Origin of the sequence: Mycobacterium genavense ATCC 51234, from assembly GCF_000526915.1 — a bacterium.
Taxonomy (GTDB): Bacteria; Actinomycetota; Actinomycetes; order Mycobacteriales; family Mycobacteriaceae; genus Mycobacterium; species Mycobacterium genavense.
Map to the genome: position 1 here is coordinate 1 of NZ_JAGZ01000005.1, position 115,343 is coordinate 115,343.

Below are 115,343 nucleotides of genomic sequence, written 5' to 3' on the forward strand. Positions count from 1 at the left end.
GCGCTGCCTGTTAGAAGGGTGGGTCGTCGGGTAGGGGTGGTAGGTCGGAGGGGGTGGGGGTCCAGTCGGGGGGTAGTTCTTCGGGTTCGCGGGGTTGGTTGACCCAGATGCAGAAGGGGCTGGTGCTGGGGGTGCCTTGAAGGCGAAGAGGCTGTCGCGCATGTGGTTTCGGAATTTGCGTGCGGCGATTTCTTTGTTGCGGGCGCGTTGGCGCCGGTTGTGCGCGCGGGTGCGGGTGATGTGGGCGTGTCGTTGCTGGGTCCGGTCGCCGCGGGGTGGGGCCGCTGGGGTGCAGGCGGGTCGGCATGGCCCGAACAGGTCGACCCCGCCGGGGTGGGTGCGGTAGGTGCGCCCGGCAGGTGAGGTCCAGATGATGGTCGTCGGCTAGTTGAGTGTCGCGCCATCCGCCGAAGGTTTTGAGTCGATGGTGCAGGCGGCATAGGCATTTGAGATTGTGGTCGACGGTGTGGCCGCCGGCGGCGGGATCGTGGTGGTTGAACGCCACGGTGTGGTCGAGGTCGCAGATTTCGGCGGGGCGGGCACAGCCGGGGAAGCGACACGTCAGATCCCGGCATCGGATGAAGCGTTGCAGTGCCGCCGGTGGGTTGGTAGCGCAGCGCCTCGGCGGCGCTGACGATCGGGTCGACCCCGAGGTGGGTTGCGGTGTCGGCCAGGGCGCGGACCTGCTCGGCGTCGATAAGCCCGTAGCCCTCGAGGTAGCCCGGGGCCGCATTGTCGGCGTAGACGGTGGGCGCGGCGGCGATGACGTTGACCACGACGCGCACCCCGGCACCACCTGGGTGGTCGGCGGCGGGGCGGCCGGGCAGCCGGGCTGGTGGCAGCGGTAGGCCAGGGCGCGTCCTTGGATCAGGGCGGCCAGCGCGCCGGCGCGGCGCTGATCGAGGGTGCGCGGATCGGCGGCACACACCTGCCCGGCCAGCTGGGACAGCCCGCGATCGAAGGCCTTGGCGGTCGCGGCGGCGATGGTGCCGTAGACCTCGGCCATCCCGTTGGCCAGCGGGGACACCGCCAGGTAGCGGTCGGTGTCGGCGCTGTGGCGGCGCTGGCGGGCGGCATCGGGATCCACCGCGACCACCGCGGCGTCGACCGCGTTGACGATGCGTTGGCGCGACCAGCCCCGCCAGCTGCCCAGCCGGGCGGCCAGGGACCGGTCGACCCGGGCGATCAACGCCTCGTCGGTGATCAGGCCGGTGCGGGCGATGATCAACCGCACCGTGCGCCAATCGGTGCGGCCCTGGGCCAGCAACGCCGCCACCTGCGGCAGCCGGGTATCGAGTGCCTCGGCATCCGAGACGCCATAGCCGGCCGCCACCGCCGACAGGTTCATCGCCGCGGCCACCTCGGCCGCGGTCTGCTCACACCCGTCGATCACCGCAAACTCCCGCCGCTGCGCATCCCGCCCCGCCGCGGCCACCCGCTGCCGCAACAACGCCGCCACCACCGCCAACCGCCGCGCCACCAACACCGACTCCTGCCGATGCAACGACTCAATCTCGGCCACCAAACCCCCATCGAACATACATGCGATCATAAAAGGGTCCACCGACGAGAGCTTTTGGCGAAGTTGCGACCTGTGGATAACTGGCACATCGGCGACGTCCTCGCCTAAGGGGTGACGAGAATCTTGCAGTGCCGCTCGGGGTCGGCGAGGTCGTCGAAGGCCGCCCCGACGCCGTCCAGGCCCACCTCGCCGGTGATCAGCGGGCTGACGTCGATCTCGCCTTCGGCCAGCGAGCGCAGCGAGTCCGCGAACTCCTCGGGGCCGTTGGCCAAACAGAATTGCACGTTGATCTCCTTGGCAATCGCGAAGAATGGGTGGAAGGTGTCGGGCTCCATACACACTCCGGCGACGACCAGCCGGGTGCCCGGGCGGGCCCGCAAGACCACGTCGTCGATGATCCCGGGCACGCCGATCGGCTTGAACACCACCGCGGCTTTGACCGTGTCGAACGGCGAACCAAGGGCGGCATCCAGCGTCTGGTGGGCGCCCATCACGGTGGCCAGCTCCCGGCGCTTCTGCGAAAAGTCAGATGCGACAATGTTTTCCACGCCGCGCGCCCGAAGGGGCGCGATGATCGCGATGCCGATCGGGCCGCACCCCAGCAATAGGGCGGTCTCGCCCGGTTCGATGTTCGACTTGTTGACGGCGTGCAGCCCGACCGCCATCGGTTCGGTCAGGGCGGCATGTTTGAGGTCCAAGCCGTTGGGGACGGGCAGCAGCAGCGGCGCCGAGAGCAGCATCCGTTCGGCATAGCCACCGATGGTGTCGTTGCTGTAGACGATCGGTGCTACGCCCTTGGCGGACAACAGCACTGGAATCGACGTGACGATGGAGCCCGGCGGGTAGGTATCGGTGTTGGGCCCGGCTTCGAGTACCTCCACACTGAATTCGTGGCCCATGAAGATGTCGTGCCGCAGGTCGACGTTCATGCCGCCCGCGCCGGCGGCGACCCGCTCGGTCATCTCCAGCACCTTCTCGCCGCGCTTGGCAAAATGCAGGTCGGAGCCACAGATTCCGCAGGCCTTGATGGCCACCAGCACTTGGCCGGATTCGGGAACCGGGTCGGGTACGTTGTCCCGATAGACCATGCGCCCGTCGCGCAGCACCGAGGCGCGCATCAGTTCGCCGCGCCTTCGTGCTCGCCGACATGCTCGGTGATGGCTTTCACGACGGCCTCGCCGGCGCGCCCGATCAACTGGTCGCGATGGTCTTTGGCTCAGTCGTGTGAGGCCCGCGACGCCGCCAGCTGTCCCTTGAAGTGAGGAATCACCTTGCGGGCCATCAGGTCATAGGAGTGGTAAGTGGCTTCGGGCAAGGCCCAGTCATGCCCGAGCATCAGCAGGGTACCGAAGCCGCCCGATCGTTCCAACAGGTCCTCGATGTGCGCGATCGCGTCGTCGGGCGTGCCGATACAGCAATTCACTTTGGCCACATAGTCTTCGACGAACTCGTACGGCGTCTGGGTGTCCTCGACGGCGTTGGCCAGCGGGACGAATCCCGCGGCACCGAAGTAGTTGGCGAAATCCTGCAGCCCGTAGGTGCAGTCGGTGATCGCCTGCTCGCGGCTGTCGGCGATGTGCATGATGGACAGCACCCGCCAGTCGGCCCGATTCGGTTCGCCCCGACCGACTTTGGCGGCCTGCTCGTGCACCACGTCCCAGGTGGTCTCCAACGCGGCGAAACCACCGGGCACCGACATCGACAACGACAGCAGTGACGTGCCCAGTGCCCCGGCCAGCCGCGGCCCGGACGGCGAAATCATTGCCGCCGTGGAGATTTCCGGGTATGGCCAGGTGTACGGTCGGATATGCAGCTGCGCGTCGCGCAAGGTGAACCAGTCGGTGTGGCGATCGATGCGCTCGGTAGGCCCGGCGCGGAACAGCGCCAGGATCGCCTCGAGCGACTCCTGCATCATGTGCCGCTGGTCGACCGGGTCGATGCCCATCATGTAGGCGTCCGACGGCAGTGCCCCGGGGCCGGTGCTGAACATCACCCTGCCGCGGGTCAGGTGGTCCAGCAGCACCCAGCGGTCGGCCACCATCAGGGGATGGTGATAGGGTAGCAAGACCACGCCGGTGCCCAGCCGGATGTGCTTGGTGCGTTCCGCGGCGGCCGCGATGAACACCTCCGGGCAGGCGATCAATTCGTAGCCACCTGAGTGGTGCTCGCCGAACCAGGCTTCGTCGAACCCCAGACGGTCCAGCGCGACAACACGTTCCATGTCGTATTCCAGTGCGACCGTTGGGGATTGGCCGATCGGGTGGAAGGGGGTGATGAAGACGCCAAAGCGAAGCGGTGCGTTCACCGCAGCTCCAATCCGTTGAGAAATTCCAGCAGTACGGTGTTGACCTCGTCGGGTCGTTCCTGCTGTAGCCAGTGACCGGCGCCTTCGATCATGACCTGGCGGTACGGCCCGGAGACGATTTCGGCGGCGCGGTCGGCGCGGGTGAAGGCAAGCACGGGATCGGCGGTGCCGCCGATGAACAAGCACGGCACCGAGATCTTCGCGTCGGCGAGGTCGGCGGTGATCTCCCAGTTGCGGTCGAAATTGCGATACCAGTTCAGGCCGCCGGTGAACCTGGTGCGGGAGAACTCGGCGATGTAGTGGTCGAGCTCGTCCTGGCTGATCCACTCCGGCAGCGCATCGGGTTCGGGCAGGCGATCGATGAAGCCTTCCGGCCCGGGTGCCACCATCCGCAGCCCCGCGGCCTTGTCGCCGTCCGTCCGCAGGCCGCCCATCAACCGTCGGATCGCGCGGGCGGGATCGCCGTTGAGTTCAGCGTCGGCGACGCCGGGCTCCTGGAAATACAGGATGTAGAAGAAATACAGGATGTAGAAGAAGTTCTCGCCGAACGTCTTGCGCCAGGCTTGAGTTGGGGCCACCTGCGATCTGGGCGTGGCCGGCACGCTGAGCGCGGCGACGGCCGCGACCCGGTCCGGATGCAGCAGCGGCGCATGCCACACCACCGGTGCGCCCCAGTCGTGGCCGATCCAGACGGCTCGCTCGGCGCCGACGTCGTCGAGCAAGCCGACGATGTCGGCGGTCAGCTCGCGGATGTTGTAGGCGTCGATCGCCTCGGGTTGCGAGGATCCGCCGTACCCGCGCTGGTCGGGAGCCAGAACGTGATAACCGGCACTGGCGAGCGCTGGAATTTGGTATCGCCACGAATAAGCCAATTCGGGAAAGCCGTGGGCCAAGACCACCACCGGCGCGCCACGCTCGCCGGCCTCGACGATCCGCAGCTGCACCCCATTGCTCTACTACTAACCGTCGGTTGATGTGGGCACCAACACACCAAATCACAACCCCTGGGGTGTGAGAAGTGTTCAGCGGGGTTGAAAATGGCCGTTCATTTTGTGGCCGGGCCTGGTTGCCTATAGGCGTGAGGCGGTTGGACCACATCGTGATGTGGACGCAAGATCTGCGGGCATCGATGGACTTCTATACGAAGGTGATCGGGCTGGCGCCGGTGCGGTTTGACGAGTTCGACGCTGGAGAGGCGCCGTTTCCCAGCGTGCGGTGTGCGAGGACTCGATCATCGACCTGATGCCGAAGGCCGGCATCGGCGCGACCGATGCGCTGACCAAGGTCACGGCCAGCGCCGGACACCCGGTCAACCACGTCTGCCTGGCGCTGTCGAAGCCGGAATACGAGGCGCTGGACCGGCAACTGCAGGCGGCGGGGGTGGACACCAGCGCGCGGCTCGACCGCAGTTACGGCGCCCGGGGCTGGGCTCCGCACATTTACTATTTCGTACTATTTCGCCGATCCCGACGGCAATGTGATCGAGGCTCACTACTACGATTAGAGCTCGCGATCGTGGCTGTGCGGTGTCAGGCCAGTGTGGCTTTTCCCAATGCAAGGCATCTCCTGACTCAATTCGCGGTGCTCTAGCTCCTATCGGGAACCGCCGCACGTTGAATGGGCAGGACGGCATTGCCGGAGCTGGTGATCACCACTAGCGGTAGCCTGAACTTTTCCAGCTGCGTGTATCGGGGAAGGACCTGGCCGAAACGGCCGATGATTGATGAACCGGAAAAATGTGATCCGCACAGTCACGGCGATCGCCGTGGTTGTGCTGCTCGGCTGGTCGTTCTTCTACTTCAGCGATGACACCCGCGGGTACAAACCCGTCGACACCTCGGTGGCCATGTCGCAGATCAACGGCGACAACGTCAAGAGCGCGCAGATCGACGACCGTGAGCAGCAATTGCGGTTGACCCTGAAGAAGGGCAACAACGACACCGACAACTCCGACAAGGTCATCACCAAATACCCCAGCGGCTACGCCGTCGACCTGTTCAACGCGCTGAACGCGAAGAACGCCAAGGTCGCCACCGTCGTCAACGAGGGCAGCATTCTGGGCGAGCTGTTGGTGTATGTGCTGCCGCTGCTGCTGCTGGTCGGGTTGTTCGTGATGTTCTCGCGCATGCAGGGCGGCGCCCGGATGGGCTTCGGCTTCGGCAAGTCGCGCGCCAAGCAACTGTCCAAGGACATGCCCAAGACCACTTTCGCCGACGTGACCGGTGTCGACGAGGCCGTCGAGGAGCTGTACGAGATCAAGGACTTCCTGCAGAATCCCAGCCGCTACCAGGCGCTGGGCGCCAAGATCCCCAAGGGTGTGCTGCTCTACGGGCCGCCGGGAACCGGCAAGACGCTGCTGGCCCGCGCGGTGGCCGGCGAGGCCGGGGTGCCGTTCTTTACCATTTCGGGCTCCGACTTCGTCGAGATGTTCGTCGGCGTCGGCGCCTCCCGGGTGCGCGACCTGTTCGACCAGGCCAAGCAGAACAGCCCGTGCATCATCTTCGTCGACGAGATCGACGCGGTGGGCCGCCAGCGCGGCGCCGGGCTCGGTGGTGGTCACGACGAGCGTGAGCAGACGCTCAACCAGCTGCTGGTCGAGATGGACGGTTTCGGCGACCGCGCCGGCGTGATCCTGATCGCTGCGACCAACCGGCCCGACATCCTGGACCCGGCGCTGCTGCGCCCGGGCCGCTTCGACCGGCAGATCCCGGTGTCCAACCCCGACCTGGCGGGCCGGCGTGCGGTGCTGGCGGTGCACTCCAAGGGCAAACCGATCGCCCCGGACGCCGACCTGGACGGGCTGGCCAAGCGGACCGTCGGGATGACCGGCGCCGACCTGGCCAACGTCATCAACGAGGCCGCGCTGCTGACCGCGCGGGAAAACGGCACCGTCATAACCGGGCCCGCTCTCGAGGAGGCGGTGGACCGGGTGATCGGCGGGCCGCGTCGCAAGGGCCGGATCATCAGCGAGCAGGAGAAGAAGATCACCGCCTACCACGAAGGCGGGCACACCCTGGCCGCATGGGCGATGCCCGACATCGACCCGGTGTACAAGGTGACGATCCTGGCCCGCGGCCGCACCGGCGGGCACGCCGTCGCGGTGCCCGAAGAGGACAAGGGCCTGCGCACCCGTTCGGAGATGATCGCGCAACTGGTGTTCGCGATGGGTGGGCGTGCCGCCGAGGAGCTGGTCTTCCGGGAGCCGACGACGGGCGCGGTGTCCGACATCGAGCAGGCCACCAAGACCGCGCGGGCAATGGTCACCGAATTCGGCATGAGCTCTAAGCTCGGTGCGGTCAAATACGGTTCCGAGCACGGTGACCCGTTCCTGGGCCGGACGATGGGGACCCAGGCGGATTATTCGCACGAGGTCGCCCGCGACATCGACGACGAGATCCGCAAGCTCATCGAGGCCGCACACACCGAGGCCTGGGAGATCCTCACCGAATACCGCGATGTGCTGGACACCTTGGCCGGCGAGCTGCTGGAGAAGGAAACCCTGCACCGGCCCGAACTGGAAAAGATCTTCGCCGGCGTCGAAAAGCGGCCCCGGCTCACGATGTTCGACGATTTCGGCGGCCGTATCCCGTCGGACAAGCCGCCGATCAAGACGCCGGGGGAGCTGGCGATCGAGCGCGGCGAGCCCTGGCCGCAACCGGTTCCCGAGCCGGCTTTCAAGGCCGCCATCGCGGCGGCCAGTCAGGCCGCCGAGGCCACGCGCGCCGAGGCCGACAGAAAAGCTCACGGCCCCAACGGTTCTCACGGCGGTCAGGGTTCGGGCGATCGCGATCGGCGTCCCACTCAGCCGGACTACGGCGCTCCGGCGGGGTGGTACGCGCCCGGATGGCCGCCGCCACCGCAGCAGCAACAACCCCAGGGTCACTGGTATCCGCCTGCACCGCAGCCGTATTGGCCCCAGCCGGCCCCGAGCTATCCGGGCCAGCCGAGTCGGGGCCCGGGGCAGGGTCAGGCTCAGCCGTCGTACCCGCCCTATCCGCCCTACCCCCCGCCTGCGCAGCCCAGTCCGGATCCGGGAAAATCGCCTGACCACCCCGATGAGGACGTGAGCCGGCCCAACCCGCCGGCCCGGGGCTGACGAACGGAGACTTCGATGGTGCTGCCGGATACCCGCGCCGCGTTGGATGGTGTACGGGCGTTCGACCAGGCACGCGCGGAGGCGGCCGTCCGCGAGCTGTTGTACGCGATCGGCGAAGACCCCGATCGAGAGGGTTTGCGGGACACTCCCGCCCGGGTGGCTCGCGCATACCGGGAGATCTTCTCCGGGCTGTACACCGACCCGTCCGTGGTGCTCAACACGATGTTCGACGAAGAGCACGACGAGTTGGTGATCGTCAAGGAGATCCCGCTGTACTCCACCTGCGAGCATCACCTGGTTTCGTTCCACGGGGTGGCCCACGTCGGCTATATCCCCGGCACCGACGGCCGGGTGACCGGGTTGTCGAAAATCGCGCGGCTGGTTGACCTTTACGCCAAGCGGCCGCAGGTTCAGGAGCGGCTCACCAGCCAGATCGCCGATGCCCTGGTGAGCCGGCTGGATCCGCGCGGTGTGATCGTCGTGGTCGAGGCCGAGCACTTGTGCATGGCGATGCGTGGTGTGCGGAAACCCGGCGCCATCACCACGACCTCGGCGGTGCGCGGGCAATTCAAAACCGATGCTGCCTCTCGAGCCGAAGCGCTCGACCTCATCCTGCGTAAGTGAGTTTGCTGCCTGTGCAGGTTGTCGGGGTGGTCAACGTCACTGGCGACTCATTCTCGGACGGCGGGTGTTACCTCTGCGTCGACGACGCCGTCGCGCACGGTTTGGCATTGGCGGCCGACGGTGCGGGAATCGTCGACGTCGGCGGGGAGTCCACCCGCCCGGGTGCCACCCGGATCGACCCTCGACTCGAGCGCTCCCGTGTCGTTCCCGTCGTCAAAGAGCTTGCAGCACAAGGCGTTACCGTCAGCATCGACACCATGCACGCCGACGTCGCGCGTGCGGCGCTGCAGCACGGCGCGCTGATCGTCAACGACGTCTCCGGTGGAAGGGCCGATCCGGCGATGGCACCGCTGGTCGCCGAAACCGGTGCGCGGTGGGTGTTGATGCATTGGCGATCGGTGTCGTCCGACCATCCGCACCAGGCACCGCACTACCGTGACGTGGTCGCCGAGGTGCGTTCGGAATTGCTGGCCGGCGTCGACGACGCGGTGGCCGCCGGTGTCGATCCGGCGAAGTTGATCATCGATCCCGGCCTGGGATTCGCCAAGACGGGACAACACAATTGGGCGTTGCTGCATGCTTTGCCCGAGTTCGTGGCCACCGGAGTGCCGGTACTCCTGGGTGCCTCGCGAAAACGGTTCCTCGGTACGCTGTTGGCCGGATCGGACGGGTCGCCGCGACCGCCGGACGGGCGCGAGACGGCGACCGCGGTGATTTCCGCGCTGGCCGCCCTCTACGGGGCCTGGGGTGTGCGAGTGCACGATGTGCGGGCCTCGGTCGACGCCCTCAAGGTCGTGGGCGCCTGGACCCAGACAGAGCAGACTGAGCAGGATGGCTGACCGAATCGAGTTGCGCGGCTTGACAGTTCGTGGCCGCCACGGAGTCTACGAATTCGAACGGGACGAGGGACAGGACTTCGTCATCGACATCGTGGCATGGCTCGACCTGGCCGACGCCGCGGCCAGCGACGACCTCGCCGACACCCACGACTACGTCGCCCTGGCCGCGCGGGCCGCCGCCATCGTCGCGGGCCCCGCACGCAACCTGATCGAAACGGTGGGCGCCGAGATCGCCGACTTCGTGATGGCCGACGAACGCGTGCACGCCGTCGAGGTCACGGTGCACAAGCCGGAGGCCCCGATCGAACAGCAATTCTCCGACGTGGCAGTGGTGATTCGGCGGTCGCGCCGCGGCGGGCGCGGTTCGGTGATCCCGGTGGGCGGGGTGTGATGACGCGCGTCGTACTGTCCATCGGCTCCAACCTCGGAGACCGGCTCGCGCGGTTGCAGTCCGTCGTCGACGGCCTCGGTGACGCGCTGATCGCCGTCTCACCCGTGTACGAGACGGCCCCGTGGGGGCGCGTCGAGCAGGCGCCGTTTCTCAACGCGGTGCTGATCGCCGACGACCCCGCGCTCGACGGGCAGGGCTGGCTGCGTCGGGCGCAGGAGTTCGAGGCGGCGGCGGGCCGGATCCGCGGCGAGCGCTGGGGACCGCGCACCCTGGACGTGGACCTGATCGCCTGCCGCACGGCCGACGAAGAAGTGCTCAGCCGCGAAAACAATCTCACCCTGCCGCATCCGCTGGCCCACCTGCGGGCCTTCGTGCTGGTGCCCTGGCTGGCCATCGACCCGGACGCGACGCTGACCGTCGCCGGCGGGCCCCGGCGCGTCGCCGAGCTGCTGGCCGAACTCGACCCCGCCGACCGACAGGCGGTCCAGCTGTCGCGGCACACGCTCAACCATTCGTCCTGGCCCGATCGGGAGTCGAAGAGCTGATGGGGCCGACCCGGAAACGTGACCTGACGGCCGCGGTGGTCGGCGCGGCCGTTCTGGGATATCTGCTGATCAAGGTGCTGTTCCGGTGGTTTCCGCCGATCACGGTTTGGACCGGCCTGTCGCTGCTCGTGGTCGCCATCGCCGAGGCGCTGTGGGCACGGTACGTGCGGGCCAAGGTCAACGACGGGGAAATCGGCGACGGACCCGGCTGGCTGCATCCGCTCGCGGTGGCCCGCAGCGTGATGATCGCCAAGGCGTCGGCCTGGGTGGGCGCCCTGGTGCTGGGTTGGTGGATCGGGATCCTGGTGTTCTTCCTGCCGCGGCGGTCGTGGTTGCTGGTCGCCGCCAAGGACACCGCCGGAACGGTGGTGGCTGCCGTCAGCGCGCTGGCGCTGTTGGTGGCCGCGCTATGGCTAAAGCATTGCTGCAAATCTCCGCCGGACTCGACCGACCACGCCGAGGGGGCGGAAAGCTAGGGCGCCCGCCGAGGTTGCGGGCCACCGCCCGGGGCACGGGCCGATTAACGGCGATTGATTACCGAATTAACCCAGGTGAGAATCGCCGGAGTCGCGCGACACGCTCAGTGACGTCGCACAGGTACAGTCAGGCCATGACCGTTCTGTCCCGCGGCGCCCGGGTCCGGCGCGGCGGCCGCAGGCCGGGGTGGGTGCTCTTGACGACGTTGCTGGTCCTCGCAATAGGGGCCAGTTCCGCACTGGTTTTCACCAACCGTGTGGAACTGCTCAAGCTCGCTGTGATCCTGGCGCTGTGGGCCGCAGTCGCCGGCGCTTTCGTGTCGGTGCTGTACCGCAGGCAAAGCGACGCCGATCAGTCGCGGATGCGTGATTTGAAACTGGTCTACGACTTGCAGCTGGATCGGGAGATCTCGGCCCGCCGCGAGTACGAACTGACCGTCGAGTCCCAGTTGCGACGCGAGTTGGCCTCCGAGATACGCGCCCAGGCGGCCGACGATCTGGCCGCCCTGCGCGCGGAAGTGGCCGCGCTGCGGACCAGCCTGGAAATCCTGTTCGACACCGACCTCGAGCAGCGGCCAGCGCTGGAGACGCCGGAGACCGATACGCCGCCGGCGCGCGCCTACAGCGACTGGGACCGCAACGGGGAAGCCGGCGTCGACTGGGTGGCCAGCGACCGCGTCACCTCGGTCCGCGACAGCGCCTCGGCCGATCCCCGCACCGACGAGTCCGCGATCATCGACGTACCCGAAGAGCCCCTGCTGCCGCCGCGGTCGCGGGAGCGGGCCCGGTTTTACGAAAGCCAGCACGAGGCGGCTTACCCGTCGGCTTCGCAGTTCCAATACCCCGAGGCCCCGCCGTATGTGCCGCCGCAGGAGGCCCCGTACCAGCCCCCACCGATGCCTGCGGCGGCCGAGCCCGACCGACGCTTCGAACCCCAGCAATGGCCGTCGGCGCCGGAGTCCCAGCCCGGACCGGCGCGGCCGGATTGGCAGCCGGTCAACGCGGACGGGCTGTGGCTGCCCCCGGGTGCGCCGGGCAGCAACTGGGCAGGGGGAGGTGTGTCCGACGCGCCGGCAGCCGCGTCGTCGGGCCGGCGCCGCCATGCCGACCCCGACGAGCAGTTCGACAATCTGCCGCCGACTGAGCACGACCCGCCCGCGCAGCCCGGTGAGTCCGGCCGTCGGGCACGCTCGCGTCACTCCGCGGAGTACCGCGACTACAGCGTCCGCAACTTCCTCTCGACGAACGAACCCGGTGCGCCGTCTCCGCCACCTGCGGCTGCCACCGCACCGCCCCCGCCGCCGCATGCCAGGCAGGCGCCCCAAGACGAGGCGTCACCGCCCCGCCTGGCCCCCGGGCCGCACGTGAAGCCGGCGCCCCGTCATCTCGGCGCGGACGAGGGGTCCGACGGCGGCCAAGGCACGCAAACCGGCGGTCAGTCGGTTGCCGACCTGCTGGCGCGGCTGCAGGTGCAGCCCTCCGGCGGGGGCCGGCGTCGTCGCCGAGAAGGCTGAGCTGGGAGCTTTCTCACATTGGGGCCGGCTCACCCATCGACTACAGTCTTAATGACCGTCCGGTACCCAGCACCTGGGACTGGAACGAACGAATCAGCAATGTGAGGTCGTCTGCGATGGAGCAGTTCGACGGTTTGCGCCCGGCCCGGCTCAAGGTGGGGGTCATTTCCGCTGGCCGGGTGGGTTCCGCCCTAGGTGTTGCGCTGGAGCGCGCCGAGCACGTCGTGGTGGCCTGCAGCGCCATCTCGCACGCGTCGCGCCAGCGCGCGGCCCAGCGGTTGCCCGACACCACGGTGGCCGCACCGCAGGACGTGGCCGCCGCGGCCGAACTGCTGTTGCTGGCTGTTCCCGACAGCGAACTGACCGGGCTGGTTTCCGGGCTGGCCGCGACCTCGGCGGTGCGGCCCGGCACGATCGTGGCGCACACCTCGGGCGCCAACGGGGTCGGCATTCTCGAGCCGCTGACGCAGCATGGCTGCATACCGCTGGCCATTCACCCGGCGATGACGTTCACCGGATCCGACGAGGACATCAGCCGGTTGCCGGACACCTGCTTCGGGATCACCGTGGCCGACGATGTCGGCTACGCGATCGGGCAGTCGCTGGTGCTGGAGATGGGCGGCGAGCCGTTTTGCGTCCGCGAGGAGGCCCGCGTCCTGTATCACGCCGCGCTGGCGCATGCCGGAAACCACATCGTGGCGGTGCTGGCCGACGCGCTCGACGCGCTGCGGGCGGCGCTGCGCGGCAGCGAACTGCTCGGGCAACAAACCGTCGACGAGCAGCCGGGCGGACTTGCCGAACGCATCGTCGGACCGCTGGCCCGCGCGGCGCTGGAGAACACGCTGCAACGCGGGCAGGCCGCACTCACCGGTCCGGTCGCCCGCGGCGACGCCACCGCGGTCGCCGACCATCTGCGCGCGCTGACCCGGGTCGACCCCGAACTGGCCCAGGCCTATCGGGTGAACGCGCTGCGGACCGCGCAGCGCGCCCACGCCCCCGAGGCCGTCGTCGAGGTGCTGGCGCGATGAAGGTCGGGCAGCCCCCCAAGTTCAGCGCGGGCGAACTGAACGTCTACACCGCGCCGCGTGAGGTCAGCGACGTCAGCCGCGCGTTGCGGCACATCGGCCGCCGGGTGATGTTGGCGCCGACGATGGGCGCGCTGCACGACGGGCATCTGGCGCTGGTGCGCGCCGCCAAGCGGGTGCCCGGCTCGGTGGTCGCGGTTTCAATCTTCGTGAATCCGTTGCAATTCGGCGCCGGGGAAGACCTCGATGCCTACCCGCGCACCCTCGACGACGACCTGGCGCTGCTGCGCGGCGAAGGCGTCGAGATCGTGTTCGCCCCGACCGCCGCTGCGATGTACCCGGATGGCCTGCGCACCACGGTGCAGCCCGGCCCGCTGGCCGCCGAACTCGAGGGCGGCCCTCGGCCAACGCATTTCGCCGGCGTGCTGACCGTCGTATGCAAGCTGCTGCAGATCGTGCGCCCCGACCGGATCTTCTTCGGCGAGAAGGACTATCAGCAGTTGGTGATGATCCGGCAGATGGTTGCCGACCTGAATCTGGACGTGCAGGTGGTTGGGGTGCCGACGGTCCGAGAGGTCGACGGGCTGGCGATGTCGTCGCGCAACCGCTACCTGAACCCCACCCAGCGCGAACTGGCGGCCACGCTGTCGGCCGCGCTGCTGGCCGGTGCGCATGCGGCGGGGGCGGGTGAACGCGCCGCGCTGGACGCGGCGCGCGCCGTGCTCGCCGCGGTGCCCGCCATCGAGGTCGACTACCTGGAATTGCGCGACGCAGACCTGGGCCCGACACAGGTCGGCCGGCCCGGCCGCCTGCTGATCGCCGCCCGGCTGGGCAGCACCAGACTGCTGGACAACATCGCGATAGACGTCGAAGCCACGCCGGCACCTTTCGGGCCCGATACCCATGAATCACCTTGGAGGAACTGATGTTTCGGACGATGCTCAAATCGAAGATCCACCGCGCCACTGTCACGCAGGCCGATCCGCACTACGTCGGCTCGGTGACGATCGACACGGACCTGATGGACGCGGCCGACCTGCTGGAGGGCGAGCAGGTGACCATCGTGGACATCGACAACGGCGCCCGCCTGGTCACCTATGCGATCACCGGCGAGCGTGGCACCGGAATCATCGGAATCAACGGCGCGGCAGCACATCTCGTGCACCCAGGCGATCTGGTGATCCTGATCGCCTACGGAACGATGGAGGACGCCGAGGCGCGCAACTACCAGCCGCGCATCGTCTTCGTCGACGCCGACAACAAGCAGATCGACCTGGGCAGCGATCCGGCGTTCGTGCCCGACTTCGAAATACTCGGAGCGGCCGAGTTGCTGAACCCGCGGATGGGTGCGCGATAGCCGTGCTGCTGGCGATCGACGTCCGCAACACGCACACCGTCGTCGGGCTGCTGTCCGGCTCCAAAGAGCACGCGAAAGTCGTGCAGCAGTGGCGGATCCGCACCGAGTCCGAGGTCACCGCGGACGAACTGGCCCTGACCATCGACGGCTTGATCGGCGACGACTCCGAGCGGCTCACCGGGGCCGTGGCGCTGTCCACCGTCCCGTCGGTGCTGCACGAGGTGCGCGTCATGCTCGACCTGTACTGGCCGTCGGTGCCGCACGTGCTGATCGAGCCCGGCGTGCGCACCGGCATCCCACTGCTGGTCGACAATCCGAAAGAGGTCGGTGCCGACCGAATCGTCAACTGCCTGGCGGCTTTTCACGAGTTCGGCAAAGCCTGCATCGTCGTCGACTTCGGATCGTCGATCTGCGTGGACGTGGTCTCGGCCAAGGGTGAGTTCCTCGGCGGTGCCATCGCGCCCGGCGTCCAGGTTTCCTCGGATGCCGCGGCGGCGCGCTCGGCCGCACTACGTCGGGTCGAACTGTCCCGGCCCCGGTCGGTGGTCGGCAAAAACACCGTCGAATGCATGCAGGCCGGCGCGGTGTTCGGGTTCGCCGGACTCGTCGACGGTCTGGTAGGGCGCATCCGCGAGGACGTGGACGGCTTCTCCGCCGACTTAGGAGATCAAGTCGTGGTCGTCGCGACCGGCCACACCGCGCCGCTGCTGTTGTCCGAGCTGCAAACCGTCGCCCACTACGACCAGCACCTGACGCTGCAGGGGCTGCGGCTGGTCTTCGAGCGCAACCGGGACGCCCAGCGTGGCCGGCTGAAGACGGCACGCTGATCTTTTCGCCCCGCGCCGTGCCGAGCTGTGAACCTCGGCGTCGGGTGTGCGCACCGGGCGCCCTGACCGCACACCCGAGGCCACCAGCGCACTCTCGACGCCTGCGGCGGGCCTGGCGCGAAGTCATTTAAGCTGGCACGTCGTGAGTGCCGCCGATCAAGACATTCCCGAGCAGTTTCGGATTCGCCGGGACAAGCGTGCTCGGCTGTTGGCCCAGGGGCTCGACCCCTATCCGGTGGTCATCGAACGCAGCCATACCCTGGCTCAGGTGCGCGCGGCCTATCCCGACTTGGCGGTCGACACCGCGACCGACGACATCGTCGCGGTGGCGGGACGGGTCATTTTCGCCCGCAATTCGGGCAAATTGTGTTTTGCGACGCTGCAAGACGGCGACGGGACCACGCTGCAGGTAATGATCAGCCTGGACAAGGTCGGCCAAGATTCGCTGGACGCCTGGAAAGCCGACGTCGATCTCGGCGACATCGTCTATGTGCACGGCAACGTGATCAGCTCCCGCCGCGGCGAATTGTCCGTCCTGGCCGACTCCTGGCGCATCGCGTCCAAGTCGTTGCGGCCGCTGCCCGTCGCGCATAAGGACATGAGCGAAGAATCGCGGGTGCGGCAGCGGTATGTCGACCTGATCGTCCGCCCCCAAGCGCGCGAGATGGCCCGGCAGCGAATCGCCATTGTCCGCGCCATACGCAACTCGCTGGAACGGCGCGGGTTTCTCGAAGTCGAAACGCCAATCTTGCAGACGTTGGCCGGTGGCGCGGCGGCCCGACCGTTCATCACGCATTCCAATGCGCTTGACATCGATCTCTACCTGAGGATCGCGCCGGAACTGTTCCTCAAGCGTTGCATCGTCGGTGGATTTGACAAGGTCTTCGAGCTAAATCGGGTGTTCAGAAACGAAGGTTCCGATTCGACCCATTCTCCCGAATTCTCGATGTTGGAGACCTATCAGACCTACGGAACCTATGACGATTCGGCAGTCGTCACGCGTGAGCTTATTCAAGAGGTAGCCGACGAGGCGATCGGTACCAGACAACTGCCGTTGCCAGATGGCAGTGTGTACGACATAGACGGAGAATGGGCGTCGATACAAATGTATCCGTCGCTGTCGGCGGCGCTCGGTGAGGAGATAACGCCGCAGACCACGGTCGAGCGGCTGCTCGCCATCGCTGACTCCCTCGGCCCCGAAACTGGGCTGGAGATACCCACTGACCGTGGCTACGGTCACGGGAAGCTGGTCGAGGAACTGTGGGAGCACACGGTGGGCCATACGCTGACCGCTCCCACGTTCGTCAAGGATTTCCCTGTCGAGACAACACCTTTGACTCGTCAGCACCGCAGCATCCCGGGCGCGACCGAGAAGTGGGATCTGTATGTGCGCGGTGTCGAGCTGGCCACCGGGTACTCGGAATTAAACGATCCAGTGGTGCAGCGCGAACGATTTGCCGAACAAGCGCGGGCCGCGGCGGCCGGCGACGACGAGGCCGTGGTGCTTGATGAAGACTTTCTCGCGGCACTCGAGTATGGGATGCCGCCGACCACGGGAACAGGAATGGGTATCGACCGGTTGTTGATGACTTTGACCGGTCTGTCAATTAGAGAGACAGTTTTGTTCCCGATTGTTCGACCACACTCCAGCTGAAAGCCGAACACGCTGTGTTGCGCTCAGATTGAGTATGCTGCGTCCATATGGCAGATTAGTGACCGGGGAGTGGGTCCAAACTGCCCGCAACTGCTCAGGAAGAACGCGAGGGTAAGCTAATGGCGAAGAAAGTCACCGTCACCTTGGTTGATGATTTCGACGGTGCAGGCGCCGCCGACGAAACCGTCGAATTCGGGCTTGACGGGGTGACCTATGAGATTGATCTTTCAACGAAGAATGCCGCGAAACTCCGCGGCGATCTGAAGCAATGGGTAGCGGCTGGCCGCCGCGTCGGGGGTCGTCGTCGGGGGCGGTCCGGCTCGGGCCGTGGCCGGGGCGCGATTGACCGCGAGCAGAGTGCCGCTATCCGCGAATGGGCCCGCCGAAACGGGCACAACGTGTCGACGCGTGGCCGCATCCCGGCAGATGTGATCGACGCATTCCACGCGGCCACTTAAAAAGTAGGTAACCGGCGTCCGGTCGCAAGGCTGGGCGCCGGTTCTCTTTTTCGCTGGCCGCGAAATGATCGCCGGCTTCGGTGGGAAACGATTTGGTGGTTTGTCTCGTTTGTTCAGTTACGACTCTGTTGCCGGCTCTGTCTTCGAGGGGATTCCGCCGGGTGGAGCCGAGCAGGCCCGAACGGCAAGGCACCGCAAGGTTCGAACCCTGACGGGCCGACCATTACAGTGGACACCAGGTACGCGTGCGGCCCCTGTGCCGACAACGAGGGAGTACCGATGGTGAGGGAGAGCAGGTAACCACCGATGTTCGAAAGATTTACCGACCGTGCCCGCAGGGTGGTCGTCTTGGCCCAAGAAGAGGCCCGGATGCTCAACCACAACTACATCGGCACCGAGCACATCCTGCTGGGTCTGATTCATGAAGGCGAAGGCGTCGCGGCGAAGTCGCTGGAGTCGCTTGGGATCTCGCTCGAGGGCGTCCGCAGCCAGGTCGAGGAGATCATCGGCCAGGGCCAGCAGGCGCCGTCCGGGCACATCCCGTTCACCCCGCGTGCCAAGAAGGTCCTCGAGCTGAGCCTGCGCGAGGCGCTGCAGCTCGGCCACAACTACATCGGCACCGAGCACATCCTGCTGGGTCTGATTCGTGAGGGCGAGGGCGTGGCGGCGCAGGTGCTGGTCAAGCTGGGCGCCGAGCTGACCCGGGTGCGCCAGCAGGTGATCCAGCTGCTCTCCGGTTACCAGGGCAAGGAGGCCGCCGAGGCCGGTACCGGTGGCCGCGGCGGCGAGTCGGGCAGCCCGTCCACGTCGCTGGTGCTCGACCAGTTCGGCCGCAACCTGACGGCCGCCGCGATGGAAGGCAAGCTGGACCCGGTCATCGGCCGCGAGAAGGAAATCGAGCGGGTGATGCAGGTGTTGAGCCGGCGCACCAAGAACAACCCGGTGCTGATCGGCGAGCCCGGCGTCGGCAAGACCGCCGTGGTCGAGGGCCTGGCGCAGGCCATCGTGCATGGCGAGGTGCCCGAGACGCTGAAGGACAAGCAGCTCTACACCCTCGACCTGGGATCGCTGGTCGCGGGCAGCCGGTACCGCGGTGACTTCGAGGAACGCCTGAAGAAGGTGCTCAAGGAGATCAACACGCGCGGCGACATCATCCTGTTCATCGACGAGCTGCACACCCTGGTGGGTGCCGGCGCTGCCGAGGGCGCCATCGATGCCGCGTCGATCCTGAAGCCGAAGCTGGCCCGCGGTGAGCTGCAGACGATCGGTGCCACCACGCTCGACGAGTACCGCAAGTACATCGAGAAGGACGCCGCCTTGGAGCGCCGCTTCCAGCCGGTGCAGGTGGGGGAGCCGACGGTGGAGCACACCATCGAGATCCTCAAGGGCCTGCGCGACCGGTACGAGGCACACCACCGCGTCTCGATCACCGATTCCGCGATGGTCGCCGCCGCCACCCTGGCCGACCGCTACATCAACGACCGGTTCTTGCCGGACAAGGCGATCGACCTGATCGACGAGGCGGGGGCCCGGATGCGCATCCGCCGGATGACCGCACCGCCCGACCTGCGCGAGTTCGACGAGAAGATCGCCGAGGCCCGCCGCGAGAAGGAGTCGGCGATCGACGCCCAGGACTTCGAGAAGGCGGCCAGCCTGCGCGACCGGGAGAAGCAACTGGTGGCTCAGCGTACCGAGCGCGAAAAGCAGTGGCGCTCAGGCGATCTCGACGTCGTCGCCGAGGTTGACGACGAGCAGATCGCCGAGGTGCTGGGCAATTGGACCGGCATCCCGGTGTTCAAGCTCACCGAGGCGGAGACCACGCGGCTGCTGCGCATGGAAGAAGAACTGCACAAGCGGATCATCGGCCAGGTGGACGCGGTCAAGGCCGTCTCCAAGGCGATCCGCCGCACCCGCGCCGGGCTGAAGGACCCCAAGCGCCCGTCCGGCTCGTTCATCTTCGCCGGCCCGTCCGGTGTCGGTAAGACCGAGCTGTCCAAGGCGCTGGCCAACTTCCTGTTCGGCGACGACGACGCGCTGATCCAGATCGACATGGGCGAGTTCCACGACCGGTTCACCGCGTCGCGGCTGTTCGGCGCCCCGCCGGGATACGTCGGTTACGAGGAGGGCGGCCAGCTCACCGAAAAGGTGCGCCGCAAGCCGTTTTCCGTGGTGCTGTTCGACGAAATTGAGAAGGCGCACCAGGAGATCTACAACAGCCTGTTGCAGGTCCTCGAGGATGGCCGCCTCACCGATGGTCAGGGCCGCACGGTCGATTTCAAGAACACCGTGCTGATCTTCACCTCGAACCTCGGTACCTCGGACATCTCCAAGCCGGTCGGACTCGGGTTCACCCAGGGCGGCGGGGAGAACGACTACGAGCGGATGAAGCAGAAGGTCAACGACGAGCTGAAGAAGCACTTCCGCCCGGAGTTCCTGAACCGCATCGACGACATCATCGTCTTCCACCAGCTGACTCGCGACGAGATCATCCAGATGGTCGACCTGATGATCGGCCGGGTCGCCACCCAGCTCAAGAGCAAGGACATGGCTCTGGAGCTGACCGACAAGGCAAAGTCGTTGCTGGCCAAGCGCGGCTTCGACCCGGTGCTGGGTGCTCGCCCGCTGCGGCGCACCATCCAGCGCGAGATCGAGGACCAGCTGTCGGAGAAGATTCTTTTCGACGAGGTCGGACCGGGGCAGGTCGTCACCGTCGACGTGGACAACTGGGACGGCGAAGGTTCCGGCGAGGACGCGGTGTTCACGTTCACCGGCACTCGCAAGCCGCCGGCCGAACCCGAGCTGCAGAAAGCCGGGGCGCACGCCGCTCCCGAGAACCAGTAGCACTACGGCAAAACGGGTGGCGATCGCGAGCGCGGCGCCACCCGTTTTGCGTGCTGAGGGCTAAAGGGGCTCGCCCGTGCTGATCGTCACCACCGATGACCTTCCGGGCGACGCTGGCCCGCCCACGCAATAGTGATTACGTCCGCCGTGCGGTCCGTTTAGACTGACGGTTGTTATCGACGGGCAAACGGAATCCTGGTGAAATTCCAGAACGGTCGCGCCACTGTAGAAAGTCAGACCCGGAACCCGTCGCCGAGGTGGGACGCGTCATTCCCAGAAGGAGTCAGCAGTGTCAAGTACCGAGACGACCGGCACCCTCGATCTGTCGGCGACAAGTGCCGCGATCTGGTTGGCAGCAACCGCTTTCCTGGCATTGTTGGCGATTTACTTCGTCGGCGTCGATCAGGGCGCGGTGTCGCTGTTCGGCAGCGACACGCACGTGCACGAATTCGTGCACGATGCACGCCACCTGCTCGGCTTCCCCTGCCACTGACCCGGCGTGGAGAAGCGTCTGATCGGGCGCGGTCTGCTGGCGGGCGCAATCGGCGCGGTGCTGGCATTCGTGTTCGCCCGCCTTTGTGCCGAACCCGTCATTGCCCGCGCGATCCAATTCGAAGACGGCCGCACCGAGGCCGAGAATGCCCACGGCGTGCACGAGCATGGCGCCGAGCTGTTCACCCGCGGTGTGCAGTCCAACATCGGGCTAAGCTTCGGTGTACTGATCTTCGGTACCGCCCTGGGCGCGCTGTTCGCGGTGCTGTTCTGCGTGGTCTATGCCCGCACCGCGGATCGCACGGAAAGCATTGCTCCACAACAGCTTTCGCTTTTACTGACGGTCGCGTCTTTCGTCGCGGTGTACCTGGTCCCGTTCGTGAAATACCCGCCGAATCCGCCCGCTGTCGGCCAGTCCGACACGATCGGGGCACGCACCGGTTGGTACCTGCTGATGGTGCTGACGTCGGTGGTGCTGATGATCGCGGCGGTCTGGTTGGCCCGGCGGCTGGCCGAGCGATTCGGCGCGTGGAACGGGCGGCTGCTCGCGGCCGGGGCCTACCTGGTGGCCGTCGCGGTGGTGATGGTGGCACTGCCGACGGTGGACGAGACGCCCGAACCGCTGCGCGACGCCTCGGGCGTGATCATCTATCCGGGTTTTCCCGCCGATGTCCTGTATGAATTCAGGGTGCTGTCGCTCGGCACGCAGCTGTTGCTGTGGGTGACCATCGGCCTGGTCTTTGCGACGCTCGCGGGCCGGTTGCTGGGCGAGCGCGCCGAGCACGGACGGGTATCGAGCCGCGCGGCGTGACGGAGGTCGTCCGGCTGACCCTGGTGTCGCATGCGATGACCGACGCCATGGCAGCCGTACGATTTGCGGCCGACGAGCCACTCAACAACGCGGGTCGTCGGCAAGCCGAAGCCGCTGCGGGCCTTGACATCCCGGGTCTTCACCTCGTCGGCCCCGAGCAGCGGACCCGTCAGACCGCGGAGCTACTGGGCCTGCATGCCACCACCGAGCCGCGGCTGGCCGACCTCGACTGCGGCCGCTGGCGCGGGCAGACGCTCGCGGCCGTGACCGCGGCCGACCTCGAGGTGTGGCTGACCGATGCGGCCGCGGCGCCGCACGGCGGCGAATCGGTCGTCGACCTCACCGAGCGGGTGGCCGGGTGGCTGACCTCGGTGACGTCGGCGACGGTTGCGGTCACCCATCCGGCGGTGATCCGGGCGGCGATCCTGGCCGCGCTCGACATACCGCCGAAGTCGTTCTGGCGCATCGATATCGCACCCGTCAGCCGGACGACGATGCATTACCGCGACGGCTGCTGGACGCTACGGCTGCAGTGACTACTGCGGAGCGATCAGTGCGAACGCCCGCTTGGCGACCTGCAGCATCCAGCCGGTCACCTGCGGCCCGTGATCGCGGGGCCAGTTCAGCTGAAAGCTGACCACCCACGGTTGCTGCGCCTTGTCGACGGCATACCAGCTGAAGGTCAGATCGCCGGGCAGGCCACCGGCTTTCGCGCCGATGTAAGGCCAGACTTTTCGGTCCAGCTGGATACCTGACACGGCCGACAGCATCTGCTTGACGGGTGCGGCCTCGCCGACCGCGTCGGCCTGCAAGGCCGCGTGAACCCGACAGATGTCCTCGGCGTTGCCGTACCACTCCGCCCCGAAAGCCGAGGCCGGGATGTGGGCGCGGGCCGGATCAGGTTGGTAGGGAGCCGAATTCGCCTGCGCGAGGAGATGGGTGCGGACCTGCGGCGTCGCGTTCTGCCACTGGCTGCGCAGATCCGGTTCGCCCCAGCCGATGGAGAACAGCTCGTACATCGTGGGGAAGGGCGTCATGCTGGCCGGATCGTGGTGGCCGGCGGTGGCCAGTGCGGTTTCGACGGCGTGCGTGCCCAGTTTGTCGATCAGCAAGTCGGTGGCCATGTTGTCGCTGTTGGCGATCATCTTCGCGGCCGCGGTGCGCACCGAAACATGGTCGCCGGGAGCAAGTCCCAAACCCGAGGACCCCACCGCCTTGCTCTTTTCGGTGACGGTCAGTTGATCGTCCCAGGACACCGTGTGATTGTTCACCGCGCCCGCCAGGGCGTGCAGCACGTATAGCTTGAAAATCGATGCCAGCGGCAGAGATTCGCTGGTATTGGTGCCCACCACGGGATCGCAGTGGCCCCCGTCGACCTTTGCGATCTGGTAGGAGTACCGCGCGCCCGTCTTGCTCAGCGTCGCGTCGATGTCATGCCACGACGTGATCGTCGGCGCCAACGTGTCGAGCTCGAATCGATCGACCTGGCCGACGTCGTCGGTGTGTATCCGGATGTCTTGCCGGGCGCCGTAGGACGAGGTGAGGTGCAATGTGGCGACACTGGCGCTGATGTCGACCCCGTGCAGGGTGAAGGGGCGATCCCACCACAGCTCTTCCATGGTCTTTTCGACCGAGTCGACCTCGTCGGGGGCGGCAAGGGTGCGCACTCCGACCGGACCGATCGGCCAGTCGGAGTTGAGCATGTCCACGGTCTGCTGGGCCCGCAGCCCCGGCGGTGTGCGGGTGTCGATCGCCCGTCCGGGGTCGGCCGCATTCGCCTGCGGCGACGGCGACGTCGAACAACCCGGTGCCAGGGTCGCGACCAACGCAGCGGCCGCGGTCACGGCCAGCACGCGCTGCCGCGCGGGGTGTCGCCTATTCAGCCGGCTTGCTCCCCGTAACGTCCATGACAACCTCGAATTCCAGCAGCGACGCACCGGTCGCCACCGGGTTGGCACGCTGGCCGGCATGGGCTTCGATGGCGGGCCCGCTGGCCCAGGCCTGGAATGCTTCATCCGACTCCCACTGTGTCACGACGAAGTAGCGGTTCTCGCCCTTCACCGGGCGCAGCAGCTGAAAGCCGAGGAAGCCGGGCTGATTGTCCACCGCGTGTGCGCGGTGGGCGAACCGCTTTTCCAGCTCAGGGCCAGCGTCGGCGGGTACTTCAATTGCGTTGATCTTCACCACTGGCGGCATGTTCGCTAGGCTACCCCGCCCCCTGGCTGGTGCTGGCCTTGGGCGGGCCGCGCAAGATGGTGGAATGCCCACCGATCTGCTGACTTGCCGGGGCGGGCACGGCGAGCCGCTGATATTGGTGCACGGCCTGATGGGCCGCGGCAGCACCTGGTCGCGTCAGCTGCCGTGGCTGACGCGGCTGGGCACGGTCTACACCTATGACGCGCCGTGGCACCGCGGTCGCGACGTCGAGGATCCGTACCCGATAAGCACCGAACGCTTCGTGGCCGATCTCGCCGACGCGATAACCACATTGGACGCCCTGGTCCGGCTGGTGGGGCATTCGATGGGCGCCCTGCACTCGTGGTGCCTGGCCGCGCAGCGTCCGGAATTGGTGTCGGCGTTGGTGCTCGAGGACATGGCGCCGGACTTCCGCGGCCGCACCACCGGTCCCTGGGAGCCGTGGTTGCATGCACTGCCCGTCGAATTCAGCACTGAGCAACAGGTTTTCAACGAATTCGGGCCGGTCGCCGGTCAGTATTTCCTGGATGCCTTCGACCGCACTGACACCGGTTGGCGGCTACACGGCCACACCTCGCGATGGATCGAGATCGCCGCGGAATGGGGCACCCGGGACTACTGGGAGCAGTGGCTGACGGTCCGGGCCCCAGCGTTGCTGCTCGAGGCCGGCAACTCCGTCGCCCCGCCGGGCCAGATGCGCACAATGTACGAAAAACACTCTGCTGCAACATATCTGATGGTACCTGAGGCTGGTCACCTGATCCACGACGAAGCGCCGCAGGTCTACCGACAAGCGGTAGAGCTATTCCTCGCCGGCTAACCCGAACCGGCCGTCACCGGTCTGCGTCACCAGGCCGTCGGCAAGCAGCGAGTACAACGCCCGGTCCCGCTGCGCGGTATCGCTGCGCCACGCCACATCCAGCTCGGCTCGGGTGACCGGAGAATCCTTGGCGCGCAACACGTCGAGTAGACGGCCACGAACTTGGCGGTCGGTTCCGGCGTACGTCTGAACGCGGCGGGCCGGCCCGTCCGCCGGGGGAAAGCCGGCCTGCCGCCACGCGCAGTGATCGACTGGGCACAACCCGCAGCGGGGTGTCCGCGCGACGCACACCGTAGCACCCAACTCCATCAGCGCCGCCGAAAACACAGGCGCCCTATCGTCTTTCGGCAGCAGTGTCGCAACATCGGCAAGATCGCGGGTCGCCGACGGCCTGCCCGCGTCGGCCAGGCCGTGCACGGCGCGGGCCACCACCCGTCGCACGTTGGTGTCCACCACCGGCACCGCCTTGCGGTAGGCGAAGCACGCCACCGCCCGTGCGGTGTAGGTGCCGATTCCCGGTAATTCCAATAGGGTTTCGACGTCGTCGGGCACGACGTCGCCGTGGTCGCGGGCAATCACGATCGCGCACTCGTGCAGACGCTTCGCGCGTCTGGGGTAGCCCAGCTTGCCCCACGCCCGCAGCACGTCGGCGGCGCTGGCCGCGGCGGTCGCCGACGGGGTGGGCCAGCGCCGCACCCATTCGGTCCAGATCGGCAGCACCCGCGCCACCGGCGTCTGCTGCAGCATGAACTCGCTGACCAGGATCTGCCAGGCGGTCACACCTGGTTCCCGCCAGGGCAGATCGCGACGCGAGCGCGCGTACCAATCAAGAAGATTGGTAACTGATATGTGTGGACTGCCAATCATCGGCCGCTGCGGCATGATGAATGCCATGCCCAACTCCAATCCGGTGTCCGCCTGGAAAGCACTCAAAGAGGGTAACGAGCGATTCGTCGCCGGCCGGCCCGCGCACCCGAGCCAGAGCGTCGACCACCGGGCCAGCCTGGCCGCCGGCCAGAAGCCGACCGCCGTCATCTTCGGCTGTTCGGACAGCCGGGTGGCCGCCGAGCTGATCTTCGATCAGGGTCTGGGTGACGTATTCGTGGTTCGCACCGCCGGCCAGGCCATCGACACGGCGGTGCTGGGCTCGATCGAATACGCGGTCACGGTCCTCGACGTCCCGCTGATCGTCGTCCTCGGCCATAACAACTGCGGCGCCGTCACGGCCGCGGTCAGCGCCATCGACGACGGTGCGATACCGCCCGGCTTCGTACGGGACTTGGTCGAACGGGTCTCGTCGTCGATCCTGCTGGGCAGGCGTGACGGCCTGGCCCGCGTCGACGAGTTCGAGGACCGGCACGTCCAAGAAACGTGCGCACAGCTGGTGTCCCGTTCTTCTGCCATCTCCGAGCGGGTGTCGGCGGGCACGCTGGGGCTCGCCGGGGTCACCTATCACCTGGCCGACGGGCGGGCGGTGCTCGTCGACCACATCGGCGACATCGGCGAATAGCACTCCATCGGCCAGCTAACATCGCGACACGCCGAGTCGGATCGGGCAAATCGGCGTGACCTGGACTTATGGTGTGATCGTGCTCGATCTGGAACCGCGTGGCCCACTACCCACGGAGATCTATTGGCGGCGCAGGGGGCTGGCCCTGGGGATCGCGGTCGTCGTGATCAGCATCATCGTCGCTGCCGTCGTCGCTTTCATGGGCAACACCGCCGGTGCCAAGCCGGCCAGCGTGAACAAGGCCGGCCCCGGTCAAAGCACCCCGGCGGCGCCCCCGCCGCAAGCGCCGCCACCGCCGGGGCAGGAAGGCGTCACCCCGGTGCCGCAGGGGCAAAACCCCGAGGCCCCCACCCCGACCGCGGCTGTGCAGCCGCCTCCGGTGCTCAAGGAGGGCGACGACTGCCCCGACTCGACGCTGGCCGTCAAGGGGCTGACCAACGCTCCCCAGTACTTCATCGGTGACCAGCCGAAGTTCACGATGGTCGTCACCAACATCGGGTTGGTGGCCTGCAAGCGCGATGTCGGCGCTGCCGTGCTGGCCGCCTACGTCTACTCACTGGACAACAAGCGGCTGTGGTCCAACCTGGACTGCGCGCCGTCGAACGAGACCCTGGTCAAGACCTTCACGCCGGGCGAACAGGTGACGACGGCGGTGACCTGGACCGGCATGGGGTCCTCGCCGCATTGCCCACTGCCGCGGCCGGCGATCGGACCGGGCACCTACAACCTCGTCGTCCAGCTGGGCAATCTGCGCTCGCTCCCGGTTCCGTTCATCCTGAACCAGCCACCGCCCCCGCCGGGGCCGGTGCCGGGTCAGCTGGCGGTGCCGCAGCCCGGGGCTGCTCCCGGTCCCTCGCCCGCGGGCTAGTTAGTTGAGCGGGTCGGCGATCGTCGACTCCGCCAACTGCGAGAGCCCTTCCCGGACATGGCGGGCCCACATCGCGCCGATGCCGTCGACAGATTGCAGGTCGTTGGAGCTCGCGGCTAGCAGACCCTGCAGCGTCCCGAAGCTGCGGACCAACAGATCCACATGCGTGAACTGCAGCCGCGGGATGCCGGCCATCGCCCGGTAGCCGCGCGGGCTCAGCGCCGAATCTTGCGCCTCGGCCGTCGTCGGATATCCGAAAACCTTTGCCAGCGATGTGATTTCGAGTAGCTCGGTATCCGACAACGCGTCCAGCTCGTCCAGCGTCGCGGTCAGCTGCGCATCCGAGAGCGGTTCGGGGCTGGCGTGGTAGTCGCGCACGATCAACTCCCGGTCGGTGTCGTTGCCGCCCAGCAGCTCCTCGATCTGCAGCCGCAGCTGACGCCCGTCGGTGCCCAATTCCACGACGTTGTAGTCGATCACCAGCCCGATGTGGCGGACCAGTTCGAGTCGCTGCACCACGGTCATCACGTCGCGCAGCGTGACGAAATCTTCGATCTCCGCGCGCGACAGCAACCTGCTGACCTCGTCGAGGCGGGTCTTGTAACGCTCCAGGGTGGCGATGGCTTGGTTGGCCCGCGACAGGATGGTCGCCGAATCGGCCAGCACATGGCGCTCCCCGCCGACGTAGACGGTGACGATGTTCATCGAGTGGCTGACCGAGATCACCGGGTGGCCGGCCTGGATCGCGGCCCGTTCCGCCGAGCGGTGCCGGGTGCCCGACTCGTCGGTGGGTATCGACGGATCGGGCACCAACTGCACGTTGGCCCGCACGATGCGGCTGCCGTCGGTGGACAGCACGACGGCGCCGTCCATCTTGGCCAGTTCGCGGAGCCGGGTCGGGGCGTATCGGACGTCCAGCGCGAAGCCGCCGTCGCAGATCGCCTCGACGTTATCGTCGTTGCCAAGCACGATTAGCGCGCCGGTACGGCCGCGCAAAATGCACTCCAGGCCGTCGCGGAGCCCGGTGCCCGGCGCCAGGCGGGCGACTGTTTCACGCAGCGTGGGACGCCTCACAGCCTGTCATTCTGCTACGCCATTGCCGGTGGCGGGACAATGTGTAGCCGTTCGAGCCGTACCGGCCCGCCGCTGCGGTGGTCGGCGATGTCGATCATGTGCCCCAGCGCCGCGCCGATGTTGGGTGCGCTCAGGGCCCGCATGCCGCGCGGAACGGCCCCGCATCCCGCCGGGATGAGGGCGGTGCTGCACCCCTGCCGGGCGGCTTCGGCCAGCCGACGATCCATCCCGCTCACCCGGCGCAGATCGCCCGCCAGTCCGACCTCGTCGATCATCACCGCGGTGGTGGGCAGCGGCAGATCGGCAAGCGCCGACGCCAGCGCGATCGCGACGGCAAGATCCGAGGACGGGTCGGTAAGCCGCATGCCGCCCACCGTGGACAGGTAGATGTCGTTCGCGGCGAGCGGCAACCTGGCGTGCTTTTCCAGCACGGCAGTGATCATCGCGGCCCGGGAGTGGTCGATCCCGCTGACCGCGCGGCGCGGCGAGCCGGCGTTCGGCGTGGCCAGCAGCGCCTGGACTTCGCCGATCAGCGGACGCTTGCCGTCCAAAGCGACGGTGATCGCGGTACCGGGCACCGGGGCGGGCCGCTGATCCAAGAACAGGTTGGACGGGTCGGCCACGCCCTCAATCCCGTTGTCGTGCAACATGAAACACCCGACTTCGTCCGCGCCGCCGAAGCGGTTCTTGATGCCGCGGACCATTCGCAGCGAGCCTTTGCGGTCGCCCTCGAAATGCAGCACGACGTCGACGAGGTGTTCCAGCGAGCGCGGTCCGGCGATGGCGCCGTCCTTGGTGACGTGGCCGACCAGGATCAGAGCCACGCCGTTGGCCTTGGCGGCGGCGGTCAGCGCGGCCGTCACCGCGCGCACCTGGGTGACCCCGCCGGCGACCCCGTCGGACTCGGTGGTGGACATGGTTTGCACGGAGTCCACGATCACCAGCGCGGGTTTGACCGTCGCGATGTGGTCGAGCACGGTGGGCACGTCCGATTCGGCGGCCAGGTACAGCTCGTCGCTGCCGCAGTCGATGCGGTCGGCGCGCAGTTTGATCTGGCCCGCGGACTCCTCGCCGGAGATGTACAGCGCGCGCCGCCCGGACTGCGCCCACAGGTGGGCGACCTTGAGCAGCAGCGTCGACTTGCCGACGCCCGGGTCACCGGCCAGCAGCGTCACCGAGCCGGGCACCACGCCGCCGCCCAGCACGCGGTCGAACTCGCCGATCCCCGTCGCGCGGTGCTGGCTGGCGGTGGGTTCGATGGAACTGATCGGGACGGCCAGCGACGCCGCATTCACCGGCCGGCGGCCGCTCACCGTTCTGAGCCCGGCCACCTCGTCGACGGTGCCCCAAATGCCGCATTCGCCGCAGCGGCCCACCCATTTGGCGGTGACATGTCCGCACTCCGAGCAACGGTATTGCGAGCGCGCATTAGCCACGTCATGACGGTATCCGGCGGGACCGACAAGACCCGCCGTGACACGGCCGGTTAGATCTCCGACGGCGCCATTCCGGCCGAAATCGGCACCTGCACGCTGGCTTGGCCAGCCTTCTCGAAGGTGAAGGTGAAGTTGTAGGCGAGGCCGTTGGTGATCGGCTTGGCCAGATTGACCGACGCCTTGGCCGCGCTGTTGGGGTTCAGCGGGCCCGGTGCCACCTTCTGGCCTTCCGGCGTGCCGATGAACAGCATGCCGCTGGCGGGCAGGCGAGCGTCACCGGTGACGGTCACGGTGCCGATGTCGCTGGTGATCCCCAGCAGCCGGTCCTCGACATCCGGGGACTGATTCACTGCCACCAGCACCAGGTCCACGTTCTTGCCCGGACGCAGGTAGTCGCCGGTCTGCACGGCCTGGATGCGGATGTCGCGCAGCGCCACGTTGTTGAAGGTGACCTTGTTGCCGTTGACGGCGGGCTCCTGTGTGGCCATCTGCGAGATCTGCCCGGCCCCACAGCCGGTGAGCACGGCGGCAACCAGGGTGGCCACGCCGACTAGAACGACTCGGGCGCGAAGGCCGGCCGCGAGGCTGGTCTTGAAGCGATTCACTCGATGCCTCCTGGGATCGGTCCGGCTGGTCAGAGCAAGTCATGGCACGGTGACGCCCACGTCGCCGTGCAACTATGCACAGTAGTAGGAACGAACGTTTGAGCGGTAGCGCAGGTGCAAAGACCAGCACCGCAACGGCGGTGGCGGGGGCACTGCCGTGGGCAGGACCGGGCATTGCTAGTGTGTTCCATTGCACGTCTTCGTCCGTCTGTCAACCCCTATTCAACGCGCGTTGTGCCCCTGACCTGCACTGTTGCTTCGCGCGTGTTGGACCGCCGTGTTAGACTGAGGTAACGAAAGGGGCTCGAATCTGATGATCTTCAAGGTCGGCGACACCGTTGTTTATCCACACCACGGTGCTGCGTTAGTCGAGGCGATTGAAACCCGCACCATCAAAGGGGAGCAAAAAGAGTATCTCGTCTTGAAAGTCGCGCAGGGTGACCTGACCGTTCGAGTTCCCGCCGAGAACGCCGAATATGTCGGCGTCCGCGACGTCGTGGGACAAGAGGGCCTGGACAAGGTCTTCCAGGTGCTGCGTGCTCCCCACACGGAGGAGCCCACCAACTGGTCGCGCCGCTACAAGGCCAACCTCGAGAAGCTCGCTTCGGGCGACGTCAACAAGGTCGCCGAAGTTGTCCGCGACTTGTGGCGTCGCGACCAGGAACGCGGCCTGTCCGCGGGTGAGAAGCGCATGCTGGCCAAGGCCCGGCAGATTCTGGTCGGTGAGTTGGCGCTCGCTGAGAGCACCGACGACGCCAAGGCGGAGACCATCCTCGACGAGGTTCTGGCCGCCGCTTCCTGAAGGCCCTGAGCTCAGGTGGTCGGGGACACAGTCGTCGCAGTGGTCCCGGCCGCGGGGTCCGGCCAGCGGCTGCGCGCCGGTATCCCGAAGGCATTCTGCGAACTCGACGGGCGCACTCTGCTGGAATGGGCCGTGGCAGGTCTGCTGAAATCCGGGGTCGTCAACCGCGTGGTGGCGGCGGTGCCCGCCGATCGCATCGACCAGGGCGAGCAAGTCCTGGACAACCAGGCCATCGTCGTGGCCGGCGGCGCCGGGCGCACCGAATCGGTCAATCTGGCGTTGTCCGCCCTGCCCGGCGAACCGGATTTCGTGCTGGTTCACGACGCCGCGCGGGCGTTGACGCCCCCGCAGCTGATCGTGCGGGTGGTCGACGCGTTGCGGGCCGGGCACGCCGCGGTGGTGCCCGCGCTGCCGTTGCATGACACCATCAAGGCCGTGGACGCCAACGGCGTGGTGCTGGGCACTCCGGAACGCGCCGGACTACGCGCGGTGCAGACTCCGCAAGGATTCGCCACCGACCTGTTGTTGCGCGCCTACCAGCGAGCGGCCGGCGCGGCTTTCACCGACGACGCCTCCCTGGTGGAACATGTCGGCGGCCAGGTTCAGGTGGTCGACGGCGACCCACTGGCATTCAAGATCACCACCCAGCTGGATCTGCTGCTGGCCCAAGCGATTGTGCGCCGGTGACCGACCTTCCCAGGGTCGGCCTGGCCACCGACGTCCACCCGATCGAGCCCGGCCGGCCGTGCCGATTGCTGGGTCTGCTGTTCCCCGACGCCGACGGTTGCGCGGGGCACTCCGACGGTGACGTGGCCGCGCACGCGTTGTGCGACGCGCTGTTGTCGGCCGCCGGGCTGGGCGACATCGGCGCGGTGTTCGGCGTCGCCGACCCGCGGTGGAAGGGCGTCAGCGGCGCCGAAATGCTGCACCACGTCGTCGATTTGTTGGCGCGGCAAGGTTTTCGGGTCGGAAACGCTGTTGTGCAGGTGATCGGTAACCAGCCGAAGATCGGCCCGCGCCGCGCCGAGGCACAGCAGCTGCTTTCCGATCTGCTGGCCGCTCCGGTGTCGGTTTCGGCCACCACCACCGACGGGTTGGGACTGACCGGGCGGGGCGAGGGCCTGGCCGCGATCGCGACGGCCCTGGTTGTCCCCCACCGATAGCCCCGCGAGCTGCGGTCGGCCGGGCTGAAGTACCAGGTAAGCTGGCACGTCGTGACCGATCGCCCCCCTATGCGGCTACACGACACCGCAGCCGGCGCTGTGCGTGAATTCGTGCCGCTACGCAAGGGGCACGTTTCCATCTACCTGTGCGGCGCCACCGTTCAGGGGCAGCCCCACATCGGGCACGTCCGCAGCGGCGTGGCATTCGACATCCTGCGCCGCTGGCTGATGGCGCGCGGCTACGACGTCGCGTTCATCCGCAACGTGACCGACATCGACGACAAGATCCTCAACAAGGCCGCCGCCGCGTGCCGGCCGTGGTGGGAGTGGGCGGCCACCTACGAACGCGCGTTCACCGCGGCTTACGACGCCCTCGATGTTCTGCCGCCGTCGGCGGAGCCGCGCGCCACCGGCCATATCACCCAGATGGTCGAATTAATGGAACGCCTGATCGAAAACGGTCACGCCTATGCCAGTGGCGGTGACGTCTACTTCGACGTGCTCAGCTACCCTGAGTACGGCCAGCTGTCCGGCCACAAGATCGACGACGTCCATCAGGGCGAGGGCGTGGCCACCGACAAACGTGACCAGCGCGACTTCACCATGTGGAAGGGCGCCAAACCGGGCGAGCCGTCGTGGCCGACACCGTGGGGGCGCGGTCGCCCGGGTTGGCATCTGGAGTGCTCGGCCATGGCGCGCACCTATCTGGGCCCGGAGTTCGACATCCATTGTGGTGGAATGGATTTGGTATTTCCGCACCACGAGAACGAGATCGCGCAGAGCCGTGCGGCCGGGGACGGGTTCGCCAGTTACTGGTTGCACAACGGCTGGGTCACCCTCGGTGGGGAGAAAATGAGCAAGTCGCTGGGCAATGTGTTGTCCATCCCGGCGATGCTGCAGCGCGTCCGGCCGCCGGAATTGCGCTACTACCTGGGCAGTGCCCACTACCGGTCGATGCTCGAATTCTCCGAGACCGCCCTGCAGGACGCGGTGAAAGCCTATGTGGGCGTTGAGGAATTCCTGCATCGGGTGCGGGTCCGGGTCGGCGGCGTCGTCCCCGGTGAGTGGACGCCACGATTCGCCGAGGCGCTCGACGACGACCTCGCGGTCCCGATCGCGCTGGCCGAGATCCACCACGCGCGCGCCGAGGGCAACCGGGCGCTCGATGCCGGCGACCACGAGGGCGCGTTGGAGAACGCTCGCGCGATCCGCGCGATGATGGGCATCCTGGGCTGCGACCCGTTGGACGAACGGTGGGAAACGCGCGACGAGACCTCGGCCGCGCTCGCGGCGGTCGACGTGCTCGTCCGGGCCGAACTGGAAAGTCGGCAGCGGGCGCGCGAAGCGCGAAACTGGGCTCTGGCCGACCAGATTCGGGATCGGCTCAAGAATGCCGGCATCGAGGTCACCGACACCGCCGACGGGCCGCAGTGGGAGCTGCAAGCCGGCCCGGGTAAGTGATGGGCAAGTAGATGGCCGGAAACTCGCGGCGGCAAGGGGCAATACGCAGGTCCGGTAAGAAAGCCCCGACGGTAGGTTCAGGCGGTCAGCGGCGCCGGGCGCTGGAAGGCCGTGGCCCCACCCCGCCGGCGCACCTGCGCCCCAATCATCCCGCTGCCAAGCGTGCTGCCCAGTCGCAGCCGCGCCGGCCTGCCAAACGAACCGACGAAACCGAAACCGTGCTCGGTCGCAACCCGGTAGTGGAATGCCTACGCGCCGGAGTCCCGGCGACCGCTCTGTACGTCGCGCTGGGCGCAGAAGCGGACGAGCGCCTGACCGAATCCGTCACCCGGGCCGCCGATTTGGGCATCGCGATCCTGGAAGTGCCGCGCTCCGATCTGGACAAAATGACCAACAACCATCTACACCAGGGCGTAGCGCTGCAGGTGCCGCCGTACAACTATGCCCACCCCGACGACCTGCTCACCACCGCACTGCAGTCGCCGCCGGCGCTGCTGGTCGCGCTGGACAACATCTCCGATCCCCGCAACCTCGGAGCGATCGTTCGTTCGGTCACGGCCTTCGGCGGTCACGGCGTGGTCGTACCGCAGCGCCGTTCGGCCTCGGTGACGGCGGTGGCCTGGCGCACCAGCGCCGGCGCGGCTGCCCGGCTTCCGGTGGCACGCACCACCAATCTCACCAGGACACTGAAGAATTGGGCAGACCGGGGGGTGCGGGTGATCGGGCTGGATGCCGGCGGCGACACGATAGTCGACGACCTGGACGGCACCGACCCGACGGTGGTGGTCGTCGGATCCGAAGGCAAGGGCCTGTCCCGGTTGGTGCGGCAGAACTGTGACCAGGTGGTGTCGATACCAATGGCCGGGCAGGCCGAATCGCTGAATGCCTCGGTGGCCGCCGGGGTGGTACTCGCCGAAATCGCGCGTCAGCGCAGGAGTTAACCCGATTGGCCGGCCGGCTCACCCGCCTGGGCGCCGTGCTCACCGCGGTCGCGTTGCTGGTGCCGCTGCCGCTGTCCGCGGCGCAGGAATCGGGCCTCGATCTGCAGGCGCATCGCGGCGGGCGGGGCGAAACCACCGAGGAATCGTTGCGGGCGTTCGCTAAATCGCTCGAAATCGGGGTCAGCACACTCGAACTCGACGTTGTTATCACCGAGGACCGCCAACCGCTGGTGTGGCACGATCCGGTGATCGACGCGCAGAAATGCGTCGGCACCGGACCCGCATTCGCCGTCGACCCGCAATACCCCTATGTCGGGAAGTTGGTGCACGAGCTCACCCTGACGCAGATCCGCACCCTGGAGTGCGGACGCCTATTGCCCGAGTTTCCCCGCGCCGAAGTGGTGCGGGGAAACAAGATAGCGACCCTGCCGGAGGTCTTCGCGCTCGCCGACTCGTACCGAGCGTCGGTGCGCTACAACATCGAAACCAAGGTGGAGGCCGACCAGCCGAGCAGATCTGCCGAGCCCCAGGAGTTCGTCGACGTGATCCTGGGTGCGGTCCGGTCCGCCGGCAAGGTCTCTTCCGTCGAGATCCAAAGCTTCGACTGGCGAACGCTGCCGATGGTGCACCGGGCCGAACCGTCGATACCGTTGGTGGCGTTGTACGACGAGCAAACCTGGGCACCGGATTCGCCGTGGCTGAACGGCATCGACGCCGCGGTGGTCGGGGATCCGATGCTCGGGGCGCTGATGGTGGGGGCCAACGCCGTCTCGCCCCGATACCAGCTGGTCACCGGCAAGCCATATGTCGATCACGCACATACGTTGGGGCTCAAGGTAATTCCGTGGACCGTCAATGACGCCGGTGCCATGCGCGAGCAAATCGGGTACGGTGTCGACGGCCTCATCACCGACTACCCCGCGACGCTGCGCGGCGTGCTGGCCGAGCTCGGCATGCCGTTGCCGCCGGCCTATCACCGGGGCTAATCGGCAATACGGTCGGCCGGGTCAGATCGATGGCTTCCCGTCGCCGATCGGCCAGGGCGGCGCGCCACAGGATGCCCGGGCGCAGCAACCGGCTAGCGGGGTCGACGAACGAGGTCACCCGGAAGACCTGATCGACTGCGGCGGGGTCGTATTCGGCCGCGGCGAGCACCCGATCGACGTACGCGTTGAGCAGACGTGTGAGCAACGGTGGCTTGCCGTCAATCTCCGGCAGGCAGAGGTCCGGATTGGCCGACAGTTCCTAGGCCGTGCGGATCGGTACCGCCGCGGCCCGGAAGAATCGCCCGGCCAAATCCGCTGTGCCGCAGTCCAGGCAGTCGCGCAGCGCCAATGCCTCGAGGGCGGCGACGATCATGCCCTGGCCGTAGATCGGGTTGAAGCTGCAGATCGCGTCGCCGAAAACCAGCAGGCCCTGGGGGAACCGCCGCAACTTGTCGTAGCGGCGCCACCGGCTGGAGGGCTGACGGTGCCGCGTCGCCGCTCCGAGCGGTTCGGCGGCCTGTATGGCGGCCAGCACGTGCGGTGGCGCGCAGTCCTCGACGAATTCGCACATCGACGTCAGGTCGGGAAGCGGCCCATGACCCGCGATGCCGAAGACGGTGAACATCCAGGTGTCGTACTCCGAATGCACAAAGCCCAGCCCGCGCGGCCGGCCCGGCGCGGTTCCTACGATGAAACCGAACTCGTGCAACGCGTCCGGTGCCATGCTCAGCAGCTGGCTCACGTAGGTCAACTCCACCCGGACCTGGTCCTCGCGTGGGCCGTCGTAGCCGAGGTCGGTCAGCCAGGTCGGCGTGCGGGCGCCGCGTCCGGTCGCATCGATCACCAAATCCGCTCGCAGCGTGAGGCCTTCATTGTTGCGACGGTGGACCACGCGCGCCCCGGTGACGCGACGGCGGTCCGGCGTCGCGGTCAAGTCGACGATGTCGTGCTCGTCGAGTAGCGTGATGTTGGGAATGCTGCGCAGCCGCGCGCGGACGTGGTCCTCGAGGAAAGGTCGGGTGGCGATGTACGCGGTGAACGACGGGGCGCTGCCGTTTCGGGCCATCAGGTGCCCGCCCACGTCGTAGTAGACCTGCGACAGATCCGTGCCGTCCAGGTAATGCGCACCGTCGACCAGCAGTTCGTCGAGAATGCCGGGGAACAATTCCTCCAGTGCTTGCGCACCGCGGGGCAGCAGGCCGTGCAGGTGCCGACCCTGCGGCACCCCCCGGCGAGGGACACCGATATCGGGAAGCGGGTCGCGCTCCGCCACCGTCACCACGTCGAAGAGCTCGCTGAGGGAGCGCGCGGCCAACAGACCGGCCATGCTCGCTCCCAATACCACCGCGTGATTGCCGATCTTCGCCATAGCCGACCGCCTGTGCTGAGCGCTTATCCCGACGAAAGCCATGCTCATGGCCGATGACCGGCGACGGCAGCGTAGTCGACTACGCCACTGCTAGGTTGCGGCTACACATCGGCTCACCGAAACGTCGGCAAAGCGGCCCATCCGATGCTCGTGCACCGTTGTAGTCGCCGAGTGATCGGTGCTGAGCCGTTGACCGGGCGCGACAGTGAATTAGGGATCATTCGCCGCGCCCTCAGCGCAGCGGGCAGTCACTCGGGCGTGGTAGTCGCCGGAGCCGCCGGCGTGGGCAAGACCTGGCTGGCCCACGAGGCGTTGCGGCGGGCCGCGGCGGCGGGGGAGCGGACGAAGTGGATCGTCGGCACCGACTCGGCGCAGGCTGCCGCTGGGAGCGTTCATCGGATCGCTGGGCGAGGCGATGTCGAACCCATTGACCGATGTGCAGCGGGTGATCAATTCGTTTGTCGCGCAACAACGTCGGGGCCGGGTCGTGGTCGGGGTGGACGACGCCCACCTGCTGGACGGATTGTCCGCCCTGGTCGTCCACCAGCTGGCGCAGTCGGGTGGGGTGCGACTGGTGGTCACAATCCGCACCGGCAGCGACGAACCCGATGCGGTGACGGCGCTGTGGAAGGACGGGCTGCTGGATCGGCTTGATCTGGAACCGCTCTCGGCCGCCGCGACGCGCGAGGTCATCGAGAGCAAGCTGGACGGTCCGGTCGATGCACGCAGTGCCGCCCGCTTCCAGAAGCTGACCGGCGGGAACGCCCTTTTCCTGCGCCAGCTGCTGGCCGATCAGGTGGCCGCGGGGCGGATGCGCAAGACCGCCGGGGTATGGATGTGGGACGGCGATGTCGCGGTCTCGGCCAGCCTGTCCGACACGCTGAGACGCCAGATGGGCCGGCTGAGCCCGGGGATGGCGATGGTGGTCGACGTGCTGTCGCAATGTGAGTCGCTGGCCGTTGGCGTGCTGTGCGACTTGGTGGAACGCAGCGATGTGGCCGCCGCCGAGCGGATGGGTTTGGTGAACATCGAGCGCACCGCCGCCGGATTGATGGCCCGGCTCGCCCATCCGCTCTTCGGTGAGCTGCGCCGCGCGAGCGCCGGCGAGTTGTATCTCTGCGAAATCCGGGGCAGGTTGGCGACGTGGTTGGGTGACGACGGCGATGCCGACATGCAGGGCACCGTGCGCCGCGCGCTGCTGCGTCTCGAGTCGGATCTCGATCCCGACCCCGCGTTGTACCTGGAATCGGCGCGCCATGCCATGACGCTGCTCGATCTGGAATTGGCCGACCGGTTCGCCAATGCCGCCACACAAGCCGGCGCCCCCGGGGCCGCCGAGGTGCGGGCGATGAACCTGGTATTGCTCGGGCGCAGCGAGCTCGCCGAGGCGGCGTTGCGTGAGATGGCCTGCGACGGGCTGCCCGGCTGCCACCACTGGGCGACCGTGCGGGCGGCCAACCTGATTTGGTGGCTGTTCAGGCCGCGCGACGCCGCCCCGATTCTGGACGGGCTTGCGGCCGCGCCCGAGACGTCGGCGCAGCGGGCCGAGCGGTTGGCGGTGCAGGCGTGTCTGGACGCGGTGTCGGCGCGCTGCGATATCGCAGCCGAAAATGCCCGGGCCGCATTGGCTTTCCCGGAATTATCGGGCTTCCACGCGATGATGGCCTCGCTGGCGCTGACCATGGCGATGGGGGCGTTGGGTCAGGTCGACGACCTTTCGGACATCGCAGAGCAAGCGCTGCGGCGTGCGACGACGTCATTTCAGGCATCCCATATGCGGTACTGGTTCGCCGCCGTCTACGGCCGCGCCTGTCGGCTGGTCGGACGGATCGGCGAATTCGTCGGCACGGCACAGCAACTGGCCGACTCGGCTCGCGAGATCCCCGGCCTGGCGTATGCGAATCTCTCTTATCTGCTGGGTAACGCCGAGCTGGCCCGCGGCGCCGTCGCTGAGTCGGCCCGATTGGTGCACGAGGCGGTTGCCGGGGTGCAAATACACTCCGTCACAACGGGATTGCGGCCGGCGACGTACTTCGCCCTTGCGGAGGCGCACGCCAAGCTCGGACAGGCCGTCGAAGCGAATGATGCTGTCACCGCCGCACGGTCGTGCGTGCCGCCGGACTTTCTGTTCATGCACACCGCGTTGGCGTTGGCCGACGGTTGGACGATGGCCGCCAACGGACACTTGACCGAGGCCGTGGCAACCGCGCGTGAGGCGGCACGCCTGGCCCGCGATCGCGGCCAGCCCACTCATGAGCTCGCCTGCATTCAGGCCGCAGCGCAATGGGGCGATGCCTCGCAGGCGGCGCGGGCGCGCGAGCTGGCCGATACGCTGTCGCTGCCGCTGGCCGATGCCATCGCGTCCCACGCGGCGGCCCTGCTCGCCGGCGACGGCGAGGGCCTGCTGGCGGCCTCGGCGGCGTACCGGGCGATCGGTGATCGGGCCACCGCCGCCGACGCGGCGGCGCAGGCGTCCGTTGCGTTCGACGAATGTCAGCACCATCGACGCGGGATGTATGCCGCGGCCCTGGCCCGGGAGTTGGCCGATGAATGCGGCGGGTTGCACACGCCGGCGCTGCGGACTCCGACGGGCATAAAGTTGTCCGGCCGCCAGCGCGACGTCGTCGAACTCGTCGTGGCGGGGCTGTCTAACCGCGACATCGCCGAGCAGCTGGTGATGGCGGTGCGCACCGTCGAGGGTCACGTGTACCGGGCCTGCCAGCGGGTGGGGGCCCAGTCGCGCGAGGAACTGGCGTCGATCATCCGATCGGGCCCCTGCGGGGACGAAGCTTACGCGGCGCGTCCGCGCGGCAAGTGGGGTAGTCGGCTATGCATGTGCGCAAACACAACGCGGCCATACCGTGCCTTCAGCAAACGAAGGAGTGCGGCATGGTCGAGATCCTCAAGACACCCGTCGTCGAGGCGGCGGACCTGGCGCCGAAGAATCCGCTCCCGTACTGGCGCCAACTCAAGGCGGTACGGTCCTACGTCGACGAGCTGCAAGCATTGCTGGACGCCGGGGGCCGGGTCACCCGGCTGCGGCTCGCCCCGGCGTGGCTGTTGCCGGACGTGGTGGTGATCGCGACGCCGCAGGGCGCCCGAGATCTGTTGGGCCGCAACGACGAGATCTGCGACCGCGGCCGCGTCCGTTGGATGGCCGAGATGCGCGCTGATGGGCGGCAACTTGCTCAACCTCCCACACGAACGCTGGCTACCGCGGCGGCGCGCGCTGCAGCCGATGTTCACCAAGCGCCAGGTGTCCGGCTATGCCGGGCACATGGGCGCGGCCGCTCAGGGGGTCGTCGACGGCTGGCGCGCCGGCGACATTGTGGACCTGGACCGCGAATGCCGGCTGCTCACCCTGCGGGCACTCGGGCGGTCGGTGCTCGGCGTGGATCTCGACGAGCGGGCCGAGGAGGTCGGGCATGCGTTGCGGGCCTCGCTGTCGTGGGTGGCCGACCGTGCGGCGCGGCCGGTGAACCCGCCGCGCTGGCTGCCGACCCCGAGTCAGCGCGCCGCGCGCCGGGCCAACGTCATCCTGCACGGGCTGGCCGCCGAAATTCTGCATGCGGTGCGCGCCGATCCCGACCGGGACGCGCCGCTGGTGCGGGTATTGATCGAGGCGATCGATCCGGAGACCGGTCTGCCCTTGACCGACGACGAGATCTGCGCCGAGTTGGTGCTTTTCATGCTCGCGGGCCACGACACCACGTCGACCACGCTGACCTACGCGTTGTGGTCGTTGGGACATCATCCCGGCATTCAGGACCGGGTGCGAGCAGAGGTCGCGACGCTGGGTGACCGCCCGCTCACCCCGGACGACGTGATCCAACTCGGTTTGACCGTGCGGGTGCTGCACGAGGCGCTGCGGTTGTGTCCACCCGCGTCGGGGACGGCCCGAACGCCCACCCGCGACATCGTGGTGGACGGCTACCGGGTACCGGCCAAAACCATTGCGCTGGTGAGCTTTTACACGCTACACCGCGATCCCGACCTGTGAAAGGATCCGCTGTGTTTCGACCCGGACCGCTTCCTGCCGGACCGGTCGACGGGCCGCAGCCGGTGGCAGTATCTGCCGTTCGGTGGCGGGCCGCGCTCGTGTATCGGCGACCACTTCGCGATGCTGGAGGCCACCATCGCGCTGGCCACCATCATCCGCACCGCTGAGATCGCCTCCCTCGACTACGATTTCCCGCTGGCCACACCGTTCACGGTCGTCGCCGCGAAGCCCATTCACGCCCACATTTACCTGCGGGCGAAGACGGTGGTCTTCGTCTGACTACAGCCCCAGCAGCCGCGCCGACCCCCACAGTGTGACGACCGCCACCACCAGGGCCGGGGGCACGATGCACAGGCCCAGGCGGGTGTACTCGCCGACACTTGCCTCGACGTCATGCTGACGAAGTACGCGTCGCCACAACAGGTTTGACAGCGAACCGACGTAGGTCAGGTTGGGTCCAATGTTGACCCCGATCAGCACTGCTAGGATCACGACGGGCCCGTAGGGCGCGACAAGTGGCAACAGCACCAGGGTGGCCGGCAGATTGTTCACCACATTGGCCAGTACGGCGGCCACCGCGGCGATGGCAAGTAACACCGGCAGCCCCGACCCGTGCGGCAGCACCGCCGACATCGCGCGGTCCATCCCGCTGCGCGTGACCGCTTGCACCACGACGCCCAGTGCCAACACGAACAGCAAAAACGAAAGCTGGGCCGAGCGCAGGATGTCCACAAACGTGGTGTGCCGGCGGCGCAGCTGCGCACCGCCAGCACCGAGGCGCCGGCCAGCGCCACCCACGCCGGGGCTACCCCCAGCGGTTCGGAGAATGCGAACCCGACCAGCGTCAGCGCCACCATCATCAACACGAACACCAGACGCCGGGGGGCGGGCCCGAGTTCCGCCGGGTCCGGTTCCACCCGCAGATCGTGGGCGAAGAAGCCGCGGAAAACCAGGTACAGCGTGGCGACCGTGGCCAGCCACGGCAACGCCATCACCAAGGTGAACTGGGTGAAGGAGACGTCGGCGACGTGAAATGCGAGCAGGTTGGTCAGGTTGGAGACCGGCAGCAGCAGCGAGGCGCCGTTGGCGAGGTGGGCCGGGGCATAGGCACCCGGGCGCACGGGTGTTCGCAACCGGCGCACCGCGGCCAGCACCACCGGCGTCAGCAGCACGACGGTGGCGTCCAGGCTCAACACGGCGGTGATGGTGGCGGCGATGACGAACACGTGGCGCAGCAGCGAATGCGAACCGCGCGGTGTCCGGGCGATCGTCGCGCCGGCGACCTCGAATAGGCCTTCGTCGTCACACAGCTTGGCCAACACCAGCACCGCGCCCAGGAACGCGACCACCCCGGACAGGTCGGTGACCTGGCGGGCCCCCTGGTGAACCGAGACCGCGCCGATTGCCACCACGATGAGCGCGGCCGGAACCGCGGCCAGCGCCTCCGGCCAGCCCCGCGGGCGCGCGACGGCGAATCCCCAGGACCACGGCAAGCAGCAGCAGCGAAACGGTCAGGGCCAAGGTTTAGACCATCCAAGGGTTTTCGCGACGCCATACCGTCGGCAGGTGCAGCGCGACACCGTCACGTGCGGCCAGCTCGTCCAGCACCCGGATGGACACGTCCAGGTCATCGCCCGCATATGGCAAGGCCCGCAACGGTTTTGACAACGGTCGGAAGAAGTCGTCCCAGTGGATCAGGATCACCCGGCGTGCGCCCACCGCCTGCACGGTCTCGGCCCAGTAGTCGAGCAGGTAGGACCGCGGCCGCAAACCCAGTTGACCGACCGACAGGTAGACCGCATCGGCGCGCCGCCCGGCCAGCGCGCCTTTGACGAAGCCGGCGCTGCCCTGGATCAGCAACCGCCGATCCGATGGCAGGTGGTGGATCAGCGTCGACCACGACTCGCCGCAGCGGTAGGCCGACGCCTTCACCGGCGGCACCACTGGTGCGTCGATCACGCCGGGGAACCGGTCGGGTGGACAGTGGTGCGATTTCACCAGCGTCACGTCGAAGGCGCCCAACCGAATTGGTTCGCCCGGAACCGCGACGGTCAGGCGGTGCTCCGGCAAGCCGTATCCGCGCCCGACGTTGGCGGCCGACTCGCCCCCGACCAACTGGGCACCGGTGCGGTCGGCGACCAGTGCGGAATCCATCGCGTGGTCGAAGTGGGTGTGCACCGGGATGACCGCCGCCAGCCGCGACACCTTGGCCCGGGCCAGGCAGCCGTCCACGCGCGCCTCCGACGGCGACAGCTTGCCCGCGGCGACCCGCGCCAGGCCGGGGCGGGAGAAGTAGCCGTCGGTCATCAGTGCCGACGAGCCGTCGTCGATCAGCACGGTCGCTACACCCATCCAGGTCGCCGAGAGCCCGCCGGGTTCGGCGGCGGGAGCGTCGAACCGATCCGCATACCGCGCGATATCGGGGCGCCCGAGTTTCAGCCTCATCAGCAGAACGCCCTGATCTCGATACCCGCGGCCTCGAGCTGAGCACGCACCGCGGCGGCGATCTGTACCGCGCCCGGCGAATCACCGTGTACGCATACAGATTCCACGCTCACCGCGATCTGGCTGCCGTCGACCGCGGCGACCTGACCCGAGGTCGCCATGCGCACCACGCGCTGGGCGATCTCCTCGGGGTTGCGCAGCACCGCGTTCGGTTCGCGGCGTGAGACCAGCTGGCCGTCGGGCCGGTAGGCGCGATCGGCGAATGCCTCTGCCACGGTGTGCAATCCGACGCGCTCGGCCTCGTCGAAGAAGGCCGAACCCGCCATGCCGAGCACCGGCAGCGAGGGGTCGGCCAGCTGTACCGCCGCTGCCACCGCCGCGGCCTGTTCACGATGCGTGACGATCGTGTTGTACAGCGCGCCATGGGGTTTGACGTAGCAGACCGCCAAGCCTGCCGCGTGCGCGATCGCCTGCAAGGCGCCGATCTGATACACCACGTCGGCCACCAGATCCTCGGCGGCGACATCGATGAAGCGCCGGCCAAATCCGGCGAGGTCGCGATAGCCGACTTGAGCTCCGATGCGCACGCCGCGCTCGGCGGCCAACCGGCACACCCGTAACAGGCCGGCCGGATCACCCCCGTGGAACCCGCACGCCACGTTCGCGCTCGTGACGATTCCGAGCATGGCGTCGTCGTCGCCCAGGCTCCAGACGCCGAAGCCCTCGCCCAAGTCGGCGTTCAGGTCGATACCGGCCACCTGCCTAGCTTATTGCCCAATCTTGGCAACGATCTGGTCGAGGAGGCTCTCGGCCGCCCGATCGGTGTCCTTGTCGAGCAGGCAGACCCTGCCCTCGACGACGACGGAGCCCTGCACGGCCATCGCGTGCGAGCAGCCCCAGCGGGGGTCCTCCTCCTGGCGCATCGACAATGCGATGCGCGGGCCGAGCACCCGCAAGTCCTGGGTGGGGAAGTAGCTGTGATTGCCGTTGGCGGAGTGAAACCCGTAACGGCGCTGGGCACATCGCCGCCAGTCCTGTTGCGCGCGTTGCAATAACGCCCTGGCGTCGCCTCCGGTGGTGAACGACGTCACCAGCTGGGTGACGTCGGCTTGGACGGCATTGGGCGTGCTGAACTGGTTGCCGCGCATCGCGAGATATCCGCTGTCGGCGTAGACCGTCATGTCGCCCACCGAAGCGAGTCCCAGGCAGGTGCGATCGTCGATGATCTGCGAGGAATCCGAGGTGCCGGTGGCGGTGCCGACCAGCGCCATGTTCGCTCCCCCGGCGAGGGCGACCAGCTGGTCCTGACTCAACAGCAGGCCCTCCAGGGTGGTGGTGGCCATCACCGGCGGAACGGGTCTGGCCGATGAGTCGGTGGTGGTGTGGCTACCGGGTGCGGCCGCCAGCGCGGTCCCGTCGACCATCCTGGTGCAGCCCGCGGTCAGCGTGCAAGCGGCGAACAAGGCGATCGTCCATCGAAGTACCGGGTACATCGCGCGACAAGCTTAAGTGCTGGCCTCCCGCCGTCGTCCCAGCAGCCAGCAGAATAGATAGATCAGAAACGAGATCGTTGCGACGAACACCGACACCGGGACACCGGGCGCCAGCGACAGCACGATCCCGCCCACCGCCGCCACCTCGGCGAAGATCACCGAGGCTGCGATGGCAGCCGCGGGCGAGGCGACCACCCGCGCGGCCGCGGCCGCTGGAGTGATCAGCAACGACATCACCAGCAGGGCGCCGACGATCTGCACGGCCTGGGCGGCCACCACGCCCACCAGCGCCGCGAACACTATGCCCAATGCCTTGACCGGCACGCCGCGGGCGGCCGCGATATCGGGGTCGACGGTGGCGAACAACAGCGGCCGGTAGCACACCGCCAGCACGCCGACGACCAGCAGGCACACCAGTGCCAGTGCCACCAGTCCGGTGTAGCCCACGCCGACGATCTGGCCGGTGAGTAACGCGAAGCTCGTCGTGGTGCGTCCGGGGTAGAGGTAGATGAACAGCACCGCCAGACCCAGCCCGAACGCCAGCACCACCCCGGTCACCGAATCGCGCTCCCGGGCGCGCTGACCGAGCAGGCCGAACAGCGCGGCCGCCACCGCGCTGCCGAGCAAGGCGCCCAGGCCCACTTGAAATCCGACCAGCAACGCGAATGCTGCTCCGGTCAAAGACAATTCGCTGGATCCGTGCACGGCGTACGACATCTGGTGCATCACGATGAACGGGCCGATCAGCCCCGCGACCAGTCCCAGCAGAGCGGCCGCCAGCAGCGCCTGCTGGACGAAGTCGTGGTTCAGCAGGGCGGCGGTGATGTCGAAGGAAAGCAGATGACCCAGTACGTCGGCGAGCTGGTTGTTCATAAGGCGTGCCCGCTGTCGTCGCCGATCACCACGTAGCGGTCGTTGACCTTCACCACCTGAATGTCGGCCCGGTACAACGTGGACAGCGTCTCGGTGTTCATCACCTGCTCGACGCTGCCGATGCGGAAGCGACCGTCGACCAGATACAGCACCCGGTCGACATACGGCAGGATCGTGTTGATCTCGTGCGTCACCACCATGACCGTGGTGTTGGCCTCGCGGCGGCGGCGGTCGATCAGCGCCGCAACCAGTTTGGCGTTGGCCGGGTCCAGTGCCAGCAGCGGTTCGTCGCACAGCAGCAGCATCGGGTCGCTGGCCAACGCCTGCGCGATGCGCACGCGCTGCAACTCCCCACCCGACATCAGCCCCACCCGGACATCGGCCAGCCGGTCGCCGTTGACCTGTGCCAGCGCTTGCCGCACGGCCAGTCGGCGGCGTCGGCGCTCGGCGGCGCGCAACGGCAGGACACCCCAGCGGTTTCCGTCGATGCCAAGGGCGACCAGGTCGCGGCCGAGCAGCATCACGTCCCGGTCGATCGGGCGGTGTTGGGGCACATAGCCGATGGCTCCGTTGCCCGCGGTGACCTCCTTGCCGTCGACGTGGGCGGCTCCCGCACTGAGCAGCAGTTGTCCGAGCAACACCTTCAGGAGCGAGGTCTTGCCGGTACCGTTGGGGCCGAGCACCGCGATGAACTCACCCGGCGACACCGACAGGTCGAGATCGTCCCACAGCACGCGATCGCCGAACGCCAGCCGGGCACCGGTGAGCGAGACGGCGGGAGGCCGCGGATCGGCGGTCTCGACGGCTTGGTCAATGACGGGCATTGTTCCCGCTCGATCGCAATGCGGCCTGCAACGCCTGCACGGTATTGCGTTGCCAGGAAAGGTAATCGGCGCCGTCGGGCAGCGTCTCGGTCACCTGGGTGACCGGCACACCCGCACGTCGGGCGGCATCCTGCAGGCCGCTGATCGCGGGCGTGGCCGTCTGCGGGTTGACCAGCAGCGCCGCGATCTGGTGGCGGTTGACCAGGTCGAAGACGTAGGCCATGTCGGCCGGCGACGGGTCGGTTCCGTTCTCGTTGGCCGACATGAACGCCGGCGGAGTGCGATTGGTCAGGCCCGTGGCTTTGAGCAGGTAGTACGCAACCGGTTCGGTCGCAAGCACCGCGGCGTCGGGATACGTGTCGGCGATGGAGCGTTCGGAAGCCGCGATCGCATCGGCGTCGCGGCCGAACCCGGTGGCGTTGGCCCGATAGTCGTTCGCGTTGTCCGCATCGATTTCGGCGAGCCGGTCGGCGATGGTGGTGGCGACGGCCTTGGCGATGCCGAGGTCGTAGAAGACGTGCTCGTCGGGCTCCCCGCTATCCGCCTTACCGGCGAACGAGTAGGCGTCCACCGACTTGATGTTCGAGTGGCCGTTCAGCACCTGCGTGACCCAGGGGTCGTAGCCACCGCCGTTGTAGACCACCAATCCGGAGTCCATCAGCGACGCGGCGTCCGAGGCGCTGGCCTGATAGGTGTGCGGATCGACAGTGGCGCCGGACAGGATCGATCTGACCTTGACATGCCGTCCGGCGACAAAATCGGCAACGCTTCCCCACACTTCAGTCGAGGCCACCACGCCGGTCCCCGGTTGGTGCGCGGAGCCGGCGACGCCGCACCCGGTGACCACTGCGGCCCCGACCACACACACGGCCAACGCCGTCAGAACGCGCGAACCCTCGCTTGCTTGTGTCATTTCGTCCCATCAGCGCTGCCCGCGGGCGTGATATTCCGGTGGCTGTCCGGAGCGCCGACCCATAATACTAATGAAAATCGTTTCCGTTAGAAAGTGGCAGATCGCGCTGGCTTAGGCACCGGCGAGGACGCGCGGTAGCGTCGGCGAACGTGAGTCCCACCTCGCGCCGACGTGCGACTCTGGCGTCGTTGGCGGCCGAACTCAAGGTGTCCCGCACCACCATCTCGAACGCGTTCAACCGGCCGGACCAACTCTCACCCGACCTCCGCGAACGCGTACTCGCCACGGCCAAGCGGCTGGGCAAGCGGGCCCCGACCCGGTGGCGCGTTCGTTGCGCACCCGCAAGGCCGGTGCGATCGGCTTGTTGATGGCCGAGCCGCTGACGTATTTCTTCAGCGACCCGGCGGCGCGCGACTTCGTCACGGGCGTGGCGCAGTCGTGCGAAGAGCAGGGCCAGGGCCTGTTGCTGGTCGCCGTCGGGCCGAGCCGCAGCCGGGAGGACGGCGAGGCCGCGGTGCTGGCCGCCGGGGTGGACGGTTTCGTGGTCTATTCGGTCCGCGACGACGATCCCTACCTTCAGGTGGTGCTGCAGCGGCGGCTGCCCGTGGTGGTCGTCGACCAGCCCAAGGGGTTATCCGGGGCGTCGCGGGTGGGCATCGACGACCGAGCCGCGATGCGCGAGATCGCCGAATACGTGCTGGGCCTGGAGCATCGCGAGATCGGCCTGCTGACGATGCGACTGGGCCAGGATCGCCGCCAAGGCGTGGCCGACGCAAATCGGTTGCGCTCGTTGACTTTCGACGTGCAGCGCGAACGCATCACCGGCGTATGGGACGCCATGGCCGCCGCCGGTGTAGACCCGGACATGCTGACCGTGGTGGAAAGCTACGAACACCTGCCGGAGTCGGGCGGCGAGGCCGCCAAGGCGGCACTGGAGGCCAATCCGCGGATCACCGCATTGATGTGCACCGCGGACATCTTGGCGCTGTCGGCGATGGATTACCTTCGCGCACATGGCATTTACGTGCCCGGCCAGATCAGCGTCACCGGCTTCGACGGGGTTCCCGAGGCGATCAGCCGCGGCTTGACGACGGTGGCCCAGCCCAGCCTGCGCAAGGGCCGCCGGGCCGGGGAACTGCTGCTCCGCCCGCCACGGTCCGGCCTGCCGGTCGTCGAGCTGCTGGACACCGAGCTGATCCGGGGCCGGACCTCGGGCCCGCCGGTCTAGGCGCCTACCGGCTGGAGTCCTGATCGCCGATCAGCAACCGCACCGCCAGGTCGAGCCGCTTGCTGACGTCGGTCGCCGACGCGCGCCGGGTAAGCCAGGCCAGCAGGTTCGACAACCACACGTCGAAGATCACCCGGGCGATGTGGTACTGGTCCTCGGTCGGTTCGCCGTCACTCATCGCGCGCGCGAACATGCTGTCGATCAGCTTCTCCACCTGGTCGACCTCGCTGGCCGCCGACGCGTCGGCGAACACGTAGGCGCGCGTCATCGCCTCGGTGAGCAGCGGGTTGCGCTGCATCGCCCGGTTGAGCTTGCCGACCATGAAATTCAGCCGCTGGAACGGCGTGCTACCGGCCATCGCGGAGCGGTCGGTTTTCGCGTCGATGCGGCTGAACTCCCGCCCCAGTGCCGACACCAGCAAGTGCACCTTGGACGGGAAGTAGCGGTACAGCGTCCCGACCGCGACATCCGCGCGATCCGCCACCGCGCGCATCTGAACTGCCTCGTAGCCGCCCTTGGTCGCGATCGCCATGGTGGCATCCAAGATGCGTTTGCGACGCTCGCGTTGTGCCTCCGAACCCAGCTCGGATTCGGCCAGTACTGCCATGTTCACGACCTCGCGCGGCTGCGAGTCGGAGGCGTGGCCCGAGTTATCGTTCGCTGACGACATCTGACGGATTGCTCCTCTTTCGGGCGGTTCGTTCGCAAACGATAACCAAGTCGTATGTGAATTTCCCACCTCCATCCCGCCGGGGACAGCGAGCTGTCCTGCTGTAACGGCGTTCGACTTGACGGTCGATCACTGGCACTATTAGAACACGTTCTAGTGGGCCATAGCGCCACTAAATGGTCACGTTGAATCCAGCACCCGGAGGGTCCCAGTGGTAGCGACCGTCACCGACGAACAGTTCGCGGCGCGCGAGTTGGTGCGCGACTGGGCCCGCAACACCACATCCGGGCCGGGCGGGACGGCGGCAATCCGCGAGGTCGAGCAGGGCAATGCGGATGCCTGGCGACCGGTTTTCGCCCGGCTGGCCGACCTGGGCCTGTTCGGAGTGGCCATCGCCGAGGACGCCGGCGGGGCCAGCGGCAGCGTCGAGGATCTGTGCGCGATGGTCGAGGAGGCGGCCAAGGCGTTGGTCCCCGGACCGATCGCGACCACCGCGCTGGCCACCCTGGTTGTCACCGATCCCGACGTGCTGTCGGCGCTCGCCTCCGGTGAGCGCTTCGCCGGTCTGGCGCTCGAGGGCGACGTGCGGTTCGACGGCGGGGTGGCCTCGGGGACGGTCGACTTCGTGCTGGGCGGCGCCGACGGCGGGCTGTTGCTGTTACCCGCCGGCGACACGTTTGTCCTCGTCGACACCACCGGCGACGGCGTGCGGGTGGAACCGTTGCAGGCCGCCGACTTTTCCCGGCCGCTGGCGCGCGTGGTGTTGGCATCGGCCCCGGCGACCCCGATCGCGGAGTCGCGGCGGCGGGTCGAGGAGCTGGCCGCGACCGTGCTGGCCGCCGAAGCGGCGGGGGTCACCCGCTGGTCGCTGACCACCGCGGTCGACTACGCGAAGGTGCGCGAGCAGTTCGGCAAGCCGATCGGCAGCTTCCAGGCCGTCAAGCACCTGTGCGCGGAGATGCTGTGTCGCGCCGAGCAGGTCGAGGTGGCCGCCGCGGACGCGGCCCGCGCCGCCGGCGAGTCTGACGCCGACCAGTTCTCCATCGCCGCCGCGCTGGCCGCCGGCGTCGCGATTGCCGCGGTGAAGGCCAACGTCAAGGACTGCATTCAGGTGCTCGGCGGTATCGGCTGCACCTGGGAGCACGACGCGCATCTGTATCTGCGCCGCGCGCACGCGATCGGCCGGTACCTCGGGGGCGCCGAGCGCTGGTTGCGCCGCATCACCGAGCTGACCCAGGACGGGGTGCGCCGACGGCTGAGCATCGACCTCGCCGAGGTCGAGGGTCAGCGCGCCGAGCTCGCCGCAACCGTCGCCGAGATCGCCGCGCTGCCCGTCGAGAAGCGGCAGGTGGCCCTGGCCGACGCGGGCCTGCAGGCACCGCACTGGCCCAAGCCGTATGGCCGCGCCGCTTCGCCGGCGGAGCAGCTGCTGATCGACCAGGAGCTGGCCGCGGGCGGAGTGGACCGACCCGACCTGGTGATCGGCTGGTGGGCGGCGCCGACGATCCTCGAGCACGGCACCCCCGAGCAGATCGCACAATTCGTGCCGGCCACCATGCGTGGCGAATTCCTTTGGTGCCAGCTGTTTTCCGAGCCGGGAGCCGGCTCCGACCTGGCGTCGCTGCGCACCAAGGCGGTGCGCGGGAACGGCGGCTGGTTGCTGAGCGGGCAGAAGGTGTGGACGTCGGCGGCGCACAAGGCGCGCTGGGGCGTGTGCCTGGCGCGCACCGATCCCGACGCTCCCAAGCACAAGGGCATCACCTACTTCCTGGTCGACATGAAATCGCCCGGCATCGACATCCGGCCGCTGCGCGAGATCACCGGCGACTCGCTGTTCAACGAGGTGTTCCTGGACAACGTCTTCGTGCCCGACGAGATGGTCGTCGGCGCGGTCAACGACGGCTGGCGGCTGGCCCGCACCACGCTGGCCAACGAGCGGGTCGCGATGGCCAACGGCACCGCGCTGGGCAACCCGATGGAAGAGCTGCTCAAGCTGCTGGCGCAGCGGGACCTGGATGTCGCCGAGCAGGACCGGCTGGGGCGGCTGACCATTTTGGCCCAGACCGGCGCGCTGCTGGACCAGCGCATCGCCCAGCTGGCTGTCGGCGGGCAGGATCCGGGCGCGCAATCGAGCGTGCGCAAGCTGATCGGCGTCCGCTACCGGCAGGCGCTGGCCGAATTCACGATGGACGTCGCCGAGGGCGGCGGGCTGGTCGACCGCCGGGCGGACGGCGACCGGGCGGTGTTCGACTTCCTGAACACCCGCTGCCTGACGATCGCCGGCGGCACCGAGCAGATCCTGCTGACCGTGGCCGCCGAGCGGCTGCTCGGCCTGCCCCGCTGAGTCTTCGCCGAGCCTGTGATTTAGCGGCCTCACTCGCATTTTGGCTGCGGAGTTACCGGCTCGGCGCCCAAGCGCTAGGAGAACGTCGTCACGGCGCAGGTGCTCGGCGAGGTGATGTTGACCCCGCTGTACACCACCTGAATGTGGGTGCAGGTGTAGACGGTTTCGTCGGTCTTGGGCTGGCCGGTGCCCCAATCGGTGGAGTCGATACGCCCGGTGGTCTGGTACTTGTCCGGCGGTCCTTCACCGAAGTAGACCGTGGTGATCTCGTCGGTCCCCATCGATTTCATGACCCGCTCGTATTGCCCGTTGGCGTGCGCGTCCAGGTAGGCCATCCGGTTGTTGGACCGGATCTCGGTGGTCTGGCGCGCCCACAGGCCGGGCGGGAAGCCGATCACGCCGCCGTCGGGGGTACGGGTGTCGGCCCCGGCGACGAAGTCGCAATGGCCGTCGAATTTGAAGCAGTTGAGGAACATATGCGTTTCCAGCTGATTCGGGCCGTCCAGCGGGAACAGCGTGGTGGCGGTGTTGCTCGCCGCGCCGGCCCCCGGTGCGGGCAGGAAAGCCAACGCCAGTCCGACGGCGGCCACGCCCGTTGCCAACCGCTTCATCCCGCGCCCTTTCCGTCGAACTCCCGCGACTAATCGTCGTAGGTGACTTCTACCGAATCAGATTCCGGGTGAGATTGACAGGCCAAAATTAGCCCGTCGTCGAGGTCCTGCTGTTCGAGCACGTCGTTGACCTCCATGCTGACTTTGCCGCTTTTCAGCGTGCAGGCACATGCCCCGCAGTGGCCTTCCCGACAGGAGAACGGCGCATCGAGCCCCTTGGCCAGCAGAACGTCGAGCAGTTTCGCGCTGCGTGGCCACGACACCGTGTGCGTCTCGCCGTCCAGTTCGACGATCGCGGTGGCCGGCGGCTGGTCACCCGCATCGGTGTCCTCGATCGTGACCGCGACGAACGGGTCGGAATCTAGCGACTTGAACACCTCGATATGAACCTGTGCCGCAGGCACTTTCAGCGACTCGAGCGCCTGGCGGGCCGCATCCATGAACGGGCCGGGTCCGCAGATGAAGGCGTGCCGATCGGTGAACGGCGCGGCCAGCCTCCCCAGCGCCGCCGTGCTGGGCAGCCCCTGCAGCGACTCCAGCCAGTGCAGCACCGTGAGCCGGTCGGGATACTTGGCCGCCAGCTCGCGCAGCGCCTCGGCGAAGATCACCGAGCTTTCGTCGCGGTTGGCGTAGACCAGCGTCACCTGCCCGGCGCCTTCGGACAGCGCCGACTTGCAGATCGACATGATCGGGGTGATGCCGCTGCCGGCGGCCAGCAGCAGGAAGTCCTGGTCGAGCGTCTTGGGGACGAAGGTGCCCGACGGCGCCAGCACGTGGATCCGCATGCCCGCCTGGGCGTTGTCGCACAGCCAGTTGGACGCGTAGCCGTCGGCGGTCCGTTTGATCGTGACGGTCAACGCGTTGTCGGTGAACGGCGAGCTGCACAGCGAGTAGCAGCGCGCCACCGAGCCGGTGCGATCGCTGGGCACCCGCAACGTGAGGAACTGGCCGGGTGCGTAGCGCAGCCGCTCCGGCGGGATCTCCGGATCGCCCGACGCGTCCGGCACCGCGAACACCAGCGAGCGCGCATCGTCGGTCTCCTCGACGACCTCGGCGATCTGCAGTTCGAGTACGTGGTCGCCGAGTGGCTCGTCCAGATCTGCGTCCGTCAAGACCGCCCTCCCTTCGTAACAACTAGAACATGTTACAGAAAACCCGATTTGTATCGCTACCAGGCGCAGGAATACCCTGCTCGACACAAATCAGAACATGTTCTAGTCTGCTGGGTAAGTCCACTGAGTAAGTCTGGCCCAGGAGGCAAACCTAAGTGACGTCCATTCAACAGCGTGACGCGCAGTCGGTCTTGGCGGGGATCGACGATCTGCTTCCGAAGATCGCCGAGCGCGCCCAGGTGACAGAGGACCTGCGCCGGCTGCCCGACGAGACCGTTGCCGAGCTCGACGAGGTCGGCTTCTTCACACTGCTGCAGCCCGAGCAGTGGGGTGGTCTGCAATGCGACCCCACGCTGTTCTACGAGGCGGTGCGGCGGCTCGCCAGCGCGTGCGGGTCCACCGGCTGGGTGAGCTCGATCATCGGCGTGCACAACTGGCACCTGGCGCTGTTCGACCAGCAAGCCCAGGAGGAGGTCTGGGGCGAGGATCCCAAGACCCGGGTCTCGTCGTCGTACGCCCCGATGGGTGCGGGCGTGGTGACCGACGACGGCTATCTGGTCAACGGATCCTGGAACTGGTCGTCGGGCTGCGACCACGCCACCTGGGCGTTTCTCGGCGGGCCCGTGATCAAGGACGGCCGGCCCGTCGACTTCGGCAGTTTCCTGATCCCGCGCAGCGAGTACCGCATCGACGACGTGTGGCATGTTGTCGGGCTGCGCGGCACCGGCAGCAACACCGTGGTGGTCAAGGACGTCTTCGTGCCCCGGCACCGGTTTCTGTCCTACAAGGCCATGAACGACGGCACCGCCGGCGGGTATCAGACCAACACCGCGCCTGTTTACAAGATGCCTTGGGGCACAATGCATCCCACCACCATTTCGGCTCCGATCGTGGGAATGGCCTACGGGGCGTACGACGCCCACGTCGACCACCAGGGCAAGCGGGTGCGCGCGGCGTTCGCCGGGGAGAAGGCCAAGGACGACCCGTTCGCCAAGGTCCGCATCGCCGAGGCGGCCAGCGACATCGACGCCGCCTGGCGGCAGCTGAGCGGCAACGTCGCCGAAGAATACGCGCTGTTGTCCGCGGGCAAGGAGATCCCGTTCGACCTGCGCGCCCGCGCTCGCCGCGACCAGGTGCGCGCCACCGGGCGTGCGATCGCCTCCATCGATCGGCTGTTCGAGGCGGCCGGTGCCACCGCGTTGATGAATGATCAACCGGTGCAACGGTTCTGGCGCGACGCGCACGCCGGGCGGGTGCACGCGGCCAACGACCCGGAGCGGGCCTACCAGATCTTCGGGAACAACGAGTTCGGGTTGCCGCCGGGCGATACCATGGTCTGATGACGGCGACGGAAGAAATAACCTTCGAATCCACGTCGCGGTTCGCCGAGGTCGACGTCGACGGCCCGCTCAAGCTGCACTACCACGAGGCGGGCTTGGGCCACGAGCAGACGATCGTGCTGCTGCACGGCGGCGGTCCGGGTGCGGCGAGTTGGACCAACTTCTCCCGCAACATCGGCGTGCTGGCGCAGCGGTTTCACGTGCTGGCCGTCGACCAGCCGGGCTACGGCCACTCCGACAAGCGCGCCGAGCACGGGCAGTTCAACCGCTACGCGGCCCGGGCGCTAAAGGGGCTGTTCGACCAGCTGGGCCTGGGACGTGTTCCGCTGGTGGGCAATTCGCTGGGCGGTGGCACCGCGGTGCGCTTCGCGCTGGACTACCCGGTCAAGGCCGGGCGCCTGGTGCTGATGGGCCCGGGCGGGGTGAGCGTGAATCTGTTCGCGCCCGACCCGACCGAGGGTGTCAAGCGGTTGGGCAAGTTCTCCGCCGAGCCCACCCGCGAGAACCTCGAGGCGTTTTTGCGAGTGATGGTCTACGACCAAAAGCTGATCACTCCGGAGTTGGTCGACCAGCGCTTCGCGTTGGCCAGCACACCGGAATCGCTGACGGCGACCCGCGCGATGGGAATGTCGTTCGCCGGAGCGGATTTCGAGCTCGGCATGATGTGGCGCGAGGTGCATCGGCTGCGTCAGCCGGTGTTGCTGATCTGGGGTCGCGAGGATCGGGTCAATCCACTCGACGGCGCGCTGGTCGCACTCAAGACCATCCCGCGTGCGCAGCTCCACGTTTTCGGGCAGTGTGGGCACTGGGCGCAGGTGGAGAAGTTCGACGAGTTCAACAAGCTCACCATCGATTTCCTGGGAGGTGCGTGATGAGCATCCGCTCGCTGGGTTATCTGCGCATCGAGGCCACCGACATGGCGGCCTGGCGTGAATTCGGACTCAAGGTCCTGGGCATGGTCGAGGGCAAGGGTGCGACCGAGGGTGCGCTGTATCTGCGGATGGATGATTTTCCGGCCCGGCTGGTGATTGTGCCCGGCAAGCAGGACCGCCTCATCGAAGCGGGCTGGGAATGCGCGAATGCCGCTGGCCTGCAGGAGATTCGGAACCGGCTCGACGTCGAGGGCACACCCTACAAGGAGGCCACCGCCGCCGAACTGGCTGATCGCCGGGTGGACGAGATGATCCGGTTCTCCGACCCGTCGGGTAACTGCCTCGAGGTCTTCCACGGCGCCGCCCTCGAGCATCGCCGCGTGGTCGGCCCGTACGGGCACAAGTTCGTCACCGAGGAACAGGGCCTCGGTCACGTGGTCCTGACCACCCGTGACGACGAGGAGACGCTGCACTTCTACCGCGATGTGCTGGACTTCAAGCTGCGTGACTCGATGCGGCTGCCACCCCAGGTGGTCGGTCGGCCCGCCGACGGGCCGCCGGCCTGGCTGCGGTTTTTGGGCTGCAACCCGCGTCACCACAGCCTGGCCTTCATGCCGGGGCAGACCCCCAGCGGCATCGTGCACCTGATGGTCGAAGTCGGACAGGCCGACGACGTCGGCCTGTGCCTGGATCGGGCGCTGCGCAAGAAGGTGCCGATGTCGGCCACGCTCGGCCGCCACGTCAACGACCTGATGCTGTCCTTCTACATGAAAAGCCCGGGTGGATTCGACGTCGAATTCGGTTGTGAGGGAAGACAAGTCGAAGACGACGACTGGATCGCCCGGGAGAGCACCGCGATCAGCCTGTGGGGCCACGACTTCAGCGTCGGCTTCAAGGGTTAGTTTTTCACGCCATGACCGCCGCGCCGATCGACCCGCGCACGTTTCGCAACGTGCTCGGTCAGTTCTGCACCGGGATCACGATCATCACCACCGTGCACGACGACGTCCCGATCGGATTCGCCTGCCAGTCCTTCGCGGCATTGTCGCTCGACCCGCCGCTGGTGTTGTTCTGCCCGACCAAGGTGTCGCGGTCGTGGCAGGCCATCGAGGCCAGCGGCCGGTTCTGCGTCAACATGCTCACCGAGGGCCAAAAGCACGTCTCGGCCCGATTCGGATCCAAGGAGCCCGACAATCGCCGGAATCGACTGGCATCCATCGGAGTTCGGCTCGCCGATCATCGACGGCTCGCTTGCCCACATCGACTGCACCGTGGCGTCCGTACACGACGGCGGGGATCACTTCGTGGTGTTCGGCGCCGTGCAGGCACTGTCCGAGGCGCCCAAGATCAAGCCGCGCCCGCTGCTGTTCTACCGCGGCGAATACACCGGCATCGAGCCCGATAAGACGACGCCGGCTCAGTGGCGTGACGACCTGGAAGCGTTCCTGACCACGACGACGCAGGACGCCTGGCTATAGCGCCGGGGCAGCCTTAGGGACGCGGGCCCCAAAGCCGTTTCGTATACGGCGGGCCAAATGTTTGGCTTCGGCGAATTTTGGCAATCTATTCCGCCATGCAAGCACCGGCTGCCCGGGTATCGGTTTCTTTCGCTTCCCCGCAGCTCCGGTGATGGGTTCCCGGTTGCCCGTTGAGGGGGCGGGCCACCGGGCCGATCCGTCGGTACGGATCCCCATATTTGACATATATCAAACAAGCGCGGAAAGTGCTTGCTCGCAGCCGGGGATGAGGCGCTCCGTCGGCGCCATCACATGAAGTCCAGGGCCTCGACCGTCGCGATCGGGCCCTCGTGCGTCGGCCGGTTCGCCCCGCCGATCACATAGACGGTGTTACCCACCGTGGCCACCACCTCGGCATGACGCGGCGTCGGCAACGTGCTCCATTTCCCGTCGGCGATGTCGTACATCTCGACGACGTTGAGCCCCGGGTCGGCTCTTCGCCGCCGACCGCCAAGATTCGGCCGTCGATGTACGTCGCTCCGTAGCTGCGCCGCGGCGTCGGCATGCCCACCAACTTGGTCCATTGGCCAGATTGCGGGTCGAACCGCTCCAGGGCCGCGGAATTCTTGTCCGAGGACAGGAATCGTCCGCCGACGGTGTACACGTAGGTGCCGTCGGAGACCGCCGCCAGGTGTTCGCGCGGGGTGGGCATGTCGGTGGCGTCCTTCCACGAGCTGCCGTCGAAGACCTCGGTCTGCGGAACCAATTGCTTGGCGTTCTGCCCGCCCACCGCGACGAGTTTGTCGCCGACGACCGCGGCGGCCGGTGCCGCGCGGGCGTGGGTCATCGGCGGTAGCTCCACCCAGTTACTGCCGCGCAGGGCGAACACCTTGTTGGACCCGTCGGCGATGTTTTCGCTCGCGCCGCCGAGGATGACCACCTCGCCGCGGAAGGTGGCCGCCGCGGCATGGTGCAGCGGGATCGGCAACGGCGGACCGGTTTCCCAGGCTCCGGTCTTCGGGTCGAAACTCTCGACCGTCTGCAGGGCGGTGCCGTTGCGCAGCCCACCCATGATCCAGACCTTGCCGTTGAGCACCGCCCACGCCATCATCAGCCGGGCGGTCGGCGCGTCCGGCAGCGAGCGCCACTGCGCGACCGGTTGGATCTTGCGGGCCGGCAGTTTCAGCACTTCCGCCGTCGAGATCGGCTGGTTATCGCCGATCGTGCTCGACCCGCCGATCGCGTACACGGACTTCTCGACCGCCGCGACCGCCATGCCGTGCCGCGGGGTGGACATGTCGGGCAGACCGGACCACGTCTTACTCATCAGGTCGAACACCGACACGCTCTTGAGAACTTGCCCGCCGGACACCCCTCCGATCGCCACCAGCCGGCCGTCGGTGATGGCGACGCCGAGATCACTGCGAGCCTGGGGAAGTGCGGGCAACGTCGTCCAGGTCTTGGCGACCAAGTCATACGCCTCGACATTCACCTGGTCGGAGTTCCCGGTGGTGCCCCCGACGGTATAGACGAGCTTCCCGTCGGACGCCGCGGCCAACTGTTGGCGCGGAGTCGGTATCGGCGCGCCGAGGCTCCAGGACGTGCCGTCGAAGACTTCGGTGGTGTTCAGCAGGGCGCCGTTGGCGTCGACGCCGCCCATGACCACCAGGTGGTCGCCCACGACCGCGGCCGCCACTCCCGCGCGGGGCTGCATCAGCCGAGGCATCTCGACCCAGCGACTGTTGATGACCCGCCAAACCTGATCGGTCACAACGGGTTTGGCACCGACGTTCTTGAAACAGCCGAGCACGACCGGGTTGCCCTGCCAGTTGACGGCCATCGCGTCATGCACGGCAACGGGTAGGTCGTCGCCGCCCTTCCAGCTGTCGATGACGGGGTCATAGCCCTCCTGCAACGCCGTGATGGCGCCGTCGCTACGGATCCCGCCGAAAACCCAAATGGTTCCGTCGACCTGCGTCGTCGCCGTCTCCACGACGCGAGACGCGATCGTTGGTGATCGGCTTCCACACCACGGGTGCCTGCGTTGTCGGCATGGCCGCGACGGGCTTCTGGTCCTTGTTGTCCCGTGTCATCCAGAACAGGCCGCCGACGACCAACAGCACGACCACGAGAGCGCCAGCGACGATCGCGACCCGATTGCGCTTCTTGCCCGGCTCGGCGAACCACTCCCGAACCTTGACCAGGAGCGGCTTACGCCAGGACGGCGACACCGCACCGGACGACGGCGGCTGGCGGGGACCGTCGGGCGGGCTCATTCCGGGGCCGCCGCTCGCCGGTGCCGAAGCACCAAGGTGCGCTTGGGTTTCCGCGGTGTATCCGCCGCGCAAGATGCTGGCCGCTTCGGAGAACTCGTCCTGACCGGGAGGCCCGGGCCGCAGGCGGGGCGAAGCGCCCCCAATGACGCCCCCGACCGCCTGGGTGGGCCCCGGGTCTACCGGTCGGCCCGCTCCCGGAACGGTCGACGTCGTCTGGTCCGGTGCCGGCGCGATCACAGCACCGGAAGCTTTCGAAGTTTGTCCGTCGGCGGCCGGCGGCGGCGTGCGTCCGGATTCGGGTGCGACGCTGGTGATCGCCATCGAATCCGGTCGTAAACCGCTGAGCTTCTGGGCGGCCTGCAACTCGCGGCCGAACTCCGCCGCGGACGCGGGCCGTTGCGCCGGATCGATCGCCATCGCATGCTCGATCGCCGCGCACACCGCCTCCGGGATTCCTTCCGGACGCATATCGGGAATTCGTGTCGTGCTGATTCGCAGATACTGGGCGACGAGGTCCTCGTCGTTCTTGCGTTCGTGCGCCGCGGCGCCGGCGATCAGCGCATAGATCGTGGCGCCCAGCGAGTAGAGGTCGGACGCGACCGTGGCCGGCTTACCGGTCATGACCTCCGGTGCGGTGTAGTCGATTGTGCCGGAGAAGAATCCGGTGGCCGTTTCGTAGCCACCCTCGATGTGAACGATCCCGAAGTCGCTCAGCAGCGGCTCGCCGTAGTCGCTGACGAGCACGTTGGCGGGCTTGATGTCGCGGTGCAACGTGCCGCTTCGGTGGGCGGTTTCCAGTGCGCCGCAGAGCTTTACGGCGATCCGCAATGCTTCGGGCCAGGCGATCGGCCCTTCGCGACGCAGCCGGACCGCCAGGGAATCGGAGGACATGTACGGCATCACGATGTAGGGTTGGCCACTTTCGGTCACGCCGACCCGCAGGATGTTGACGATGTTCGGGTGACCCGAGAGCCCGCCCATCGCATAGCCTTCGCGCAGAAATCGCTCGCGGCTCTCGTCGTCGATATGCGACGGCAACACCTTGATCGCGACATTGCGCCCCAGTGCCGTCTCGTAGGCGCAATAGATCACCCCGGCGCCACCCCTGGCGACTTGGCGCGCGTCCTCGAATCCAGCGTCGGACAATTCAGCGATGATGCCGCTGGGCGGCGGCGCGTCGTTGGCGGACCCCTCACCCAATATTCTTGGCGCTCAACTTCCCGCGATTGTCGAATTCGCGAGCTCAAGAGTATCGCTACGTGCCTGCTCGGGGACATGATTCGGGCATGATCAATCCAAGCGGGACGCCACGATTGCCCTGTTCGTGTGCGGAAAACACCGGCAAAGGTGTTCTGAGCAGCCGCCCTAGCTGAAATCGAGGGCCTCGACCGTCGCGACGGCACCCTCTTGGCCGGGGCGACTGGCGCCGCCGATGACGTAGACGGTATTGTCGACCGCGGCCACCACCTCGGCGTGACGAGGGGTCGGCAGCGGCGGCAGCACACTCCATTTTGCGACGGTGATGTCGTACATCTCGCCCACATTCAGCACCGTCGACGGCTCTGCGCCGCCGACCGCGACGATCCGGCCGTCGATGTAGGTGGCGTCGTAGCTGCCGCGCGGTGTCGGCATGCCCGCCAGCTTGGCCCATGTTCCCTGCTCGAGGTCGAAGCGTTCCACCGCGGCGGAGTTCTGGTCGGGCGAAAGCATCCTGCCGCCGAGTGCGTAGACATAGGTGCCATCCGACACCGCGGCAAGATCTTCACGCGGGGTCGGCAGCTGGGCGGCTTCCTTCCAGGAAGTGCCGTCGAAAATCTCGGTCTGCCCGACGAGTTGCTTGCCGTTCTGCCCGCCGACCACCACCAGTTTGTCGCCGACGACCGCCGCGGCCGCTGCCGCACGGGCGTGCGTGAGCGGCGGCAGCTCCACCCAGTTGCCACCGCGCAGGGCGAACACTTTGGCAGACCCGCCGTCGATGTTGGCGCCTGTGTCGCCGAGCACAACGACCTCGCCGCGATAGGCCGCCGCGGCCGCGTGGTGCAGCGGGACCGGCAACGCGGGCGCGGTTTCCCAGATGCCGGCGTGCAACTCGTAGCTCTCAACCGTTTGCAGCGCAACGCCGTTGCGCAGGCCACCCACGACCCACACCTTGTTGTTCAGCACGGCCGAGGCCGCCGCCAGCCTGGCCGTCGGCGCGTCCGGTAAGGAACGCCACGACGGTGCCGGCTGGGTCTTGCGGGCCGGTAGTTTGAGTGTCTCGGCCGACGTGACGGCTTGTTCATCCCCGATGGTCGTCGAGCCGCCGACCGCGTACACCGACCGCTCCACCGAGGCGACCGCCATGCCGTGCCGTGTGGTCGCCATGTCCGGCAGACCGGACCAGGTTTTGGTCACCAGATCGAAGGTCGAAACGCTCTTGAGGACCTGGCCCGCCGACACGCCCCCGAGAGCCACCAGCCGCCCATCCGCGACGGTGGCGCCGAGTCCGCTGCGAGCTTTTGGCAACGCGGGCAACGTCGTCCAGGTTTTGGCAGCCGGGTCATAGGCCTCGACCGTCGCCAGGTCGGCCCCGTTCGTTCCGCCGACCGCGTACACCAGCCTTCCGTCCGAGGCCGCGGCCAGCATCTGTCGTGGAGTCGGCAGCGGGCCGCCCAGCGTCCACGCCTTGCCGTCGAACACCTCGGTGGTGTTCAGCAGGGCACCGTTCGCGTCGACACCACCGGTGACCACGATTCGGTCGCCCGCGACCGCCGCCGCGGCGGCCGCTCTGGGTTGCAGCAGGTGCGGCAACTCGACCCAGTGGCCGTTAACCATCCGCCAAACCTAGTCTGTTGCAACGTTTTTACCGTCATCAGTCATCCAGCCGCCGAGTACCACCGAGCTGCCCTGCCAGGTAACCGCCATCGCATGCGAAACCCCGACCGGGAGATCGTCCCCGCGTTTCCATTCGTCGATGGCCGGGTCGTAACCCTCCTGTCGTGCGGTGGTGGTGCCGTCGCTGCGAATTCCGCCGAAAACCCAAATGGTGGCGTCGACTTGTGTCGTTGCCGCCGCATAGCGCGCCACCCGCGCCTCCGCGATCGGCGTCCACTGAACCACCTGCTGCGCTGGGTGCGTCGCGGGCTGCTGGGTACTGGCGGTGTTCTTCTTGGTGTCCCCACCGAACGTTGGTGTCCCCACCGAACGGCAGTATGGCGTAGACGATGCCGGCGACCAGCACGGCGACCAGGGCGGCCGCGCCGGCGGCCAACCCGATGCGGTAGCGCTTGCGTCCCGGTTCCGAGAACTACCCAGCCGCCCGCGCCCACAGCGGTGGCTTTTTGCCGCCGGCACCGGGATCGGGCGAAGCCCCGCTGCCATCGTCTTTATGCGCAGACTCGATTTCCGGCTGCACCTCGGCGTCGTAGACGGCGCGCAATACCGGTGCGGCGTCTGAAAACTCGCGCTGGATAGCGGATTCCGACGCGCCGGTGAGCTGCTGCGCGGATTCCCGGACCAGGGTGGCCGGGGCGGTGGATGCTATCCGTGCGCTGTCGTCGCCGGTGGTCAATTGGGCGATCTTCGCGGCCGCCTCCCGTATCGACTGCCGCCCCGAGTCGGTGATCGCCATCGCATCCGCCGGCAGGCCGTTGCAGCGCTGCGCGGCTTGGAACTCGCGGCCCAATTCCGCCGCGGATGCGGGCCGGTCCGCCGGATCCACCGCCATCGCACTCTCGATTGCCGCACACACCGAGTCGGGGACCCCGCTGTCACGCAGATCGGGGACCTTGGTGGTACTCATGCGCAGGTACTGAGCGACGAGGTCTTCGCTCGCCAGCCGCTCGTAGGGGGCGGTTCCGGCGATCAGGGTGTAGATCGTGGCGCCGAGCGAATAAACGTCGGAGGCCACCGTCGCCGGATTGCCGGCCAGCGACTTCGGTGGTGTGTAGTCGATTGTGCCGGAGAAGAATCCGCTGGTCGTTTCGTACCCGCCCTCGATATGGGCGATTCCGAAGTCGGCCAATTGTGGTTCGCCGTAATCGTTGACAAGCACGTTCGCGGGCTTGATGTCGCGGTGAAAAATGCCGGTCTTGTGCGCGGTTTCCAGTGCCCCACACAGCTTTACACCGATACACATCGCCTCCGGCCAAGGGATGCGGCCCTCGCGGCGCAGCCGCACCGCCAGGGAATCCTCGGCGCAGTAAGGCATCACGATGTAGGGCCGGCCACTCGGGGTGATGCCGACCCGCAAGATGTTGAGGATGTTCGGATGCCCCGAGAGCCCGCCCATCGCGTAACCCTCACGCAGAAAGCGTTCCCGGCTCTCTTCGTCGAAACTCGCCGGCATCACCTTGATCGCGACCATGCGGCCCAACGCGGTCTCGCGGCAGCGGTACACCACCCCGGCACCGCCCTTGCCGACCTGGCGAGCATTGTCGAATCCGGCCTCGGCCAACTCCTCTGGCAGCCCCCTCACTGCCGATGCCTGGCCTTCGGTCTTGGGTGCATCAGCCACAGCGGCCAACCTCCTGCATGAGTGCGACTCGCGGGCTCAAGCGTAACCAAACTCCCGTCCTTCGCGCGCTGTCAGCGGAACGCTCACGCAGAGTTCAGAGTTTGATCCAAACTCGTTCTGTCACCTTGGGTTTCCTGTTAGTTAACCCTCGGCCAGAATGGAGCCATGACACTGGATCTGAGCGCGTACTTCGACCGCATCAACTATCGCGGTGCCGTCGAGCCGACCCTCGACGTGCTGCAAGCTCTGATGACCGCGCATACCCGGACCATCCCGTTCGAGAATCTCGATCCGATGATGGGGGTGCCGGTCGACGACCTGGGTCCGGCCGCCCTGTTCGACAAGCTGGTCCACCGGCGCCGAGGCGGCTACTGCTACGAGCAAAACGGTCTGATGGGCTATGTATTGGCCGAACTCGGCTTCCGGGTGCGCCGACTGACCGGCCGGGTGATCTGGATGCTGCCGCCCGACGCACCGGTGCCGGCTCAAACGCACACCACGCTGGCGGTGACGTTCCCCGGTTCGCAGGGCTCCTATCTGGTCGACGTCGGCTTCGGCGGCCAGACCCTGACGTCTCCGATTCGCTTCGAGATCGGCAACGTCCAGCAGACCACGCATGAGCCCTACCGGCTCGAGGATCGCGGCGACGGCCTGGTGCTGCAGGCCCAGGTCCGCGATGAGTGGCAGTCGCTTTACGAATTCACCACCCATAGCCGACCGCAGATCGATCTGCGGATGGGCAGCTGGTACGTCTCGACAAACCCCGCCTCGCACTTCGTGACCGGCCTGATGGCGGCCCTGGTGAGCGACGACGCCCGGATCAACCTGTCCGGGCGCAACCTGGCCATCCACCGCGCCGGCGGGACCGAAAAGGTCGTTCTCGACGACGCGGCCGCGGTGGTCGATGCCCTGAGCGGCCGGTTCGGAATCAACATCGACGACGTCGGCGAGCGCGGCCGGCTCGAGGCGCGCATCGCCGATATCTGCGGCAATTGAGCGGCCAAATCTCCCGCGCGCGCAGTTTGCAAGGAACTTTTCACCGGCGGTTCCGGCGAGCGAAAAGCGGGTGCTCGAAATGGCCGTCCGGCAAATGAGGCCGCACCGTCCTGGCGGTATCACCGGGGCCGCGAGCAGTAACAATGCACCGATAGCGGCCTGATCGTGACCTCCGCCATAGCGAGCCGGTGCGGCGAATAGCACACGCGCCTATTGATCTGTCCTACCGTGAGTCGGGATCTTTGTTAGGACGATGTTGTGCCCAGTTCGGGCGATGCGGACTCTCTCGCTTCCCACGAGCTCGCAATCGTCGTGCCCGAAGGCCTGACGCTGACGTCCTACTTCGACAAGAACCGTGCCGAGCATGGGGACAGCCCGGCATACCGCTTCCTCGACTACTCGCAGGAACCGGATGGCCGGGCGGTAGTGCTCAGCTGGAACGAACTGTGGACCCGGGTGTGCTCGATCGGCGCCCGCCTGCAGTAGGTCACCAAGCCGGGGGAGCGGGTGGCGATTCTTGCGCCACAGGGCCTCGACTACGTGGCGGCGTTCTTCGGCAGTGTCTATGCAGGCAATATCGCGGTCCCGCTGTTCGCGCCCACGATGTCCGGACACGCCGAGCGACTGGCCGCGGTGCTGGCCGATGCGCAGCCCTCCGCGGTATTGACCACGACCAGCGTTTCCGAGTCGGTGCGCACGTTCATCCGGACGCTGGCGCCCAAGGAGCGCCCACGGATGATCGCGGTGGACGCGTTGCCGGACACCCTTGGATCGATGTTTGCCGGGGCGAACCTGAACACCGACGACATCGCTTACCTGCAATACACGTCGGGCTCGACGCGCTCACCGGCCGGTGTGGAGATCACCCATCGGTCGGTCTATACCAACGCGATGCAGATGGTCATGAGCGATGGGCTGGACGTGGACGTGCGGACCGTGAGCTGGCTGCCCCTGTTCCACGACATGGGCCTGATGATGATCATGTTCACGGCGTTTTTCGGGGCGCACGTCACGATCATGGATCCGATGGCGTTTCTGCGCCGGCCTTACCGCTGGATCAAGCAATTGGGCATCGAGTCGACCTACGGCCGCACCTTCGCGGCGGCGCCGAACTTCGCCTTCGAACTGACGTCCGAGCGCGGCCTGCCGTCCGCGGGTGAAACCCTGGACCTCAGCAACCACGTCTGCATTCTGAACGGGTCCGAGCCCGTCACGATGACAGCGATCGAGAAGTTCACCAAAGCGTTTGCTCCCTACGGCCTGCCGGCGAACGCGGTCAAGCCGTCCTACGGGATGGCGGAAGCGACCTTGTCGGTGGCCAGCATCTCCAGGAGGCCGCGGCCAGTGTCCGTCTACCTCGACCGCGAACAGCTCGGCGCCGGCCACGCGGTGATCGTCTCGCCCGAGGATCCCAACGCCGTCGCGCAGGTTTCCTGCGGGCAGCCGATCCCCGATCAGTGGGCGGTGATCGCCGACCCCGACGGTGCCGAGGTGCCGGACGGCACCGTGGGCGAAATCTGGTTGCATGGCGTCAACATCGGCCGCGGCTACTTCGGGCGCGAGGACGAGACCCGACGCGTGTTCGGCAACAAGCTGCAGTCCCGGCTCCCGCGCGGCAGCCACGCCGCGGGCGCCGCCGACAACGTCTGCTGGTTGGTGACCGGCGATCTCGGCGTCTACTTGGACGGCGAGCTGTACCTGACCGGCCGGATCAAGGACTTGATCATCATCGACGGCCGCAACCACTATCCGTTCGACATCGAGACGACGGTCAGCGACTCTTCGCCGGCCATCCGTACCGGCTATGTCGCCGCCTTCTCCGTGCCGGCCGATCTGCTCGGATCTTCCGAAAACGGCTCCGGCGAGCAGCTGGTGATTGTGGCCGAGCGGGCCGCGGGTGCGGGCCGTACCGATCTGAGTTCGATCGCCGACATCGTGCGCGCGGCCGTTTCGCGTAACCACCAGGTCCGCGTCGCCGATGTGCGACTCGTCGCCGCCGGCACCATTCCCCGTACCACCAGCGGCAAGCTCGCCCGCAATGCTGCGCGGGCCGGGTACCTCGCGGGCAAGTTCAACCGCTGAGCCGCATATTCGTCGATCTCGCCGGGCTTCACCGCGACAGCCACGGCTCGATGCGGCGCAGGGCTTCTTCGATGTCACTCGTCGGCCCGGCGAACGAGAGTCGGACGAACCTGTTGCCTCGCGTGGTGTCGAAGTCGATCCCGGGAGCGATCGCGACGCCGGTGTCGGCCAACAACTTCGAACAGAAACCGAGCGAGTCGTCGGTGAAGTCCGATACGTCGGCGTAGACGTAGAACGCCCCGTCGGTCGGCGCCAGCCGGTCGATGCCTATCGCGCGCAGCCCGTCCAGCAGCAGCGAGCGGTTGACCGCGTAGTGGCTCAGATTGCTCTCGGCTTCGGCAATCGCCTCCGGCGTGAACGCGGCCACCGCGGCGATCTGCGACAGCACCGGCGGGCAAATGGTGAAGTTGCCGGTGAGGCAATCCACCGTGCGGCGCAGCTCGGACGGCACCAGCAACCAGCCCAGCCGCCAGCCCGTCATCGCGTAATACTTGGAAAAGCTGTTGACCACCAAGGCGTTTCGTGATGTCTGCCAGGCGCTACTGGTTTGCGGGGCGCCGTCGTAGACGAGCCCGTGGTAAACCTCGTCGCTGATCAGCCGTACACCCGAGGCATCACACCAGGACGCGATCGCTGCCAGTTCTGCAGGCGGTATGACGGTGCCGGTGGGATTGGCCGGGCTGGCGACGATCACCCCGCGCACGTCGAGTTCGGCGAGCATCTGCGCGGTGGGCTGGAATCGCGTCTCCGGTCCGCACGGGATCTCCACCACCTCACATCCCAACGCCGACAGGATGTTCCGATAGCACGGGTAGCCAGGGCTGGCCAGCGCCACCCGGTCCCCGACGTCAAAGCAGGCCAGAAAGGCGAGCAGGAATCCGCCCGACGAGCCGGTGGTGATGACCACCTCGTCAGGTTCGATTGAGATGCCATGCAGGCGTTGGTAATTCGCCGCGATCGCGGCACGTAGCTCGGGAATGCCCAACGCCACGGTGTAGCCCAGCTGGTTTGCCTGCACGGCCGATGCCGCCGCCCGAACCGGCTCGGGGGCGCTCACGCTGGGCTGTCCTGCCGAGAGGTTGACCAGATCACCATGACTGCGCTGGCGCTCCGCGGCCGCCAGCCAGACATCCATCACGTGGAATGGCGGGATGCCGGCGCGCAGTGCGACGGAACCGTTCACGACGTCTCGAGCACCTCGGATTCCAATCGGCGCAACACCTCTCGCGGCGGGTCGAGTAGTTGAGCGCTGCCATGCGCGCGCTTGAAGTACAAGTGCATGTCGTGTTCCCAGGTAATCGCGATGCCTCCATGCAGCTGGATGCCCTCGCTCGTCACAGTACACAGCGCCTCGGTGGCGGCCAGCCGCGCCGCCGCGGCGTTGGTGGGCGTGGGTTCGTTGCACGCGTCGTTCACGACGGCCTTGGCCGCGGCGATCGCGACGTACAGATCGGCCATCCGATGCTTGAGCGCCTGGAAGGTGCCGATCGGCCGGCCGAACTGTGCCCGGTTCTTGGCGTATTCGACCGTCAGCTCCAGGCAGCGTTCGGCCGCCCCGATCTGTTCGGCCGCCAGCAGGATGGCCGCGGTGTCGGCCAGGCCGGGGTCGGGACCCAGCGCGGTGACGTCCTCGGGCCGGACGCGGCCCAGCCGCCGGGTGGGGTCCATCGTCGTCACCGGCTGCGCGCTGAATCGCGTCCACCTGCTCAGCTCACCGTCGGCCGCGGCGACGACGACGTCCGCGATGTCGCCGTTGACCACGTAGTCGGCATCGAGCACCAGCGCCCCGATAGCTTCGCCCGTCGCCAAGGCTTCCAGCGTTTCGGCGTCGGGCTCGGGTGCGGCCAGCAGTGCGAGTTCGGCCAGCGTGGTGCCCAGCAGTGGCGATGGCACCAATGCGCGGCCGAGCTCCCGTAAAACCGTTGCGGCATCGGCCAATTCACCGCCGGCGCCGCCCAGCTCCTCGGGTATCACCAGCGCAGCGGCGCCGACCTGTTCGCACAGCAGCCGCCACAGAGATTCGTCGTAACCGCGCTCGGATTCGATCGCGGCGCGAACCGCCGCGGGGTTGGCGTGTTTGGTGACCAGCGCCGCGACGGTTTCGGCCAGCAGCTCCCGCTCTGCAGTCACAGTGCCTCCAACACCCGGCGCCGGTGCACCTGCGGCGTGCCCCACGCCGACCGCAGCGCTTGTACCCGCAGCAGCCATAGCGACAGGTCGTGTTCCTGAGTGAACCCGATTGCGCCGTGGGTCTGCAATGCCGAGCGCGCGGCCAGCAAACCGGCGTCGGATGCCGCCGCCTTGGCCACGCTCACGTCACGCGCGGCCGTGATCGTGTCGTCGGTCAGCGCCAGCGCCGCCCCGTACACCAGCGGGCGCGCCAGTTCGATCGCGATGTGCACGTCGGCCAGCTTGTGCTTGATCGCCTGGTACGAGCCGATCACTCGGCCGAACTGGCTGCGCTGCTTGGCGTATTCGACCGTGTCATTCAGCAACGCCTCGGCGGCGCCGACCAGCTGGGCGGCGGTCGCCAGTGCGCCGAACTCGTAGGCGCGCTGGATATCTGCCTGCCAGGTCGCCCCGCCGGCCGTCACGTCAAACAGGCGGCGGCTGGGGTCGACGGACCGGTGGCACTCACCCACGGCGGCCTCACTGACACCGTCGTCGACGGCCAGCAACACCAGTCCGGCGGCATCGGCGTCCACCGCGCGCGGGGCGTGCGGCGGCAGCGCGACCGTGACGATCAGTTCGCCGGAGGACAACTGAGTGCCGCGTTCGTCGTTGGCAAGCAGAATTGGTGCCACGGCGATGGATTCGGTGACCGGCCCGGGCACACACCACCGCCCGAGGCGTTCGAGCGCGACCACCAGGTCCACCGGGTGGGCGTCGAGCCCGTCGTACTTCTCCGGCACGATCAGCGCGGTGACGCCGAGGTCGGCCAGCTGCCCCCACACCTTACGGCCGGGCGCGACGTCGCCGTCGGACCAGGCGCGCACCGCCCGGGGCAGGTCGGCCGCGCCCAGCGCCGCGTCGATGCTGGCCGCGAAGTCGCGCTGCTGGTCGTCGAGCGCAAATTTCACTTCTTGCCTCCGGAGGATTCGCGCGGCAGGCCCAGCAGCCGCTCGGAGATGATGTTGCGCTGAATCTCGTTGGTGCCGGCATAGATTGGGCCGCCCAGCGCGAACAGCAGGCCATCGGTCCACGGCCCGGCAAGCTCTCCGTCGGCACCCAGGATGTCGAGTGCGGTCTGGTGCAGCGCTACGTCGAGGTCGGACCAGAACACCTTGGTCACCGACGACTCGGCGCCCAGCTCACCACCGGCGGCCAGCCGGGTCACCGTGCCGAAGGTCTGCAGTCGGTAGGCCTGCGCCTTGATCCAGGCGTCGGCGACGCGCTCGGCGTATTCGGTGGGGGAGCCGTGGTCCTTCCACAGCTGCACCAGCCGGTGCGCCGCCGCCACGAAACGGGCCGGGCTGCGCAGTGACATTCCGCGCTCGTTGCTCGACGTGCTCATCGCCGCACGCCAGCCGTCGTTCGGCTTGCCGATGACGTCCCGGTCGGGTACGAAGACGTCGTCGAGGAAGATTTCGCCGAACCCGGTGTCGCCACCCAGCTGCACGATCGGCCGCACCGTGACGCCCTTGGCCCTCAGGTCGAACATGAAGTACGTCAACCCGTTGTGCCGCTCCGCCGCAGGGTCGGAGCGGAACAGCCCGAAACCCATCTCCGCGAACGGGGCCCGCGAGCTCCAGATCTTCTGGCCGTTCAGCAGCCAGCCACCGTCGGTCTTCGTGGCCGTGGATCGCAACGACGCCAGGTCGCTGCCGGACTCGGGCTCCGACCAGGCCTGCGCCCAGATCTGTTCGCCGCTGGCCATTTTCGGCAGGATGCGGTCCAGCTGCTCCTCGGTGCCATGCGCGAATAGCGTGGGCGCCAGCATCGAGATGCCGTTGGCGCTGGCCCGGCCCGGGGCTCCGGCGCGGAAATACTCCTCCTCGTAGACCACCCAGTGCAGCAGCGACGCGTCGCGCCCGCCGTATTTCTTCGGCCAGTTGATCACCGACAGACCGGCGTCGAACAGCACCTTGTCCCAACGGCGGTGCTGGGCAAAGCCTTCGGCGTTGTCATATGACTTCGTCGGGATCCACTCGGCGTTGGCTGCCAGGAAATCCCGTACTTCGGCCGCGAACGCCAACGTTTCCTCGTCTAGTTCCAGATCCAATTCAGGCCAACTCTCGCAGTTGTGGTTTGACCACCTTGCCGCCGGCATTGCGCGGCAACGCGTCGACGAACCGCACCGACCGTGGTGCCTTGAAGTTCGCCAGATGCTCTCGGGTATAAGCGATTACCGACTCTTCGTCGAGGTCCGCGCCGGGCCGGGTCACCACGAACGCACGGCCTACCTCGCCCAGGCGCTCGTCCGGCACCCCGATCACCGCGGCGTCGGCCACCCCTTCCATCCGGGCCAGCACCTGCTCGACCTCGGCGGGGTAGACGTTAAATCCGCCGCAGATGTACATGTCCTTGAGCCGGTCGGTGATGCGCAGATTGCCGTTGGTATCGAGGACGCCGATGTCGCCGGTGTGCAACCAGCCGTCGGCGTCGATCGCCGCCGCGGTGGCCTCCGGGTCGTCGAGGTAGCCCAACATCACATTCGGCCCGCGCAGCAGCACCTCGCCGGCTTCCCCGGGAGTGGCTGCGTCGATGCGCAATTCGAAGTCGGCGAACGGGCGCCCGCAGGTGGTCGCGACGGTCACAGCGTCGTCGTCGGCTCGGCAGCTGGTGCCCATGCCGTTGGCCTCGGTCAGGCCGTAAGCGGTCAGCACGATGTCGATGTCGAGCTCGGATTGCATGCGTTCCACCAACACGACCGGCACGGTCGCCGCGCCGGTAACCGCGAACCGCAGCGAGCTCAGGTCGTAGTCGCCGCGTGCCGGGTGATCAAGCAGTGTCTGGTAAATCGTTGGCGGCCCGGGCAATACGGTGATGCGGTGCTGCTCGATCGCCTGCAGGGTGCGCAGCGGATCGAAGGTGAGGTGCGGGATCAGCGTCGCGCCGGTTTGCAGGCAGGCCAGGATGCCGGCCTTGTAGCCGAAGTTATGGAAAAACGGGTTGATGCACAGGTAGCGGTCGGCGCTGGTGATCTTGCCGTTGGCGGCCCACGACGCCGACGCCGACAGCGATTGCCGGTGCGCGCACAGCACGCCCTTGCTGCGACCGGTGGTTCCCGACGTGAACAGGATGTCGCTGAGGTCGTCGGGCAGCACGGCGGCCGCGCGGGCGACCACCGCATCGAGATCGGTGCCGCGCGTGATGAATTCGTCCCAGGTGCCGTCGTTGGTGTCGATCGGTATCCGGACGATATGCCGCAGCGCGGGCAGCGCGGCGCGGTCCAGATCGGCAACGCGATCGTTGCCGAGGAACCGCCCCATCCCGAACAGCACCGGCGCACCGGTACGCGCCAGGATGTCGCTGGCCTCCGAGGCCGTGTACCGGGTGTTCAGCGGCACCATCGCGGCGCCGGCATGGTGAATCGCCAGGCAGGCGATCACCCAGTGCCAGGTGTTGGGCGACCACACGGCCACCCGGTCGCCGCGCTGCACGCCGAGCGCGATCAGGGCCGCGGCCGCGCGGTGCACCTCGTCGCGCAGTTCGGTGGCGGTGAAGGAGCGGTCGTCGGTGATCAGCGCGGCCTGGTCGGGGAATCGATCGACCAAACGATCCAACGCCGCGGGCACGGTGCGCGGATCGCCAGTCATCGGGATACTCCTAACGAAGCAAGTGCTTGGTAGGTTAGCCTACAGGGCATGCAGGACGTCGAGGAGTTCCGGGCGGAGGTTCGCGATTGGCTGGCCGACAATCTGGTCGGCGAATTCGCAGCACTCAAGGGTCTGGGCGGTCCGGGACGCGAGCACGAGGCATTCGAGGAGCGCCTGGCATGGAATCGGCACCTCGCCGCGGCGGGACTGACCTGTCTGGGATGGCCGGTCGAGCACGGCGGCCGGGGACTGTCGACCGCGCACCGGGTGGCGTTCTACGAGGAGTACGCCAAGGCCGATGCTCCCGACAAGGTCAACCACTTCGGCGAGGAACTGCTCGGTCCGACGCTCATCGCGTTCGGCACACCCGAGCAGCAGCAGCGTTTCCTGCCGCGCATTCTGGATGTCACCGAGCTGTGGTGCCAAGGCTATTCGGAGCCGGGAGCCGGTAGCGATCTCGCCAACGTGGCGACCACCGCCGAACTCGACGGCGACGAGTGGGTGATCAACGGCCAGAAAGTGTGGACGTCGCTGGCGCACTGGGCGCAATGGTGCTTTGTGGTGGCCCGCACCGAGAAGGGTTCTAAGCGGCATGCCGGGCTGTCGTATCTGCTGGTGCCACTGGACCAGCCCGGCGTGCAAGTGCGCCCGATCATCCAGCTGACCGGCGACTCGGAGTTCAACGAGGTCTTCTTCGACGACGCCCGCACCGAGGCAGCTTTGGTGGTCGGCGAGCCGGGCGACGGCTGGCGCGTCGCGATGGGAACGCTGACCTTCGAGCGCGGCGTCTCGACCCTCGGACAGCAGATCCGTTATGCCCGTGAACTTTCCAACCTGGCCGAGCTCGCCCAGCGCAACGGCGCCGCCCAGGACCCGTTCATCCGCGAGCGGCTGACCCGGGCCTGGGCCGGGCTACGGGCGATGCGCAGCTATGCGCTGGCCACGATGGACGTCGATAGAGGCGGCCAGGCCGCCGGGAAAGATAACGTGTCGAAGTTGTTGTGGGCCAATTGGCATCGCGGTCTCGGTGAGCTGGCGATGGACGTCATCGGCAAGGCCGGCCTGACGCTGTCCGACGGCGAATTCGACGAGTGGCAGCGGCTGTTCCTGTTCAGCCGCGCCGACACCATCTACGGCGGGTCCAACGAGATCCAGCGCAACATCATCGCCGAGCGGGTTCTCGGCTTACCCCGGGAGGTCAAGGGATGAGTTTGGCCGAAGTGCCGAAAGAGATTGCCGGACATGGACTCTTGACCGGCAAGGTGGTCGTGGTGACCGCTGCCGCGGGCACCGGCATCGGCTCGGCGACCGCGCGTCGGGCCCTGGCCGAGGGTGCCGACGTGGTGATCTCCGACCACCACGAACGACGACTGGGGGAGACGGCCGAGGAACTGTCCGCGCTGGGCCGGGGGCGCGTCGAGCACGTGGTGTGCGACGTGACGTCGACCGCCCAGGTGGATGCCCTGATCGACTCGGCCACCGCCCGGCTGGGACGCATCGACGTACTGATCAACAACGCCGGGCTGGGTGGGCAGACGCCGGTGGTCGACATGACCGACGACGAGTGGGACCGCGTCCTGGACGTGACCCTGACCTCGGTGTTGCGCGCCACCCGTGCGGCGCTGCGCTACTTCCGCGAGGCGCCGCACGGCGGGGTGATCGTCAACAATGCCAGCGTGCTGGGCTGGCGGGCGCAGCACTCGCAGTCGCACTACGCGGCCGCCAAGGCGGGCGTGATGGCGTTAACCCGTTGCAGCGCAATCGAAGCCGCCGAGTATGACGTGCGGATCAACGCGGTGTCGCCGAGCATCGCGCGGCACAAGTTTCTGGAGAAGACCTCGTCGTCGGATCTGCTCGACCGGCTCTCGGCCGGCGAGGCGTTCGGGCGGGCCGCCGAACCGTGGGAGGTCGCGGCCAGCATCGCGTTCTTGGCCAGCGATTACTCGAGCTACCTCACCGGCGAGGTCATCTCGGTGTCCAGCCAACATCCGTGAGCCCGGGTGGCCAAGCAAGCGCTTGGTTGATATCCTGATCGGGTGGACCGAGTGGCCGGTCAGGCGAACAGCCGACGAGACGAGCTCCTGGAGCTCGCCGCCACCATGTTCGCCGAGCGGGGTCTACGCGCCACCACCGTGCGCGACATCGCCGACGGCGCCGGCATCCTGTCCGGCAGCCTGTACCACCATTTCTCCTCCAAAGAGGAGATGGTCGACGAGTTGTTGCGCAGCTTCCTGGACTGGCTGTTCGCCCGCTACCGCGAAATCGTGGACAGCCAAGCCAACCCGCTGGAACGGCTCAAGGGGCTGTTCATGCTGTCGTTCGAGGCGATCGAGCACCGGCACGCGCAGGTCGTGATCTACCAGGACGAGGCCCAACGGCTGCTCGCGCAGCCCCGCTTTTCCTACATCAAGGACATGAATCGCCAGCAGCGCAAGATGTGGATCGAGTTGCTGAAGCAGGGCATCGACGAGGGCTGCTTCCGGGCCGACCTGGACGTCGACCTCATCTACCGATTTATCCGTGACACCACCTGGGTGTCGGTGCGCTGGTATCGACCCGGCGGACCGCTCACCGCGGAGCAGGTGGGCCAGCAATATCTCGCCATCGTGCTTGGCGGGATCACCAAAAAAGGAGCGACACAATGATAGAGGCGTACGTCATCGACGCTGTGCGTACCGCGGTTGGCAAGCGCAATGGCGCACTGGCCGGAATCCATCCCGTCGACCTGGGTGCGCACGCGTGGCGTGGTCTGCTCGACCGGGTCGACGCCGACCCCGCCGCCGTCGACGACGTGATCGCCGGCTGCGTCGACGCGATCGGCGGCCAGGCGGGCAACATTGCCCGGCTGTCGTGGCTGGCCGCCGGCTATCCCGAAGAGGTCCCCGGGGTGACGGTGGACCGGCAGTGTGGTTCCAGCCAGCAAGCGATTTCCTTTGGCGCGCAGGCGATCATGGCGGGCACTGCCGATTTGATCGTGGCCGGCGGCATGCAGAACATGAGCTGGATCCCGATTTCGTCGGCGATGACGGTCGGCGAGCAGTTCGGGTTCACCTCGCCGACCAACGAGTCCAAGCAATGGCTGCACCGTTACGGCGATCAGGAGATCTCCCAGTTCCGCGGCGCGGAGATGATCGCCGAGAAGTGGAACCTCTCCCGCGAGGAGATGGAGCAGTACTCGCTGACCAGCCACGACCGGGCATTAGCGGCGATTCGCAGCGGACACTTCGACAACGAAATCATCACCGTGGAAACCGAATCCGGCCCGTTCCGGGTCGACGAGGGCCCACGCGAGTCGTCGCTGGAAAAGATGGCCGGACTCAAGACGCTGGTCGACGGCGGCCGGCTCACCGCGGCGATGGCCAGCCAGATCTCCGACGGTGCGAGTGCGGTGTTGCTGGCGTCCGAGCAGGCGGTCAAGGACCACAAGCTGAAGCCCCGCGCCCGCATCCACCACGTCAGCGCTCGCGCGGCCGACCCCGTGTTCATGCTGACCGGGCCCATCCCGGCGACCCGCTACGCGCTGGAGAAGACGGGACTGTCGATCGGCGACATCGACACCGTCGAGATCAATGAGGCCTTCGCGCCGGTGGTGATGGCGTGGCTCAAGGAGGTCAAGGCCGACCCGGAGAAGGTCAACCCCAACGGCGGCGCGATTGCCCTCGGGCACCCGCTGGGTGCCACCGGCGCAAAGCTGTTCACCACCATGCTCAATGAGCTCGAGCGCATCGGCGGTCGCTACGGGCTGCAGACGATGTGTGAGGGCGGTGGTACGGCCAACGTCACGATCATCGAGCGGCTCTAAATCGCGGGGGCTTACTCCTCGACGAGCCTGGAGGCCGCACGCAGGTGCTCGATCGCCTCACGCACGATCGACTCGATCAGGTCGGCGCACGACGGCAGGTCTTCCAGAATGCCGGCGACCTGCCCGGAGGCCAGCACACCGGCCTCGGTGTTGCCCTCGACGAGCCCGGCCTTCAACAACATCGGGGTGTTGGCCGCCATCACCACCTGAGCCATTGTCATTTCCTTGCCGTGCCGCATCGCCAGGCCGTCTTGGATCATCGACTTCCAGGTCATGCCGGACATGTGCTTGAACTTCGCGGCGTTGCGCACCGCGGCGGTCAAACCCCTTATCGGCGAACCGTTTTCCAGCTTTTCGACCAGCCCGGTGCGCAGCACCCGATGCGGCATGCCGTCGACGCGCGTGGTGACCACCGTCCCGTCCAGCGCCGACTCCAGGTAGCGGCGTTTCACCGCGTCGGGCACCGTGGAATCCGACGTGAGCAGAAACCGGGTGCCCATCGCCACACCGGCCGCACCGTACGACAGCGCCGCCGCCAGGCCGCGCCCGTCGAAGAATCCGCCCGCCGCGACGACCGGGATCCCGCTGCCTTTCACGGCGTCCAGCACCGACGGCAACAGCAGTGTGGTGGCGACGGGCCCGGTGTGCCCGCCGCCCTCGCCGCCCTGCACGATCATCGCGTCGGCGCCCCAGCTTGCGACCTTGCGCGCGTGCTTGGCCGCGCCGATCGACGGAATAACCACCGCACCAGCCTCTTTGAGCCGGGCGATCAGCTCCGGCTTGGGTGCCAGCGCGAACGACGCCACCTTCACGCCCTCGCGGATCATCAACTCGACCCGGTCGCCCGCATCCGCGGCATCGGCGCGGATGTTCACGCCGAAGGGCTTGTCGGTGGCGGCCTTGACCTTGCCGATGGCCGTGGCCAGTTCGTCCAGCGTCATCGTGGCCGACGCCAGGATGCCCAGTCCGCCGGCGTTGGCGGTGGCCGATATCAGCCGCGCTCCAGCCACCCAGCCCATCCCGGTTTGCACCACCGGGTGCTCCACGCCGACCAGCTCGGTCAACGGCGTACGCAATCTCATGACCGTATCTCGCGGTCGCGCAACGACTTCGGGTCGATCGTTTCGCGGATCAACTTCAGCTCGTCGTCGGTCGGCAGCCGGGTCTCCGCGGCCTGCTCGAGGCCGTGGATGTCGAAGGAGGTGGTTTCGCGAACCTGCTCCGGCGACACACCGGGGTGCAGGCTCACCGCCCGCATCGCCCGGTCCGGCCCCCCGAAGTCGAACACGCCGAGATTCGACACCACTCGATACGTGTTGGCGAAACGGAATGCCGGATTGTCGGCGTCCACGTTGTCCCAACCGACCCCGCAGACGATGTCGACCTTCTCGCAGAACACCCGCTTGGAGTGGTTGCCGACCCAGTAGCTGGTCGCATGGTTGATCGCGTTGCCCGGCGCCCCGCGGACGCCGAACATCTGCCGGGTCGGATGCTGCAACGGCCCGAACGCCGACAGGTTCTGATTACCGTAGCGGTCAATTTGATTCGCGCCCATCACCACGTGGCGCCGGCCCCAGGCCAGGGTCTCGAACACGCGGCCGAACGGCATCCAGCCCTCTGTCCTTTTTGGGGTCCCGTCTTCTCCCAGGGCCGGGGTATCGGCGAGCAGCTGCGCCTCGCCGTCGGTGAGCAGGATGTCGGGCGAGAACGTCAACCGTGCCAGACGCGCTCCGACCGACGCCATGTTCGTCATCGGGCTGACCATGATTTCGCCTGCATCCCTGAACAATTCGGCGCAGGCAACCGCGCAGATTTCGGCTCTCGTGGCGCTCATTGTCGAGGTCATTTCGCCGCCTCCTGTGCGAACTTGGCCACGGCCGCCTGGTATTCGGTCTCCCCGCCGGACAGGTAGGTCGCGACGAACTGCTGCCAGCCCTCCTCGGTCGAGGCGGCTTCTGCGTAGTGGCGCTGGAACTTCTCGTCGCGCCCGTAATCGGGAGCGGCGGTGGTGAAGTGGGCGCCGTTCGGCGCTTCCACGACCGCGTCGACCATCATCCGGTTCACCAGCAGCGCCTGCGGCGGCACCGCCTTGACCAGCTCCTGGGTCGACGCGATCCGCTCCACCGACAGGAAGCGCTTCTCGGCGGCCATCAAGAAGAGGTCGTCGAAGTACGGGTCGATGCCGGTGTAGGCCGCATTGCCTTGGCTGTCACCGAGATTGAGGTGCGCGAACGCGGCGTCCAGGCGCAACGCCGGCATCGCGATCAGCGTCTCGTGGCCGCCGCCGGGCGCGGGGTACGGGCTGGTTACCGTCTGCAGCTCGCCTTCCCAGAAGTCCAGCACCGAACTGCCCAGCCCGGCGCGAATCGGCAGGAACAACAGCCGTTGTGCCGCGGCCTGTAGGCCACAGCGCAGCATGCCCTCGTCCATCTCCCGGGCCTCGATGGAACCGGTGGTGCGGGCCTTGGCGAACCACGGGTCGTAGAACGGCGGCGAGTCCAGCGAGACGAAGCCGTAGTAGACCCGCTTCACCTTGCCCGCCGAGCACAGCAGGCCCAGATCGGGTCCGCCGTAGCTGACGATGGTCAGGTCCTTGACGTCGGTACGCAGCAGGGCGCGCACGAACGCCATCGGCTTGCGCCGCGATCCCCAGCCGCCGATGCCGATGGTCATGCCGCTGCGCAGCTGCGCGACGGCCTCGTCGAGAGTGGTTCTTTTGTCGCTCAAGGCTTCTCACCCTTCGTCGTACCGGCGAACGCGTCGCGGTGTTCGTCGGACACCCCGGCGAGGTTGAGCTCGAAGGTAAAGCCTTGTTCCATCCGATAACTCGAGTTGACCCGTTGCACGTCGATGAAGTTCAGCGCCTCTTTGGCTGCACGGATCACGCGGGTGTCCTTGGCGGCGATGTCGCGGGCCACGCGCAGCGCGGCCTCGTCGAGTTCGTCGCGGGAGATCACCTCGTGCACCGAGCCGAAGTGGTGCAGGGTGGCGGCGTCGACGGTGGCCGCGGTGAAGAACAGCCGCCGCATCATGTGCTGCGGCACCAGCCGGGACAGGTGGGTGGCCGCGCCCAGCGCGCCGCGCTCCACCTCGGGCAGTCCGAAGGTGGCGTCGTCGGAGGCCACGATGACATCGGCGTTGCCGACCAGGCCGATGCCACCGCCCACGCAGAATCCGTTCACCGCGGCGATCACCGGAACGGCGCATTCGTACACGGCGCGGAATGCGTGGAAGCAGCCACGGTTGGCGTCGATCAGCGCGGTGAACCCCTCGGTGCGCTGCATCTCCTTGATGTCGACGCCGGCGTTGAATCCGCGTCCCTCCGCGCGCAGGATCACGGCGTGGGTCGCGGGGTTAGTGCCGGCGGCCGTGATGGCGTCGCCGAGCTCGAACCACCCTCGCGACGGGATGGCGTTGACGGGCGGGTAGTTAACGGTGACCGCGACTATGCCCGGTTCGGAGCTGGTGGATGTGATGGTCAATTGGCACTTCCTCGTGAAATTGAGGCCGACTACCTAAGCAAGCACTTGCTTGGTACACTAGCACAGTGACTCGCGCCGAAGCATCCGCCATCAATTTGGGATTGGCCGGCTGCGTGGTCCTGGTCACGGGCGGCGTCCGCGGGGTGGGCGCCGGAATCAGCGCGGTGTTCGCCGAGCAGGGTGCGACCGTGATCACTTGCGCCCGCCGTGCCGTCGAGGGCCTGCCGTACGAGTTTCATCCGTGCGACGTCCGCGACGAGGAAGCGGTCCAGGCGTTGATCGACGTTATCGTGCAGCAGCACGGACGACTCGACGTTGTGGTCAACAACGCCGGCGGATCGCCCTACGTGCTGACCGCGGAGTCCAGCTCCAAATTCAACCGAAAGATTATCGAGCTCAATCTCATTGGCGCGCTGCTCGTTTCGCAATTCGCCAACGAGAAGATGCAGGCCCAGCCGGGCGGCGGCGCCATCGTCAACATCTGCAGCCTGAGCGGCCGGCGGCCATCGCCGGGCACCGGCGCGTACGGGGCGGCCAAGGCCGGGCTGGAAAGTCTGACGCAGACGCTGGCGGTGGAATGGGGGCCCAAGGTCCGGGTCAACGCCTGCGTGGTCGGTATGGTCGAGACCGAACAGGCCGACCTGTTCTACGGGGATGCCGAGTCGATCGCCGCGATCTCCAAGAATGTGCCATTGGGTCGGATGGCCAAGCCCGAGGATGTCGGTTGGGCCGCAGCCTTTTTGGCGTCCGACGCGGCGTCCTACATCAGCGGTGCCTCGCTGGAGGTGCACGGCGGTGGCGAGCCGCCGCACTATCTGGCCACCACGAACGCCAGCGCGATCAAGTAGAGGAGACAACAACTATGGGACTGGTCGACGGCCGGGTCGTCATCGTCACAGGAGCCGGCGGCGGGATCGGCCGCGTGCATGCGCTGGCCTTCGCGGCCGAAGGCGCGCGGGTGGTCGTCAACGACATCGGCGTGGGTCTGGACGGATCACCGGCAACCGGCGGCAGTGCCGCGCAGGCCGTGGTCGACGAGATCACCGCTGCGGGTGGCGAAGCCGTCGCCGACGGCTCGAACATCGCGGACTGGAACCAAGCGGCCCAGCTGATCCAGACCGCGGTCGACACGTTCGGCGGGCTGGACGTCCTGGTCAACAACGCCGGCATCGTGCGCGACCGGATGATGGCCAACACCAGTGAGGAAGAGTTCGACGCCGTCATCGCCGTGCACCTCAAGGGACATTTCGCCACGATGCGCCACGCCGCGGCGTATTGGCGCGGGCTCTCCAAAGAGGGCAAAACCGTTGACGCACGGATCATTAACACCAGCTCGGGTGCGGGCCTGCAGGGCAGTGTCGGGCAGGGCAACTACAGCGCCGCCAAGGCCGGCATCGCGGCGATGACGCTGGTCGCCGCGGCCGAGATGGGCCGCTACGGGGTCACGGTCAACGCGATCGCGCCGTCGGCCCGCACCCGCATGACCGAGACGGTCTTCGCCGAGATGATGGCGACGCAGGACCAGGCTTTCGACGCGATGGCACCGGAAAACGTGTCGCCCCTGGTGGTTTGGCTGGGCAGCGTCGAATCCCGCGATGTCACCGGCAAGGTGTTCGAAGTCGAGGGCGGCAAGATCCGCGTCGCCGAGGGCTGGGCGCACGGCCCGCAGATCGACAAGGGCGCGCGGTGGGATCCCGCCGAGCTCGGGCCCGTCGTCGCCGACCTGCTGGCCAAGGCGCGGCCGCCGGTCCCCGTCTACGGGGCCTAACCAGCCAGCGCCGAACGTGCTGTGGTGGCGCGATTTTCGTCGATTTGTCGCCACCAGAGCACGTTCGGCGAAGACGCGGCTTAAGGTTCGCAGATGACGACCGGGATCACCCGGTCGGTCCAGGACTGGTAGTGGTCGAAGTTCGGATACATCGCCACCAGTTTCGGCCAGTACTCGGCGCGCTCCTCGGCGGTGGCGTCACGTGCCCGCAGCGCCAGCACCTCTTCCTTGATCTGCACGGTCACTTGGGGATTGGCCTTGAGGTTCAGGTACCACATCGGGTGCTTGTCGCGCCCGCCCTGGGAGGCGACCAGGATGACGCGGTTGCCGTCGCGCAGATAGAGCAGCCGGCTCACCCGCGGGTCACCGGTCTTGCGGCCCGTCGTCGTCAGCAGCGCGACCGGGCTCTTCTGGAACACGCCGCCGAACTTTCCGTTGCTGCGCTTGTAAATCCACGCGTTGCCCTTCGACATCCACTTGATGAAGAAGCCGACCACGGGCGAATTGAGAGATTTTGGTTTTTCCATGTCGTCCCTAGCGCTGAATGAAGGGGTGAAACCGAACCTTGATGTGGTGGATTTCGGCTCGCCCGCTTGGACTTTCGGCGGGGATGACGAACGTCTCGTCCACCCGCGCGCCCACCCGGCGGCCGCCGAACGCTGCCTTGGTCAGCACCTGGTAGCGGGCACGCACCGCGTCGCCGATGATGGAACAGTCCGGCGGCGTCGTCTCGGCGAGGAGCCGATACTGCGGTCCGCGATTGAGGCTGCGCCGCAGGTGGTTTCCGTTGAAGCCGTTCTTGATGCCCTGTTCGACGCGGGTGCATCCGGGCGCGAACGGAACCGCATCGCCGGTATGGCTGACCAGCGCATCGATGTATGCCTGCGCCGCGGCGATGCGATCCTGCTCGGAAACGACCAATGCGTCAGATGCGCTCGATGATGGTGCCGGTCGACAGCGCGCCGCCGGCGCACATCGTGATCAGCGCGGTGGTCTGGTCGGTGCGCTCCAGTTCGTGCAGCGCGGTGGTGATCATCCGGCTGCCGGTGCTGCCCACCGGGTGGCCGAGCGCGATCGCCCCGCCGTTGACGTTGACCTTGTCCATGTCGGGGTTGTGCACCCGCGTCCAGGACAGCACGACCGACGCAAAGGCCTCGTTGATCTCGGTGATGTCGATGTCGCCCATCTTCATGCCGGCCTTTTCCAGCACCTTGGCCGTCGACTGCACGGGGCCGTCCAGGTGGTAGTAGGGCTCTGCGCCGACGAGCGCCTGGCTGACGATGCGGGCCCGCGGCTTCAGGCCCAGCGCCTTGGCCTTGTCCTCGTCCATCCACAGCACGGCCGCGGCGCCGTCGGAGATCTGCGACGAGGTGCCGGCGGTGTGGATGCCGCCCTCGATCACCGGCTTCAGCGAGGCCAGGCCCTCCAGCGTGGTCTCGCGCAGGCCCTGGTCCTTGGTCACGACGTGGCGGTCGCTGGTCGGCTGCTTGTTCTCGTCGAGCACCGGCGCCTCGATGCCGCTGATCTCGCGGTCGAACCGGCCCTCGGCCCAGGCCTGCTGCGCCTTGCGCTGCGAGTCGAAGCCGAACTGGTCGATCTCCTCGCGGGAGATGCCGCGGCGCTTGGCGATCCGCTCGGCGGCGGTGAACTGATCGGGCAGGTCGATGTCCCACGACGCGGGACGCAGGATGCCGCGGTCGGGGCCGGCGTTGGCGCCCAGCCCGACGCGGCTCATGGCCTCGATGCCGCACGCGATGCCGATGTCGATCGCACCGGCGGCGATCAGGCCCGCGATCAGACCGTTGGCCTGTTGGCCGCTGCCGCATTGGCAATCCACGGTCGCCGCACCCACGTGGTCCGGCAAGCCGGCGACCAGCCAGCTGACGCGGGTGATGTTGTTGGATTGCTCGCCGAACTGCGTGACGCAGCCGCCGATGATTTGCTCGACGTCGCCGGCGTCAATACCGGCCTTCTCCACGAGAGCCTTTTGCGTGGCCCCCAGTAACTCGGTGGCGTGCAGACCGGACAGCCATCCGTTCCGCTTACCGATGGGGCTGCGTGTGGCTTCGACGATGACAGGGTTACCCATTCCGTCAGGCTAGAACACGTTTCATTAATCTGACAAGCGAGGATGGTGACCTGCCTTTATCTGCCCAGAGGTCGTGTTTTACTGGAACTAGAACACGTTGCAATTGAGGAGCGCACCCTAAATGGCACCCCCCAACATTCCCGCAGACTTCGACTTCCTTGACCCCGACGTCAACCTCGCCGGGCTGCCCGTCAAGGAACTCGCCCAGCTACGCAAGGCCGAGCCGATCCACTGGGTCGACATCCCGGACGGTTCGGGCGGCTTCGAGGACTACGGCTACTGGATCGTCACCAAGCACGCCGACGCCAAAGAGGTGTCGCGCCGCAGCGACGTCTTCTCCAGCTGGCTGAACGGCGCGATTCCGACCTGGCCGCCCGAGATGAAGCGCGACCAGGTCGAACTGCAGCGCAGCGTGATGCTCAACATGGACGCCCCCCGCCACACCCGGCTGCACAAGATCATCTCCCGCGGGTTTACGCCACGGGCCATCGGACGACTGGAGGCCGAACTGTCCCAGCGCGCCGAGAACATCGCCAAGAGCGCTGCGGCGGAGGGTGGTGGCGACTTTGTCGAACAGGTCTCGTGCGAGCTGCCGCTGCAGGCCATCGCGGGGCTGTTCGGTGTCCCGCAGGAGGACCGCGACAAGCTGTTCCGCTGGTCCAACGAGATGACCGGCGGCACCGACCCCGAGTACGCCACCGTCGACTCCGCGCAGTCGTCGATGGAACTGATCGCCTACGCCATGGCGATGGCTGAGGAGCGCGGGAAGAACCCCACCGACGACATCGTCGCCACGCTCATCCAGGCCGACATCGACGGCGAGAAGCTCTCCGACGACGAGTTCGGGTTTTTCGTGGTGATGCTCGCGGTGGCCGGTAACGAGACCACCCGCAACTCGATCACGCACGGCATGATCGCATTCGCCAACAACCCCGATCAGTGGGAGCTGTTCAAGAAGGAACGGCCCACCACCGCGGCCGACGAGATCATCCGGTGGGCCACACCGGTTTCGGCGTTCCAGCGCATCGCGAACGAGGATGTCGAGTTGGGTGGCGTGCTGATCAAGAAGGGGCAGCGGGTGGTGATGTCCTACCGGTCGGCCAACTTCGACGAAGAAGTCTTCGACGACCCACACACCTTCAACATCCTGCGCGACCCGAATCCGCACGTCGGCTTCGGCGGCACCGGGGCGCATTACTGCATCGGCGCGAACTTGGCCCGCATGACGATCAACCTGATCTTCAACGCGGTCGCCGATCATATGCCGGATATCGCGTCGGCCGGCGAACCCGAGCGGCTACGGTCAGGGTGGCTTAACGGCATCAAGCACTGGCAGGTCGACTACACGGGAAAGAGTGCGGTGACGTCTTAATGGACTTCGATCTCACTGCGACGCAACAAGCCGTCGCGGATGTGGCTACGTCGGTACTGGAAAGGGATTTGGGCTGGGACGCTTTGGTCAGCGGGGGTGTGACGGCGCTCCCGGTGCCCGAGCGTCTCGGCGGCGACGGTGTCGGGCTGCCCGAGGTCGCCACGGTGCTGACCGAGGTGGGTCGGCACGGCGCCGTCACGCCGGCACTGGCCACCCTGGGCTTCGGCGTGCTGCCGCTACTCGACCTGGCTACCGATGAACAGCAGGACCGGTTCATGGCGGGCGTGCCCAAGGGCACGGTGCTGACCGCGGCGCTCAACGAGCCCGGCCGGGCGCTACCGGACCGGCCCGGCACCACCTTCGCGGACGGTCGGCTGTCGGGCACCAAAGTCGCTGTAGCCTATGCCGAGCAAGCCGAGTGGATCATCGTGACGGCCGACACCGCGGTCGTCGTGGTATCGCCGAAGGCCGAGGGCGTGGAGCTGGTCCGAACCCCGTCGTCGACCGGCGCCGCGGAGTACACGGTGACGTTCGCCGCGGTCGCGGTTCCCGACACCGACGTGCTGGCCGGCGCCACCGCGCGCCGCGTCAACGAGCTGGCATTGGCGGCGATCGGCGCCTTCACCGACGGACTGGTGGCCGGTGCGCTGCGGTTGACGGCCGACTACGTGGCCGGGCGCAAGCAGTTCGGCAAGCTGCTGTCGACCTTCCAGACCGTGGCCGCGCAGCTGGCTCAGGTCTACATCGCTTCGCGCACCATCGATTTGGCGGCGAAGTCGGTGGTCTGGCGGCTGTCCGAAGGCCGGGACGCCGACGACGACCTAGACGTGCTCGGCTACTGGATCACGTCGCAGGCCCCACCGGTGATGCAGACCTGCCACCACCTGCACGGCGGCATGGGAATGGACATCACCTACCCCATGCACCGGTACTACTCCACGATCAAGGACCTGTCCCGGCTGCTGGGCGGGTCGTCTCATCGCCTCGACCTGGTGGGAGCGCAATGTTCATAGACCTGACTCCCGAGCAGCGCCAGCTGCAAGCGGAGCTTCGCGAATACTTCTCGAACCTGATCTCGCCCGAAGAGGCGAAAGCCATGGAGTCCGACCGCCACAACGAGGCCTATCGCGCGGTGATCCGCCGGATGGGCCAGGATCGCAAGCTCGGCGTCGGATGGCCAAAGGAGTTCGGCGGCTTGGGTTTCGGCCCGATCGAGCAGTCGATCTTCGTCAACGAGGCGCATCGGGCCGACGTGCCGCTGCCCGCGGTCACGTTGCAGACCGTCGGACCGACCCTGCAGCAATACGGCAGCGAGCTGCAGAAGAAGAAGTTCCTGCCCGCTATTCTCGCCGGCGAGGTGCACTTCGCGATCGGTTACACCGAGCCGGAGGCCGGCACCGACTTGGCATCGCTGCGAACCACCGCGGTGCGCCAGGGCGACGAGTACATCGTCAACGGCCAGAAGGTCTTCACCACCGGCGCCCACGACGCCGACTACGTCTGGCTGGCCTGTCGCACCGACCCGGAAGCCGTTAAGCACAAGGGCATCTCGATCCTGATCGTTGACACCAAGGATCCGGGCTACTCCTGGACGCCGATCATCCTGTCCGACGGGGCCCACCACACCAACGCCACCTACTACAACGACGTGCGGGTGCCCGCCGACATGCTCGTCGGCGAGGAGAACGGTGGATGGCGGCTGATCACCACCCAGCTCAACAACGAGCGGGTGATGCTCGGCCCGGCCGGCCGTACCGCCGGCATCTACGACCGGTTGCACGCCTGGGCGTCCAAGCCCGGCGGTGACGGCGTCACGCCGATCGACCACTCCGACGTCAAGCGGGCGCTCGGTGAGATCTACTCGATGTGGCGGATCAACGAGTTGCTCAACTGGCAGGTCGCCGCCGCCGGTGAGGAAATCAACGTGGCCGATGCCGCGTCGACGAAAGTCTTTGGGACCGAGAGCATTCAGTACATCGGCCGCCTCGCCGAGGAGATCGTCGGCAAATACGGCAACCCCGCGGAGTCGGACACCGCCGAGCTGCTGCAGTGGCTCGACTCGCAGACCAAGCGCAATCTGGTGATCACCTTCGGTGGAGGCGTGAACGAAGTGATGCGGGAAATGATCGCGGCGGCCGGCCTCAAAGTGCCGAGGGTGCCTCGATGACCGACATCAAAGAAGCGGTGGCGCAGATCGCCGCTACCGTCGTCGCCGCGCCGCGCGATGCCCGGGATCCGGTGAACCAGCCGATCATCAATAACTGGGTCGAGGCCCTCGGCGACCGCAACCCGATCTACACCGACGAGGACGCCGCCAAGGCCGCCGGCCACCCGGGGATCGTGGCCCCGCCGGCCATGATTCAGGTGTGGACGATGTTCGGGCAGGGCGGTGAGCGCCCGACCGACGACCCCATGGGCCCGATCATGCAGTTGTTCGACGACGCCGGATACATCGGCGTGGTCGCCACCAACTGCGAGCAGACCTACCACCGCTATCTGCGTCCCGGTGAGCGGGTCACGATCCATTCTGAGATGCGCGACGTCGTCGGCCCCAAGCAGACCGGGCTCGGTGAGGGCTGGTTCATCAACCAGCACATCACCTGGCGGGTCGGCGACGAGGACGTCGCCGAGATGGCTTGGCGTATCCTGAAATTCAAGCCGCGCGAGGATGCTTCGGCGTCGTCGGTCCCGGAGGACCTGGACGCCGACGCCATGATGCGTCCGGCACTGTCACGTGACACCGCATTCTTCTGGGAAGGCGTAAAGGCACACGAGTTGCGCATCCAGCGCCGGCCCGACGGCAGCCTGCAACACCCGCCGGTTCCGGCCGTGTGGCAGGACAAGGCCGATCCCATCGACTACGTGGTTGCCAGCGGACGCGGCACGCTGTACAGCTACGTCGTGCACCACGCGCCGAAGGTGCCCGGACGCACGCTGCCCTTCGTGATCGCGCTGGTCGAACTCGAAGAGGGCGTTCGTATGCTCGGCGAACTGCGCGGCGCCGACCACGCCGAAATCAAAATCGGGATGCCGGTTCGCGCAACGTATATCGACTTCCCGGCCGGTGAATCCGGCCCGGAGTGGAGCCTGTACGCCTGGGAGCCGGACGCATGAGCGCACCTGTTGTAGAAGTCGGCACCACCCTGCCCGAACTTAAGCTGGAGGGTACGCCGACTTTCATCATCTCAACAGCATTGGCCACCAGGGACTTTCAGGATGTGCACCATGACCGGGACCTGGCGCAGGCCAAGGGTTCCAAGGACATCTTCGTCAACATCCTGACCGACACCGGACTGGTGCAGCGGTATGTCACCGACTGGGCGGGGCCGACAGCGCGGATCAAATCGATCGGGCTGCGGCTCGGCGTGCCGTGGTACGCCTACGACACCGTCACGTTTTCCGGCGAGGTGATCGCCGTCGACGACGGCCTGATCACGTTGAAGGTGTTCGGCCGCAACAGCCTTGGCGACCACGTCATCGCGAACGTGACGTTGACGATCGGGGGCGCATAGATGTCAGCGGGCTTATTGAACGGCCGAGCCGCGATCGTCGGCATCGGTGCCACCGACTTCTCCAAGGACTCCGGCCGCAGCGAGCTTCGCCTGGCCGCCGAAGCGGTTCTCGATGCGTTGGACGACGCCGGGTTGAGCCCGTCGGATGTCGACGGCCTGACCACGTTCACGATGGACACCAACAACGAGACCGCGGTGGCCCGCGCGACCGGCATCGGTGACCTGAAGTTCTTCGCCCAGACGGGCTACGGCGGCGGTGCGGCGTGCGGGACCATCCTGCACGCGGCGATGGCCGTCGCGACCGGGGTGGCCGACGTCGTCGTGGCATACCGCGCGTTCAACGAACGGTCCGGCATGCGGTTCGGCCAGGTGCAGACCCGGTTGGTGGGAAATGCTGGCGTGCAGGCCGATTCGACCGCTGCCGACAACTCCTTCTCGTATCCGCACGGGCTGTCGACGCCGGCGGCGCAGGTCGCGATGATCGCTCAGCGGTACATGCACTGGTCCGGCGCGACCAGTCGGGACTTCGGCGCGATTTCGGTGGCCGACCGCAGGCACGCGGCCAAGAACCCGAAGGCTTACTTCTACGAGAAGCCGATAACCATTGAGGATCACCAGAATTCGCGGTGGATCGCCGAGCCGCTACGGCTGCTGGACTGCTGCCAGGAGACCGACGGGGCGGTCGCAATCGTGGTGACCTCGGCGGAGCGGTCGAAGGATCTCAAGCAGCGACCGGTGATCATCGAGGCCGCTGCCCAGGGTTCCAGCCCTGACCAGTACACGATGGTCAGCTACTACCGCCCCGAGTTGGGTCTGCCCGAGATGGGACTGGTCGGCCAGCAGATGTGGCAGCAATCCGGTCTGAAGCCGACCGACATCCAGACCGCGATCCTCTACGACCACTTCACGCCCTTCACGCTGATTCAGTTGGAGGAGTTGGGTTTCTGCGGCCGCGGCGAGGCCAAGGACTTCATTGCCAACGGTGCTGTCGAGATCGGCGGCCGGCTGCCCATCAACACCCACGGCGGTCAGCTGGGCGAGGCCTACATCCACGGCATGAACGGCATCGCGGAGGGTGTGCGGCAACTCCGGGGGACCTCGGTGAACCCGGTGCCCGACGTCGAGCACGTACTCGTCACCGCCGGAACCGGTGTCCCGACCTCCGGCCTGATCCTTGGCTAGCCTCCTGATCTCGCCGAACGTGAACCTAGCCGCGCGTTCGGCGCAAATAAGAGCCTAGGCAGGTACCAGTTCGACGCCGCCGAGCACCACTGCGTTGTCGCGCGACGGCGCGACGACGCCAGCCACGAAACGGCCGTCCTCTTTCCAGACGTTGACGCGCAACGTCTCGCCGGGATACGCCACACCGGCAAAGCGTGCGCCGTAGGCAGAGACCGCGCTAGCGTCACCGTCCAGCAGCGCATCGGTGATGGCCTTACACGTCATGCCGTAGGTGCACAGCCCATGCAGAATCGGCTGGGAAAACCCTGCGGCAGCAGCGAATTCGGGGTCGGAGTGCAGCGGATTGCGGTCGCCACACAGCCGGTACAGCAGCGCTTGCTGCGGCAGGATCGGCATGTCGAGCTCGAGATCCGGAGCCCGATCGGGCGCCGCGTCCGACGACCCGCCCCCTGACGGCCCGCGCTCACCGCCGAATCCGCCTTCGCCGCGGGCGAAGATCGACCGTCGCTGCGTCCACAGCACCGTGCCGTCCGGCGCAGACGCCGTGGTCTCGCTCCAGATCACCGCCGCCTTGCCCTTCCCAGATGTCGGTGAAGCGGGTGACGGCCGTGGCCGAACCCGATGGCGGCAGCGGCCCGGGCACCGCGATCCGCTCGCTGGCGTGCAGCACCTTGCTCAGCTCGATGTCGATGCCCGGGAACTGCACCGTCGGCGGCTTGGTCATGTGAAAAGACGCCGCAACATTGCCGAACGTCGGCAGCACCTGCGGGGTGTCGTCGACGAGGTAGCGCAGCTCGCGGGAGTCCATCGGATCGGCGCCCGCACCGAGCCCAAGGTGGTACAGCTGGATATCGCTACTGGACCAAGAGAATTCGAGCGGCTCCAGCTCGGCGGTCAGCGCGACCTCTACGTCGATCGGCATGTCAGTTCTCTCCTGCGATGTGCAGCGCGGCGAGATACCCGAAGGTCATCGCCGGCCCAATGGTGCCGCCCGGACCCGGATAGGTGTGTCCCATCACCGGCGCGCTGACGTTGCCCGCAGCGTACAGGCCCTCGATGACGCTACCGTCGTCGCGCAGCGCCCGGCCATGCACATCGGTACGGATACCGCCCTTGGTCCCCAGATCTCCGGGCACCATCTTGGCAGCGTAATACGGTGCGTGGGTGAGCTCACCGAGATTCGGATTGGGCTTGTTGGTGGGATCGCCGTAGTACTTGTCGTACGCGCTCTCGCCGCGGTGGAAGTCCTCGTCGACACCGGTACGAGCGAACCCGTTGAATCGCGCCACGGTCGCGGTGAACTCCGCGACCGGCAAGCCGGCTTTCGAGGCCAGCTCTTCCAGAGTGTCCGCCTTGATGATGACGCCGGATTCCATCCATTTGTTCGGAATGCGTTGTCCCGGCTGCAAACCCGCGAAGATGTAACGGTCGCGGTACTGCTGGTCGAACACCAGCCAGGCGGGAATGTTCTCGCCCGGCCCGGGTCCCTGTCCGAATTCTCCGCCATACATGTGATGGCAGGCTTCGACGTAGGGCATCGACTCGTTCATGAACCGCTTGCCCGACATATTGACGATGATCGATCCCGGCGAGTTGCGCTCCGACAACGCGAACCACGGCGCACCCACCAGCGGCACGGTCGGGCCCCACCAGGCGTCTTCCATGATATCCAGTGCGGCGCCCAGCTTTTCGCCGGCAATGATGCCGTCACCGGTGTTCGCCTTGGCGCCGACGGTCCACTCGGTGGTGATCGGTGCACGCTGGTATTTCACCCGCATCTGCTCGTTGTGCTCGAAGCCGCCACTGGCCAGAATCACGCCACGCTGGGCCCGGATCAGCTGCGGCTCGGCCGATTCGGACTCGGCGGCGGAGCGCGCGTAGACACCCCGAACGACGCCGTCCTCGACGTACAGATCGGTGAAAGCGGTGTTCAGCCGGACCGGAACCCCGGCCCGCTGCAAGCCAATACGCAATGGACCGATCAGGGCCCGGCCCATCCCGACCAGGTTTTTGCCGGTCGCCTTCGCCCACATCGTGCGGGCGCCGACCTTCAAACTGCGCAGCACACCTCGCGGGTGTCGCTTCAGCATGTTCAGTCGGACGTAGTCCTGCTGCATCACAACCACGTTGAGTGGCACCTTGCCATAAGCGGGTTCAAGTCCGGCTTCATCCGGACCGAGCTTGCGTGCGTTGAACGGTTTGGGCTCGATCGAGCGCCCCTCCGCGCGACCGCCGGGAGCCTCCGGGTAGTAGTCGGAGTAGCGCGGCACCCAGCACATCTTCAGCGGCGTGTTCTTCAGCACGAACGACAGCATCTCGGGACCGCGCTGCAAGTAGGTGTCGATGCGCTCCGGGTCGACGACATCGCCGACGATGCCGTGCAGGTAGGTGCGCGCAGCCTCGGGTGTGTCTTTCACCCCGTCGCGTTTGAGGACCTCGTTGTTCGGGATCCACACGCCACCCCCCGAGCGTGCGGTGGAGCCGCCGAAATGCGAGGCCTTCTCGATGACTAAGGTCGAAAGGCCTCGGTGCGCGGCGGCGAGAGCAGCCACCATGCCGGCTCCGCCGCTCCCGACCACGACGACGTCGTACTCCTGCGCTGTCATGTAGAACACGTTATAGAATTGCCCGGGCTGGCCGCTACCGGCCCGGTCAAACGGACGAGGGGACTTCGGTAAATGCTCAGTGTTGCGACCCGCGACGAGCTGGCTGCCGACCTGGCGCAAGCCGAACGCAGCCGTGAACCGATCGCCCCGTTGACGTCCGTGCACCCCGACATCGACGTCGTCGACGCCTACGAAATTCAGCTGATCAACATCCGGCAGCGGGTCGCCGAGGGCGCCCGGGTGCTGGGTCACAAGGTCGGCCTGTCCAGCAAGGCGATGCAGCAGATGATGGGTGTCGACGAGCCCGACTACGGCCATCTGCTCGACGAGATGCAGGTGTTCGAGGACATCCCGGTCAAGGCGGACAGGTACCTGTACCCGCGGGTGGAGGTCGAGGTCGGATTCATCCTGGCCGACGACCTGCCGGGCGCCGGGTGCACCGAAGAGGACGTGCTGGCGGCCACCGAAGCCCTGGTGCCCTCGATCGAGTTGATCGACACCCGGATCACCGACTGGAAGATCGCGTTGTGCGACACCATCGCCGACAACGCCTCGTCGGCGGGTTACGTGCTGGGTAAGGCCCGGGTCTGGCCGGCCGACATCGATGTCAAGACCATCGACGCGGTGCTCACCCGCAACGGAGAGGTGATCGCCGAGGGCCGCAGCGACGCCGTGCTGGGCAATCCGGTGACCGCGGTGGCGTGGCTGGCCCGAAAAGTGGAAAGCTTTGGGGTGAGGCTGCGTAAAGGTGACGTAGTGCTGCCCGGATCGTGCACTCGAGCGATCGACGCCCGCGCCGGTGACGACTTCGTCGCGGAGTTCACGGGCCTGGGTTCGGTCCATTTGTCGTTCGAATAGGCTCGGATTAGTTTAGTCAAATTTCGAAAGGCAGCATCATGCCGTCAAAGGCGAGTGTGGCGATTGTCGGGTCGGGAAATATCAGCACCGACTTGCTGTACAAACTGCTTAGATCCGAGTGGCTGGAACCGCGCTGGATGGTGGGCATCGACCCGGAGAGCGAAGGCCTGGCGCGGGCCCGCAAGCTGGGGCTGGAGACCACCCACGAGGGCGTCGACTGGCTGCTCGCCCAGTCCGAGAAACCGGACATGGTGTTCGAGGCCACCAGCGCCTATGTGCACCAGGACGCGGCGCCGAAATACGAGGCCGCCGGGATCCGGGCCGTTGACCTGACGCCGGCCGCGGTGGGCCCGGCGGTCATTCCGCCGGCGAACCTGCGCCAGCACCTGGATGCGCCGAACGTCAACATGATCACCTGCGGGGGCCAGGCGACCATTCCCATCGTCTATGCCGTGTCCAGAGTGGTCGACGTGCCCTACGCCGAGATCGTGGCCTCGGTGGCGTCGGTGTCCGCCGGGCCGGGCACCCGGGCCAACATCGACGAGTTCACCAAGACCACCAGCAGGGGCGTGGAGACGATCGGCGGCGCCGAGCGCGGCAAGGCGATCATCATCTTGAACCCGGCCGATCCGCCGATGATCATGCGCGACACCATTTTCTGCGCCATCCCCGAGGATGCCGACCACGACGCGATCGCCAAGTCCATTCACGACGTGGTCGCCGAGGTGCAGACCTACGTGCCCGGCTACCGGCTGCTCAACGAGCCGCAGTTCGACGAGCCGTCGGTGGTCAACGGCGGCAACCACGTGGTGACGACGTTCGTCGAAGTCGAGGGCGCCGGCGATTACCTGCCGCCGTATGCCGGAAATCTCGACATCATGACGGCCGCGGCCACCAAGGTCGGCGAAGAAATCGCCAAGGAGACGCTAGCGGTCACCGGAGGTGCGCGATGACGACCGATATCTTCTTCAACCCGGTGTGGGACGTGCGCGTGACGGACACGTCGCTGCGCGACGGCTCCCATCACAAACGCCACCAATTCACCAAGGACGAGGTCCAGGCCATCGTCTCGGCCCTCGACGCGGCCGGGGTGCCGGTGATCGAGGTGACCCACGGCGACGGACTGGGCGGGTCGTCGTTCAACTACGGCTTCTCCAAGACCCCCGAGCAGGAGCTGATCAAGCTCGCCGCACAGACGGCCAAAGAGGCCAAGATCGCGTTCCTGATGCTGCCCGGCGTGGGTACCAAAGAGGACATCAAAGAGGCGCAGAACAACGGCGGATCGATCTGCCGGATCGCCACCCACTGCACCGAGGCCGACGTGTCGATCCAGCACTTCGGGCTGGCCCGCGTGCTGGGCCTGGAAACCGTCGGGTTCTTGATGATGGCCCACACCATCCCGCCGGAGAAGCTGGCGGCCCAGGCCCGGATCATGGCCGACGCCGGCTGCCAGTGCGTGTACGTCGTCGACTCCGCCGGCGCCCTGGTGCTCGACGGCGTGGCCGACCGGGTCTCGGCCCTGGTCGCCGAGCTCGGCGACGACGCCCAGGTCGGCTTCCACGGCCACGAGAACCTCGGGCTCGGCGTGGCCAACTCCGTTGAAGCCGTGCGCGCGGGTGCCAAGCAGATCGACGGCAGTGTGCGTCGGTTCGGTGCGGGCGCGGGTAACGCGCCGGTGGAGGCCCTGATCGGCGTCTTCGACAAGATCGGCGTCAAGACCGGCATCGACTTCTTCGACATCGCCGACGCCGCCGAGGACGTGGTGCGTCCGGCCATGCCGGCCGAATGCCTGCTCGACCGCAACGCGCTGATCATGGGCTACTCGGGCGTCTACTCGAGCTTCCTCAAGCACGCCGTGCGCCAGGGCGAGCGGTACGGCGTCCCGGCTCACGAGCTGTTGCACCGGGCGGGCCAGCGCAAGCTGATCGGCGGCCAGGAGGACCAGCTGATCGACATCGCGCTGGAGATCAAGCGCGAACGCGACAGCGACGCCGCGGTCGCGCGCTGACTGCACCGCAACACAGCGCGAGCACAGCGTGGCCACAGCCGCCGCGCGTAATCTCGCTTGCATGAGGACGACATCCAACAACAGCCGCGGATGGTACGGCCTACTCGCCGGGGGCTACTTACCGCAACCGCTGCAACCCTGATCGCGCTGCCCTTGGCGGGCACGGCCAACGCGGATCCGTGCAATCAGACCGTGGGGCAATCCATCGACGCCTACCTGAGTCGGCATCCCGACGTGAAGGCGACGCTGTCCGCCAAGTCCCAAGCCGAAGGTGGCGGCCCCAGCGTGATCGACTACCTGAATCGCCATCCGGATGTCCGGCAGCACCTGATCGACCTGTCCCAGCAGTGCGCTCCCTAGTGAGCCGGCCTCGTCCTTGCACGGCGCCGTCGACGCGCTGGAATGTTCGCCATTGACAAAAAAGTAGAACACGTTCTAGCGTCTAGGCGTGTTCTCTGATCCCCTTACCGCTGCGATCGCAGAGGCCGAGCAACTGGTGGCGGCCGCACCGTTCATAGAGACCGAGGCCGACCTGCTCGAAGGGTTGCAATACCTGGCCGGCTGTATCTCGGGCTGTATCCATCTGGCGGTCGACTACGACCGCGACCATCCCTTCCTACAGTCGGGCACCGGGCCGTTCACCAAGATGGGCCTGGACAACCCCGACACCCTTTACTTCGGTGCCCGGGTACACGCCAACCACGAGTACGTGGTCACCGGCAGGCGTGGAACGACGACCGACCTGAGTATCCAGCTGCTCGGCGGTGAGTACACCGACGACTTCGTGCCGGTCAGCCAGGCCGCCTTCGACGATCGAGAGCTAGAGATCGCCTCCGACGGCAGCTTCGAGTGGCGGGTAACACCGACCAGCCCCGGACAGCTGGTGATCCGGGAGGTCTACGGCGACTGGTCGGCGCAGCGCGGCACGTTGGCCATTGCCCGAACGGACACCGCGGGCACCGCGCCGCCGCCGTTGACCCGCGCGCTCATCGAAAAGCGTTACGCTACAGCAGGAAAGCAACTTATCCAGCGGGTGAAGACCTGGCTGCAGTTCCCGCAATGGTTTTACCTCGACCTCCCGGTCAACACCATGGTGCCGCCGCGGCTGACGCCCGGTGGACTGTCGACCCAGTACTCGTCGGTCGGGCACTTCGACCTGCAACCGGATCAGGCGATGGTGATCACCATCCCGGTGTCCGACGCGCCCTACCTCGGCTTCCAGTTGGGCAGCCTGTGGTACATCTCGCTGGACTACATCAACCATCAGACGTCGCTGAATAACACGCAGGCGCAGACGGATCCGGACGGCAAGGTCCGCATGGTGGTTGCCGACCAGAATCCCGGGGTGACGAACTGGCTTGAAACGCTCGGCCATCGGCGCGGCTTCTTGCAGTTCCGCTGGCAGCGGGTGTCGCGCGAGCTCACCGACGCCGAGGGCCCCACCGTCGAGGTGGTCGACATTGACAAGGTGCCGGCCGCGTTGCCGTACTTCGACCACAACAAGATCTCCGAGGACGACTGGCGAGAGCGAATCGTGCTGCGCCAGCAACAAATTCAAGCAAGGATGCTGGGGTGACGATGTCGGGAATGCTCAAGAAAAAGGTAGTCGTCATCAGTGGCGTCGGACCGGGTCTCGGTACCACGCTGGCCCACCGATGCGCCTGCCACGGGGCCGACCTGGTGCTGGCGGCACGCACAATCGAGCGGCTCGAAGAGATCGCCCAGCAACTCAAGGACGCCGGCCACCAGGCCCTGGCGGTATCGACCGACATCACCGACGACGACCAGGTGGCCAATCTCGTCGAGCAGACGATGTCGACCTACGGCAAGGTTGACGTGCTGATCAACAACGCGTTTCGCGTGCCGTCGATGAAGCCGTTGGCCGGCACCACATTTCAGCACATCCGCGACGCGATCGAGCTCAGCGCGCTCGGGGCGCTGCGGTTGATCCAGGCCTTCACGCCCGCGCTGGAAGCCGCCAAGGGTTCGGTCGTCAACGTCAACTCCATGGTGCTGCGGCATTCGCAGGCGAAGTACGGCGCCTACAAGATGGCCAAGTCCGCCTTGCTGTCCATGTCGCAGTCGCTGGCCACCGAACTGGGGGAGAAGGGTATTCGAGTCAATTCGGTTGCACCAGGCTATATCTGGGGTGACACGCTGCAGGCATATTTCAACCATCAGGCCGGCAAGTACGGCACCACGGCCGAGGAGATCTACCAGGCCACCGCGGCCAACTCCGATCTCAAGCGGCTGCCCACCGAAGACGAGGTGGCCTCGGCGATTCTGTTCATGGCCAGCGACCTGTCCAGCGGTATCACCGGGCAGACCTTGGACGTCAACTGCGGGGAGTACCACGCCTGATGGCGGAACGCACCGACGTCGGCACGGTCGAGGACATGCACGTGTCGGCGACCAAGCTGGTCGGGCTCGACGACTTCGGCGTCGACGACGACAACTACCGCGAGGCCCTCGGTGTGCTGTTGGAGTCCTACCGACGTGATGCCGGCCTAACTCCGTTGGGCAGCAAGATGAATCGATTCTTCCTGCGCGGCGCGTTGGTGGCCAGGTTGTTCGCCGAGTCCGCCTGGAAGCAGTACCCGCAGTACGCCGACGTCGCGATCGAGCGGCCGATCTTCGTCACCGGGCTGCCCCGCACCGGCACCACGATTCTGCATCGCCTGCTGGGCGCGGACCCTGTCCATCAGGGCCTGCACTTGTGGCTGGCGGAGTTCCCGCAGCCGCGTCCGTCGCGCGACGAATGGGACTCAAACCCGTGGTACAGCTCGCTGAACGCACAGTACGAGAAGGCTCACGCGGAGAACCCGGAGTACACCGGCCTGCATTTCATGGCCGCCTACGAGCTGGAGGAGTGCTGGCAGCTGCTGCGGCAGTCGCTGCATTCGGTGTCCTACGAGACACTGTCACACCTGCCGACCTACGCGCAGTGGCTGTCGCGGCAGGACTGGACGCCGTCGTATCGGCGGCACCGCCGCAACCTTCAGCTGATTGGGCTCAACGACGCCGAAAAGCGTTGGGTGCTAAAGAATCCCAGCCATCTGTTCGCGCTGGACGCGCTGATGGCGACCTACCTGGACGCCCTGGTGATCCAAACCCACCGGCCGGTCGAGACTATAATGGCGTCGATGTGCTCGCTGGCGCAGCACACCGCCGAGGGATGGTCGACGACCTTCTCCGGAGCCCAGATCGGTGCTGACGCAATGGAAACCTGGTCGCGCGGCCTACAGCTGTTCAACACCGCGCGCGCCAAGTACGATTCCGCCCAGTTTTACGACGTCGACTACCACGACTTGATCGCCGATCCGCTCGGAACGGTCGCTGGCGTGTACCGGCACTTCGGGCTGACGCTGACCGACGAGGCCCGAAAGGCCATGGAGGACAGCCACGCCGAGAGTCAAACCGGGGCGCGCGCTCCGAAGCACAAGTACTCACTAGCCGACTACGGGCTCACTGCGGAAGAGGTCAAGGAACGGTTCGCCGGACTGTGATCGCGGGTGTAGACATCCTGCGAAGCTGTAACTGGCAACACATTTCGCGAGTTTGGGCGTCGGTAGTTACAGTCTCGCGGCAAAGTTGGATCAATCCTCGTCGGGCTGCTCCAAATAGCCCTCGGCCACCGCGTGCTCGATGCTGTCGCTCAGCCGAAGGCAGGACCTGGTTCGGGCGGGGTCACCACCGGATTTGCGCACCTCGGCGAAGTGAGCACACCGCTGCGATGCCTCGGTATTCCATTGCACCGTAGTATGTCCCGGCCCCAGCCTGCGCACTGTCACGGTGGCGTGGCAGAAGCGGCAATCCACCGGCTGCAGTCCCGACGTGAGGTAACGCTGCCGGTCGGCCAAACTGGCCTCGCGGACCGCGGCCGCCCGCCGCGGATCGTTCGTGAAATCCCTAGACTTCGACCAGGATCCAGACCCGCGATTGCGGTCCGGCTTGTCGTCGTGGTCGCCGCCGTCGCCATGCAGCAGCATGGATCGGGCGAGCCGATCGACGTCGGGAACCGCCGGCTGATCGTCAGGCATGAGAGTCAGTGTTGTTCGGCTGGAACGTCCTGGGCAGCACGGGCTTCGGCCTCCTGTGCTTTGAGGTTTTCGGCGACCTCGACGTTCCAGTGCTCGATGGCACGCGTGGTGTCGACCTCGATCTCGAAGCGCTCCACCATTTCCGGCTCGATGTCGGCCACGTCGACATAGAACTGCTGATACCAGCGCCGCAACTGGTACACGGCGCCGTCTTCTTCGACCAGCAGCGGGTTGTCGATCCGGGTCTTGTGCTTCCAGATCTCGACGTCCTGCAGGAAGCCCTTACTGACACCTTCGGTGAAGACACGCGACAGCTTCTCGGTCATCTTTTCGTCCATGCCCTTGGGCTTTTCGACGATGACGCCCCATTGCAGCACGAACGAGTTCTGGGTCACCGGGTAGTGGCAGTTGATCAGAATCGACTCCGCCTTGTAGCCGCCGTAGCTGTTGTGCAGCCAGTTGATCATGAACGACGGGCCGAAGTAGGACGCTTCGGAATCCAGATGCGCCTCGCCGTAGGACGTCCCTAGATCGTTGACGTCGGGGCGGCCGACGTTGTGCAGGTACTGCGAGGCGATGTGACCCTCGAAGACGTTCTTGAAGTACGTCGGCAACCCGAAGTGGATGTAGAAGAAGTGCGCCATATCGGTGACGTTGTCGATGATCTCGCGGCAGTTGGATCCCTCGATGAGGATGCTGTTCCACCGCCAGTCGGTCCACTCGTCACTGTGGGATTCCGGGATGTCGGGAATGCGGACGGCGGGGTCGGGCGGGTTGTTCTCGTGGTCATGCCAGACGAACAGCAGGCCGCCGCGGACGTCGGTCGTCCACGACCGGGTGCGCGCGGTCTTGGGCGTGCGCTTGGCGTACGGCACCAGCTTGCAGCGGCCGTCGCCGCCCCAGCGCCAGTCGTGGAACGGGCAGGCGACCTCGTCGCCCTTGACGGTGCCCATGGAAAGGTCGCCGCCCATGTGCCGGCAGTATGCGTCGAGGACCTTGATCTCTCCGTGGGAATCCGCGAAGACCACCAGGTTGGTGCCGAAGGCCTGGATCGAGTGCGGCTTGCCGTCCTGGAAGTCCTTTGCGACGCCCAGGCAGTGCCAACCGCGGGCGTATCGGGTCGGCAACGCGCCGGGATCGATTTCCCGGATGCCGACCGCCTTGGTGTCGGTACTCACCTGTCACCTCCAACTTGCGTGCCCTCTAACTAGAACACGTTACAGTTTTTGGATACGTGCGCGCAACGACAGCGGTCCTAGCTGCGTTGTCCGGGAGCGGGTTCATGCTTGGGGTATATCTAGACGATGCCACTGTTTGCTTTCGAGGGGCGGGCACCTCGGAACGATCCGACAGCTTTCGTGGCGCCGACCGCGACCCTGATCGGCGACGTCACGGTCGAGGCCGGGGCGTCGGTCTGGTTCAACGCCGTGCTGCGCGGCGACAATGGACCGATCGTCGTGCGGGAAGGCGCCAACGTGCAGGACGGGTCGGTGCTGCACGCCCCGCCCGGCATCCCCGTCGATATCGGGCCGGGTGCAACGGTGGCGCACATGTGCGTCATTCACGGCGTACACGTCGGTTCCGAGGCGCTGATCGCCAACCACGCCACTGTTCTCGACGGCGCGGTGATCGGTGCCTGCAGCCTCGTCGCGGCGCATTCTCTGGTCACCGCACGCACGCAGATCCCGCCCGGCGTGCTCGTCGTCGGGTCACCGCAGGCACGCAGATCCCGCCCGGCCTGCTCGTCGTCGGGTCACCGGCCCAGATCAAGGGCCCGATCGCCGGAACCGGCGCGGAGATGTGGATCAACCTGAACCCGCAGGCCTATCGCGACCTAGCGCAACGGCATCTCGCCGGGCTAGAGCCGATCTAGGTCAATGCGCGAGTTCGGTCGGCTGGTATCCCGCCGCCAACTTCAGCACCCGGTTGCAGAAGTCGACCACATACACGTCGTCCTGGGGCCCGACCGCGATCCCGTACGGCGCAAGAGATCGGCGAAAGGCAGCACGCACAACCTGTTCGAGCCCGCCGTCAGTCGTAGCACCCAATTGTTGTTCAGGTCGGTGACGTAGACGCTGTTGTTGTGGTCGATGGCCACGCTGTTCGGGAAGTTCAAACCGGTGAACGGGAGGATGACCGGGGTGGTCGTTCCCGCGGCCAGCTTCTGTACCCGGTTGTTGCCGGCGTCGGCGACGTAGACGGCGTCGGTGCTGTCCACCGCGCGATCGTAGGGCTGGTTGAGTTCGATAAACGGCACCGGAACCTGAACGGTCGAGCCGACGGGCAACTCGAGCACCTGATTGTTCTTGAAGTCGGCGACGTAGACGTTGCCGGCGCTGTCTGCGGTCACGCCGTGGGGCTCGGTCAGACCGGTGAATGGAAGCTCGATCTGAGTTTTGGAGCCGGCGGGGATCTCCAGCACCCGCTTGTTGTTCTCGTCGACGGCGTAGAGGTTGCCCTTGTTGTCCACCGCCAGACCGGCCGGACGGTTGAGCCCGGTGAACGGCAACTCGATTGGCGTGTTGGAGCCGGCCGGCAATTCCAGCACCCGATTGCCGCCCGAGTCGGCGACGTACACGTTGCCCGCGCTATCCACCTCCACCCCTTCGGGATCCGCGAGGGTGAACGGCAGCACGACTGCGCCGGGGGCGGGCGGCGCAATGCTTGAGGTCACGGTCTGGGTGGACGCGGTGCTACCCGACGAGGTGCGCGCGAACGCGAAGTATGCGGCCACGCCGAGGATCGCAACGAGGACGACGGCCGCGGCGCTCATGATCGTGAGGGAGGACCCCGACCACCGTCGCTGCGGTTTGGCCTTGGCAGGCGCCTCGAACTCCCAATCGTCGTCCATGCGCCGGCTCCTCAACCACCACGGTGTTCGCGACACCAGGACACTACCGCGCGGCATTCCCGACGCATAGCGAGTTCAGTTGAAAATGCCCGTCGCACGCGAAATACCGCTTAGCCTCCCAGTGCTATCGGCTCGTATCCGGCCGGCAATTTAAGCACCCGGTTGTGGTAGTCGAGGACGTAAACGTCGCCTTGAGCGCTCACCGCCACCTCGAACGGGGCGACCATATTCTCGAAGGGCAGCCTCCACACGGCATTCGAGCCGGCCATGAGTTTGAGCACCCGATTGTTGTTCAGGTCGGTCACGTAGACGTTGTTGCCGTGGTCGACGGTCACGCTGTTCGGAAAGTTCAGGCCGGTGAACGGGAGCTCGACCGGGGTGGTGCTTCCGGCGGCCAATTTCACGACCCGGTTGTTGCCGGCATCGGCCGCGTAGACGGTGTCGGCATCGTCCACGGCAAGGTCGTATGGCTGCTTGAGGCCACCGAATGGCAACTCGGCCTGAGTATTCGAGCCCGCGGGTAATTCCAGCACCCGATTGCCATGAAAGTCGGCGACGAACACGCTGCCGCGGCTGTTCACCCCGATTCCGTGCGATTCGTCCAGGCCGGTGAACCGCAATTCGATCTGCGTGCTGGAGCCTGCCGGTAGTTTCAGTACCCGCCGGTTGTTCTGGTCGACCACATAGAGCGCGTTACCCCATCCGCCGCGAGACCGCCCGGAGCCTTCAGGCCGGTGAACGGGAGCGCAATCGGGTTGTCGGAGCCGGCTTTCAGCTCCAGCACTTGGTTGCTGGCCGCGTCGGAGGCGCACACATTGCCCGCACTGTCGGCCTCCAGCCCGTCGGCGTCCACGAGCTGGAACGGCAATGCGACCTGGCGGGGCGGGGCCGGACGACTCGGCGATGGGGCCAGCGCCGGTGCGGCGTGAGTCGCCGATGTCCGTTTGAAGACCACGTAACCGCAGACGGCGACGATCGCGACGACGATCAGGATCGCGGCGCCCGTGACCACCATTACGCGTCGGCGGGGCGAGGACCGATCCGTTGCGGGCGTTCCGAACTCGACTTCGTCCATGGGATTCAGCACAATACCGTGTGACGTCGCACACGAACAGGATGAACCAGGTGAATTCCGGAGGGCCTAACACCTTGCGGGTGCTGGCGGCCGCGCGGTCCATCTCCCAATACGCGCGCAGCGCAACGAGTTTGCCCTCGTCGTTCGCCTTGTACGTGAACACGCCTTCGGCCGTCGTCTGGTAGTCGCCCGTCGTGATCAGGATGTGGCCGACGTTGGCTTCCTCGTTGCCGCACTGGTAGGTATCGCGGAAGAAGAACTCGATCTTGGTGGTGGGGGCGATGGCCTTGTCCCAGAACGCCGAGATGGCGTCGCGGCCCCGGTGTCCGTTGCCCTCGGGGTCGAAGGCCGACGGTCCGATGGGATCCTCGACAATCGCGTCGTCGGTGAACACCGCGAGCCAGGCTTCTGTGTCCCTGGCCCCGACCGCCTCGCGCGAGCGTCGGCCGGCCTCGTGAGCGGGATGTGCGTTCACGCGCTTGCTTTTTCGGGCTTGTCCGCCCCGACCACCCACATTGAGAAGTACTGGGAACCGCCACCGTAGGCATGTCCCAACGCTTTTCGGGCGCCCGGCACCTGGTGGTCACCGCCCTTGCCCATCACCTGGATCGCCGACTCGGCGAAGCGGATCAGGCCCGAGGCGCCGATCGGGTTCGACGACAGCACACCGCCGGAGGGGTTCACCGGCAGCTTGCCGCCGATCCTGGTCTCGCCTGCCTCGGTGAGCTTCCAGCCCTCGCCCTCGGGGGCGAAGCCCAGACTTTCCAACCACATTGGCTCGAACCACGAGAACGGCACGTAGATCTCTGCGGCGTCGATCTCGTCGATCGGACTCTTGATACCGGCCGCCTCCCACAGTGCCGCCGCCGCATCGCGGCTGGCCTGCGGGCTGACCTGGTCACGGCCGGCGAACTGCAGCGGCTCGGTGCGCAGCGCGGTGGCGTGAATCCAGGCCACCGGCTGTCCTTGCGCCAGGCGGGCTTCGGCGATCTCCTCGTTACCGATCATGACCGCCGCGGCGCCGTCCGACGACGGGCAGGTCTCGTCGTAGCGGATCGGGTCCCACAGCATCGGGGACTCCATCACCTTCTCGACGGTGATGTCGGGCTGGTGCAGGTGCGCCAGCGGGTTGCGGGCCCCGTTGAGCCGGTCTTTGACCGCGACGATGGCACCGATGTTCAACGGTGCGCCCGAACGGCGGATGTACGACCGCACGTGCGGGGCGAAGTACCCGCCCGCCGCGGCGCCCACCGGTTTGATGAACGGAATCGGAATCGACAACGCCCACATGGCATTTGATTCCGACTGCTTCTCCCAGGCCATCGCCAGTACCCGCCTGTACTTGCCGGACTGCACCAGGTTGGCCGCCACGATCGCGGTGGATCCACCGACCGAACCCGCGGTGTGCACCCGGATCAGCGGCTTGCCGGTGGCTCCCATGGCGTCGGCCATGAACAGCTCCGGCATCATGACGCCCTCGAAGAAGTCCGGCGCCTTGCCGACCACGACCGCGTCGATGTCGTCGAAGGTGGAACCGGAGTCTGCCAGCGCCCGATCGATCGCCTCGCGCACCAGGCCATTCATCGAGACGTCTTTGCGCTTGGCCACGTACTTGGTCTGCCCGGTACCCAGTACCGCGGCAAGGTGCGCTCCTGTACCGGCCATCAGTTCTTTCCTTCCATGACCGCGACCAGGTTCTGTTGCAGCGCGGGGCCACTGGTGGCGTGCGCTAGCACCCGATTCGCAGAGCCGTCCCAGATATGTTGTGCGGCAAATCCGATGCGTTCCAGACCGGCGGAGAACATCGGGTTGGCCGACAGCGCTCCACCGGACGGATTGACTTTCGTCTTCCCCGGGATCCGGATGGCGTCCATGAGGATCAGGTGCTGGTGGGTGAACGGCGCGTGGATTTCGGCGACGTCGAGGTTGGCGGTGGTGCCGCCGGTGGCCACCTTGGTCGCGGCCCGCGTCGACGGGGAATCGGTGAGATCGCGCGCACCGAGCACCGGAGTTTCGAGGCGATGCTCGATTCCGGTTATCCAGGCCGGGTTTTCGCGCAGTTCGCGAGCGCGGTCGTCGGCGGCCAGCACGATCGCAGCGGCGCCGTCGGTGATCGGTGCGATGTCGTGCCGTCGCAGCGGATCGGCGAAGAAGGGGCGATCCAGCAGGCCTTCGACATTGACCGCCGATTCCACCTTGTCGACCCGGCGGGCGTTGGCGAACGAGTCGAATGCGACACGGGCCATTTGGATTTCGGTCCACTTACCGGCGTCGAGGCCCAAGCGAGCCTGCAGTCCGGCGATCGACACCGAGTCCGGCCACAGCGGCGCGACGGTGTAGGGGTCGGTCTGCCGCGAGAGGATCTGGCGCAGGTTGCCGGCCGAGGACTTGCCGAAGCCGTACACCAGCGCGGTGTCCACCTCGCCGGTCAGGATCTTGATGTAGGCCTCGTAGAGGGCCCAGGCCGCGTCCATCTCGACGTGCGACTCGTTGATCGGCGGAACAGCGCCGATCGAGTCGATTGTCGAGATGAACGAAAAGGCCCGTCCGGCAAGGTAATCGGACGATCCGGAGCACCAGAAGCCGATGTCGGTCCGCGCGATGCCCAGCTCCTCGTACAGCTGGGCGAAGCACGGAATCAACATCTCGACGCCGTTCGTGGTGCCGTCGGTGCGACGGACATGCGGGGCGTGGGCAAAGCCGACGACCGCAACTTTGCGTTCGCTCATGTACAGGTGGGCCCTTTACAGGTGGTGCTTGTAGGTGTCGTACTCGGCGTCCGGTTCTCCGGTCGGCCGGAAGTACTCGATGTTGTCGATGCCGAAACCCCATTCTTCCCGGGGCTTCCACACCGCTTCCACGCGCATGCCCATTCGTACCTCGTGCGCGTCCACGTCGGCGACCAAATGCAGGAACGGGATGTCGGCGCCGTCCAGCAGCACATACGCGGCCACGTAGGGCGGCTTGATGCGCTGACCCTGGAACGGGATGTTGATGATCGCGAACGTCGTCACGGTGCCCTTGTCCGGCAGCTCGACGAAGTCGGTCGTCGGCTTACCGGTGGCCGGGTCCGCGCCGTGCGGCGGGAAGTAGACCTTGCCCTTTTCGCCGGTCTTGGCGCCCAGCAGCTTGCCGTCGGAGATGGCGCGCAGGTAAGCGCTTTCCTCGTGGGAGGCGCTGTGCTGAATCGTCAGCGACACCGGGGTGACGATCATCGTGACCGGTTCGTGGTCGCTGGCGGGTCCCTCGGGTTCGGCGTCCTCGCCCAGCTTGAAGTACGCGATATCGGTGATGGCGCCGACCGTCTCGTCGGCCCAGTGCACGTGTACCCGTGCACCGGTCTTGATCTTGGCCGGTTCGCCGGCGTCGACGGCGTGCAGCATCGCGGTGTCGGCCCCGTCCAGCTTGATCAGTGCCCAGGCGAACGGACGGTCCAGCGGCTCTCCGCCCAGCGGCTCGGCCTGCCAGGTCCAGGAGACGACGGTCCCGACGGATGAGACCTGTACCATCTCGCCCAGCGGTTCATAGGTGACCGGGTCGTATTCAGCCGGAGGTACATGCACCCGGCCATCCGATCCGCGCACCCCGAGGACGCGGCGCTCACGCAGTGCGGTTAAGAACTTGCTCAGCGTGGTACCGACTGAACGGGTGTAGTCGAAGGCCAGCGTCAACGGTGCTGAGAGGGGCGGCTCGGAGTGATCGGTCGTGGTCGGGCCGCTCGAAATGGCTGTCACGCCTTCGAGTAGAACAGGTTCTAAGAACCGTTTCAATATCGGGCCCTCATCGGCCCGGAAAGGCGGAGAAATGAAGCTGGGCTTGCAGCTGGGATATTAGGGCGCTCAGCCGCCGGAGAACCACGGCGAGCTCGTTGCCGACGCGGAGGCCGCCGGATTCGACGCCGTGTTCACCGCCGAGGCATGGGGTTCCGACGCCTACACACCGCTGGTCTGATGGGGCTCGTCGACGCGGCGGGTGCGGCTGGGTACGTCGGTGGTCCAGCTCTCCGCGCGGACCCCGACCGCATGCGCGATGGCCGCGCTCACCCTCGACCACCTCTCCGGTGGCCGCTACATCCTCGGGCTCGGCGTGTCCGGACCGCAGGTCGTGGAGGGCTGGTACGGCCAGTCGTTTCCGAAGCCGCTGGCCCGCACCCGTGAGTACATCGACATCGTCCGACAGGTGTGGGCCCGCGAGGCACCGGTGACCAGTAACGGCCCGCACTACCCGTTGCCCTTGACGGGCGAGCGCACGACGGGCCTGGGCAAGCCGCTCAAGCCGATCACCCATCCGCTGCGTCCCGACATCCCGATCATGTTGGGCGCCGAGGGGCCGAAGAACGTTGCGCTGGCCGCCGAGATCTGCGACGGCTGGCTGCCGATCTTCTACACGCCGCGGATGGCAGACACCTATAACGAGTGGCTGGACGAGGGCTTCGCCCGGCCGGGCGCCCGCCGCAGCCGAGATGACTTCGAGATCTGCGCGACGGCCAACATCGTCGTCACCGAGGATCGCGCCGCGGCGTTCGCGGCCATAAAGCCCTACGTCGCGCTGTATATGGGCGGGATGGGCGCCGAGGACACCAACTTCCACGCCGACGTCTATCGCCGGATGGGATACGGGGAGGTGGTCGACGACGTCACCAAGCTGTTCCGCAGTGGACGCAAGGACGGCAAAGAACGAGCCGCCGAAATCATTCCCGACGAGGTCATCGACGACGCCGCGATCGTCGGCGACGTGGACTACGTGCGTAAGCAGATCAAGGCCTGGGAGGCCGCCGGCGTCACGATGATGGTCGTCTCCGGGCGCTCTCCCGAGCAGGTCCGGGACCTCGCCGCGCTGATATAGGCCGGGGCTTGCCCCGTCAGTAGAACGGGTTCTAGATTGGCCGGATGCTTGTGTCGCAGCACACCATCGCGGGCACGGTTCTCACCATGCCGGTGAGGATCCGTAAGGCAAATCAGCACATGGCGATGTTCTCGGTCGACGCCGACGCCGCGCAGCAGCTGATCGACTACAGCGGCCTGCGGGTCTGCCGCTACCTGCCCGGGCGGGCGATCGCGGTGCTGATGCTGATGCACTACCTCGACGGCGACCTGGGCCAGTACTACGAGTTCGGCACCAGCATCATGGTCAACCCGCCGGGATCTGACGCGTCGCGCCCGCGGGCGCTGCAGTCGGCCAGCGCCTTCATCCACCACCTGCCCGTTGACCAGCCGTTCACGCTGGAGGCGGGAACCAAGATTTGGGGCTACCTGAAAGTCATGGCGGAGTTCACGATTCGCGACGGGCGGCAGTTCGGGTTCGACTGCGCGGTAGACGGACAGCTGGTGATCGGCATGGACTTCCGTCCCGGTCTGCCGATCCGGCTGATGCCGCGCCAGCAGGCGCAGCGCAGCTACTCCCACCGCGACGGGATCACCCGCGAGACCGCCTTCGAGCACACCCTGGACGGCGTGCGGACCCGGCTTGGCGGTGTAAGCGTCAGGCTGGGCGATCATCCTTACACGAAAGAGCTTGCGTCGCTTGGGCTTCCGAAGCGCGCTCTAGTGTCCAGCTCCGCAGACCAGGTACAGATGACATTCGGCGATGCCCAGGAGATTTCATGACTGTTGTTGGATTAGGGACTAAGCCCGACGTCGACTTGACCGACGGCGCTTTCTATGCCGGTGACTCCCATTCCATCTACAAGTGGATGCGTGAGAACGAGCCGGTCTTCAGAGACCGCAACGGGCTCGCCGCGGCCTCGACCTATCAGTCCGTCATCGAGGCCGAGCGCAACCCCGAGCTGTTCTCGAACGCCGGCGGCATCCGCCCCGATCAGCCCGGCGTCGAGATGATGATCGAGATGGACGATCCGCAACATCTGTTGCGCCGCAAGCTCGTCAACTACGGCTTCACCCGCAAGCGGGTGAAGAACTTGGAGGCCTCGATTACCTCGCTGTGCGACACGCTGATCGACGCGGTCTGCGAACGCGGCGAGTGCGACTTCGTCTGGGACCTGGCCGCGCCACTGCCGATGGCGGTCATCGGCGACATGCTCGGTGTGCGTCCCGAGGAGCGCGCGATGTTCCTCAAATGGTCCGACGATCTGGTCAGTTCCCTCAGCAGTACCGCGGCCGAGGCGGATGTCCAGGTCACGATGGACGCCTTCGCCACCTACAGCGAATACATGATGGGCATGATCGAGGAACGCACGAAGGAGGCGACCGACGACCTGGTCAGCGTTCTCGTGCACGCCGAGGTCGAAGGTGCGCGTCTGGAAGACCACCAGATCGTCACCGAGGTACTGCTGCTGCTGATCGGCGGCGACGAGACGACCCGGCACACGCTGTCCGGCGGCACCCGGCAGCTGTTGCTGCACCCCGATCAGCACCGGCGCCTCGCCGGCGATTTGGGCTTGCTGCCCAACGCAATCGAGGAGATGCTGCGCTGGACGGCGCCGGTGAAGAACATGGCCCGCACCATTACCGCCGACACCGAGTTCCACGGCACCCAGTTGCATCAGGGCGAGAAGATGATCCTGCTGTTCGAGTCGGCGAACTTCGACGAGAAGGTCTTCGACGACCCGGAGAGCTTCAACATCGAGCGCTACCCGAACAACCACCTCGCGTTCGGTTTCGGCACGCACTTCTGTCTGGGCAATCAGCTCGCCCGCCTCGAGCTGTCGATCATGCAGACCCGGCTGCTGCAACGGCTGCCCGACATGCGGCTGGCCTCGGATGCCGAGCTGCCGCTGCGGCCGGCGAACTTCGTGTCCGGCCTGGAGCAGATGCCGGTCGCCTTCACCCCGAGCGCGCCGCTGGGGTAAGCCGTCGCGCGCTGGCCTCGAAGTACCTCTTCGCCCAACGTGCTCAGGTGGCGGGGTTTAGGCGACTTTTCCGCCACCTGAGCACGTTCGGCGGGCCCAGGCCGCAGCCACACGGTGCAGAATTCCGCCCCGTGTGTCGTCGGCGGTAACCCGGATGACGATCCAGCCGAGATCGGACAGCGCTTCGTAACGCGCGATGTCCCGATTGAATTGCCGGCGATCGGTCCGGTGACGATCACCCTCGTACTCGACGGCGAGGGTGATGTCCTCCCAGCCCATGTCGAGGATCGCCACCAGCTCGCCGTATTGGCCGTAGACCGGTATCTGGGTCCGCGGGCTTTGGGTAGCCGGCGTCCACGATCAGCAGCCGCAACCAGGTCTCGCGAGGTGATTCGGCTCCGGCGTCAACCAGCTTGAGCGCTTGTCTGGCGCGCCTGACATTGCGGTGTCCCTTGTAACGGTCGGCGAGCAGTTCGACCTCGGCGGTGTCCAGCCTCGTGGTTCTTGCCAGCGCATCGATTGCGGCGACGGCTCTGCCGACGGGATTGCGACAGGCGAGGTCGAACGCCGTACGGGCCGGTGTCGTGGCGGGCAGGCCGGCGATCGAAACGATCTCGTCGCCGGCAACACGATCCAACCAGGTGTGAATTCCTGCCGGCGGCCGACGGTGTTGATACAGCAACTGCGCGGGCGCCTTGTCGTCGACCCATTTGACGCCATGCAGTGCCGACGCAGAGTGCCCCCGCGATGATGCCACGCCGCCGGGACCACAGCCACGCGGCGCGGGCACGCGCCGCGGCGGTGAGGTCAGATCCGGATGGCACATAGACATCGGGATAGATGGCGACGAATCGGGTGCGTAGCTCGTGGCGCGTTGCCTCGCCGGATGCCCGTGCTTCGCTGCCGAGAAATGGTGCGGTCACGCGGGAAGTATGCCGCCGGACACCGACAGCCGCGCCGAACGTGCTCTGGTGGAGGGGTTTTGGCGATTTTCCCGCCACCAGAGCACGTTCGGCGAAGAGGGGTCTAGCGGTTCTGGAAGTTGGGCTTGCGCTTTTCGGCGAACGCCCTCGGGCCTTCCTTCGCGTCGTCGGACAAAAACGCCTTGATCCCGATCTGGGTGTCGATCTTGAAGGCGTCGTTCTCGTGCATGCCCTCGGTCTCGCGGATCGCCCGCAGAATCGCCTGCACGGCCAGCGGCCCGTTGTTCTCGATCAGCTCGGCGATCTCGAGCGCCTTGGTCAGCGCCTGCCCGTCCGGCACCAGATGACCGATCAGGCCGATTTCCTTGGCCTCGGCGGCGGTGATGTGCCGGCCGGTCAGCAGCAGGTCGCAGGCCACGGTGTAGGGAATCTGACGCACCAGCCGCACCGCCGAGCCGCCCATCGGGTACAGGCTCCACTTGGCCTCGGAAATGCCGAACTTGACGCTTTCGCCCGCGATGCGGATGTCGGTGCCCTGCAGGATCTCGGTGCCACCGGCGATCGCGGGGCCCTCGACGGCCGCGATCAGCGGTTTGGTCAGCCGACGACCCTTGAGCAGGGCGTCGATGCGTCACGGGTCGTAGCTGCCGTCCGTGAACGAGTCGCCCGGCGGCTTTTTGGTTGCCGCCTTGAGGTCCATGCCCGCGCAGAAGTAGCCACCGGCCCCGGTCAGGATGCAGCAGCGGATGTCGTCGTCGTTGTCGACGCGGTCCCAGGCCTGCACCATGATCTCCATCATTTCGGTGCTCAGCGCGTTGCGGGCGTGCGGTCGGCTCAGGGTGACGATCAGGGTGTGACCGCGCTGCTCGACGATCGCGTCGGGTCCCGTCGATTCGTTTGCTGGAGCCTCAGCCACGGCTACCGCCTTTCCCTCCAGATCGAGTACGAACTTGTCAAGAAATGTAACACGTTCTAATTTGGTGGCCGTGGCCCTGAATATTGCCGATCTTGCCGAGCACGCCATCGACGCCGTGCCTGGCCGTGTAGCCCTCATCTGCGGCGATCAACAGCTGACGTACGCCGAGCTGGAGGAGAAGGCCAACTGCTTGGCGCACTACCTGATCGAACAGGGTGTGAAGAAGGACGACAAGGTCGGACTGTACTGCCGCAACCGCAACGAGATCGTCATCGCGATGCTGGGCATCATCAAGGCCGGCGCCATCCTGGTCAACGTCAACTACCGCTACGTCGAGGGCGAGCTGTGCTACCTGTTCGAAAACTCCGAAATGGTCGCGCTGGTGCACGAACGCCAGTACTCGGATCGAGTCGCCAACGTGCTGCCCGACACTCCGGCCGTCAAGACGATCCTCGTCGTGGAGGACGGCAGCGACAACGACTTCCAGCGCTACGGCGGCGTCGAGTTCTACTCCGCGATCGCAAATTGCTCCCCGGAGCGCGACTTCGGCGAACGCAGCGCCGACGACATCTACTTGCTCTACACCGGCGGCACGACGGGTTTCCCGAAGGGCGTGATGTGGCGCCACGAGGACATCTATCGCGTTCTGTTCGGTGGAACCGACTTCGCCACAGGTGAATTCGTCAAGGGCGAGTACGACCTGGCCGAGGCCGCCGCGGCAAATCCGCCGATGGTGCGCCACCCGATTCCACCGATGATCCACGGCGCCACTCAGTCGGCCACCTGGATGTCGATCTTCTCGGGCCAAACCACCGTGCTGGCACCGGAATTCAACGCCGACGAAGTTTGGCGCACGATTCACGAGCACAAGGTGAACCTGCTGTTCTTCACCGGCGACGCGATGGCGCGGCCGCTGCTGGACGCGTTGCTGGCGCAGCGGGACAAGGGCAACGAGTACGACCTGTCGTCGCTGTTCCTGCTCGCCTCCACCGCCGCGCTGTTCTCGCCGAGCATCAAGGAGAAGTTCCTCGAGCTGCTGCCCAACCGGGTCATCACCGACTCGATCGGGTCCTCGGAGACCGGGTTCGGCGGCACCAGCATCGTCGCCAAGGATGCCCCGCACAGCGGTGGCCCGCAGGTGACGATCGACCACCGCACCGTCGTCCTCGACGAAGACGGCAACGAGGTCAAGCCGGGCTCCGGGGTCCGCGGCTTCATCGCCAAGAAGGACAACATCCCCCTGGGCTATTACAAGGACGAGAAGAAGACCGCTGAGACGTTCAAGACCATCAACGGTGTCCGGTACGCGATTCCCGGTGACTACGCGACCGTCGAGGAGGACGGCACCGTCACGATGCTGGGCCGCGGCTCGGTGTCGATCAACAGCGGTGGCGAGAAGATCTACCCCGAGGAGGTCGAGGCCGCGCTCAAGGGCCACCCGGACGTCTTCGACGCCCTGGTGGTCGGCGTGCCCGACCCCCGCTACGGCCAGCACGTGGCCGCCGTGGTGCAGGCGTGGCCCGGCACCCGTCCGGCGCTGGCCGAACTGGACGCCTTCGTGCGCTCCGAGATCGCGGGATACAAAGTGCCACGCAGCCTTTGGCTCGTCGACGAGGTGAAGCGATCACCCGCCGGCAAGCCGGACTACCGCTGGGCCAAGGAGCAGACCGAGGCGCGTCCGGCCGACGACGTGCACGCCGCGCACGTCACTGCGTGACGGATTTCGTCAAACGCCACCTCGGCGCACCCAGCGGATATTTCGCCTGGGAAGCCGCCGGGCTGCGATGGATTGCGGCGGTCGACGGCGGCGTTCCCTGTGCGCAGATCGTGTCGGTTGACGCGACGAGCCTGACCTTGCGGCGACTCGAATCGGTGCACCCCGACCCGTCGGCGGCGCGCGTCTTCGGCAACCGATTGGCGCTCACACACGACGCGGGAGCCCCGGCGTTCGGCGCGGGTCCCGACGGCTGGGATGGGCCGGGCTTCTTCGGGCCGTTGTCGCAGCCCCTGCCGATGTCGCTGCGGCACCACCGCCGCTGGGGCGAGTTCTACGCCGAAGAGCGGCTGGCCCCGATGCTCGAACGCGCGGCGGGCGGCCTGGGTGCGTCGGCCCGCGCCGCGATCGAGGAAGTGATGGCGCGTTGCCGTGCGGGCGATTTCGACGATGACGACCGGCCGGCCCGGCTGCACGGCGATCTGTGGGGCGGCAACGTGATGTGGACGCCGGACGGCGTGATGCTGATCGACCCGTCCGCGCACGCCGGGCACCGCGAGAGCGACCTGGCGATGCTCGCGTTGTTCGGCTGCCCGCATTACGACGCCGTCATCGCGGGGTATGAGCAGGTGCGAGAGCTGCAACCCGGTTGGCGCGACCGCATCGGGCTGCACCAACTCTTCCCACTGCTGGCCCACGTGGTGCTGTTCGGCAGCGGATACGCCCAGCGCACGCACGCTTGTGCCCGCGCCGCGCTGGCTCTGTGATGCGCGCGTCTAGTGTTGAGTGGCGATGACGATCGACGTGTGGATGCAGCACCCGACTGCGCGGTTCCTGCGCAGCGACATGCTGGCGTCGCTACGACGCTGGACCGGAGGATCCATGCCGGACTCCGATATCCCGATCGAGGTCACCGTCGCGGCGATAAACGAGGCCGACGTCGGCTTCGGATTACTCAGCGCGTGGTACGGGCCAAACGGTCAGGACCTGGTCTCCAACGACGAGGTAGCCGAGTGGATTCGGTTGCACCCGAACCGCTTTGCCGGGCTGGCGACCGTCGACCTGGACCGTCCGATGCAGGCGGTGCGTGAACTGCGGCGCCGGGTCGCCGACGGATTCGTCGGCCTGCGGGTGGTGCCGTGGCTATGGAACGCGCCGCCCACCGACCGCCGTTACTATCCGCTGTTCGCCGAGTGCGTCGAGTCCGCCGTTCCGTTCTGCACCCAGGTCGGTCACACCGGCCCGCTGCGGCCCTCGGAGACCGGGCGCCCGATTCCCTACATCGACCAGGTGGCGCTGGACTTTCCCGAACTGGTGATCGTGTGCGGGCACGTCGGCTATCCATGGACCGAGGAGATGGTGGCCGTCGCGCGCAAACACGAGAACGTCTACATCGACACGTCGGCCTACACCATCCGGCGGCTTCCGGTCGAGCTGATCCGATTCATGAAAACTACTACCAGACAACGCAAAGTCCTCTTCGGCACGAACTATCCGATGATCACTCACGCGCACCCCCTGGCCGGGCTCGACGAACTC

General features: G+C 66.9%; 94 protein-coding genes and 18 pseudogenes (1 of these 112 running past the window's edge). 64 read left to right on the forward strand and 48 right to left on the reverse strand.

Features of this window, described 5'->3' with window-relative positions:
• The 5 genes and pseudogenes from T428_RS35740 to T428_RS0112595 form a co-directional block, all read right to left on the reverse strand.
• Positions 1-926, reverse strand: a 926-nt coding sequence (locus tag T428_RS35740) for a DUF222 domain-containing protein (protein ID WP_425412035.1), incomplete at its 3' end; no start/stop codon positions are given.
• Positions 812-1,552, reverse strand: a pseudogene (locus tag T428_RS35745) (DUF222 domain-containing protein); the annotation flags it as partial. The gene T428_RS35740 and the pseudogene T428_RS35745, both read right to left, overlap by 115 nt.
• Before the next feature lie 74 nt (positions 1,553-1,626).
• On the reverse strand, positions 1,627-2,640 hold the full coding sequence (locus T428_RS0112585; RefSeq protein ID WP_025736756.1) for a zinc-binding dehydrogenase: 1,014 nt from the start codon (positions 2,638-2,640) through the stop codon (positions 1,627-1,629).
• A pseudogene (locus tag T428_RS27710) lies at positions 2,640-3,827 on the reverse strand (LLM class flavin-dependent oxidoreductase). Before T428_RS27710 ends, T428_RS0112585 begins: the two are co-directional and overlap by 1 nt.
• A complete protein-coding gene (locus tag T428_RS0112595; protein WP_025736757.1) occupies positions 3,824-4,771 on the reverse strand; it encodes an alpha/beta fold hydrolase in 948 nt (315 codons plus the stop codon). The pseudogene T428_RS27710 and the gene T428_RS0112595 overlap by 4 nt, the downstream one beginning before the upstream one ends.
• A 134-nt stretch (positions 4,772-4,905) precedes the next feature.
• Here T428_RS0112595 and T428_RS27715 point away from each other — a divergent pair.
• The 18 genes and pseudogenes from T428_RS27715 to T428_RS0112685 all read left to right on the forward strand — a co-directional run bounded on the left by T428_RS27715 (position 4,906) and on the right by T428_RS0112685 (position 22,313).
• Positions 4,906-5,331 (forward strand): annotated as a pseudogene (locus T428_RS27715) (VOC family protein).
• A 219-nt stretch (positions 5,332-5,550) separates the two neighbouring features.
• Positions 5,551-7,923 (forward strand): ATP-dependent zinc metalloprotease FtsH, encoded by a 2,373-nt coding sequence (ftsH, locus tag T428_RS0112605; protein ID WP_025736758.1) that lies wholly within the window; start codon positions 5,551-5,553, stop codon positions 7,921-7,923.
• A 15-nt stretch (positions 7,924-7,938) separates the two neighbouring features.
• On the forward strand, positions 7,939-8,547 hold the full coding sequence (gene folE / locus T428_RS0112610) for a GTP cyclohydrolase I FolE (protein ID WP_025736759.1): 609 nt from the start codon (positions 7,939-7,941) through the stop codon (positions 8,545-8,547).
• Positions 8,544-9,386, forward strand: a complete 843-nt coding sequence (gene folP, locus T428_RS0112615; RefSeq protein ID WP_025736760.1) for a dihydropteroate synthase — start codon at positions 8,544-8,546, stop codon at positions 9,384-9,386. The genes folE and folP overlap by 4 nt, the downstream gene beginning before the upstream one ends.
• Positions 9,379-9,777, forward strand: coding sequence for a dihydroneopterin aldolase (folB, locus tag T428_RS0112620; RefSeq protein WP_025736761.1), 399 nt, complete (start codon positions 9,379-9,381; stop codon positions 9,775-9,777). The genes folP and folB overlap by 8 nt, the downstream gene beginning before the upstream one ends.
• Complete coding sequence (gene folK, locus T428_RS0112625; protein ID WP_025736762.1) at positions 9,777-10,322, forward strand: 2-amino-4-hydroxy-6-hydroxymethyldihydropteridine diphosphokinase; 546 nt, start codon at positions 9,777-9,779, stop codon at positions 10,320-10,322. Before folB ends, folK begins: the two co-directional genes overlap by 1 nt.
• Positions 10,322-10,798: a DUF3180 domain-containing protein gene (locus T428_RS0112630; RefSeq protein ID WP_025736763.1), complete on the forward strand. Its 477-nt coding sequence runs from the start codon at positions 10,322-10,324 to the stop codon at positions 10,796-10,798. Before folK ends, T428_RS0112630 begins: the two co-directional genes overlap by 1 nt.
• 134 nt (positions 10,799-10,932) lie before the next feature.
• The gene (locus tag T428_RS0112635; protein WP_025736764.1) at positions 10,933-12,312 is read left to right on the forward strand and encodes a DUF6779 domain-containing protein; all 1,380 of its coding nucleotides are present in this window, start codon (positions 10,933-10,935) and stop codon (positions 12,310-12,312) included.
• A 116-nt stretch (positions 12,313-12,428) separates the two neighbouring features.
• On the forward strand, positions 12,429-13,340 hold the full coding sequence (locus T428_RS0112640) for a Rossmann-like and DUF2520 domain-containing protein (protein WP_025736765.1): 912 nt from the start codon (positions 12,429-12,431) through the stop codon (positions 13,338-13,340).
• Positions 13,337-14,263, forward strand: a complete 927-nt coding sequence (gene panC, locus T428_RS0112645; RefSeq protein WP_025736766.1) for a pantoate--beta-alanine ligase — start codon at positions 13,337-13,339, stop codon at positions 14,261-14,263. Before T428_RS0112640 ends, panC begins: the two co-directional genes overlap by 4 nt.
• Entirely contained in the window at positions 14,263-14,694 is a 432-nt protein-coding gene (gene panD, locus T428_RS0112650; RefSeq protein WP_025736767.1) for an aspartate 1-decarboxylase, read from the forward strand. Before panC ends, panD begins: the two co-directional genes overlap by 1 nt.
• 2 nt (positions 14,695-14,696) lie before the next feature.
• Positions 14,697-15,521, forward strand: coding sequence for a type III pantothenate kinase (locus tag T428_RS0112655; protein ID WP_025736768.1), 825 nt, complete (start codon positions 14,697-14,699; stop codon positions 15,519-15,521).
• Positions 15,522-15,663: 142 nt separating this feature from the next.
• Positions 15,664-17,175 carry a lysine--tRNA ligase gene (lysS, locus tag T428_RS0112660; RefSeq protein ID WP_025736769.1) on the forward strand — a complete coding sequence of 504 codons (1,512 nt, stop codon included), beginning with the start codon at positions 15,664-15,666 and terminating at the stop codon, positions 17,173-17,175.
• 119 nt (positions 17,176-17,294) lie between these two features.
• On the forward strand, positions 17,295-17,633 hold the full coding sequence (gene lsr2, locus T428_RS0112665; RefSeq protein WP_025736770.1) for a histone-like nucleoid-structuring protein Lsr2: 339 nt from the start codon (positions 17,295-17,297) through the stop codon (positions 17,631-17,633).
• Between the two features lie 306 nt (positions 17,634-17,939).
• Positions 17,940-20,474, forward strand: coding sequence for an ATP-dependent protease ATP-binding subunit ClpC (gene clpC1 / locus T428_RS0112670; RefSeq protein WP_025736771.1), 2,535 nt, complete (start codon positions 17,940-17,942; stop codon positions 20,472-20,474).
• Between the two features lie 289 nt (positions 20,475-20,763).
• Positions 20,764-20,967, forward strand: a complete 204-nt coding sequence (locus tag T428_RS0112675) for a CbtB domain-containing protein (protein WP_025736772.1) — start codon at positions 20,764-20,766, stop codon at positions 20,965-20,967.
• Between the two features lie 6 nt (positions 20,968-20,973).
• The gene (locus tag T428_RS0112680; protein WP_025736773.1) at positions 20,974-21,777 is read left to right on the forward strand and encodes a CbtA family protein; all 804 of its coding nucleotides are present in this window, start codon (positions 20,974-20,976) and stop codon (positions 21,775-21,777) included.
• A complete protein-coding gene (locus T428_RS0112685; RefSeq protein WP_025736774.1) occupies positions 21,774-22,313 on the forward strand; it encodes a histidine phosphatase family protein in 540 nt (179 codons plus the stop codon). The genes T428_RS0112680 and T428_RS0112685 overlap by 4 nt, the downstream gene beginning before the upstream one ends.
• Here the strand turns inward: T428_RS0112685 and T428_RS0112690 are convergent, their stop codons facing one another.
• Together T428_RS0112690 and mhuD are read right to left on the reverse strand one after the other, a co-directional pair.
• Positions 22,314-23,690 (reverse strand): Cpe/LpqF family protein, encoded by a 1,377-nt coding sequence (locus tag T428_RS0112690; RefSeq protein WP_051465230.1) that lies wholly within the window; start codon positions 23,688-23,690, stop codon positions 22,314-22,316.
• Positions 23,653-23,973, reverse strand: coding sequence for a mycobilin-forming heme oxygenase MhuD (gene mhuD, locus T428_RS0112695; protein ID WP_036467959.1), 321 nt, complete (start codon positions 23,971-23,973; stop codon positions 23,653-23,655). The genes T428_RS0112690 and mhuD overlap by 38 nt, the downstream gene beginning before the upstream one ends.
• 64 nt (positions 23,974-24,037) lie before the next feature.
• On the opposite strand from mhuD, the gene T428_RS0112700 reads away from it, so the two are divergent.
• Positions 24,038-24,793, forward strand: coding sequence for an alpha/beta fold hydrolase (locus T428_RS0112700; protein WP_025736777.1), 756 nt, complete (start codon positions 24,038-24,040; stop codon positions 24,791-24,793).
• Here the strand turns inward: T428_RS0112700 and T428_RS0112705 are convergent.
• Positions 24,776-25,687 (reverse strand): HhH-GPD family protein, encoded by a 912-nt coding sequence (locus T428_RS0112705; protein ID WP_025736778.1) that lies wholly within the window; start codon positions 25,685-25,687, stop codon positions 24,776-24,778. The genes T428_RS0112700 and T428_RS0112705 overlap by 18 nt on opposite strands.
• On the opposite strand from T428_RS0112705, the gene T428_RS0112710 reads away from it, so the two are divergent.
• Together T428_RS0112710 and T428_RS0112715 are read left to right on the forward strand one after the other, a co-directional pair.
• Positions 25,686-26,303: a carbonic anhydrase gene (locus T428_RS0112710; RefSeq protein ID WP_025736779.1), complete on the forward strand. Its 618-nt coding sequence runs from the start codon at positions 25,686-25,688 to the stop codon at positions 26,301-26,303. The genes T428_RS0112705 and T428_RS0112710 overlap by 2 nt on opposite strands.
• Positions 26,304-26,382: 79 nt before the next feature.
• On the forward strand, positions 26,383-27,171 hold the full coding sequence (locus T428_RS0112715; protein ID WP_156942959.1) for a hypothetical protein: 789 nt from the start codon (positions 26,383-26,385) through the stop codon (positions 27,169-27,171).
• Here T428_RS0112715 and disA read toward each other — a convergent pair whose 3' ends face one another.
• From disA to T428_RS0112730, 3 genes are read right to left on the reverse strand one after another with little or no spacing between them, the layout of a single operon-like run.
• The gene (gene disA / locus T428_RS0112720; protein ID WP_025736781.1) at positions 27,172-28,245 is read right to left on the reverse strand and encodes a DNA integrity scanning diadenylate cyclase DisA; all 1,074 of its coding nucleotides are present in this window, start codon (positions 28,243-28,245) and stop codon (positions 27,172-27,174) included.
• Between the two features lie 14 nt (positions 28,246-28,259).
• Complete coding sequence (radA, locus tag T428_RS0112725) at positions 28,260-29,681, reverse strand: DNA repair protein RadA (protein ID WP_025736782.1); 1,422 nt, start codon at positions 29,679-29,681, stop codon at positions 28,260-28,262.
• A 50-nt stretch (positions 29,682-29,731) separates the two neighbouring features.
• Positions 29,732-30,226, reverse strand: coding sequence for a copper chaperone PCu(A)C domain-containing protein (locus T428_RS0112730; RefSeq protein WP_245604892.1), 495 nt, complete (start codon positions 30,224-30,226; stop codon positions 29,732-29,734).
• Positions 30,227-30,599: 373 nt separating this feature from the next.
• Here T428_RS0112730 and carD point away from each other — a divergent pair, with 373 nt between their 5' ends.
• Genes carD through T428_RS0112760 form a run of 6 tightly spaced genes read left to right on the forward strand, consistent with a single transcriptional unit; the run spans position 30,600 to position 35,639 of the window.
• Positions 30,600-31,088: an RNA polymerase-binding transcription factor CarD gene (carD, locus tag T428_RS0112735; protein WP_003419482.1), complete on the forward strand. Its 489-nt coding sequence runs from the start codon at positions 30,600-30,602 to the stop codon at positions 31,086-31,088.
• Positions 31,089-31,103: 15 nt separating this feature from the next.
• Positions 31,104-31,775 (forward strand): 2-C-methyl-D-erythritol 4-phosphate cytidylyltransferase, encoded by a 672-nt coding sequence (ispD, locus tag T428_RS0112740; RefSeq protein ID WP_025736785.1) that lies wholly within the window; start codon positions 31,104-31,106, stop codon positions 31,773-31,775.
• The gene (gene ispF / locus T428_RS0112745) at positions 31,772-32,251 is read left to right on the forward strand and encodes a 2-C-methyl-D-erythritol 2,4-cyclodiphosphate synthase (RefSeq protein ID WP_025736786.1); all 480 of its coding nucleotides are present in this window, start codon (positions 31,772-31,774) and stop codon (positions 32,249-32,251) included. The genes ispD and ispF overlap by 4 nt, the downstream gene beginning before the upstream one ends.
• A 51-nt stretch (positions 32,252-32,302) precedes the next feature.
• A complete protein-coding gene (gene cysS, locus T428_RS0112750; protein WP_025736787.1) occupies positions 32,303-33,712 on the forward strand; it encodes a cysteine--tRNA ligase in 1,410 nt (469 codons plus the stop codon).
• An 11-nt stretch (positions 33,713-33,723) separates the two neighbouring features.
• Positions 33,724-34,653, forward strand: coding sequence for a 23S rRNA (guanosine(2251)-2'-O)-methyltransferase RlmB (gene rlmB / locus T428_RS0112755; protein WP_025736788.1), 930 nt, complete (start codon positions 33,724-33,726; stop codon positions 34,651-34,653).
• A 5-nt stretch (positions 34,654-34,658) separates the two neighbouring features.
• Entirely contained in the window at positions 34,659-35,639 is a 981-nt protein-coding gene (locus T428_RS0112760; protein WP_025736789.1) for a glycerophosphodiester phosphodiesterase, read from the forward strand.
• Between the two features lie 259 nt (positions 35,640-35,898).
• Here the strand turns inward: T428_RS0112760 and T428_RS27720 are convergent, their stop codons facing one another.
• The gene (locus T428_RS27720) at positions 35,899-37,008 is read right to left on the reverse strand and encodes an FAD-dependent oxidoreductase (protein WP_211243949.1); all 1,110 of its coding nucleotides are present in this window, start codon (positions 37,006-37,008) and stop codon (positions 35,899-35,901) included.
• A 144-nt stretch (positions 37,009-37,152) separates the two neighbouring features.
• Here T428_RS27720 and T428_RS35750 point away from each other — a divergent pair.
• The 3 genes and pseudogenes from T428_RS35750 to T428_RS27730 all read left to right on the forward strand — a co-directional run.
• Positions 37,153-37,299: pseudogene (locus T428_RS35750) on the forward strand (hypothetical protein); the annotation flags it as partial.
• Positions 37,300-37,423: 124 nt separating this feature from the next.
• Entirely contained in the window at positions 37,424-40,087 is a 2,664-nt protein-coding gene (locus T428_RS27725; protein WP_245604893.1) for a LuxR C-terminal-related transcriptional regulator, read from the forward strand.
• A pseudogene (locus T428_RS27730) lies at positions 40,015-41,287 on the forward strand (cytochrome P450). The gene T428_RS27725 and the pseudogene T428_RS27730 overlap by 73 nt, the downstream one beginning before the upstream one ends.
• Here T428_RS27730 and T428_RS27735 read toward each other — a convergent pair.
• From T428_RS27735 to T428_RS0112810, 7 genes and pseudogenes are all read right to left on the reverse strand, one after another.
• Positions 41,288-42,529: pseudogene (locus T428_RS27735) on the reverse strand (SLC13 family permease).
• 3 nt (positions 42,530-42,532) lie between these two features.
• On the reverse strand, positions 42,533-43,453 hold the full coding sequence (locus T428_RS0112785) for an MBL fold metallo-hydrolase (RefSeq protein ID WP_025736790.1): 921 nt from the start codon (positions 43,451-43,453) through the stop codon (positions 42,533-42,535).
• Positions 43,453-44,211 (reverse strand): LamB/YcsF family protein, encoded by a 759-nt coding sequence (locus T428_RS0112790; protein ID WP_025736791.1) that lies wholly within the window; start codon positions 44,209-44,211, stop codon positions 43,453-43,455. The genes T428_RS0112785 and T428_RS0112790 overlap by 1 nt, the downstream gene beginning before the upstream one ends.
• Before the next feature lie 9 nt (positions 44,212-44,220).
• A complete protein-coding gene (locus T428_RS0112795) occupies positions 44,221-44,946 on the reverse strand; it encodes a sensor domain-containing protein (RefSeq protein ID WP_025736792.1) in 726 nt (241 codons plus the stop codon).
• Between the two features lie 12 nt (positions 44,947-44,958).
• Entirely contained in the window at positions 44,959-45,819 is an 861-nt protein-coding gene (locus T428_RS0112800; RefSeq protein WP_025736793.1) for a metal ABC transporter permease, read from the reverse strand.
• Positions 45,816-46,643, reverse strand: coding sequence for a metal ABC transporter ATP-binding protein (locus tag T428_RS0112805; RefSeq protein WP_036467962.1), 828 nt, complete (start codon positions 46,641-46,643; stop codon positions 45,816-45,818). The genes T428_RS0112800 and T428_RS0112805 overlap by 4 nt, the downstream gene beginning before the upstream one ends.
• Positions 46,630-47,556, reverse strand: a complete 927-nt coding sequence (locus T428_RS0112810) for a metal ABC transporter solute-binding protein, Zn/Mn family (RefSeq protein ID WP_025736795.1) — start codon at positions 47,554-47,556, stop codon at positions 46,630-46,632. Before T428_RS0112810 ends, T428_RS0112805 begins: the two co-directional genes overlap by 14 nt.
• Before the next feature lie 149 nt (positions 47,557-47,705).
• Here T428_RS0112810 and T428_RS27740 point away from each other — a divergent pair.
• Positions 47,706-48,784: pseudogene (locus T428_RS27740) on the forward strand (Rv3575c family transcriptional regulator).
• 4 nt (positions 48,785-48,788) lie between these two features.
• Here T428_RS27740 and kstR read toward each other — a convergent pair.
• Entirely contained in the window at positions 48,789-49,391 is a 603-nt protein-coding gene (gene kstR, locus T428_RS0112820; protein ID WP_025736796.1) for a cholesterol catabolism transcriptional regulator KstR, read from the reverse strand.
• Between the two features lie 274 nt (positions 49,392-49,665).
• Here kstR and T428_RS0112825 point away from each other — a divergent pair, with 274 nt between their 5' ends.
• Positions 49,666-51,798 carry an acyl-CoA dehydrogenase family protein gene (locus T428_RS0112825; RefSeq protein ID WP_025736797.1) on the forward strand — a complete coding sequence of 711 codons (2,133 nt, stop codon included), beginning with the start codon at positions 49,666-49,668 and terminating at the stop codon, positions 51,796-51,798.
• A gap of 74 nt (positions 51,799-51,872) precedes the next feature.
• Here T428_RS0112825 and T428_RS0112830 read toward each other — a convergent pair whose 3' ends face one another.
• Entirely contained in the window at positions 51,873-52,409 is a 537-nt protein-coding gene (locus tag T428_RS0112830; protein WP_025736799.1) for a hypothetical protein, read from the reverse strand.
• A gap of 29 nt (positions 52,410-52,438) precedes the next feature.
• On the reverse strand, positions 52,439-53,521 hold the full coding sequence (locus T428_RS0112835; protein WP_025736800.1) for a ferredoxin--NADP reductase: 1,083 nt from the start codon (positions 53,519-53,521) through the stop codon (positions 52,439-52,441).
• A gap of 155 nt (positions 53,522-53,676) precedes the next feature.
• On the opposite strand from T428_RS0112835, the gene hsaA reads away from it, so the two are divergent.
• The 4 genes and pseudogenes from hsaA to hsaB all read left to right on the forward strand — a co-directional run bounded on the left by hsaA (position 53,677) and on the right by hsaB (position 57,211).
• Positions 53,677-54,861: a 3-hydroxy-9,10-secoandrosta-1,3,5(10)-triene-9,17-dione monooxygenase oxygenase subunit gene (hsaA, locus tag T428_RS0112840; protein ID WP_025736801.1), complete on the forward strand. Its 1,185-nt coding sequence runs from the start codon at positions 53,677-53,679 to the stop codon at positions 54,859-54,861.
• Positions 54,861-55,733 carry a 4,5:9,10-diseco-3-hydroxy-5,9,17-trioxoandrosta-1(10),2-diene-4-oate hydrolase gene (gene hsaD / locus T428_RS0112845; protein ID WP_025736802.1) on the forward strand — a complete coding sequence of 291 codons (873 nt, stop codon included), beginning with the start codon at positions 54,861-54,863 and terminating at the stop codon, positions 55,731-55,733. Before hsaA ends, hsaD begins: the two co-directional genes overlap by 1 nt.
• Positions 55,733-56,635, forward strand: coding sequence for an iron-dependent extradiol dioxygenase HsaC (gene hsaC / locus T428_RS0112850; RefSeq protein ID WP_025736803.1), 903 nt, complete (start codon positions 55,733-55,735; stop codon positions 56,633-56,635). Before hsaD ends, hsaC begins: the two co-directional genes overlap by 1 nt.
• An 11-nt stretch (positions 56,636-56,646) precedes the next feature.
• Positions 56,647-57,211: pseudogene (gene hsaB / locus T428_RS27745) on the forward strand (3-hydroxy-9,10-secoandrosta-1,3,5(10)-triene-9,17-dione monooxygenase reductase subunit).
• A 287-nt stretch (positions 57,212-57,498) separates the two neighbouring features.
• On the opposite strand, the pseudogene T428_RS27750 reads toward hsaB, so the two are convergent.
• Both T428_RS27750 and T428_RS34510 read right to left on the reverse strand, forming a co-directional pair.
• Positions 57,499-60,669: pseudogene (locus T428_RS27750) on the reverse strand (Kelch repeat-containing protein).
• Positions 60,670-60,831: 162 nt separating this feature from the next.
• Positions 60,832-63,961 (reverse strand): annotated as a pseudogene (locus tag T428_RS34510) (Kelch repeat-containing protein).
• 165 nt (positions 63,962-64,126) lie between these two features.
• On the opposite strand from T428_RS34510, the gene T428_RS0112870 reads away from it, so the two are divergent.
• Positions 64,127-64,957 (forward strand): arylamine N-acetyltransferase family protein, encoded by an 831-nt coding sequence (locus tag T428_RS0112870; RefSeq protein ID WP_025736804.1) that lies wholly within the window; start codon positions 64,127-64,129, stop codon positions 64,955-64,957.
• A 258-nt stretch (positions 64,958-65,215) separates the two neighbouring features.
• Positions 65,216-67,039: pseudogene (locus T428_RS27765) on the forward strand (fatty acyl-AMP ligase).
• Positions 67,040-67,067: 28 nt separating this feature from the next.
• Here T428_RS27765 and T428_RS0112880 read toward each other — a convergent pair.
• The 5 genes from T428_RS0112880 to fadD3 are packed head-to-tail and all read right to left on the reverse strand — an operon-like array spanning position 67,068 to position 72,798.
• Entirely contained in the window at positions 67,068-68,222 is a 1,155-nt protein-coding gene (locus tag T428_RS0112880; protein WP_025736805.1) for a pyridoxal phosphate-dependent aminotransferase, read from the reverse strand.
• On the reverse strand, positions 68,219-69,169 hold the full coding sequence (ipdE2, locus tag T428_RS0112885; RefSeq protein ID WP_025736806.1) for an acyl-CoA dehydrogenase IpdE2: 951 nt from the start codon (positions 69,167-69,169) through the stop codon (positions 68,219-68,221). The genes T428_RS0112880 and ipdE2 overlap by 4 nt, the downstream gene beginning before the upstream one ends.
• Positions 69,166-70,119: an acyl-CoA dehydrogenase family protein gene (locus T428_RS0112890; RefSeq protein ID WP_025736808.1), complete on the reverse strand. Its 954-nt coding sequence runs from the start codon at positions 70,117-70,119 to the stop codon at positions 69,166-69,168. The genes ipdE2 and T428_RS0112890 overlap by 4 nt, the downstream gene beginning before the upstream one ends.
• The gene (locus T428_RS0112895) at positions 70,116-71,261 is read right to left on the reverse strand and encodes an acyl-CoA dehydrogenase family protein (RefSeq protein WP_025736809.1); all 1,146 of its coding nucleotides are present in this window, start codon (positions 71,259-71,261) and stop codon (positions 70,116-70,118) included. The genes T428_RS0112890 and T428_RS0112895 overlap by 4 nt, the downstream gene beginning before the upstream one ends.
• Position 71,262: 1 nt before the next feature.
• Entirely contained in the window at positions 71,263-72,798 is a 1,536-nt protein-coding gene (gene fadD3, locus T428_RS0112900; RefSeq protein ID WP_025736810.1) for a 3-((3aS,4S,7aS)-7a-methyl-1,5-dioxo-octahydro-1H-inden-4-yl)propanoate--CoA ligase FadD3, read from the reverse strand.
• Between the two features lie 48 nt (positions 72,799-72,846).
• Here fadD3 and ipdE1 point away from each other — a divergent pair, with 48 nt between their 5' ends.
• From ipdE1 to fadA6, 4 genes are read left to right on the forward strand one after another with little or no spacing between them, the layout of a single operon-like run.
• On the forward strand, positions 72,847-74,007 hold the full coding sequence (gene ipdE1, locus T428_RS0112905; protein ID WP_025736812.1) for an acyl-CoA dehydrogenase IpdE1: 1,161 nt from the start codon (positions 72,847-72,849) through the stop codon (positions 74,005-74,007).
• Positions 74,004-74,792, forward strand: coding sequence for a (5R,7aS)-5-hydroxy-7a-methyl-1-oxo-2,3,5,6,7,7a-hexahydro-1H-indene-carboxyl-CoA reductase (gene ipdF, locus T428_RS0112910; protein WP_025736813.1), 789 nt, complete (start codon positions 74,004-74,006; stop codon positions 74,790-74,792). The genes ipdE1 and ipdF overlap by 4 nt, the downstream gene beginning before the upstream one ends.
• 42 nt (positions 74,793-74,834) lie before the next feature.
• A complete protein-coding gene (gene kstR2, locus T428_RS0112915) occupies positions 74,835-75,443 on the forward strand; it encodes a TetR family transcriptional regulator KstR2 (RefSeq protein ID WP_025736815.1) in 609 nt (202 codons plus the stop codon).
• Complete coding sequence (gene fadA6, locus T428_RS0112920; RefSeq protein ID WP_025736817.1) at positions 75,440-76,600, forward strand: steroid 3-ketoacyl-CoA thiolase FadA6; 1,161 nt, start codon at positions 75,440-75,442, stop codon at positions 76,598-76,600. Before kstR2 ends, fadA6 begins: the two co-directional genes overlap by 4 nt.
• Before the next feature lie 11 nt (positions 76,601-76,611).
• Here fadA6 and ipdC read toward each other — a convergent pair whose 3' ends face one another.
• Genes ipdC through echA20 form a run of 4 tightly spaced genes read right to left on the reverse strand, consistent with a single transcriptional unit; the run spans position 76,612 to position 80,082 of the window.
• Complete coding sequence (gene ipdC / locus T428_RS0112925; RefSeq protein WP_025736818.1) at positions 76,612-77,682, reverse strand: (3aS,4S,5R,7aS)-5-hydroxy-7a-methyl-1-oxo-octahydro-1H-indene-4-carboxyl-CoA dehydrogenase; 1,071 nt, start codon at positions 77,680-77,682, stop codon at positions 76,612-76,614.
• Positions 77,679-78,434 carry a cholesterol ring-cleaving hydrolase subunit IpdB gene (gene ipdB, locus T428_RS0112930; RefSeq protein WP_025736819.1) on the reverse strand — a complete coding sequence of 252 codons (756 nt, stop codon included), beginning with the start codon at positions 78,432-78,434 and terminating at the stop codon, positions 77,679-77,681. Before ipdB ends, ipdC begins: the two co-directional genes overlap by 4 nt.
• Positions 78,435-78,442: 8 nt before the next feature.
• Positions 78,443-79,327: a cholesterol ring-cleaving hydrolase subunit IpdA gene (ipdA, locus tag T428_RS0112935; RefSeq protein WP_025736820.1), complete on the reverse strand. Its 885-nt coding sequence runs from the start codon at positions 79,325-79,327 to the stop codon at positions 78,443-78,445.
• Complete coding sequence (gene echA20 / locus T428_RS0112940; protein WP_025736821.1) at positions 79,324-80,082, reverse strand: (7aS)-7a-methyl-1,5-dioxo-2,3,5,6,7,7a-hexahydro-1H-indene-carboxyl-CoA hydrolase; 759 nt, start codon at positions 80,080-80,082, stop codon at positions 79,324-79,326. The genes ipdA and echA20 overlap by 4 nt, the downstream gene beginning before the upstream one ends.
• 65 nt (positions 80,083-80,147) lie before the next feature.
• Here echA20 and T428_RS0112945 point away from each other — a divergent pair, with 65 nt between their 5' ends.
• Positions 80,148-80,930: an SDR family oxidoreductase gene (locus T428_RS0112945; protein WP_425412034.1), complete on the forward strand. Its 783-nt coding sequence runs from the start codon at positions 80,148-80,150 to the stop codon at positions 80,928-80,930.
• Between the two features lie 14 nt (positions 80,931-80,944).
• Complete coding sequence (locus T428_RS0112950) at positions 80,945-81,850, forward strand: SDR family oxidoreductase (protein ID WP_025736823.1); 906 nt, start codon at positions 80,945-80,947, stop codon at positions 81,848-81,850.
• 80 nt (positions 81,851-81,930) lie between these two features.
• Here T428_RS0112950 and T428_RS0112955 read toward each other — a convergent pair whose 3' ends face one another.
• Genes T428_RS0112955 through T428_RS0112965 form a run of 3 tightly spaced genes read right to left on the reverse strand, consistent with a single transcriptional unit; the run spans position 81,931 to position 83,939 of the window.
• Positions 81,931-82,377, reverse strand: a complete 447-nt coding sequence (locus T428_RS0112955) for a nitroreductase family deazaflavin-dependent oxidoreductase (RefSeq protein ID WP_025736824.1) — start codon at positions 82,375-82,377, stop codon at positions 81,931-81,933.
• Between the two features lie 7 nt (positions 82,378-82,384).
• Positions 82,385-82,771, reverse strand: a complete 387-nt coding sequence (locus T428_RS0112960) for a DUF8021 domain-containing protein (RefSeq protein WP_025736825.1) — start codon at positions 82,769-82,771, stop codon at positions 82,385-82,387.
• Between the two features lie 4 nt (positions 82,772-82,775).
• Positions 82,776-83,939, reverse strand: coding sequence for a steroid 3-ketoacyl-CoA thiolase (locus T428_RS0112965; RefSeq protein WP_025736826.1), 1,164 nt, complete (start codon positions 83,937-83,939; stop codon positions 82,776-82,778).
• Between the two features lie 121 nt (positions 83,940-84,060).
• On the opposite strand from T428_RS0112965, the gene T428_RS0112970 reads away from it, so the two are divergent.
• From T428_RS0112970 to T428_RS0112995, 6 genes are read left to right on the forward strand one after another with little or no spacing between them, the layout of a single operon-like run.
• Positions 84,061-85,311, forward strand: a complete 1,251-nt coding sequence (locus T428_RS0112970) for a cytochrome P450 (protein WP_025736827.1) — start codon at positions 84,061-84,063, stop codon at positions 85,309-85,311.
• Positions 85,311-86,324, forward strand: a complete 1,014-nt coding sequence (locus T428_RS0112975) for an acyl-CoA dehydrogenase family protein (protein WP_025736828.1) — start codon at positions 85,311-85,313, stop codon at positions 86,322-86,324. The genes T428_RS0112970 and T428_RS0112975 overlap by 1 nt, the downstream gene beginning before the upstream one ends.
• Entirely contained in the window at positions 86,315-87,478 is a 1,164-nt protein-coding gene (gene fadE29, locus T428_RS0112980; RefSeq protein WP_025736829.1) for an acyl-CoA dehydrogenase FadE29, read from the forward strand. The genes T428_RS0112975 and fadE29 overlap by 10 nt, the downstream gene beginning before the upstream one ends.
• Complete coding sequence (locus T428_RS0112985; RefSeq protein ID WP_025736830.1) at positions 87,475-88,425, forward strand: bifunctional MaoC family dehydratase N-terminal/OB-fold nucleic acid binding domain-containing protein; 951 nt, start codon at positions 87,475-87,477, stop codon at positions 88,423-88,425. Before fadE29 ends, T428_RS0112985 begins: the two co-directional genes overlap by 4 nt.
• The gene (locus T428_RS0112990) at positions 88,422-88,823 is read left to right on the forward strand and encodes a MaoC family dehydratase (protein ID WP_025736831.1); all 402 of its coding nucleotides are present in this window, start codon (positions 88,422-88,424) and stop codon (positions 88,821-88,823) included. The genes T428_RS0112985 and T428_RS0112990 overlap by 4 nt, the downstream gene beginning before the upstream one ends.
• Complete coding sequence (locus tag T428_RS0112995; RefSeq protein ID WP_025736832.1) at positions 88,824-90,005, forward strand: lipid-transfer protein; 1,182 nt, start codon at positions 88,824-88,826, stop codon at positions 90,003-90,005.
• Between the two features lie 54 nt (positions 90,006-90,059).
• Here the strand turns inward: T428_RS0112995 and T428_RS27770 are convergent.
• Positions 90,060-90,927: pseudogene (locus tag T428_RS27770) on the reverse strand (MaoC family dehydratase).
• A 1-nt stretch (position 90,928) separates the two neighbouring features.
• The gene (gene kstD, locus T428_RS0113005) at positions 90,929-92,611 is read right to left on the reverse strand and encodes a 3-oxosteroid 1-dehydrogenase (protein ID WP_036468022.1); all 1,683 of its coding nucleotides are present in this window, start codon (positions 92,609-92,611) and stop codon (positions 90,929-90,931) included.
• Between the two features lie 72 nt (positions 92,612-92,683).
• Here kstD and T428_RS0113010 point away from each other — a divergent pair, with 72 nt between their 5' ends.
• From T428_RS0113010 to T428_RS0113040, 7 genes and pseudogenes are all read left to right on the forward strand, one after another.
• On the forward strand, positions 92,684-93,469 hold the full coding sequence (locus tag T428_RS0113010; protein ID WP_025736834.1) for a 2-keto-4-pentenoate hydratase: 786 nt from the start codon (positions 92,684-92,686) through the stop codon (positions 93,467-93,469).
• A 38-nt stretch (positions 93,470-93,507) separates the two neighbouring features.
• Positions 93,508-94,422, forward strand: a complete 915-nt coding sequence (locus tag T428_RS0113015) for an acetaldehyde dehydrogenase (acetylating) (protein ID WP_025736835.1) — start codon at positions 93,508-93,510, stop codon at positions 94,420-94,422.
• Entirely contained in the window at positions 94,419-95,477 is a 1,059-nt protein-coding gene (dmpG, locus tag T428_RS0113020) for a 4-hydroxy-2-oxovalerate aldolase (RefSeq protein ID WP_025736836.1), read from the forward strand. The genes T428_RS0113015 and dmpG overlap by 4 nt, the downstream gene beginning before the upstream one ends.
• A 61-nt stretch (positions 95,478-95,538) precedes the next feature.
• A pseudogene (locus T428_RS35760) lies at positions 95,539-95,837 on the forward strand (hypothetical protein).
• 88 nt (positions 95,838-95,925) lie between these two features.
• Positions 95,926-97,053 (forward strand): hypothetical protein, encoded by a 1,128-nt coding sequence (locus T428_RS0113030; RefSeq protein ID WP_025736837.1) that lies wholly within the window; start codon positions 95,926-95,928, stop codon positions 97,051-97,053.
• Between the two features lie 2 nt (positions 97,054-97,055).
• Positions 97,056-97,838 carry an SDR family oxidoreductase gene (locus T428_RS0113035; protein WP_025736838.1) on the forward strand — a complete coding sequence of 261 codons (783 nt, stop codon included), beginning with the start codon at positions 97,056-97,058 and terminating at the stop codon, positions 97,836-97,838.
• Positions 97,838-98,983, forward strand: a complete 1,146-nt coding sequence (locus T428_RS0113040; RefSeq protein ID WP_025736839.1) for a sulfotransferase family protein — start codon at positions 97,838-97,840, stop codon at positions 98,981-98,983. The genes T428_RS0113035 and T428_RS0113040 overlap by 1 nt, the downstream gene beginning before the upstream one ends.
• A 90-nt stretch (positions 98,984-99,073) precedes the next feature.
• Here the strand turns inward: T428_RS0113040 and T428_RS0113045 are convergent, their stop codons facing one another.
• Together T428_RS0113045 and T428_RS0113050 are read right to left on the reverse strand one after the other, a co-directional pair.
• A complete protein-coding gene (locus tag T428_RS0113045; protein ID WP_025736840.1) occupies positions 99,074-99,517 on the reverse strand; it encodes a hypothetical protein in 444 nt (147 codons plus the stop codon).
• Between the two features lie 5 nt (positions 99,518-99,522).
• Entirely contained in the window at positions 99,523-100,695 is a 1,173-nt protein-coding gene (locus T428_RS0113050) for a 3-ketosteroid-9-alpha-monooxygenase, oxygenase component (protein WP_025736841.1), read from the reverse strand.
• A 126-nt stretch (positions 100,696-100,821) separates the two neighbouring features.
• On the opposite strand from T428_RS0113050, the pseudogene T428_RS27780 reads away from it, so the two are divergent.
• Positions 100,822-101,390 (forward strand): annotated as a pseudogene (locus T428_RS27780) (gamma carbonic anhydrase family protein).
• A 42-nt stretch (positions 101,391-101,432) separates the two neighbouring features.
• Here the strand turns inward: T428_RS27780 and T428_RS27785 are convergent.
• The 6 genes and pseudogenes from T428_RS27785 to T428_RS0113085 all read right to left on the reverse strand — a co-directional run bounded on the left by T428_RS27785 (position 101,433) and on the right by T428_RS0113085 (position 107,177).
• Positions 101,433-102,368: an NHL repeat-containing protein gene (locus T428_RS27785; RefSeq protein ID WP_051465232.1), complete on the reverse strand. Its 936-nt coding sequence runs from the start codon at positions 102,366-102,368 to the stop codon at positions 101,433-101,435.
• A 110-nt stretch (positions 102,369-102,478) separates the two neighbouring features.
• Positions 102,479-103,516, reverse strand: a complete 1,038-nt coding sequence (locus T428_RS36090) for an NHL repeat-containing protein (RefSeq protein WP_425412036.1) — start codon at positions 103,514-103,516, stop codon at positions 102,479-102,481.
• A pseudogene (locus T428_RS31995) lies at positions 103,508-103,918 on the reverse strand (nuclear transport factor 2 family protein); the annotation flags it as partial. The pseudogene T428_RS31995 and the gene T428_RS36090, both read right to left, overlap by 9 nt.
• On the reverse strand, positions 103,915-105,108 hold the full coding sequence (locus T428_RS0113075) for a thiolase domain-containing protein (RefSeq protein WP_025736842.1): 1,194 nt from the start codon (positions 105,106-105,108) through the stop codon (positions 103,915-103,917). The gene T428_RS0113075 and the pseudogene T428_RS31995, both read right to left, overlap by 4 nt.
• Complete coding sequence (locus T428_RS0113080) at positions 105,108-106,172, reverse strand: thiolase domain-containing protein (protein ID WP_025736843.1); 1,065 nt, start codon at positions 106,170-106,172, stop codon at positions 105,108-105,110. The genes T428_RS0113075 and T428_RS0113080 overlap by 1 nt, the downstream gene beginning before the upstream one ends.
• A 15-nt stretch (positions 106,173-106,187) precedes the next feature.
• Positions 106,188-107,177, reverse strand: a complete 990-nt coding sequence (locus T428_RS0113085; protein WP_025736844.1) for a Zn-ribbon domain-containing OB-fold protein — start codon at positions 107,175-107,177, stop codon at positions 106,188-106,190.
• A 70-nt stretch (positions 107,178-107,247) separates the two neighbouring features.
• Between T428_RS0113085 and T428_RS27795 the strand changes: the two are divergent.
• The 3 genes and pseudogenes from T428_RS27795 (at position 107,248) to T428_RS0113100 (ending at position 110,251) form a co-directional block, all read left to right on the forward strand.
• Positions 107,248-108,288 (forward strand): annotated as a pseudogene (locus T428_RS27795) (LLM class F420-dependent oxidoreductase).
• A gap of 44 nt (positions 108,289-108,332) precedes the next feature.
• Positions 108,333-109,049: an acetoacetate decarboxylase family protein gene (locus T428_RS0113095; RefSeq protein WP_025736845.1), complete on the forward strand. Its 717-nt coding sequence runs from the start codon at positions 108,333-108,335 to the stop codon at positions 109,047-109,049.
• Positions 109,046-110,251, forward strand: a complete 1,206-nt coding sequence (locus T428_RS0113100; protein ID WP_025736846.1) for a cytochrome P450 — start codon at positions 109,046-109,048, stop codon at positions 110,249-110,251. The genes T428_RS0113095 and T428_RS0113100 overlap by 4 nt, the downstream gene beginning before the upstream one ends.
• A gap of 57 nt (positions 110,252-110,308) precedes the next feature.
• On the opposite strand, the pseudogene T428_RS27800 reads toward T428_RS0113100, so the two are convergent.
• Positions 110,309-111,174 (reverse strand): annotated as a pseudogene (locus tag T428_RS27800) (hypothetical protein).
• A 103-nt stretch (positions 111,175-111,277) separates the two neighbouring features.
• A pseudogene (locus T428_RS27805) lies at positions 111,278-112,090 on the reverse strand (crotonase/enoyl-CoA hydratase family protein).
• A 64-nt stretch (positions 112,091-112,154) separates the two neighbouring features.
• On the opposite strand from T428_RS27805, the gene T428_RS0113115 reads away from it, so the two are divergent.
• The 3 genes in view from T428_RS0113115 to T428_RS0113125 are tightly spaced (at most 25 nt apart) and all read left to right on the forward strand, a layout consistent with a single transcriptional unit that may run on beyond the window.
• The gene (locus tag T428_RS0113115; protein ID WP_025736848.1) at positions 112,155-113,807 is read left to right on the forward strand and encodes an acyl-CoA synthetase; all 1,653 of its coding nucleotides are present in this window, start codon (positions 112,155-112,157) and stop codon (positions 113,805-113,807) included.
• Entirely contained in the window at positions 113,804-114,571 is a 768-nt protein-coding gene (locus T428_RS0113120; protein ID WP_025736849.1) for a fructosamine kinase family protein, read from the forward strand. The genes T428_RS0113115 and T428_RS0113120 overlap by 4 nt, the downstream gene beginning before the upstream one ends.
• A 25-nt stretch (positions 114,572-114,596) precedes the next feature.
• Positions 114,597-115,343: the 5' portion of an amidohydrolase family protein gene (locus T428_RS0113125; protein ID WP_025736850.1), read on the forward strand. It continues 78 nt past the right edge of the window; 747 of the gene's 825 nt are visible here — the first part of the coding sequence; it begins with the start codon at positions 114,597-114,599; the stop codon falls past the right edge of the window.

Coding starts and splice junctions, on each gene's coding strand:
- T428_RS0112585 (WP_025736756.1), bottom strand. CDS start 2,640: ATGCGCGCCTCGGTGCTGCGCGACGGGCGCATGGTCTATCGGGACAAC.
- ftsH (WP_025736758.1), top strand. CDS start 5,551: ATGAACCGGAAAAATGTGATCCGCACAGTCACGGCGATCGCCGTGGTT.
- folE (WP_025736759.1), top strand. CDS start 7,939: ATGGTGCTGCCGGATACCCGCGCCGCGTTGGATGGTGTACGGGCGTTC.
- folB (WP_025736761.1), top strand. CDS start 9,379: ATGGCTGACCGAATCGAGTTGCGCGGCTTGACAGTTCGTGGCCGCCAC.
- folK (WP_025736762.1), top strand. CDS start 9,777: ATGACGCGCGTCGTACTGTCCATCGGCTCCAACCTCGGAGACCGGCTC.
- T428_RS0112630 (WP_025736763.1), top strand. CDS start 10,322: ATGGGGCCGACCCGGAAACGTGACCTGACGGCCGCGGTGGTCGGCGCG.
- T428_RS0112635 (WP_025736764.1), top strand. CDS start 10,933: ATGACCGTTCTGTCCCGCGGCGCCCGGGTCCGGCGCGGCGGCCGCAGG.
- T428_RS0112640 (WP_025736765.1), top strand. CDS start 12,429: ATGGAGCAGTTCGACGGTTTGCGCCCGGCCCGGCTCAAGGTGGGGGTC.
- panC (WP_025736766.1), top strand. CDS start 13,337: ATGAAGGTCGGGCAGCCCCCCAAGTTCAGCGCGGGCGAACTGAACGTC.
- panD (WP_025736767.1), top strand. CDS start 14,263: ATGTTTCGGACGATGCTCAAATCGAAGATCCACCGCGCCACTGTCACG.
- lsr2 (WP_025736770.1), top strand. CDS start 17,295: ATGGCGAAGAAAGTCACCGTCACCTTGGTTGATGATTTCGACGGTGCA.
- clpC1 (WP_025736771.1), top strand. CDS start 17,940: ATGTTCGAAAGATTTACCGACCGTGCCCGCAGGGTGGTCGTCTTGGCC.
- mhuD (WP_036467959.1), bottom strand. CDS start 23,973: ATGCCGCCAGTGGTGAAGATCAACGCAATTGAAGTACCCGCCGACGCT.
- T428_RS0112700 (WP_025736777.1), top strand. CDS start 24,038: ATGCCCACCGATCTGCTGACTTGCCGGGGCGGGCACGGCGAGCCGCTG.
- T428_RS0112710 (WP_025736779.1), top strand. CDS start 25,686: ATGCCCAACTCCAATCCGGTGTCCGCCTGGAAAGCACTCAAAGAGGGT.
- T428_RS0112705 (WP_025736778.1), bottom strand. CDS start 25,687: ATGGCATTCATCATGCCGCAGCGGCCGATGATTGGCAGTCCACACATA.
- carD (WP_003419482.1), top strand. CDS start 30,600: ATGATCTTCAAGGTCGGCGACACCGTTGTTTATCCACACCACGGTGCT.
- rlmB (WP_025736788.1), top strand. CDS start 33,724: ATGGCCGGAAACTCGCGGCGGCAAGGGGCAATACGCAGGTCCGGTAAG.
- T428_RS27720 (WP_211243949.1), bottom strand. CDS start 37,008: ATGGCGAAGATCGGCAATCACGCGGTGGTATTGGGAGCGAGCATGGCC.
- T428_RS27725 (WP_245604893.1), top strand. CDS start 37,424: ATGTCGAACCCATTGACCGATGTGCAGCGGGTGATCAATTCGTTTGTC.
- T428_RS0112785 (WP_025736790.1), bottom strand. CDS start 43,453: ATGAGGCTGAAACTCGGGCGCCCCGATATCGCGCGGTATGCGGATCGG.
- T428_RS0112795 (WP_025736792.1), bottom strand. CDS start 44,946: ATGTACCCGGTACTTCGATGGACGATCGCCTTGTTCGCCGCTTGCACG.
- T428_RS0112800 (WP_025736793.1), bottom strand. CDS start 45,819: ATGAACAACCAGCTCGCCGACGTACTGGGTCATCTGCTTTCCTTCGAC.
- T428_RS0112805 (WP_036467962.1), bottom strand. CDS start 46,643: ATGCCCGTCATTGACCAAGCCGTCGAGACCGCCGATCCGCGGCCTCCC.
- T428_RS0112810 (WP_025736795.1), bottom strand. CDS start 47,556: ATGACACAAGCAAGCGAGGGTTCGCGCGTTCTGACGGCGTTGGCCGTG.
- kstR (WP_025736796.1), bottom strand. CDS start 49,391: ATGGCAGTACTGGCCGAATCCGAGCTGGGTTCGGAGGCACAACGCGAG.
- T428_RS0112830 (WP_025736799.1), bottom strand. CDS start 52,409: ATGAAGCGGTTGGCAACGGGCGTGGCCGCCGTCGGACTGGCGTTGGCT.
- hsaD (WP_025736802.1), top strand. CDS start 54,861: ATGACGGCGACGGAAGAAATAACCTTCGAATCCACGTCGCGGTTCGCC.
- hsaC (WP_025736803.1), top strand. CDS start 55,733: ATGAGCATCCGCTCGCTGGGTTATCTGCGCATCGAGGCCACCGACATG.
- T428_RS0112870 (WP_025736804.1), top strand. CDS start 64,127: ATGACACTGGATCTGAGCGCGTACTTCGACCGCATCAACTATCGCGGT.
- fadD3 (WP_025736810.1), bottom strand. CDS start 72,798: ATGACTGGCGATCCGCGCACCGTGCCCGCGGCGTTGGATCGTTTGGTC.
- ipdE1 (WP_025736812.1), top strand. CDS start 72,847: ATGCAGGACGTCGAGGAGTTCCGGGCGGAGGTTCGCGATTGGCTGGCC.
- ipdF (WP_025736813.1), top strand. CDS start 74,004: ATGAGTTTGGCCGAAGTGCCGAAAGAGATTGCCGGACATGGACTCTTG.
- fadA6 (WP_025736817.1), top strand. CDS start 75,440: ATGATAGAGGCGTACGTCATCGACGCTGTGCGTACCGCGGTTGGCAAG.
- ipdC (WP_025736818.1), bottom strand. CDS start 77,682: ATGAGATTGCGTACGCCGTTGACCGAGCTGGTCGGCGTGGAGCACCCG.
- ipdB (WP_025736819.1), bottom strand. CDS start 78,434: ATGAGCGCCACGAGAGCCGAAATCTGCGCGGTTGCCTGCGCCGAATTG.
- T428_RS0112950 (WP_025736823.1), top strand. CDS start 80,945: ATGGGACTGGTCGACGGCCGGGTCGTCATCGTCACAGGAGCCGGCGGC.
- T428_RS0112955 (WP_025736824.1), bottom strand. CDS start 82,377: ATGGAAAAACCAAAATCTCTCAATTCGCCCGTGGTCGGCTTCTTCATC.
- T428_RS0112965 (WP_025736826.1), bottom strand. CDS start 83,939: ATGGGTAACCCTGTCATCGTCGAAGCCACACGCAGCCCCATCGGTAAG.
- T428_RS0112970 (WP_025736827.1), top strand. CDS start 84,061: ATGGCACCCCCCAACATTCCCGCAGACTTCGACTTCCTTGACCCCGAC.
- T428_RS0112975 (WP_025736828.1), top strand. CDS start 85,311: ATGGACTTCGATCTCACTGCGACGCAACAAGCCGTCGCGGATGTGGCT.
- fadE29 (WP_025736829.1), top strand. CDS start 86,315: ATGTTCATAGACCTGACTCCCGAGCAGCGCCAGCTGCAAGCGGAGCTT.
- T428_RS0112985 (WP_025736830.1), top strand. CDS start 87,475: ATGACCGACATCAAAGAAGCGGTGGCGCAGATCGCCGCTACCGTCGTC.
- T428_RS0112990 (WP_025736831.1), top strand. CDS start 88,422: ATGAGCGCACCTGTTGTAGAAGTCGGCACCACCCTGCCCGAACTTAAG.
- T428_RS0112995 (WP_025736832.1), top strand. CDS start 88,824: ATGTCAGCGGGCTTATTGAACGGCCGAGCCGCGATCGTCGGCATCGGT.
- kstD (WP_036468022.1), bottom strand. CDS start 92,611: ATGACAGCGCAGGAGTACGACGTCGTCGTGGTCGGGAGCGGCGGAGCC.
- T428_RS0113010 (WP_025736834.1), top strand. CDS start 92,684: ATGCTCAGTGTTGCGACCCGCGACGAGCTGGCTGCCGACCTGGCGCAA.
- T428_RS0113015 (WP_025736835.1), top strand. CDS start 93,508: ATGCCGTCAAAGGCGAGTGTGGCGATTGTCGGGTCGGGAAATATCAGC.
- dmpG (WP_025736836.1), top strand. CDS start 94,419: ATGACGACCGATATCTTCTTCAACCCGGTGTGGGACGTGCGCGTGACG.
- T428_RS0113035 (WP_025736838.1), top strand. CDS start 97,056: ATGTCGGGAATGCTCAAGAAAAAGGTAGTCGTCATCAGTGGCGTCGGA.
- T428_RS0113040 (WP_025736839.1), top strand. CDS start 97,838: ATGGCGGAACGCACCGACGTCGGCACGGTCGAGGACATGCACGTGTCG.
- T428_RS0113045 (WP_025736840.1), bottom strand. CDS start 99,517: ATGCCTGACGATCAGCCGGCGGTTCCCGACGTCGATCGGCTCGCCCGA.
- T428_RS27785 (WP_051465232.1), bottom strand. CDS start 102,368: ATGGACGACGATTGGGAGTTCGAGGCGCCTGCCAAGGCCAAACCGCAG.
- T428_RS0113075 (WP_025736842.1), bottom strand. CDS start 105,108: ATGGCCGGTACAGGAGCGCACCTTGCCGCGGTACTGGGTACCGGGCAG.
- T428_RS0113080 (WP_025736843.1), bottom strand. CDS start 106,172: ATGAGCGAACGCAAAGTTGCGGTCGTCGGCTTTGCCCACGCCCCGCAT.
- T428_RS0113095 (WP_025736845.1), top strand. CDS start 108,333: ATGCTTGTGTCGCAGCACACCATCGCGGGCACGGTTCTCACCATGCCG.
- T428_RS0113100 (WP_025736846.1), top strand. CDS start 109,046: ATGACTGTTGTTGGATTAGGGACTAAGCCCGACGTCGACTTGACCGAC.